At 60.7% G+C, this 115343-nt stretch carries 80 protein-coding genes, 8 tRNA genes, 1 pseudogene and 1 CRISPR repeat array (1 of these 90 running past the window's edge); of the genes and pseudogenes, 27 read left to right on the top strand and 62 right to left on the bottom strand.

The features are described from left to right. Positions 1-1819, bottom strand: partial view of a glutamate-cysteine ligase family protein gene (locus JI75_RS08630; protein ID WP_052241464.1) — the 5' portion only. It extends 254 nt beyond the left edge of the window; the window shows 1819 of its 2073 coding nt (coding positions 1-1819); its start codon is at positions 1817-1819; its stop codon lies off the left edge, out of view. 246 nt (positions 1820-2065) lie between these two features. On the opposite strand from JI75_RS08630, the gene JI75_RS09040 reads away from it, so the two are divergent. The 6 genes from JI75_RS09040 to JI75_RS00420 all read left to right on the top strand — a co-directional run bounded on the left by JI75_RS09040 (position 2066) and on the right by JI75_RS00420 (position 11654). After that, positions 2066-2521: a NanQ anomerase/TabA/YiaL family protein gene (locus tag JI75_RS09040; RefSeq protein WP_039687943.1), complete on the top strand. Its 456-nt coding sequence runs from the start codon at positions 2066-2068 to the stop codon at positions 2519-2521. Positions 2522-2575: 54 nt separating this feature from the next. After that, a complete protein-coding gene (locus tag JI75_RS00440; RefSeq protein WP_039687941.1) occupies positions 2576-3010 on the top strand; it encodes a hypothetical protein in 435 nt (144 codons plus the stop codon). Between the two features lie 163 nt (positions 3011-3173). After that, positions 3174-5114: a membrane protein insertase YidC gene (gene yidC / locus JI75_RS00435; RefSeq protein WP_039687939.1), complete on the top strand. Its 1941-nt coding sequence runs from the start codon at positions 3174-3176 to the stop codon at positions 5112-5114. Next, positions 5107-7212: an alkaline phosphatase family protein gene (locus JI75_RS00430; RefSeq protein WP_052241463.1), complete on the top strand. Its 2106-nt coding sequence runs from the start codon at positions 5107-5109 to the stop codon at positions 7210-7212. Before yidC ends, JI75_RS00430 begins: the two co-directional genes overlap by 8 nt. Positions 7213-7366: 154 nt before the next feature. Next, positions 7367-9490 carry a sulfatase-like hydrolase/transferase gene (locus JI75_RS00425; RefSeq protein ID WP_039687937.1) on the top strand — a complete coding sequence of 708 codons (2124 nt, stop codon included), beginning with the start codon at positions 7367-7369 and terminating at the stop codon, positions 9488-9490. A gap of 10 nt (positions 9491-9500) precedes the next feature. Further along, positions 9501-11654 (top strand): sulfatase-like hydrolase/transferase, encoded by a 2154-nt coding sequence (locus JI75_RS00420; protein WP_144299242.1) that lies wholly within the window; start codon positions 9501-9503, stop codon positions 11652-11654. Between the two features lie 165 nt (positions 11655-11819). On the opposite strand, the gene JI75_RS00415 is transcribed toward JI75_RS00420, so the two are convergent. Beyond that, positions 11820-12716 (bottom strand): acetamidase/formamidase family protein, encoded by an 897-nt coding sequence (locus tag JI75_RS00415; RefSeq protein ID WP_039687935.1) that lies wholly within the window; start codon positions 12714-12716, stop codon positions 11820-11822. Between the two features lie 64 nt (positions 12717-12780). Further along, entirely contained in the window at positions 12781-13815 is a 1035-nt protein-coding gene (locus JI75_RS00410; RefSeq protein WP_039687932.1) for a threonine aldolase family protein, read from the bottom strand. A 188-nt stretch (positions 13816-14003) separates the two neighbouring features. On the opposite strand from JI75_RS00410, the gene JI75_RS00405 reads away from it, so the two are divergent. Next, the gene (locus JI75_RS00405) at positions 14004-17714 is read left to right on the top strand and encodes a phosphoribosylformylglycinamidine synthase (RefSeq protein ID WP_039687930.1); all 3711 of its coding nucleotides are present in this window, start codon (positions 14004-14006) and stop codon (positions 17712-17714) included. A gap of 160 nt (positions 17715-17874) precedes the next feature. On the opposite strand, the gene JI75_RS00400 is transcribed toward JI75_RS00405, so the two are convergent. Then, positions 17875-19683 (bottom strand): flavocytochrome c, encoded by a 1809-nt coding sequence (locus JI75_RS00400; protein ID WP_039687928.1) that lies wholly within the window; start codon positions 19681-19683, stop codon positions 17875-17877. Between the two features lie 238 nt (positions 19684-19921). Between JI75_RS00400 and JI75_RS00395 the strand changes: the two genes are divergently transcribed. Continuing rightward, entirely contained in the window at positions 19922-21334 is a 1413-nt protein-coding gene (locus JI75_RS00395; protein ID WP_039687926.1) for a helix-turn-helix transcriptional regulator, read from the top strand. Positions 21335-21422: 88 nt separating this feature from the next. Here JI75_RS00395 and JI75_RS00390 read toward each other — a convergent pair whose 3' ends face one another. From JI75_RS00390 to JI75_RS00340, 10 genes are all read right to left on the bottom strand, one after another. Continuing rightward, entirely contained in the window at positions 21423-23567 is a 2145-nt protein-coding gene (locus tag JI75_RS00390; RefSeq protein WP_082019670.1) for a C69 family dipeptidase, read from the bottom strand. Positions 23568-23927: 360 nt separating this feature from the next. Next, positions 23928-24380: a type II toxin-antitoxin system HicB family antitoxin gene (locus JI75_RS08625; protein WP_052241461.1), complete on the bottom strand. Its 453-nt coding sequence runs from the start codon at positions 24378-24380 to the stop codon at positions 23928-23930. Between the two features lie 39 nt (positions 24381-24419). Beyond that, positions 24420-24605, bottom strand: coding sequence for a type II toxin-antitoxin system HicA family toxin (locus JI75_RS00375; protein ID WP_039687922.1), 186 nt, complete (start codon positions 24603-24605; stop codon positions 24420-24422). 197 nt (positions 24606-24802) lie between these two features. Beyond that, positions 24803-25844: a CRISPR direct-repeat array (repeat unit 33 nt; unit sequence ATTTCAACCCACTCCCTCCGTGAGGAGGGAGAC). Between the two features lie 172 nt (positions 25845-26016). Continuing rightward, positions 26017-26307 (bottom strand): CRISPR-associated endonuclease Cas2, encoded by a 291-nt coding sequence (gene cas2, locus JI75_RS00370; RefSeq protein WP_039687920.1) that lies wholly within the window; start codon positions 26305-26307, stop codon positions 26017-26019. Positions 26308-26318: 11 nt separating this feature from the next. Further along, on the bottom strand, positions 26319-27350 hold the full coding sequence (gene cas1c / locus JI75_RS00365) for a type I-C CRISPR-associated endonuclease Cas1c (RefSeq protein WP_039687917.1): 1032 nt from the start codon (positions 27348-27350) through the stop codon (positions 26319-26321). Beyond that, the gene (gene cas4, locus JI75_RS00360) at positions 27347-28003 is read right to left on the bottom strand and encodes a CRISPR-associated protein Cas4 (protein WP_039687914.1); all 657 of its coding nucleotides are present in this window, start codon (positions 28001-28003) and stop codon (positions 27347-27349) included. Before cas4 ends, cas1c begins: the two co-directional genes overlap by 4 nt. An 8-nt stretch (positions 28004-28011) precedes the next feature. After that, entirely contained in the window at positions 28012-28920 is a 909-nt protein-coding gene (gene cas7c, locus JI75_RS00355) for a type I-C CRISPR-associated protein Cas7/Csd2 (protein ID WP_039687912.1), read from the bottom strand. A gap of 27 nt (positions 28921-28947) precedes the next feature. Next, complete coding sequence (gene cas8c / locus JI75_RS00350) at positions 28948-30756, bottom strand: type I-C CRISPR-associated protein Cas8c/Csd1 (protein WP_240993181.1); 1809 nt, start codon at positions 30754-30756, stop codon at positions 28948-28950. Beyond that, positions 30756-31421, bottom strand: a complete 666-nt coding sequence (cas5c, locus tag JI75_RS00345; protein ID WP_039687908.1) for a type I-C CRISPR-associated protein Cas5c — start codon at positions 31419-31421, stop codon at positions 30756-30758. Before cas5c ends, cas8c begins: the two co-directional genes overlap by 1 nt. Positions 31422-31651: 230 nt before the next feature. Then, entirely contained in the window at positions 31652-33967 is a 2316-nt protein-coding gene (locus JI75_RS00340; protein WP_039687907.1) for a CRISPR-associated helicase/endonuclease Cas3, read from the bottom strand. 396 nt (positions 33968-34363) lie between these two features. Here JI75_RS00340 and JI75_RS00335 point away from each other — a divergent pair, with 396 nt between their 5' ends. Genes JI75_RS00335 through JI75_RS00320 form a run of 4 tightly spaced genes read left to right on the top strand, consistent with a single transcriptional unit; the run spans position 34364 to position 37811 of the window. Next, on the top strand, positions 34364-34978 hold the full coding sequence (locus JI75_RS00335; RefSeq protein WP_039687905.1) for a pyridoxamine 5'-phosphate oxidase family protein: 615 nt from the start codon (positions 34364-34366) through the stop codon (positions 34976-34978). 3 nt (positions 34979-34981) lie between these two features. After that, positions 34982-36526, top strand: a complete 1545-nt coding sequence (locus JI75_RS00330; protein WP_039687903.1) for an ABC transporter permease/substrate-binding protein — start codon at positions 34982-34984, stop codon at positions 36524-36526. Further along, positions 36523-37368, top strand: coding sequence for an ABC transporter ATP-binding protein (locus JI75_RS00325; protein ID WP_039687901.1), 846 nt, complete (start codon positions 36523-36525; stop codon positions 37366-37368). The genes JI75_RS00330 and JI75_RS00325 overlap by 4 nt, the downstream gene beginning before the upstream one ends. Then, positions 37359-37811, top strand: a complete 453-nt coding sequence (locus JI75_RS00320) for an Rrf2 family transcriptional regulator (RefSeq protein WP_039687899.1) — start codon at positions 37359-37361, stop codon at positions 37809-37811. Before JI75_RS00325 ends, JI75_RS00320 begins: the two co-directional genes overlap by 10 nt. Positions 37812-37861: 50 nt before the next feature. Here the strand turns inward: JI75_RS00320 and JI75_RS00315 are convergent, their stop codons facing one another. The 5 genes from JI75_RS00315 to JI75_RS00295 form a co-directional block, all read right to left on the bottom strand. Next, the gene (locus tag JI75_RS00315) at positions 37862-39034 is read right to left on the bottom strand and encodes a toxic anion resistance protein (protein WP_039687897.1); all 1173 of its coding nucleotides are present in this window, start codon (positions 39032-39034) and stop codon (positions 37862-37864) included. Next, positions 39027-39953 carry a 5-bromo-4-chloroindolyl phosphate hydrolysis family protein gene (locus tag JI75_RS00310; protein WP_158407600.1) on the bottom strand — a complete coding sequence of 309 codons (927 nt, stop codon included), beginning with the start codon at positions 39951-39953 and terminating at the stop codon, positions 39027-39029. The genes JI75_RS00315 and JI75_RS00310 overlap by 8 nt, the downstream gene beginning before the upstream one ends. A 1003-nt stretch (positions 39954-40956) precedes the next feature. After that, positions 40957-42129: a Fic family protein gene (locus tag JI75_RS00305; RefSeq protein ID WP_205911728.1), complete on the bottom strand. Its 1173-nt coding sequence runs from the start codon at positions 42127-42129 to the stop codon at positions 40957-40959. A gap of 884 nt (positions 42130-43013) precedes the next feature. Continuing rightward, positions 43014-43091 (bottom strand) — tRNA-Met (locus JI75_RS00300). Positions 43092-43256: 165 nt separating this feature from the next. After that, the gene (locus tag JI75_RS00295; protein ID WP_039687893.1) at positions 43257-44588 is read right to left on the bottom strand and encodes a hemolysin family protein; all 1332 of its coding nucleotides are present in this window, start codon (positions 44586-44588) and stop codon (positions 43257-43259) included. A 256-nt stretch (positions 44589-44844) separates the two neighbouring features. Between JI75_RS00295 and mscL the strand changes: the two genes are divergently transcribed. After that, entirely contained in the window at positions 44845-45270 is a 426-nt protein-coding gene (gene mscL / locus JI75_RS00290; protein WP_082019669.1) for a large conductance mechanosensitive channel protein MscL, read from the top strand. A gap of 108 nt (positions 45271-45378) precedes the next feature. Here the strand turns inward: mscL and JI75_RS00285 are convergent, their stop codons facing one another. The 6 genes from JI75_RS00285 to JI75_RS00260 all read right to left on the bottom strand — a co-directional run bounded on the left by JI75_RS00285 (position 45379) and on the right by JI75_RS00260 (position 51490). After that, a complete protein-coding gene (locus JI75_RS00285) occupies positions 45379-45648 on the bottom strand; it encodes an ACT domain-containing protein (protein ID WP_039687891.1) in 270 nt (89 codons plus the stop codon). Positions 45649-45739: 91 nt separating this feature from the next. After that, positions 45740-46309 carry a GTP cyclohydrolase I FolE gene (folE, locus tag JI75_RS00280; RefSeq protein ID WP_039687889.1) on the bottom strand — a complete coding sequence of 190 codons (570 nt, stop codon included), beginning with the start codon at positions 46307-46309 and terminating at the stop codon, positions 45740-45742. 13 nt (positions 46310-46322) lie between these two features. Continuing rightward, positions 46323-47111 (bottom strand): exodeoxyribonuclease III, encoded by a 789-nt coding sequence (locus JI75_RS00275; RefSeq protein WP_039687887.1) that lies wholly within the window; start codon positions 47109-47111, stop codon positions 46323-46325. A gap of 81 nt (positions 47112-47192) precedes the next feature. Then, a complete protein-coding gene (gene rlmH, locus JI75_RS00270) occupies positions 47193-47663 on the bottom strand; it encodes a 23S rRNA (pseudouridine(1915)-N(3))-methyltransferase RlmH (protein ID WP_039687885.1) in 471 nt (156 codons plus the stop codon). Between the two features lie 2 nt (positions 47664-47665). Next, positions 47666-49246 carry an LCP family protein gene (locus JI75_RS00265; RefSeq protein WP_240993179.1) on the bottom strand — a complete coding sequence of 527 codons (1581 nt, stop codon included), beginning with the start codon at positions 49244-49246 and terminating at the stop codon, positions 47666-47668. Between the two features lie 72 nt (positions 49247-49318). Beyond that, positions 49319-51490 carry a MurT ligase domain-containing protein gene (locus JI75_RS00260; protein WP_039687883.1) on the bottom strand — a complete coding sequence of 724 codons (2172 nt, stop codon included), beginning with the start codon at positions 51488-51490 and terminating at the stop codon, positions 49319-49321. 677 nt (positions 51491-52167) lie between these two features. Here JI75_RS00260 and JI75_RS00255 point away from each other — a divergent pair. After that, positions 52168-52243: transfer RNA gene (locus JI75_RS00255), tRNA-Thr, on the top strand. A gap of 143 nt (positions 52244-52386) precedes the next feature. Beyond that, positions 52387-53622: an amidohydrolase gene (locus JI75_RS00250; RefSeq protein WP_039687881.1), complete on the top strand. Its 1236-nt coding sequence runs from the start codon at positions 52387-52389 to the stop codon at positions 53620-53622. Positions 53623-53627: 5 nt separating this feature from the next. Here the strand turns inward: JI75_RS00250 and fdhD are convergent, their stop codons facing one another. Then, positions 53628-54479: a formate dehydrogenase accessory sulfurtransferase FdhD gene (gene fdhD / locus JI75_RS08880; protein ID WP_205911727.1), complete on the bottom strand. Its 852-nt coding sequence runs from the start codon at positions 54477-54479 to the stop codon at positions 53628-53630. 360 nt (positions 54480-54839) lie between these two features. On the opposite strand from fdhD, the gene JI75_RS00240 reads away from it, so the two are divergent. The 11 genes from JI75_RS00240 (at position 54840) to JI75_RS00190 (ending at position 67291) form a co-directional block, all read left to right on the top strand. Continuing rightward, on the top strand, positions 54840-56057 hold the full coding sequence (locus tag JI75_RS00240; protein ID WP_039687879.1) for an FhaA domain-containing protein: 1218 nt from the start codon (positions 54840-54842) through the stop codon (positions 56055-56057). Positions 56058-56114: 57 nt separating this feature from the next. Further along, a complete protein-coding gene (locus JI75_RS00235; RefSeq protein WP_039687877.1) occupies positions 56115-56528 on the top strand; it encodes an FHA domain-containing protein in 414 nt (137 codons plus the stop codon). Continuing rightward, positions 56528-57643, top strand: coding sequence for a Stp1/IreP family PP2C-type Ser/Thr phosphatase (locus JI75_RS00230; RefSeq protein ID WP_052241460.1), 1116 nt, complete (start codon positions 56528-56530; stop codon positions 57641-57643). Before JI75_RS00235 ends, JI75_RS00230 begins: the two co-directional genes overlap by 1 nt. After that, positions 57640-60402, top strand: coding sequence for an FtsW/RodA/SpoVE family cell cycle protein (locus JI75_RS00225; RefSeq protein ID WP_039687875.1), 2763 nt, complete (start codon positions 57640-57642; stop codon positions 60400-60402). Before JI75_RS00230 ends, JI75_RS00225 begins: the two co-directional genes overlap by 4 nt. 73 nt (positions 60403-60475) lie before the next feature. Beyond that, entirely contained in the window at positions 60476-62512 is a 2037-nt protein-coding gene (pknB, locus tag JI75_RS00220; protein ID WP_320602346.1) for a Stk1 family PASTA domain-containing Ser/Thr kinase, read from the top strand. Positions 62513-62543: 31 nt separating this feature from the next. Continuing rightward, positions 62544-62619 (top strand) — tRNA-Arg (locus JI75_RS00215). A 168-nt stretch (positions 62620-62787) separates the two neighbouring features. Continuing rightward, on the top strand, positions 62788-63843 hold the full coding sequence (locus tag JI75_RS00210; protein WP_039687871.1) for a hypothetical protein: 1056 nt from the start codon (positions 62788-62790) through the stop codon (positions 63841-63843). 16 nt (positions 63844-63859) lie between these two features. Then, positions 63860-65368 carry an amino acid adenylation domain-containing protein gene (locus tag JI75_RS00205; protein WP_039687869.1) on the top strand — a complete coding sequence of 503 codons (1509 nt, stop codon included), beginning with the start codon at positions 63860-63862 and terminating at the stop codon, positions 65366-65368. Next, positions 65368-66276, top strand: coding sequence for a GNAT family N-acetyltransferase (locus JI75_RS00200; protein ID WP_039687867.1), 909 nt, complete (start codon positions 65368-65370; stop codon positions 66274-66276). The genes JI75_RS00205 and JI75_RS00200 overlap by 1 nt, the downstream gene beginning before the upstream one ends. Next, on the top strand, positions 66277-66513 hold the full coding sequence (locus JI75_RS00195) for an acyl carrier protein (protein WP_052241459.1): 237 nt from the start codon (positions 66277-66279) through the stop codon (positions 66511-66513). Then, a complete protein-coding gene (locus tag JI75_RS00190; RefSeq protein WP_144299241.1) occupies positions 66503-67291 on the top strand; it encodes a PIG-L family deacetylase in 789 nt (262 codons plus the stop codon). The genes JI75_RS00195 and JI75_RS00190 overlap by 11 nt, the downstream gene beginning before the upstream one ends. Positions 67292-67342: 51 nt before the next feature. On the opposite strand, the gene JI75_RS00185 is transcribed toward JI75_RS00190, so the two are convergent. From JI75_RS00185 to JI75_RS00105, 17 genes are all read right to left on the bottom strand, one after another. Continuing rightward, positions 67343-68986, bottom strand: coding sequence for a Na+/H+ antiporter NhaC family protein (locus JI75_RS00185; RefSeq protein WP_039687863.1), 1644 nt, complete (start codon positions 68984-68986; stop codon positions 67343-67345). Between the two features lie 182 nt (positions 68987-69168). Beyond that, positions 69169-70404, bottom strand: a complete 1236-nt coding sequence (locus tag JI75_RS00180; protein ID WP_039687861.1) for a phenylacetate--CoA ligase family protein — start codon at positions 70402-70404, stop codon at positions 69169-69171. Between the two features lie 84 nt (positions 70405-70488). After that, entirely contained in the window at positions 70489-71100 is a 612-nt protein-coding gene (locus JI75_RS00175; RefSeq protein WP_039687859.1) for an indolepyruvate oxidoreductase subunit beta, read from the bottom strand. A 6-nt stretch (positions 71101-71106) separates the two neighbouring features. Beyond that, the gene (locus tag JI75_RS00170) at positions 71107-73068 is read right to left on the bottom strand and encodes a thiamine pyrophosphate-dependent enzyme (protein WP_039687857.1); all 1962 of its coding nucleotides are present in this window, start codon (positions 73066-73068) and stop codon (positions 71107-71109) included. 48 nt (positions 73069-73116) lie between these two features. Next, a complete protein-coding gene (gene purE / locus JI75_RS00165; protein ID WP_039687855.1) occupies positions 73117-73581 on the bottom strand; it encodes a 5-(carboxyamino)imidazole ribonucleotide mutase in 465 nt (154 codons plus the stop codon). Between the two features lie 342 nt (positions 73582-73923). After that, positions 73924-73999 (bottom strand) — tRNA-Phe (locus JI75_RS00160). A gap of 60 nt (positions 74000-74059) precedes the next feature. After that, the gene (locus JI75_RS00155) at positions 74060-75403 is read right to left on the bottom strand and encodes a coproporphyrinogen III oxidase family protein (RefSeq protein ID WP_039687853.1); all 1344 of its coding nucleotides are present in this window, start codon (positions 75401-75403) and stop codon (positions 74060-74062) included. Continuing rightward, on the bottom strand, positions 75403-76695 hold the full coding sequence (purD, locus tag JI75_RS00150; protein WP_039687851.1) for a phosphoribosylamine--glycine ligase: 1293 nt from the start codon (positions 76693-76695) through the stop codon (positions 75403-75405). The genes JI75_RS00155 and purD overlap by 1 nt, the downstream gene beginning before the upstream one ends. 42 nt (positions 76696-76737) lie before the next feature. Beyond that, positions 76738-78063 (bottom strand): adenylosuccinate synthase, encoded by a 1326-nt coding sequence (locus tag JI75_RS00145; protein ID WP_039687848.1) that lies wholly within the window; start codon positions 78061-78063, stop codon positions 76738-76740. Positions 78064-78224: 161 nt separating this feature from the next. Then, positions 78225-80429, bottom strand: coding sequence for an ATP-binding protein (locus tag JI75_RS00140; RefSeq protein WP_039687846.1), 2205 nt, complete (start codon positions 80427-80429; stop codon positions 78225-78227). Next, complete coding sequence (locus tag JI75_RS00135; RefSeq protein ID WP_039687844.1) at positions 80426-81721, bottom strand: metallophosphoesterase family protein; 1296 nt, start codon at positions 81719-81721, stop codon at positions 80426-80428. Before JI75_RS00135 ends, JI75_RS00140 begins: the two co-directional genes overlap by 4 nt. A gap of 9 nt (positions 81722-81730) precedes the next feature. Continuing rightward, a complete protein-coding gene (gene dnaB / locus JI75_RS00130) occupies positions 81731-83143 on the bottom strand; it encodes a replicative DNA helicase (RefSeq protein ID WP_039687842.1) in 1413 nt (470 codons plus the stop codon). A 241-nt stretch (positions 83144-83384) separates the two neighbouring features. Further along, on the bottom strand, positions 83385-83918 hold the full coding sequence (rplI, locus tag JI75_RS00125) for a 50S ribosomal protein L9 (RefSeq protein WP_039687840.1): 534 nt from the start codon (positions 83916-83918) through the stop codon (positions 83385-83387). A gap of 14 nt (positions 83919-83932) precedes the next feature. Next, complete coding sequence (gene rpsR, locus JI75_RS00120) at positions 83933-84193, bottom strand: 30S ribosomal protein S18 (RefSeq protein ID WP_039687838.1); 261 nt, start codon at positions 84191-84193, stop codon at positions 83933-83935. A 25-nt stretch (positions 84194-84218) separates the two neighbouring features. Continuing rightward, a complete protein-coding gene (locus JI75_RS00115) occupies positions 84219-84662 on the bottom strand; it encodes a single-stranded DNA-binding protein (RefSeq protein WP_039687836.1) in 444 nt (147 codons plus the stop codon). Positions 84663-84707: 45 nt separating this feature from the next. Beyond that, entirely contained in the window at positions 84708-85001 is a 294-nt protein-coding gene (gene rpsF, locus JI75_RS00110) for a 30S ribosomal protein S6 (protein ID WP_039687834.1), read from the bottom strand. A 351-nt stretch (positions 85002-85352) separates the two neighbouring features. Further along, complete coding sequence (locus JI75_RS00105) at positions 85353-85880, bottom strand: hypothetical protein (RefSeq protein WP_039687832.1); 528 nt, start codon at positions 85878-85880, stop codon at positions 85353-85355. A 208-nt stretch (positions 85881-86088) separates the two neighbouring features. Between JI75_RS00105 and JI75_RS00100 the strand changes: the two genes are divergently transcribed. Further along, positions 86089-86763, top strand: coding sequence for a trimeric intracellular cation channel family protein (locus tag JI75_RS00100; RefSeq protein WP_240993235.1), 675 nt, complete (start codon positions 86089-86091; stop codon positions 86761-86763). Positions 86764-86886: 123 nt separating this feature from the next. Here JI75_RS00100 and JI75_RS00095 read toward each other — a convergent pair whose 3' ends face one another. The 19 genes and pseudogenes from JI75_RS00095 to JI75_RS00005 all read right to left on the bottom strand — a co-directional run bounded on the left by JI75_RS00095 (position 86887) and on the right by JI75_RS00005 (position 115292). Then, entirely contained in the window at positions 86887-89931 is a 3045-nt protein-coding gene (locus JI75_RS00095) for a Cna B-type domain-containing protein (protein ID WP_082019667.1), read from the bottom strand. A 409-nt stretch (positions 89932-90340) separates the two neighbouring features. Continuing rightward, a complete protein-coding gene (locus tag JI75_RS00090) occupies positions 90341-95248 on the bottom strand; it encodes a Cna B-type domain-containing protein (protein WP_052241457.1) in 4908 nt (1635 codons plus the stop codon). A gap of 248 nt (positions 95249-95496) precedes the next feature. Further along, positions 95497-96105 carry an HD family phosphohydrolase gene (locus tag JI75_RS00085; protein WP_039687828.1) on the bottom strand — a complete coding sequence of 203 codons (609 nt, stop codon included), beginning with the start codon at positions 96103-96105 and terminating at the stop codon, positions 95497-95499. A gap of 598 nt (positions 96106-96703) precedes the next feature. Continuing rightward, positions 96704-96795 (bottom strand) — tRNA-Ser (locus JI75_RS00080). 94 nt (positions 96796-96889) lie between these two features. Beyond that, positions 96890-96981: transfer RNA gene (locus JI75_RS00075), tRNA-Ser, on the bottom strand. A 172-nt stretch (positions 96982-97153) separates the two neighbouring features. Further along, entirely contained in the window at positions 97154-99439 is a 2286-nt protein-coding gene (locus JI75_RS08620; RefSeq protein ID WP_158407598.1) for an SHIRT domain-containing protein, read from the bottom strand. A gap of 189 nt (positions 99440-99628) precedes the next feature. Continuing rightward, entirely contained in the window at positions 99629-100465 is an 837-nt protein-coding gene (locus JI75_RS00065; RefSeq protein WP_240993178.1) for an ABC transporter ATP-binding protein, read from the bottom strand. 8 nt (positions 100466-100473) lie between these two features. Beyond that, positions 100474-101664 carry a peptidylprolyl isomerase gene (locus tag JI75_RS00060; protein ID WP_052241455.1) on the bottom strand — a complete coding sequence of 397 codons (1191 nt, stop codon included), beginning with the start codon at positions 101662-101664 and terminating at the stop codon, positions 100474-100476. A 170-nt stretch (positions 101665-101834) separates the two neighbouring features. Beyond that, complete coding sequence (gene typA, locus JI75_RS00055; RefSeq protein WP_039687826.1) at positions 101835-103646, bottom strand: translational GTPase TypA; 1812 nt, start codon at positions 103644-103646, stop codon at positions 101835-101837. A gap of 74 nt (positions 103647-103720) precedes the next feature. Beyond that, positions 103721-104269, bottom strand: a complete 549-nt coding sequence (locus JI75_RS00050) for a J domain-containing protein (protein ID WP_039687824.1) — start codon at positions 104267-104269, stop codon at positions 103721-103723. Between the two features lie 161 nt (positions 104270-104430). Next, positions 104431-104506: transfer RNA gene (locus tag JI75_RS00045), tRNA-Ala, on the bottom strand. A gap of 72 nt (positions 104507-104578) precedes the next feature. Continuing rightward, a tRNA-Ile gene (locus JI75_RS00040) sits at positions 104579-104655 on the bottom strand. A gap of 156 nt (positions 104656-104811) precedes the next feature. Continuing rightward, a pseudogene (gene gyrA, locus JI75_RS09405) lies at positions 104812-107492 on the bottom strand (DNA gyrase subunit A). A gap of 12 nt (positions 107493-107504) precedes the next feature. Next, positions 107505-109463 carry a DNA topoisomerase (ATP-hydrolyzing) subunit B gene (gene gyrB / locus JI75_RS00030; RefSeq protein ID WP_039687822.1) on the bottom strand — a complete coding sequence of 653 codons (1959 nt, stop codon included), beginning with the start codon at positions 109461-109463 and terminating at the stop codon, positions 107505-107507. A gap of 203 nt (positions 109464-109666) precedes the next feature. Beyond that, positions 109667-110194, bottom strand: a complete 528-nt coding sequence (locus JI75_RS00025; protein ID WP_052241454.1) for a hypothetical protein — start codon at positions 110192-110194, stop codon at positions 109667-109669. Then, positions 110191-111342, bottom strand: coding sequence for a DNA replication/repair protein RecF (recF, locus tag JI75_RS00020; RefSeq protein WP_039687820.1), 1152 nt, complete (start codon positions 111340-111342; stop codon positions 110191-110193). The genes JI75_RS00025 and recF overlap by 4 nt, the downstream gene beginning before the upstream one ends. A gap of 6 nt (positions 111343-111348) precedes the next feature. Further along, entirely contained in the window at positions 111349-112446 is a 1098-nt protein-coding gene (gene dnaN / locus JI75_RS00015; RefSeq protein ID WP_039687818.1) for a DNA polymerase III subunit beta, read from the bottom strand. A gap of 329 nt (positions 112447-112775) precedes the next feature. Continuing rightward, complete coding sequence (gene dnaA, locus JI75_RS00010) at positions 112776-114407, bottom strand: chromosomal replication initiator protein DnaA (RefSeq protein ID WP_039687816.1); 1632 nt, start codon at positions 114405-114407, stop codon at positions 112776-112778. Positions 114408-114410: 3 nt separating this feature from the next. Further along, complete coding sequence (locus JI75_RS00005) at positions 114411-115292, bottom strand: ATP-binding protein (RefSeq protein WP_039687814.1); 882 nt, start codon at positions 115290-115292, stop codon at positions 114411-114413. Positions 115293-115343 lie beyond the last annotated feature (51 nt).

Genomic DNA, 115343 nt, shown 5'->3' with positions numbered 1-115343 from the left:
CGCAGCCCGTGATCTGGGCCAGACGGGTTCCGGCGACCACCTCCACCTCGTGGACCGGATCGGAGAACGGTCGGGCCTGCACATGATGGATCTTCGACTCGGGATGGGTGAGGTGGATATCTTGGTAGAGCGACCCCCCGTGGGCCACCGCGAGCGCCTGCATGCCGCGGCAGATGCCCAGGATAGGCTTGCCCGCGCGCAGCACGCGGGGGATCAGGGCGAGCTCCATCTCGTCGCGCTGGCGGGTCACGCGATGCAGCCGCAGGTTACGCTTCTGTCCGTAGTGGTTCGGATCGATATCCTGACCACCTGGGATGATGAAGGCATCGCACACCTCGACGATCTTGTCGAGCATATGGGGGTTGTCGGTCAGCGGGAGCACGACCGGCAACCCGCCCGCCGCAAGCACGCCCGTCGTGTAGCCCTCGGACAGGGAAAGCCCCGTCAGCTCGAAGTCGTAGCGCGGGAAGATGCCAATGCGCGGAGCGCCTCCCTGGCCTGTGATCGCCTGAATCGCCTGGTCGTAAGCGGGTTCTCGCTTTTTAGGATCCTGGTAGGCATCGGCCAGCGTGAAGCGGTTCTTCGTCATCGTCTGCAGCGGCTCGAGGTAGAACGCCTCGTCGACGCCGGCCGTCCCCGCCGCGAGGTTCACCAGCAGATCGACCCAGAACTCGGCCGAGCGCCCGTACACGCGCCCCGCGTGCCCTCGCTCGATGAGCGAGCGCTTGGCGTCGCGCACGTCCTGCTCGTCAAGACCAACCAGCAGCGCGTCGAGAACGGCGAGGTTGCGCTCGCCGTAGAACAGGTTCTTGATCAGTGTGACGTAAGCGAGGCTGAAATCGAACGGCATCGCGTCTGCGGGGCGGATCTCGACGAAGTTCTTCAGCCGCGCATCGGGCCAAACCATGGAAAGCGCGTGCTCGACCTCCGCGTCGGTCATCACGCGGTCGGCGTACACCTCGTAAAACGTCTTGTCCCCCACGTATTCCCACGAACCCGCGCCGTCCGGCACCAAGATGGCGCCCCGGCTGAGGATGTAGTCCGCATACCGCTCGAACGAGAAGCCGGGCGCCAAAGACCCCGGCACCGTTCCCACGCGGTCTTGGCGCATGCCGTTCCAGATGCCCGTGCGCACCATCTGCTCGGTGCGCGGCTCGGCCTCGTAGAACGGGGAGTTGTCGCACATGAAGGCCAGAACGGGGGAGATCAGCTGGGCCACCCTGAACTTCAGCATGGCGTCGGCTTCGTCCACGAAGTCGATGGAAACCTGCAGGGACGCCGATCCGCGCATCATGGTGACCCCGGCGTACGCCTCGTTTCCCAGAAAGCGGTTCATGCTGTCGTAGCGGAACTTGGGGATCAGCTCGAGATCGGATGCTTTTGCGCTGGGGTTGTAGCCCACCATGGGCGTGAACAGGCCCAGCTCTTCGAGGACCGGATCGAGTGCCTCGCGAAAGGCCAGGTAGGAAGCCTCGGCCTCGCCCACCTTCTCGAAGGGGCCCGCCGATACCTCGATCTGAGCGGCCGGTTCGAGCGAGACGTATTCGTTGCCGCGCGCCAGGCCAACCAGGTCGTCGCCGTCGTACACCTCACGCTCGTACAGGGGGCTCATGCGGCGCAGCACCTCGCGCACGCCGTTTTCCTCCGCGTACGACACCGGTCCTTCGGTGTTCTTATGCAAGACGATATGCTCGAGCTCGTAGCCGAACATGCGGCTCTGCTTGGCTCCCGCCTGGAAGAAATCGACCAGCTTGCGCCGGTTCGCCTCGCGATAGTTCGCGTCGGACGCCTGATCGCCTGGCTCTGCCCCGAATTCCATCTTCAACCTCGATCCGTTGACGAAAGCCCCGCTTTCGTCCGATTCAGCGTGACGGTCTGCCAACCGTTTCGACGCATTGTACACAATCTTATCCGGCCCGATCGGGACCTGCACGACATCTCCCCCGATCACACGCAAGGTGTAAGGCAAACGACAACTTTGGAGAAACCACGACGCCGATTTACGCCGCTTCGGGTTAGCGCCTATACTCGCCTCAGTTCGATATCGGCGGAGCAAGGAACCCCCATGATCAAAGACCACATCTCGAATGCAGCGCGCTATGCCGGCCTCCCGGAGGGATTCCAGCAGGCCCTCGCCTTCCTTCAGCGCGACGACCTGGGCAGCCTCGAATGCGGCCGCGTCGACATCGCCGAAGGGGTGTTCGCCAACATCGCCTCGTACGAGCCGGTCCCCCAGGATCGAAAGCAGTACGAGCAGCATTTCGAGTACGCCGACGTTCAGTTCGTGGTGGAGGGGTCCGAATTCCTCATCGAAGCCCCCTGCGATCCCGACGACTATCGCGACCAGGCCCTCGAAGGCGACTGCGCCCTGTGCGACGACCCGGGGTCGGTCCCCAGCATCGTCCATCTTCAAGCGGGAACGTTCGCCATCGTCTGGCCCGGAGAGGCGCATAAGCCCGGGCTTTCCGACGGCCTGTTCCGCGGAACCGTGAAGAAGGTCGTCGTTAAGGTGCGCGTGTAGGGTCGAGCCCCGCCGCGCCCAAGCCCAATCCCCCTCGAACGAAAGAAGACCGCCGTGGTTTCCCGCCGAGCCCTCATCGGAATATCCGCCCTGGTATGGCTGTGGGCCGGGTACTCCGTCCTGCGCATCGGAGTCGCCGAATACAGCCCCTTCGTCGGACCCGTCGCCTTCGCCCTCACCGCCCTGGTGTTCGCGCCCTTCTTCGTCATGTTCCAAAAACTCGCACGGAAAAACCGCGTGCGCATCTCGAACATGCCGACGGAGAGGAACAACCCCCTCACGTTCTTCACCGTCCGGTCGTACGTCATCATCGCGTTCATGATGACGCTGGGCATCGTGCTGCGCAGCATCCCCGCCGTCCCTCGGTTCTTCATCGCGTTCTTTTACGTGGGGCTGGGATCCGCCCTGTTCCTCGCAGGCGTCAGCTACGTGCTGTATCTCGTCCGCTTCCAGCGTTATGCCGAAGCGGACACCCGCGCGACTTTCTAGAGATGTTCAATTTCTATAACTTTTCTTCCTAAATGAACTCCAATTCCTGTTAATTCACGCCTGCAATCTGGGCAAACTCTCCCCATTCCCCAACGAATTGCTATAATGTTCGGTCGCTGCATACGCACGGGCCTTTTGCGCCCTCGAACCACGAAGGGGAATCATGTTCGCACCCATTGCCGATCTTTTGGCATTGATCGTCCAACCGTGCTACGACCTCACCGGGAACTGGTGGATCGCCATCCTGCTGTTCACCGTCATCATCAAGATCATCCTCATCCCGATGTCGCTGTGGTGCCAGAAGAACAGCATCGTCATGGTCGACGTCATGCCGGAGATCAACCGCATCAAAGTCCGCTACTTCGGCGACAGCGAGACCATCGGCGAGAAGCAAAGCGAGCTGTTCAAGCAGAAGCACTACCACCCGCTGCTCAGCCTCGTGCCCCTGGCCGTCCAGATCATCATCCTGTTCGGTCTCGTCGACGTCATCCACTCCATCACCGACCACGGCGCCCCCGGAACCGAGTTCTTGGGGATGGTGCCCATAACCGACGGGGGCCTGTCGTGGATCATGCCCGTTTTGGCCGGCTTGTCCGCCGTGATCATGGGCTACGCGCAAAACCACATCAACCCTCTTCAGAAAGAGCAGTCCCGGGCCGAGAAGAACATGACCAACGGCCTGTCCATCGGATTGTCGCTCGTGCTGGGCGTGTTCGTCGCCGCCGGCATGTGCTTCTACTGGATCTGCTCGAACCTCACCTCCATCGCCATCCAGGCGCTCATGAACATCATGATCAAGCCCGAGAAGTACATCGACTACGACGACTTGGCGGCAAGCCGCGTCGAGCTCGACGAGCTGAACAAGCTCGACAGCAACAAGTCGAAGTGGTACCAGCGCAACCCCCTCGCCAAGCGCGAGAAGGCCGACTACAAGCGCTTCTTCAACGTGGTGAACAAGCACATCGTGTTCTACTCCGAGGGCAGCGGCTTCTACAAGTACTTCAAGGGGGCCATCGAGCACCTGCTGGTCCATTCCGACTGCGTCATCCACTACGTGACGAACGATCCGAACGACCAGATCTTCGAGATCGCGAAAGAGCAGCCCCGCATCCGCCCCTACTACATCGCCCAGCAGCGCGCCATCACCCTCATGATGAAGATGGACGCCGACGTGGTGGTGTCCACCCTGGAGGATCTGGACAACTACTACATCAAGCGCTCCTACGTGCGCCACGACACCGAGTACGTGTTCATGTTCCATCACATGACGTCTACGCACCTCACCCCCACCAAGGAGGCCTACGACCACTACGACACGCTGCTGTGCGTCGGACCGCACCAAAAGCAGGAGATCCGCCGCGCCGAAGAGCTGTACGGGCTGCCTGCGAAGAACCTGGTGGAATGCGGCTACGACCTACTCGATGAGAACATCGCCTCGTATGCGCAGCTGGTCGAGGACCAGAAATCGGGCAAGCGCGCGAAAAACGAGCGCCCGGTGGTGCTGATCGCCCCGTCGTGGCAGGAAAGCAACCTGCTGGACCTGTGCTTCGACGACATGATGAAGTCCCTGCTGAACCGCGGTTGGCGCATCATCGTGCGCCCCCATCCCGAATACACCAAGCGCTACCACGCCCGCTGGGAGGCCCTGCAGAAGCGCTACGCCCACGTTGACGAGGCCGACCTCTACTTCGAGCGCGACTTCTCGTCCAACAACACCATCTTCACCTCCGATCTCATCATCACGGACTGGTCGTCGGTGTTCTGCGAGTTCTCCTTCTCCACCCTCAAACCCACCGTGTTCATCGACACGCCCATGAAGGTGGGGAACAAAAGCTACAAAGACCTCGGCATCGAACCCACCGACATCACGCTGAGAAACGAGGTGGGCGTATCGTTCGATCCCGAGAAGCTCGAGGGCTTGGGCGACGCCGTGGCCGACATGATCGACAATGCCGAGCGCTGGAGCGACGCCATCCGCGCCGTGCGCGACAAGACCATCTACAACATCGGCCGCGGACGCGAAGCTGCGGGCGAGTACCTGCTGGAAGCCATCCTCGCGCATCAGCAGGAGCGCGCCGCCAAGGAGGATGGCGACGATGAATAGGCGCTTTGCACTGATCGCGTTCGACGCCGCCGGCTTCGCGCTCACCGCTTTCGTCCTGACGTTCGCCTTCACCCAGCCCGCCTGGGCCTACGTGGACCCGTCGGTGATGACCTACACCATCCAGGCGCTCGCGGGCGTGGCCGTGGCGCTCTCGACCGTCATGGGCGTGCTCATGAGGCGCACCCGCAAGAAGCTGCTGCGCGCCCTGAACGTCGACGAGAACCGGAACAAGGAAGTCGAAGCGAACGTCAGCCGCATCGACCCGAACACCGGGAAGCCGGTCGCCTCGAGCGCTGCGGCTCCCAAGCCGCGCCGAACCCCCAAACGCTCGGGCGCCCCGGCCAAGGGATACGCCCCCGCCTGGACCACGCGCCTGGTGCTGTCGCTTCTCGTGTCGCTGTTCTCGGTGGGAACGCTGCTCATCGTCGCGCCCCTCGAGATCGTGGCCGCATCCAAGGGAAGCCTCACCTACGGGCTGACCGATGTCTGGCAGCCGGTCGTCCTCAGCGCGCTGGCGCTGACGGCCGCGCTCACCGCCTTCCTCACCGTGCTGCGCGGGCGGGCGTTCAACCTGCTCCTGATGCTGGTCTTCTCTCTGGGGCTGGGCTGCTGGGTGCAGGCGATGTTCCTCAACCACGGCCTCCCCGCCGCAAACGGCGGCACCGTGAAGTGGACCGACTACAAAACCATCGGCTCCATCTCCGCAATCGTGTGGGCGCTCATCGTGGCCGTTCCGTTCATGCTGAGCTCCCTCAAGCGCCAGGCCACCCAATTCGTCTGCGGGGCCCTATGCGCAGCGCTGATCATCGTCCAAACCGTGGCGGTGGCAAGCCTGTTCGCGCCCGAGGCCATCCAGAAGGGGTCGACCACCGGCGACGGCGACAGCTCCGATCTATCCGAGTACCTGATGAGCGAAGAGGGGCTCTTCGACGTCTCGTCGAAGCACAACGTGGTCTTCTTCGTCCTGGACACCTACGACACCCAGTTCGCCAAGGACTCGCTGGCGAAAGACCCCGCTATGTTCGACGAGCTGTCCGGATTCACCTGGTTCGACAACTCGGTCGGCTCGATGATCCCCACGCGCTACGGCAACGTGTTCCTACTTACGGGCACTATGCCGCAGGAAGGCCAGCGCTGGGGAGACTTCCTGGCCACGCGCTACCAGAACAGCAGCTATCTGAGCGATATCCAAAACCTCGGATACTCCATCGGCATCTACTCCGACACGCTGGGCCAACAGCACCTCAGCGCAGAGGACACCAAGCGCCTCATCTACGACCGCACCATCAACATCCGCCCCACCACCGAATCGACGATGGACGTCAAGGGCTCGCTCATCGCGCTGGCCCAATGCGCGCTTTACCGCGACATGCCCTGGTTCGGCAAGCCCTTCTTCTGGTTCTACACCGACGAGATCAACCAGCGCATGAGCGACGTGTCCGAAGCGAAGGGCCTCGCGTCCATCCCCTACGTCATGAACGACGCAAAATGGGGCAACGATGTGAACCGCCTGGGCGTCAAGGTGAACGATGCGAACTCCGGCGAGGCCGGGTCGTTCCGTTACATCCATATGACGGGAACCCACTGGCCCTACAACGTCAACGAGAAGGGCGAGGATATCGGGCTGTACAACGCCACGCTCGACCAGCAGACCCGCGGCATCACCAAGATCGTCAGCGACTACATCCGCAAGCTGAAGGAAAACGGCACCTACGACAACACCACCATCGTCATCACGGCCGACCACGGGGACTACTACCCCATCACCGGCCCGTTGGACAAGCCGACAAGCCCCATCGTCATGGTGAAGCCCGCGCAGTCCGCCGAGCTGGATTCCCAGCCCATGAAGGTGAACCATGCGCCCATCTGGGCCGGCGACATCCTCCCCACGGTCATCAAGTCCATGGGGGGCGACGCGACCAAGTACGGCCCCACCCTGTTCGACATCCCGGAAGACCAGCCGCGCGAGCGCTTCTACCTGGAGACCATCAACAACGATACCGGCGATGTGGCGGCCCTTCAGTACGCCGTCAACGGAGACGCCCTGGATATGAACAGCTGGCAGCTCACCGGAAAAGAGTGGAGGATCTGGGAGTAAACCCCATCACCCCAGCCGCCCGCCTGTGCGGGCGGCCTTCCCTCCGGGCGCTCGGTTGCAAGCGGTCGGCCGAGCGATCGGAGGGAAGGCCCAAACTGGATCGAGCGATCGACCGCGGGAACCGAAGCAACCGATGTAAGGAGGCGAACCGTCTATGGGCGACACCGGCGCCCCGAGGAAACGACGCCGAGCGCTGCTGCTCGCGACGTTCGACATCGCCTGCTGCACGCTGCTCGCCTGCCTCCTGTCGTTTTCCCTCACCCAGCCCGCCTGGGCCTACGTGGATCCGTCGGTGATGACCTACACCATCCAGGCTATCGCGGGCGTGGCCGTGGCGCTGTCGGCCGTGGCGGGCGTGGCGATGCGCCGCACGCGCAAGAAGCTGCTGCGCGCCCTGAACGTCGACGAGAACGCCCGCAAAGACGTCGAGGCCGACGTGCACCGCGTCGATCCCGAGACGCGCAAAGCGGTCGGGCTGCCCGCCAAGGGAGAAAAACGGGAGGACCGACGCTCGGGAAGTGCGGTTCGCAACCAGGCCGGGCGCGGCGAAAGCGGCTTCACCCCGACCTGGGCTCAGCGCGCAGCGCTCTCGCTGGCCGTTTCGACCTTCGCGGTGCTTACCTTGCTGGTGGTCGCCCCGTACGAGACGGTCGTGGGAAGCGCCGGCAGCATCTTCTTCACCCTGAACGACGTCTGGGCGCCCATCGCCCTGGTGGCGGCCGGAATCGCATTCGCCCTGACAGCGGTGCTCACGATGCTGCGCGGACGGGTGTTCAACGCCGCCCTGCTCGTGCTGTTCGCCTTCGGGCTGGGATGCTACGTGCAGGCCCTGTTCCTCAACGGAGGCCTGCCGACCGCCGACGGGGGCACGGTCTCTTGGAACGAACTGCGCAAGCCCATGCTCGTGTCAACGCTGGTATGGGCCGCACTCGTCGCCATCCCCCTGCAGCTGAGCAAACGCAACCGCAAGGCCACCCAGATGGGAGCATGCGCCTTGTCCCTCGCCCTGGTCATCGTGCAGGGAGTCGGCATCGCCAGCCTCGCCTCCAAGGCCAACGAAACGGCCTCGCCCCAGGGGGAGGCCGTCGTCACCGAGCAGGGCCTGCACACCGTCTCCAGCAAAAGCAACGTGGTCGTGTTCGTGCTGGACACCTACGACACCCAGATGCTGCTCGACACCTTCCAGACATCGACCGACATGTTGGACGACTTCACCGGCTTCACGTGGTACCAAGACTCGCTGGGCTCGATGATCCCCACGCGCTACGGCCTGTCGTTCCTCCTGCACGGCCAGTACCCCAAAGCCGAGGAAAGCATGGGCACGTACTTGGCGGAACGCTACAAACGCAGCCCCTTCCTCGCCGATATCCAGAACTTGGGCTACTCGACGGGCGTCTACACCGATTCGATCAGCACGCAGTTCCTCACCCGGGAAGAGGCCGACGAATACGTGAACGATCGGACGGTGAACGTGCACCCCGTCGACCATACCGTCACGAACTGGCCCGGCACGCTGAAGGCCCTGTTCAAGTGTGCTCTGTTCCGCGACCTTCCCTGGCTCGCCAAACCCTACTTCTGGTTCTACTCCGACGAAATCACGCAGGCAACCCATGTCGAAGGGGAAGAGCTCGCCCCCGGAAACACGCCCTATATCATGGACGACGCCCGCTATTTCGCGGCGCTCAAAGACACGCGGCTCAGCTTCCAGGAAGACGACGACCAGCGCGCCGGAGCATTCCGGTTCATCCACATGACCGGCACGCATCCCCCGTACAACCTGGACGAGAACGGCAACAACGTCGGCATGGGCAACTCGACCCTCGTCAGGCAGGGGCGCGGAAGCATGAGAATCGTGCAGGAATACCTTAACCAGCTCAAAGAGCTGGGCGTATACGACAAAACCACGGTCATCATCACGGCCGACCACGGCGACTGGTACATGACCGAGACCCCCTTGGAAAAGCCCACCACGCCCTACATGCTGGTGAAGCCCGCCCAGTCCGCCGATCTGGACGCGAGGCCCTATCAGGTGTCCCACGCTCCCATCGCGGCCGAAGACGTGCTCCCCACCTGCATCAAGTACATGGGAGGCGACTATTCCGGCTACGACGGCTTCGCCGTCGACGAAGTGCCGGCCGGGCTCGACCGCACGCGCCATTTCAACATGACCCTCGTGCGATCGGGCCGCGACTACCGCGTGATCGAATACTCCGTCAAGGGCGACTCCCTCGACTTCACCAACTGGAAGCTCACCGGCGTCTCGTGGGATGTCGGCTAACGGATCTGAAATGAGGAATGACCAGCATATGATGAACCATCCGGCCTCCCGGCTTCGCGCGCACCTGTGCATCGCGGCCTTCGACCTCGCAGCCTGCGCCCTCGCCGCGATCCCGCTGTCGTTCGCCTTCGCCCAGCCCGCCTGGGCCTACGTGGACCCGTCGGTGATGACCTACACCATCCAGGCGCTCGCGGGCGTGGCCGTGGCGCTGTCGGCCGTGGCGGGCGTGGCGATGCGCCGCACGCGCAAAGCCCTGCTCAAAGCCCTGAATATCGATGTGAACCGCAATAAAGAGGTCGAGGCCGACGTCTGCCGCATCGATCCCGAGACGGGAAAGCCCGTCAAAAGCGAAACGGTCGGCGCGGCCGCACAGGCACCCTGCAAGGCCCCGGGAAAGGCCCGCGATCGCAGATACGCTCCCGGCTGGAAAACCCGCATCCCCCTCGCCCTGGTCACGTCGACCTTCTTCGTGTTCACCCTGTTCGTCGTCGCCCCGTACGAGATCGTCGCGGCAAGCGCCGGCAGCGTCTTCTTCTCGCTGAACGATGTCTGGCAACCTATCGCGGTGGTTGCGGCGGCGATGATCGCCGCGCTCGCGTGCTTGCTCTCCCTTCTGCGCGGACGCGCGTTCAACCTGGCTCTTCTGCTGGTGTTCGGAATCGGCCTGGGATGTTATGCGCAGGCCCTGTTCCTCAACGGGGGACTTCCCCCTTCGGACGGCCACAGCATCACCTGGAACGACTACCGCAGGCCGATGGTCGTGTCGGGCATCGTCTGGCTGGTCCTCATCATCGGTCCTTTGCAGCTCAGCAAGGTGAACCGCCAGCGCACGCAGCTGGGAGCTGCCGCGCTTTCCCTGGCGCTGGTCATCGTGCAGGGTGTTGGCGTGGGAAGCCTGTTTACCAACGCAGCCACGGCGGGAACGTCGGGCGACAAGGCCGTCGTCACCGAGCAGGGTCTCTACGACGTGTCTTCCAAGAAAAACGTGGTGGTGTTCGTTCTGGACACCTACGACACCCAGTTCCTCCAGAGCACGCTTCAGGCCGCCCCCGACCTGCTGGACGATTTTAAGGGGTTCACCTGGTACCGGGACTCGCTGGGCTCGATGATCCCCACGCGCTACGGCCTGTCGTTCCTCCTGCACGGCCAGTATCCCCAGCCCGACGAAGACTTCGGCACCTACCTGAACCAGCGCTACAAGCGCGCGCATTTCCTGCAAGATGTTCAGAACCTGAACTTCTCGACCGGCATCTACACCGATACGCTCGGAACGCAGTTCCTCTCGGATGAAGAGGCGAACAGCCTGGTCAACAGCAAGACCATCAACGTCCACCCCGCTTCGAACACCATCACCAGCTGGAACAGCACCCTCAAAGCGCTTGCCAAGTGCGCCCTCTACCGCGATATGCCCTGGATGCTCAAGCCCTTCTTCTGGTTCTACACCGACGAGATCAACCAGGCCACCAACGCGGACAATCCCGACATCGACCCGGCGAACAAGCCCTACATCATGAACGACGCCGGGTACTACAACTCGCTGAAGCAGCGCGGGCTGACCTTCCAGGAAAACGACGACCAGTACGACGGCGCTTTCCGCTTCATCCATATGACGGGAACCCACTGGCCCTACAACCTGGACGAAAACGGCAACGACATCGGACTGCACAACGCGAACCTCACCCAGCAGGCGCGCGGCTGCATGAAGCCCGTCCAGCATTACATAAACCAGCTGAAGGAGATGGGGGTCTACGACAATACCACCATCATCATCACGGCCGACCACGGCGACTGGTACCTCACCGAGAACCCCCTCGAAAAGGTCACGGTGCCCTACATGCTGGTGAAGCCCGCGCAGTCCGCCGAGCTGGATTCCCAGCCCTACAAGGTGTCGCAGGCGCCGGTTGCGGCCGAAGACGTGCTTCCCACCTGCATCAAGTACATGGGCGGCGACTACTCGACCTATCCCGGCTACTCGATGGACGAGATTCCCGAGGGCCTGCAGCGGCCGCGTTTCTTCAACATGACGCTCGACCGCGACGCGAAGGACTACAAGATCATCCAGTACGAGGTGAACGGCGACTCGCTGGACTTCGCGAACTGGAAGCTCACCGGGGTTTCATGGGACGTGGGCGAAGGATCGAAGGCCAAGGGAGACCACGACTAGCGCACGGCCGGCAAGCGGCCCGCACTTCGGGAAACAGCACCCGACCGGCGGGAGAGCGAAAGCGAACGCAACGCATCCGATCAAGCACCGAAGATCGGGAATGAAAAAACGGGCGACGCAGCTTGGAAAGCGCGTCGCCCGTCGGTTCTTCCGCGGCGGGAAACCCTACAGCTTGAAGCCCAGGACGTCCAGCACTTCTTTGGGCATCATGAAGCGGACGGTTTTCTGCGGGTCAACCATCTGGCACACCTGCACATCGCCCTGAAGCGAGAACAGCATGGCCGCCTCGGCCTCGGTGGCTTCCGTACGGGAGCACACCAGGTCGAGCATATCGTGAACGGCCCTATCGGCCGCCTCGTCCAACGTGTCGGCCGAGGCGATGGTTCCGAAATGCGTCTCGTTCTCGATCAGGGGGTTTTCAAGGGACAAGTCGGGCAGCGCCGTAAGCGTCACCGTCGCATGGCCCGCCGCCTCGGCCCCCGATACGCCGATTTCCCCGTCGCCCATGCACGCATGCATGTCGCCGCATCCGAACAGCGCGCCGTCGACCGCCACCGGGAAGTACAGGGTCGCCCCGACGGTGACCGCCTTGTTGTCCATGTTGCCGCCGTGCGACCCGGGAGTTCCGCAGTTCACGGGCGCGCCTGCAGGAGCGACCCCGATCACGCCGATCATCGGGTTCAAAGGGAGGCTGAGCTTGTCGGAGAACACCAGGCGATCGCCCTCGATCGTTCCGAACATCGTTGACCAGTCGTCGAAACGGTCGCCCAGAACGCCTTCGTCCTTGCCCGTAGCGGCAACCGCGCAACCGTCGAACTCGATCGCATCGATGCGCACCTTCAGCGCACCGCCCGCTACGGCCCCGTTCACGTACACTGGGCCGGTGGCCGGGTTGATGCGGTCCCAATCGATGGCATCAAGCGCATCTGCCTGGCTTTTCACCTGGTCGCCGAAACAGTCGGACGTGCGTATGCGCACCGTATCCCCCGATTCGACCGTCAGCGCCGCCTCAAGGCTCTTGTCGAACGCGTACATAACCCGCTCGTTGCCCAATTCGATCATGCCGTCCTCCTTCATCGAAGCGCTCCCGCGCGTATCACGTCATCGTATCACTCGGAGCCGCACGTTACAGAACTGCGATGTCCTCCACCAGCTGGTCGACCTCCTCGTCGGTAGTAGCCCACGACGTGCAGAACCGCACGCACACGCGGCCCTCGCCCGCAGCGCCCTCGGGCTCGAAGACGTAGCGCTCGGCCAACCGCTCGGCCTGGCAGTCGGACAACACCACGAACTGCTGGTTCGTCTCACTGGCAACTTGGAAGGGGATGCCCGCCGCCGCGAAGGCGTCGCGGATGCGCAGGCCCAGCTCGGTTGCATGGGCGGTTATGCCGAAGTACAGCCCGTCCGAGAACAGCTCTTCGAACTGCGCCCCCAGCAGCCAACCTTTCGCGAGCATGCCGCCTTGCTGCTTTATGTAGCTGCGGAACCGGGGCACCAGTCCCTCGTGGGAAAACACGATGGCCTCCCCGAACAGCGCGCCGCACTTCGTGCCCCCGATGGTGAACACGTCGGCCGCTCGGGCGACGTCCTGGATGGTCGCATCGCACGCCGGAGATCCCAGCCCGTATCCCAGCCGCGCCCCGTCGATGAACAGATACCAGCCGTGACGATGGCAGGCATCGGCGATTTCTCGCAGCTCGGCAGCCGAAAACAGCGCTCCGAACTCGTTTGGGAACGACAGATACGCCATCTTGGGCTCGACCACGTGCTCGGGAACCGGACTGGTTTCGAACTCGACCGCATGCCGCTCGATATCGGTCGCCGTGATCTTGCCATCTTCAGCGGGCACGGCGATCACCTTAGTGCCGCCGAATTCGATAGCCCCGGTCTCGTGCACGTTGATATGCCCGTCAGACGCACTGAGCACCCCCTGGTACGGTGCCAAAAGCGAACGGATGACCAGGGCATTCGCCTGAGTTCCACCCGCTACGAAGTGCACATCAGCCGACGGGTTCCCGATGACGCGTCTGATAATCTGACGCGCCCGATCGCAATGCTCGTCCAACCCGTAACCGGGGTGCGACTCGCCTGCCGTGCGGGCGACAGCCTCGATGACACGGGGATGGCCCGTTTGGCTATAATCGTTGTTGAACCTGATCACACGCTCTCCTCCACCTCGTTCCATCTGACGAGAATCCTACCGTATTCCACCCGCCATGATGCAGATCGTACGCAAAATACCGACGCGGCGAGGCGGACGGAAAAAACAGCTGCCGCGACCTTTATACTGGACATACGTCAGAATGCGTCCGCACGGACGCCGGAACCCACCTTCTGAAAGGCGCTTGCATGGTCTCCCGCGTTTACGTAGAGAAAAAGCCCGGATTCGACGTCGAATCGCACCAGCTCGCCCATGAACTCCGAACCATCTTGGGGGTCGAATCGCTCACGGGCCTGCGCATCGTCAACCGCTACGACGTGGAGGGGATCTCGGGCGACCTGTTCGAGCGATGCGTCCCCACCGTGTTCAGCGAGCCTCAAACGGACATCGCCACGTATGCGCTTCCCCAGTCGAACGGGGCGGCGGTGTTCGCCGTGGAATTCCTCCCCGGCCAGTTCGACCAGCGCGCCGACAGCGCCGCCGAGTGCGTCCAGCTGATCAGCCAGGGCGAGCGTCCCGAAATCGCCACCGCGAAGCTGTACTTCCTGGAAGGCGACCTCGACGCAGCCGACATCGAGCGCATCAAAGACTACGTCATCAACCCGGTCGAGGCGCGGGAGGCTTCGCTGGCCGTCAAAACCACCGTGCGCACCGAGCAGCCCAACCCCGAGAAAGTCGAGGTTATCGACGGGTTCCTTAATCTGGGCGACGACGAGCTCTCTGCGTTCGTGTCCGATCGAGGGCTTGCCATGGACCTCGCCGACGCGAAACTGTGCCAGCAGTACTTCGCCGACGAAGGCCGCAACCCCACGATCACCGAGATGAAGATGATCGACACCTACTGGTCGGATCACTGCCGCCACACCACGTTCGGCACCGAGCTCACCGATATCGCCATCGATGACGACCTGGCTCGGCAGACCTTCGAACGCTACCTGGAAATACGCCGCGAACTGGGGCGCGAGGAAAAGCCCGTCTGTCTGATGGACCTGGGCACCATCGGAGCCCGCTACCTGAAAAGCAAGGGCGTCCTGAAGGGCCTCGACGAATCCGAGGAGATCAACGCCTGCACCGTGAAGGCCACCGTCGATGTGGACGGGGTCGACGAAGACTGGCTGTTCCTGTTCAAAAACGAAACGCACAACCATCCCACCGAGATCGAGCCGTTCGGAGGCGCGGCCACCTGCGTGGGAGGCTGCATCCGCGATCCTTTGTCGGGACGCAGCTACGTGTACCAGGCCATGCGCCTCACCGGCGCCGCCGACCCGCTGGTTCCGGTAAGCGCCACCATTCCGGGAAAGCTTCCCCAGCGCAAGCTGGTCACCACCGCCGCTGCGGGCTACGCTTCCTACGGAAACCAGATCGGTCTTGCAACCGGCCAGGTAAACGAGCTCTATCATCCGGGCTATGCCGCAAAGCGCATGGAGATCGGAGCTGTGGTGGGAGCCGCGCCGGCGCGCAACGTCCGCCGCGAAACCCCCGCCCCCGGAGACGTCATCATCTTGCTGGGAGGCCGCACCGGGCGCGACGGCATCGGGGGCGCCACCGGGTCGTCTAAAGCGCACGACGTCGAAAGCCTCGAATCGTGCGGTGCCGAGGTCCAGAAGGGCAATGCGCCCATCGAGCGCAAGATCCAGCGCCTGTTCCGCCGCGGCGAGGCGACGCGCCTCATCAAGCGCTGCAACGACTTCGGAGCGGGAGGCGTGTCGGTCGCCGTGGGCGAGCTGGCAGACGGCCTGTCCATCGATCTGGACCGCGTTCCCAAAAAATACGAGGGCCTCGACGGCACCGAGATAGCCCTATCCGAGAGCCAGGAGCGCATGGCCGTCGATGTCGCCGCCGCCGACGTGGACGAATTCATCCGCTACGCCCACGAGGAGAACCTGGAAGCGACCCCCATCGCCACCGTCACCGCCGAACCGCGCGTGGTCATGACCTGGCAGGGGGATACCATCGTCGACATCAGCCGCGACTTCCTCGCCTCGAACGGCGCCCCCAAGCAGGCAACCGCCCACGTGGCGGCCGCCCGCTCGTTCGCGCCCGGGTTCGAGGGGTCAACCCTCGAGGAACGCCTGACCAACGTGGTCACCGACCTCAACGTCTGCTCCAACAAGGGCTTGTCCGAACGGTTCGACTCCACCATCGGCGCAGGGACCGTGCTCATGCCCTTCGGTGGGAAATACCAGCTCACGCCCTCGCTCTCGATGGTCGCGAAGTTCCCCGTCGATGGCGAGACCTCCACGGTTTCGGGCATGGCCTGGGGATTCAACCCCCATCTGTCCGAGAGAAACCAGTACACCGGCGCCTACCTCGCCGTTGTGGAAAGCGTGTCCAAGCTGGTGGCAACCGGCTTCAAGCGCGAGTCGGCCTATCTCACGTTCCAGGAATACTTCGGCAGCCTGCGCAACGATCCCGCTCGGTGGGGGCTTCCCGTCGGGTCGCTCCTGGGCGCCCTCGCGGCCCAGCTCGATCTGGAAGTCGGGGCGATCGGCGGAAAGGACTCGATGAGCGGGAGCTTCGAGGATCTGGACGTTCCCCCCACCCTCGTCAGCTTCGCCGCAGCCGTAGGCAAGCTCGATACGATCGTGTCCCCCGAGTTCAAGGAAGCCGGACATCGCGTCATCGCGATCTGCCCCGTGTACCGCGACGGACTCCTCCCCGATGCAACCTCGCTGCGCGCGTCGCTCGACGGAGTGGAGTCGCTTATTCAAAGCGGCGCAGCCTTGTCCGTATCCACTCCGGGTTACGGCTGCTGGGCCGAATCCGTGTTCAAGATGTGCCTGGGAAACCAGGTTGGACTGGCGTTGAGCAGCTCGTTCGACGTCGATGAGCTGTTCGAACCCTCATACGGGTCCTTCATCGTGGAAATAGCCGACGGCGCCGATATCCCCCAGCTCCCCCGCGTGCGCACCATCTCCCTGGGAAGCACGCAGGGCGCCTATCACCTCGATGCGGCGGGAGAGAGCATCTCCCTTGCCCAGATGCAGGAGGCCTGGGAGGCCAAGCTGGAACCGGTGTTTCCCTATCGCCAGGCCGGCGACGAGGTCGAGACGGTCACTTACGCGCAGGGAACGCCGCTGGTCTACAGCGGAACCATCGCCAAGCCCCGCGTGATCATTCCGGTGTTTCCCGGCAACAACTGCGAGTTCGACGTCGCTCGCGCATTCGAGCGCGCGGGAGCCGAACCGCACATCATGGTGGTGAACAACCTCACGCCCGCACACATCGCCGAAAGCGCGCGCGAACTGGCCGAGCAGATCCGCTCAAGCCAGATCGTCATGATCCCGGGCGGTTTCTCGGGCGGCGACGAACCCGACGGATCGGCCAAGTTCATCACCGCTTTCTTCCGCAACCCCGAGGTGACCGAAGCCGTCCGCAACCTGCTGCAGCAGCGCGACGGCCTGATGCTGGGCATCTGCAACGGATTCCAGGCGCTCATCAAGCTGGGACTAGTGCCGTACGGCGACATCCGTCCCATGGACGAGGACTGCCCCACGCTCACCTTCAACACCATCGGGCGCCACCAAAGCCGCATCGCGCGCACCCGTGTCTCGTCGAACCTCAGCCCGTGGCTGAGCTTGTGCGAGCCGGGAGATATCCACACCGTGGCCATCAGCCACGGAGAGGGACGTTTCGTGGCGAGCGATCAGCTGATCGAGCAGCTGAAAGCCACCGGGCAGATCGCCACCCAATACGTCGACGAGCACGGACGGCCGTCTATGGACTGGTCGGTGAACCCGAACGGCTCCGTTTTGGCAGTCGAGGGAATCACCAGCCCCGACGGGCGCGTGCTGGGCAAGATGGGCCACACCGAGCGAACCGGCAACGGCACGTACCTCAACATACCCGACAATACCTTCCAGCCGCTCATAGAAGGCGGCGTGAACTACTTCGCCTAGTTTCAGCGCCTCGAAACATACAGGGGCCGCTCGTCGCGGGGTGTGCGACGAGCGGCCCCTTCTTTCAACCTGTATCGGGCCCGAACCCTTGCGATGGCGGAGCTCTCGGAAGCCGTGCGCGGCCTCTCCACCAGATCGAAAGGATGGTGCAGCGAGCTGCCTAGGCGGAGTGCTGGGCGGCGTTTCTGCCCGCGATGCGCCCGAACGTGAAGATGTCGGTCATCGAGCAGGATCCCAGCCGGTTCGTTCCCATGATATGGCCCGTCACCTCGCCCGCAGCGTACAGCCCGGGAATGGCCGAACCATCCGTGTCGATGACGCGCGCCTCGGTGTCGATCTGCAGGCCGCCCATCGTGTAATGGACCGCGGGCTTGCAGGCCATCAGATAGAACGGACCGTCCTCGATGGGGTTCATCTTCCCGCGGTAGTTGAAGTCGGCGTCCTTGCCGTCTTTGCAGTACGCGTTCCACTTCTCCAGCGTCTTTTTGGCGCCCTCGGCGTCCACGCCCATGCCGTCGCAGACCTCTTCCAAGGTGTCGGCCTTCACGATCACCTTGCGCGACAGGATGTTCTCGTATTCGTCGGCATGCGTCTCGAGAAGCCCCGTCGCATCGGCGCCCTTCTGGTTGAACAGGAGGTACCCCTGCTCTCCGGTCTGCTTCAGGATCGCATTGGAAATAACGTCGCGGCGCTCGAGCTCCTCGACGAAACGCTCGCCTTCCTTGTTGACCATGATCGCCTGGTACTCGAGGCGCACATCGCCCACGTACAGGAGCGCGCCCGTGCCCGGATCGCACACCGGATACGTCTGGATGTGCTCCATATCCAGCAGATTCGCGCCCACCTTCTCGCCCATCTCGATACCGTCGCCGGTCACGCCCACCGAATCGGTGGACAGGAACTTCTCGTTCATGGCGGGGTTGTACTTCGTGCGCATCTCGACGTTCGACCCGAAACCGCCGGTGGTCATGACCACGGCCTTGCACGACACGCTCACCTGCTCGCCGGTCACGGTGTTGGTCGCCTTGACCCCCACCACAGCTCCGTCCTTCTTCACCAGCTCGGTCGCGCGCATGCAGTCCACCAGCGTGATCGCGTCGATCTCCCGAGCGCGCCTCGTCAGCTTCGTGGTCATTTCGGAACCGGAATGGGTAAGCGGGATGAGCGAACGCTTGGTGTGGTGCCCGCCGAACTGCATCAGGTCGTGCTTCCACGACACCCCGCCCTCGAAGGTCAGCCACTGCGAGCTTTCAAGGGCGCCTTCGGCCACGATCTGGACCAACTCGGGATCTCCCAAGTTGTCGCCGCCCTTCAGCATGTCGGCCGCAAGGGCATCGGGGCTATCGGAGATACCCTCTTTCGCCTGGATCCAGTTGCCGGGAACGGCCATTTCCCCGCCGGACAGGGCGGTATCGCCCCCGAGCACGCCCATCTTCTCCATCAGCACCACGGTGCGGCCCTCGTTGGCAGCCGTGATGGCCGCCGCGAAACCGGCGCCGCCCGCGCCGATGACGACCACGTCGGCCTGAGCGGGAACGGAGCTCTCGCTAACGTAATCGGCCTTGTCGCGCTTCTTCCACTCGTCGGACTTCATGCCGATCTCGTCCAGAGCGCTCGCAACCGCGCCGACGAACGCCATGCTGGTAAGCGTCGCGCCCGAGACGGCATCCACGTTCAGCGTCTGCCCGTCGATGATCTGCTTCGTGAGCTTCTCCATGGCAACATCGCCCATGCCCGGCGTCTCGCGGGAATCGAGCACCGATATGCGGTCGATCTTCCCTTCCTTGGCCGACACTTCGATGGTGAAGCTGCCGTGCTTGCCCATGCCCGAGCCCACCGCAATGCCGGTGGCACTCGAACCCTTCGCGTCTTTCTTCCCGCTGGGCGCGCAACCCGTCAATGCGAGGGTCGTGCCAATCGCGGCGATCGAGCCGCCCATAAGGAACTGGCGCCGTGAAAACTGACTCATGCTTCCTCCTTCGGTTTCCCGCACAAGCGGGCCCCTACAACCTGCTGAAAACCATGCCGCAGCCGCCCCGCACGCGCAATCGTCCACCCGGGTTAAATGGGATAACCCCGGATTAACCCTGCGACGACCTCGACTTTCAGGTGACGGTTCCCGTGAAAAACCCCTACAATGAAGGCTCGTTCGCACGAGGTCGCCCGATCGAAGCGGAACCGGCGCCGTCGTTTCATGCAGGAGGGGTATGGACGCGCATCAGCATCGAGAATTCGCCGCCCACTGGAGGTCGGCTTTCGGGCGCGTATCGGCCATTCCCTTCGTGTTCCTCGGCGTTGGCCTCTATCGCGCCTGGCTGTCCATATTCTTTCGCTTCGACGCCTTCCCCGGCATCGGCGTGTCCGATTACTTCCTGTTCGAAAGCGCCATCGGCATCGCGTCGCTGGCGCTTGCATTCGCCGCCGGCAGGATGGGACCTCTCTGGCAGCGCCCGCGCACCCACGTCGCATGCGCCGCGCTCATGACTGCGGGGGCCGCTTTGCTCTCGTTCGGATGCTTCGCGCTCGAATCCCCCGCCCTTCGCATAGGCGGGTTGGTGCTGGGCGGAGCCGGTCTGGGAGCGCTCATTCTCATGTGGGCCGAGTTCTACGGCTCGCTCAACCCGCTGAGGGTCGCCTTGTACCATGCCCTCGCGATCTCGCTTGGCGAGGCCATCAAATGGCTGTTCATGGGGCTCGACACGTCTCATCTCGTGATATTCGCGATCGCTTTGCCGCCTGTATGCTTCGCCTGCGTTCACGCCAGCATGAAGCGGCTGCCCGAAAAGCAGCTGGGGCGCCCGTCTGTCACCGGGGACGCGAAGTCGATCCCCTGGAAGCCCATCGTGCTCATGGCGACATGCACCTTCGCCGCCGCATTCGGGGCGCTGCCCAACCAACCGCTGGTCGGCGGCAATATCGCCGGAGCCCTGTTCGTTACGGCGCTGGTGTTCTTCGGCGTGCTGTCCGCTTCGAAGTGGTTCAACTTCGACACGGTGTACCAGCTCGCATTCCCCCTGTTCATTGTCGGCTTTCTGTTCGTCATGCCCGCATTCGGGGGAAACGGCCAGATCATGGCCTTCTGCTATGACGCCGGCTACACCATGCTGTCGATGTACATCATGATCGTCCTCAGCAACATCACGTATCGATTCGGCGTCAGCGCCGTGTGGCTGAACGGCATCGAGCGCGGCATTCGCTACCTAGTCGAGCTGGCGGGCTGGCTCACCTTCTTCGTTGCGTCGTCCCACTTGGGACAAAACGAAAGCGGCACGCTGTACGATGCGATCGCGATCGTCGTGGTGTTGGCGTTCCTGGTTATCTTCTTCACCGAGCGCGGGCTGTCGGCGAAGTGGGGCATCGTGCTGGACGACTCGCTCGAAGACGAATCGAAGGCAAGCCAGTCCGCCATGCGGGCCTCGGACCTGTCGCGCTCGTTCGGACTCACCCCGCGCGAGGAAGAGGTGCTGCAGCTGCTTGCCCAGCACATGACCGTAGCCGATATCGAGCGGGCGCTGTTCGTCTCGCAGGGCACCGTGAAGGCCCATATCAGCCACATCTACAGGAAGATCGGCATCCACAGCAAGGGCGAGCTGTTCGACCTCTTGGAGGGAGGCCGGTAGCTCGCGCGGCGGGCATCAAAAAAATCGGCGCGGGAGGAAACGTCCCCTCCCGCGCCGTCAAACGGTATTCCGTCCGCTTTGCTTCCGCCTACTTCCCGTCCTTCCTTGCGCGAAGGGAGGCCGCGGCGGCAAGCGCTGCGCCAACAGCCGTCAGAGCGATCGGGGCCACGGGGCTCAGAGGATCGGACGTCTGAGGGGCTTTGTGGGCACCCTTGTCACCCGAGGAAGCCATCGTTTTCTGCGTCGTTTCCGTCTTCGTGCCGGGAGCCGCCTGGGGCTCGGACACGGTGATGGCAGCGGTTCGCGACGTCGCCTTCAGGCCGGAAGTATCGTTAGTGGCCACGCAGTAGTAACTGGCCGAACCAACCGTCGAAGTGTCGATGTCCAGCTTGCTTCCCGTAGCGATGGGGGCGGCAGGATTATCCGCATCGAACCACTCGTACGCGAGATGAGACTCGCTTCCCTCGACGCCGTCGGGGATGTTCGCCTGAGCACTGAGCGTGATGGCGCTTCCCTTTTCAACGGTCGCATCTGCGGGTTCGGCGACAAAGACGGGAGCGACGAAGGGGGTCGCATAGCTGATCGGGGTCTTCGGAAGCCCGGTGGCTTCGTCAAGATCGCTGGGGACGAAGGGAGCCGACTGATCGCCCTTCAGGTATGCCCGCATGTCATCAAGCAGGGCCTTCGCCTTCGCATACGTCTCGGAGCTCGCCCGATCGTGCAGCTTGTTGGCCAGATCCGTGCGCTCGGCGGCAGGCGTCTTCTGCATGATCTCGTCGACCACCGCCTGCTGGGCGATCAGCTGCTTTTGCAGAGCGTCGAGGTAGGTGCGGGTGCTGCCGGCAAGCTTGTCGCGGTTGTTGTAGGCAAGCGTGTTGATGTCCATCAGCACGTAGTCGAGGGAGCCGTTATCAGTCGAGGCGTCCATAGCGGCATCGACGCTGTCAACCGATTCCTTAGTGCCCGTATGCTTTTCGTCCCAGCTGTCGATAGCAGGATAGATATCCTTGTTGACCTGGGTAAGCAGAGCAGAGTAGCTGGGAACCGCGATGCCGAACTCGGAGCGCGAGAGGTTTTCCCACTGGATGGTGGCGATATCGGCGCTCAGGCCCTTGCGGATCTGGTACATATGGGTTTCAACCGTGCGGTTGTTGCCGATGGCGTAGAAGCCGGCGTTGGTGTTGGCGTTGAGGGTGCTATCCTGCTCGCCGCGCGCAGCGAAAGAGCGCAGCGCGGTGAACAGGTCGATCTTGCCGTTCCCGGGGGCGAACAGAAGCTGGGGGTCGCTCACGGAGGTCACGCCCTTGTCACCCATCGTGTAGCTTCCGTCAGCCAACGGGGAGCCGAAGTAGACGCGGCCCTGTGCGAGGCGCGTGTATTGGGAGGTCCCGGGCTTGTCGCTGCCGTACGAGGTGGCGACATCGAGGGAGCCGTCATCGAAATAGACAGCGCTGCCGGCCGCCTTAGCGGTCTCCTCGAGTTTTTCGGAGTGCAGGCAGACGTTCTTGTCGGAGAGGTCGATCTTGTATTTGAGCTGCCCGATGTTGGGATTCACCGAAACCTTGTCGGGATAGGCCGCCGTCAGGTTGATGCCGATCCACTGATGTCCCGAGAGCTGGGCGAACAACCAGGTTTCGGTGTTGTCGGCGATGATGATCTGATTGCAGTCGTAGCTGCCGTGGGTGTCGATGATCGAACCCAGGAGCTCAACGCCTTCGCGGGCCGTGGAGCTGCACGCCAGCACGATATCGGCGATGGTGTATTCGCCCAAGCCGCTGATGTCGGAGTAGCTCTCGCTGCCACAGGGATCGACGGCTTTGACCTTGTCGTTGTAATCCGTGGTGAGGGTGGCCGAAACGCTGACGCCCTTCTCGTTGGTGCCCGCTTCGGAGTAGGCGTCGGTGCGGTTATCCCAGCCGGAAGGAAGGTCGCGCACATACGTGTAGCGGAACGTCGTCTTGGGATAGGTCCACTTGAAGTTGGATTCGTCGGATGAGAACTCGGGGTTAACGCGAGGCTCCTGGATCCCGAACGCCTTGGGGTGGCGGGCCGCATAATCCTCCGCGCGACCGACGTAGACGTCGCCGGTGTCCGTAAGACCAGGGCCGACGTAGACCTGCGTACAAGCAAGTGCGCTTAGGGGGAACGCCAGGGAAAACGCCAGCGCTGTGGCGGATGCCGCAGCGATAACCTTCCCGAAACTCCCCTTGCCCCATTTCATCGTCGTACTCATAAAGCGCATCTCCTCCCAGAAGCAAGCGATTGCGTCTCTTCCATGATTCCTTCGACGGATCTGGTGTTAAATCGGAATTATACAACTTCGCAACTTGTGGCGGAATCATGAAAGATGACTAAAACTATAGGCGGGTAGAAGAAAAAGCAGGATCACCGACGTTTCGAAAAGCCTTCGATGGAAGCCGGGAATGATCTTCCCGGCATTTCCGCAAAGGACGAACCGGAATCACAGCGATAGCGCTCCGATATCCAATTGGCCTCCCTCCACGAGGAATGTCGGACGTAAGCGGCAACGGTATCGCTCCCTGCTAGAACGATGCTGTCGCAGTAAGGACCATGCGCCCTCGTCCCGCTCACGCTATGCCAGCGCTGCCTCACGCTTGGGCCGACCCGCGCGCGCGGGTTCGTTGAACCTGTTCATGACGCTCTGCGCGTCCACCATGTGAACCATGCCGACCTTCTGGCTCTTGAGAATGCCGCTACTTATCATCGCCCTGATACGGGTCGGGGATACATCGAGAATATCAGCCGCCTCGTTTACGGTCATCGTATCGACCTGCGGTGTGCTTTCATCGCAATCCACCACAATGCCCATACGATACCCCGCATCGCTGCAATCGTTACCGAATGTGGGCGCAGGAAGAGAGCGGCCCTTCCGTAATGCCATGACGATGTGGTTCTCAAGGAGGTCTTGCGCCATGTACGCTGCGTCCTGCATATCCTCGCCCTGCGTGATAATACCGAAGTCGGGGAAACGGACCTCGAGCCAATTCCCACTGGGCTCTATGATCGCCTCGTATATGTACTTCATCGATCTCTCCTATCGTTCGAAAGAGGGTGGTGCCGGAACTTATCTCAGTCCCAGCTTTTCCTTTATGTCCCGCTCCACCCCTGGGCTTAGGTCTTTCGCGTGGCGCGGCACCTGTATCTCCGTCCCATCTGCGGTCTCGTAGATATCATGCCTACCGCCGTGCCTTACAAACCTGCCGCCGTTCCTTCTGATTAGCCTCGCAGCCTCCCTCGCTGTTAGCGGCATCCCCCTCCTCCTCTCCTGCCGATATAATTATAGCGTCACACAATAATTAGACAAAAGGTTTATTGCGCTCCGTAATATTTTTAATGCGGAACACATCTCCAGAATCATGCAACTCTCAACCAGCATTCATTTCGGAACTCCCCCTCCGTGAAGAGGGAGACGTAGCGCGATAGGTAAGGCTCATACGAAGGCCAGATATTTCAACCCACTCCCTCCGTGAGGAGGGAGACAGGTCGATCGCCTGGTAGACGATGAGCGCCGTCAGATTTCAACCCACTCCCTCCGTGAGGAGGGAGACTGATCTGCAGGCCCTCGGACTCGCACCACGCTCCATTTCAACCCACTCCCTCCGTGAGGAGGGAGACATCGAGCGCACCAAGGGACGATGCACCGACTGCGGATTTCAACCCACTCCCTCCGTGAGGAGGGAGACGGCAAGAGCGTGTTCATGACGACGAAGTCGGGCACATTTCAACCCACTCCCTCCGTGAGGAGGGAGACGGACAGCTCCTCCCAGCGGAGGGAGGCCGACGCGCATTTCAACCCACTCCCTCCGTGAGGAGGGAGACTTACTCAATTGAGTAAACAACGAGGTAGAGGAGGTATTTCAACCCACTCCCTCCGTGAGGAGGGAGACCTAATGGAGCCGCGTGACGGGTTCGCGGCGGCGGATTTCAACCCACTCCCTCCGTGAGGAGGGAGACTTTTAGAGCATTTTTGGACGCGTGAAATCGGTTTCATTTCAACCCACTCCCTCCGTGAGGAGGGAGACGACGAGTCGCCGACGCTTCGCGGAGGGGCGAGCGATTTCAACCCACTCCCTCCGTGAGGAGGGAGACCCAAGTGTTCAACAACTGGCTCGATCGAAGGGAATTTCAACCCACTCCCTCCGTGAGGAGGGAGACGGCTCCAGCGACGCCAAAAAGGCCCTCTGCTCTAATTTCAACCCACTCCCTCCGTGAGGAGGGAGACCCGCGAACGCAGCAAACGAGGAAGCGCAGCGCCAATTTCAACCCACTCCCTCCGTGAGGAGGGAGACCACGCTCTCCAACCTTTCCGCCAAGGTCGATAAATTTCAACCCACTCCCTCCGTGAGGAGGGAGACCAACCCTTATTTTCTATACTGGGGGTTGAGGCCATTTCAACCCACTCCCTCCGTGAGGAGGGAGACGATTATGCGGATTTCGTGTACTACTTATGTAAAAAATTTCAACCCACTCCCTCCGTGAGGAGGGAGACCGCTACAAATTGTAGCAAAGAGCCTAGTCGACCCTATATCTTGACCTACCTAGGAAGAAAAACGCTCATCGAGATTTTTTTTCGGCAACATTAAGCGTAAAGACCGGTGCGAACCTCCCAGGAAAACCCTGACAGCCCCCTGTTCGCACCGGCATCCCACCGAATTTGAGAGCTATAGCGCTAAGAACCCTTCGGCATCGTAAGACGGTTTGGCCCCGTGATGTTCGATCTTGGAATGGTAGCCGTTTCCTAAATTATAGAACCGTAAGCTATCCTTATCCGTATCGATAACTGAAAGAAGCTCGGACTTCATCTTCTCAATTACTGAAGCGTCGCCAACGCACTCGAAAACCGAGTTTTGAACTCGCTGCCCGTAACTCACACATACCCTGGCGACCTTTCGAAGACGTCTCTCGCCCGCTAAATCGGCGGTGTCAACGTCGTACGTAACGAGAAGCATCATAGCCGTCCTCCTTACTTCCAAAATACCGGAGGATACTGATCGAGGTCCCCTCGAAGAAACTTCCCGAATAATTGGGCTTGAACAAACGGAACCAGCCCCCACGGGATCTTCTCCTTTACGAACGGATGCGTCATACTTTCCCGTTTCTTGTTCTGCCAGGCATCGAAAAGCACCCGCCGTCCTTCCGAATTCAGACCCACCTCGCCCGTCTCTCGCATTTGAAAATGGCTGGAATTCACCACCCGGTTATTTACCGCCGAAAGAACGAATCGATCAACCAAAACCGGCCTCAGCTCTTCCATGCAATCCAAAGCAAGGGAGCGACGTCCCGGCCTTTCAACGTGCAAGAACCCCATGTAAGGATCCAAGCCTACCCCGCGCAAAGCAGCTGAACAATCTCGAGCCAACACGGTATAGAACAAAGACAGCATTGCATTTACCGCATCAAGAGGGGGCCGTCTCGTGCGGCCTCTGAAGTAAAAGGTCTCTTTTTCTCGCAAAATCAGCTCATCGAAAACACCGAAGTAAACGGCCGCCGCGTCTCCTTCTATCCCACGTAGACTCTCGAGAGAGCGACATGAGCGAATTTCCGTTAACGAGGCACTCAGCCTACTAGAAGCTTCCTTCACCGACGAAGCATCGATCCGTAAGCCATGGTCTCGCAGCGCCCTTTCTAAGATCCACTTGCAATTGAACACCTTTCCAAGAATGAAATTCCGAGCGATCGCCAAGCATCTCTCCTCGTCAAAGGCGCTTTCGTACTGAGCTTTCCGCAACAGCACATTACCCACGAACTCCCCTTGGACATCCGCAAGAAACCTACCATGCCGATCGTAAAACCCCATCGCTATGCCTTTTGCGGCGCACGCCCCCATCAGAGCGGGACTCGCGCCCGCATATGAAAACACCTGAATACCTTCGAGCGTATGAAGGGGAACCCTCCCCAACTCGGCCCCTCCTTGCTTTGCGACAACGTTGTCTCCATCGAGGGCAAGATAGGCATCCTCCGTCAGAATATACAGGGTGTTCAACAGGCGCCTCATAGCGAGCCCTCCAAACTCTTCTCTATGTAAGACCCGACCTGCATTCCGCTCGTTTTCGGAAGGCATAACTTGCAAAGAGAGCACGACCTGCACGCCGCAAACGGCTTAACGCGGGGAACGTATCGCTTATCATAAAGACCTTGCATCTCAGAGAGCAGACCCTCGACCTCGGTCCGCAAGCCGTCGGTCATATCAACGCGTTCACGAGATCTTGTCTGCCCGTAGAAAAGATATCCCACCTTTATATCTTCGGCGAACATCTCCTCAAGGCACATTGCTTGCGCGCAAAGTTGCAAACGATCTGCATCGACAAGCTTCGCCGATCCGCGCTTGTATTCGATGGGCACCGTGCGCCAAAGGCCATCCTCCCCAGCGAGAGGATGGCCTTCAGGATCAAGATGAAATTCGACGACATCGCATTTACCCCAAATGCCAAGCCTTCGCGAATGAACGTTGAGCCCCCGCACCGAGATCATGCTGCCTCGGCGCTCTCGAATACCCTCATCATGAGCCCGATCGTGCATAAGGGACCCCTGCACGGTGAGCAGATTCTCAGCCCAAACTCGTTCGATGTGTATGAGGGCCCACTGTCTTCGGCAAAATGAGAAATGCTGGATACCGGAAAGAGCCAGGTACCTATCTTCGTCAAACATAAGGGTTCCTATAGCTTGAGAATAACCTCAACCCCCTCGGGGACAGCGGCTTCGTCAACAACGATGCCCTCGTAATCCGAAAACGACCGGGGAGCCTCCATTCCCTCTTTCCGCTGAACACGCACCAAATCAAACAAGCTATGCGCCGGAGCGTTTCCGAATTCCGAATCGTGCTTAAAAACAACAAGCTTCCTGATCGCCATTTTCCCACGAGCCGCAGAGCGATCATGTTCGAACATGTTTATGATGCTTTCCCAAAGAAGCTCCAGGTCATCTTCAGAGAAGCCCGTTGTCTTACGAGCGAGGTTGGCGGACACGAACCCTTCGCATCGATACAGAGCATAAGGAACGATGCACTTTCGGCCCATCTCCGTTTCTTTCTTTTCTGCCGCTTCTTCCGTTGTGATGGCTACGCGTGTGATTGTGACCTCCTGCTGCACAATGGGGTCGACGCTTCGGGCGAACGTAAGCTGCACGGGACCTCTCACCTGACCGCAGTTCAGGGAATTCTTAACGAACGTGGTCATAACCGCACCGAACGTGCGAACATCGAAGAAAGTTTGGCACATGTAGTCCCGCAGTTTTGCATCAAGCTCCGGGTCGTCCTTCTTAAGTTTCTTGATCGAATCTTTGGTAACCTCGCCAGCCTCAATCCCCTGGCTCTCGAAAGCGCGCATATCGCTACGGTTGAGCGGCACCCCGTCTTTGATGTAGATCTCGAACCCTTTTTGACCCTCGCGCACCATTTCAACGTAGTTGCGAATCTTCCGCTTCAAGCACACATCGGTTACCAAGCCGTACCCCGTCTCAGAGTCAACGCGCGGCATATTGCCCGCATCGGGGTCACCATTTGGGTTTCCGTTCTCGACATCGAAATAAACGACGAAATCGTAGCGGTTCTTAATCGGATCAGACATAATTTATCTCCTGTCGTGCAATCGGACTTAAACGTCGGAAGGTTGATCGGACTGAACCTGATCGGAAGAATCGGAGCCGACTTTCTCCTTCTTCTCGTAACGCTTTTGCTGCTGATGCCAATACCCAAGCAAGAAATTTCCCTGTTCAGCGGAAGAAAGCCGTTTGGGGAACGCAGACACTCTATCTTCTTTGATCATGCCGGCAAGCTGGGTTCGGAAGTAGTGAGCAAGCCCGGGGTTATCTCGCCCGATCTTTTGAAGATGGGCACTGGTAAGCCTCAGCAACGCAGGGAACGCTACCCCCGGCGTGGCGCATGCAGAATTGAAATACCGCCCCGAGATGTTCGAGCTTTTGTTGGCAGTTTCCTGAATCTGCTCGAGCAAAGCAAACGTCCGACCAAGAGCGTACGCTGTGCTGCTCCTTCCTTCATTAAGATCCACCGTAACCTCCTCTTCGTCATAACCATAATTTCTAAGCAAACACGCCTTGATAAGCGCAACGCGCGCCCTTGAAACTTTTTTCGTTCGCTTATCCTCATTATCTTGAGAGGAAAACGTCCTTTGCAGCGCCTGCATGTAAGCCGCTTCCGGATAGCGCGCATTGAACAAGATCGCCCTCATAAGCGGCTCGCTCAAAACAGACATTACTGTCGGTTTTTTCGCGTTAGGGTTTTCCAGAGAATGAAGCAACTGGTAAGGCGTTAAGTATTCTCGATCTTGCGGATGATGCGCAATCGCAATGCGCCTGTAATGCTGGGCGATGTTCTCCAAGATATCGCCGAAGTTATCCTTAAAGAAAAAGCGCACCGACAAACGCGCCGCATTAGGAGCCAGGCCGGCCACGTAGAACGTGGTGTCGAGCTCGGGCCGAGCACGGTGCTTCCCTTCCGCAACCGACTGCAAGGTTTCGTGCAGCGACTTCTCCGTCAACTCTACGTTCGATGCGCCCTCTCCGCCTAGGTCTCCGAGAGCTATGCCGAAAAGCTCCGAGTTTTCATCATCGGAGCGCTCGGCCCAGTACACCAACGTTGTATCGCCGAGACGCGTATGATGATTGCGATCCTTCAGTAAATAGTTAAGCGCCGTAGAATACGCTCGCGCAGCCCGAATGCTCACGGGTGCGTTTCTGCCCTGTTCTTCCTCATGCCCATAGGATTCGAAAGCGCGAGAATTAAACCCCACCAATGAAGCCCCCGAGGACTGTGCGCCATAAACCCCTTGAATTATCGGATGAAGGCGCGCGATGGGTCCTTTTTCCCCCGTGACAAGACAACGCATGACAGGGGAGTCGTCGGAGTCTGAATGCGCAGAACGCTTGTCCCATGCCTCGACGATCTCCCCATCATCCAAGGCGCTTTCAGAAGAGCCGCCGTGCGTTACTACGAACACAATATTGCCACCCGTAAGTAATTCATCTCCAGCCGCAACAACTGCGGGGTGCTCTCGAGCGGATGCGACATCCCACGTTTCAAAAAACAGCCTCAGAGCGCGGGCGCAAACGGAATCCGTCTCCCTGAGAATGTCGCAATGGAGCTCTCTAGCTGCCGCAAAACACTTCTCCGAACGCTCGGGCTTACCCTTCGCATCAATCCCCAGCAAGTACGAAGAGTTGTCGCAGAGAAAGTTCGCAGAAACGCCCGACGAACGCTTCACTTGCTCGGGAACGACTCTTTCAAGGCCGTTTTTCTCGCTATCGCGAACGATGGAGTAAACCGATCCCTCGCTCGAAAGCTGAATAACGAATTTCACCTTCCGGGCGCACCAACCCGGGCGCGCCACTTTTTCCGGATGGGTTTCGAGAAGTTGATCGTAATACCTTGCCAACGCTGCCAACATCAGCGATACACCTCGCTTCCCGCAACGTCGATGACTCCGTTTTTCATCACCGCACGGAAAAACATCGGAACGATGTCGCTCGGATCGCTGTAATCCATATCGAACAGCATCAATCCAAGGTCTCGCTCGCCATCACGAGCATAAAACCCCGTTGGAATATCCTCGTCTTCGAGCAACCTGCAATGACAGGCAAATTCTCGCGTCCCCAGATAAGGTTGCGAATAACACTGCCCTTTTCGCAGGCGGCGACGCAATATATCACAAAACTTCCCGGGGTTATCGCACGATCCCGCGGCATCCGTCATCTCGAAGTGGGCTTCGATGATGTAGCGCACATCGACAAGCACCACCGATGCACGTTGAACTATATCCGATTTGGCGTTAACGTAGGGAGCGGCGCCCCCGTTGATTAACGCCGACCTCATCGCCGAAGCCTGAGCCTTCGAAGATATCTCGTTACGACGAACGCTCGTCCGCTTGATCTCGTTCAGTACGTGAATGCGGTCGATGACATAGCGCATCCCTGGATGCCAGTACACCGACTCGAGGATACCCCGAGCTGCGCTCGGGGTGAGGACGTCGTAAGTCATTCGCTCGACCGACAGCTCCGGCCTCGCAATCAAGGCGTTCGAACCCCAGACCTCGACCTTAACTCCAAAAGCCACTTTTATACCTCCTTTCAATTTCAATTTGTTAGCATTTAAATATACTCTGCAATCTATTCCTCTCGCATTAGAATGTCAAGAGGCTTTCTTACGGCCTGGCACCCTTTCTTTTGAGAAAGAGATCTGGCATGATTGGCTGCGCGTCGCTGCGTCCCCTAATGCGCAGCGTGGGTTGAAATAATTTGTTAGCGTTCAATGGTCGGAGTCTGGACCGCTTCGGCGGCCCACTCTCACCAGCAAATCCCCTCACCTCCCTGCACCTCCAGGTCAAGACCAGTATCCTCGCGATAGCGCTTCTTATCTGCAAGCACGTAAACCCCTTCTGACACAGCTTCGATGGCACCAGCCCCCAGCAGTGCTTTGACGTCATGGTCGTACACGCTCACAGAGAATCTGGTGAGCTTGCGCAGGGGAATGCGAGATATGCAACCCTCTTTCAAAGCTCTCAGTTCGTCCATGATTTCAGGGACGGGTATAATGACCGGGCACGACCCCTGGTCTATGAGCTGGAACTTCCGTGCAACCTCCGCGAACTGAATGAACACCCCCTTCTTTGAAGCCGTATAGCGACAAAGCAGCTCAAGTATTCCCTCTCGATCCAGGCCGTTTACGCCCCCGCTTCCATTTGCTCTCTTAAAGAAGTACAGACGATCGAAAAAGCTTCGTATCGTCTCGGGAAGGCCGAAATCGAATTCAGCATCTCCATCCTTGACTAACCCAACATATTCCGAAGCTTCGGCTAGAAAACCCTGCGCGATAGACGCCCGTTGCTTCACTTCTGGAGGAATGGCGTACGCTTCTGCCGGGCAGAATACGTAGACCTTGCTATCATCCAAGCCCCTCTTTCCCTCGCGATTGCAACGACCACCAGCCTGAACAATAGAGTCGATTCCAGCCAAGGCCCTATATACAACAGGGAAATCCAGGTCGACACCAGCCTCGACCAAGCTGGTAGAAACCACGCGGCAGGCCTCGCACGAGCCTCCTGAAGATTTCACACGCATGCGGATTTTTTCGATGACACGGCGGCGGTGGTCTGGGTACATGAGAGTCGAAAGATGATAAATCCCCCGATCATCCTGGTTTCCATCGACCTCATTCGCCATGCGCTCATAAAGGGATCGTGCCTGCTTTCGGCTATTAACGATGCAGAGCACCTGTTCGCATTCAGAAAGGCGCTCGGCTAAATCGTGATCGTTGATGGCGCCAATGGTTCGATACGTTACACGACGCATCGCATCGAACAGCCCCTTCGCGCTCGTTGCTATCTCGGAAACCGAAAGCCCCTCCTCCTCGAAGAAGCGCTCGAGAGCTGGCTGCGTAGCTGAGCAGAGAACCACGCTACAGTGATAATACTTAACCAGCTCGGCGAGGACTTTTACGCATGGAGCCAAGAACGGGGCGGGGATCATCTGCGCCTCATCCAGGACAATGACGCTTCCCGCTATGTTGTGAAGCTTCCTGCAACGCGAGGTTTTGTTTGAATGCAGCGACTCGAACAACTGGACGTTAGTCGTCACTACAATGGGAACATCCCAATTCTCGGTTGCAAGCTTCAATCGGGAAACGAGATCGGCATCGCTACAAGAATCCAACTCCTCCTTCTCATCGAAATCGAAATTCATATGATGCTCGAGAACATTCTCTTTCCCGAAAATATCCCTGTACACATCCGCGTTCTGTTCGATAATCGAGGTGTAGGGCTCAGCAATGATTACACGCCTTGTTTCCCCATTCGACCGGAGTGAATGCTGTAGGGCGAAACGCATAGCTGCAAGCGTTTTGCCTCCGCCCGTCGGCACGGTAAGCGAATACACGCCAGCGCGCCCAGTCGCGGCGCGCAGGCAATCATCAAGGATTCCACAGCGGATTTTGTTCAGATCCGTTTTGGGAGGATAAAAGCTTTCAAGTCGGTTTTCGAGCATATCGCATAGCTCGGGAATACTTTTAGCTGAAAGCTCAGAACGACCAGCTCCTTTCATGAAGCGCTCCGTGCAGAGAAAATCCGCATCGACCAGGCAGCTAAATAGCATTCGCGTGAAGAATGCCGCCGAAAATTTCAGATCCCTTGCCCCTTTTTCCTGGCCGGCAGATTGCTTGTGACTCGACAAAACCGAAGGAAGGCCGGTAACGACCGGGATCTCAACACTCTCGGCAAAGGAGGAATACGAGGGGATGTCGCCTTCCTCGGCTTTCCTTAAGCGACCGAATAACGTAACGCCATCGTCTTCGCGCACGCCGCTATCGGGGAGCCCACCATGATGCCCCGCAACACAGTAAGACAGAGGCCATGCCATTGGGTTTTTCGAAAGCTCGAACGCGCCAGCTGTGGAGTGATCGACCTTTGGCCCGTTATGCAAGATGCGATTCTGGAATTCAGTAGAGTACTTCCCGATATCATGAGCTATTCCAGCTGCATAAGCCCAAGCTTCAGCCTCAAACGGACGTGCGAACTCCGCAGCCATGTCCGCCACTTCTCTTAGATGGACTTCGATGGGCTCGCGCCTTGAACCGTCCTCGCTAACATGAGATACATACGAAGACATCTCCGATCACGCTCCTATTATTTTATCGCTTTCACCTGCTTCTTTCGTTACATGAACCTTTCTCACCCAAAGAATTAGCACACCTAAAAGAATAAGATATTTTTGCTTTTTCGGCTCCCTGAAACCCAGGGTTAAAGACATCTAAGACCTTATGAAACTCGCTAGACAAAGACCGGCTTCGGCTCTTCTGGACAACGCGGCAACAACACCCTCCGCGCTAAGGTTTCTCGTTCTTATATACCCTCGGACCCCGAAAATGAGCTGCTGGATCCTTCGATCTGACCTGATCGTGGAGATCTTAACACACCTGCTATATTTTTATTGACACCTTACATGTAACAATTTACCTTACACGTAAGGTGTCATCCAGAAACGACGGAGAAGCGGGGGATATGCATGACGGATGCACAGCACTGCCTTGATTTGCTGCGAGAGATCAAGGACGTTTCATTTGCCACAGTAGACGAGAAGGGCCTCCCGCAGATCCGCATCATCGACGTGATGCTCGTGGACGAGGGGTCGCTTTACTTCTGCACCTCGCGAGGCAAGGACTTCCACGCCCAGCTGTTGCGCAACCCGCATGTGGCCATCGTGGGAATGACCAGGGATTGGAAAATGGTTCGACTGGCCGGCGTCGCCAAGAAGATCGAAGACGATCCGCATGGCTGGATAGACCGTATCTTCGACGAGAACCCCTCCATGAACGACGTGTATCCGAAAGACTCCCGCTACGTGCTCGACCCCTTCCGCATCGACAGCGGGTGCGCGGAGCTTTTCGACCTCGGCGTCTCCCCCATCTTCCGCCAGACCTTCTCGCTCGGAGGCGCACCCGCGCACGTACAGGGATTCACCATCACCGAATCCTGCATCTCCTGCGGAAAATGCGCGCGCAACTGCCCGCAGCAATGCATCGTGCCCAGCAAGCCGTTCGAGATCCAACAGGAGCACTGCCTGCACTGCGGCCTGTGCTACGAGAACTGCCCGGTATCCGCCATCAAACGGAGGAGTTAGCGTATGCTCGCCGACACCTGGAATCTTTTCGCCACGCGCGGGGATTTCTTCTCCGGACTGCTGGTCGAACATATCGCGATCTCCCTGGCATCGATTGCGATCGCCATCGTCGTGGGCGGAGTCGCCGGCATCCTGATAAGCGAATGCCAGCGCACGGCGAAGCCCACCCTCGCCGCCGTGAACTTCCTCTACACGATTCCCTCGATCAGCATGCTGGGCTTCCTGATCCCGCTCAGCGGAGTGGGTAATGCCACTGCGATCATCGCCCTCACGATCTATGCCCTGCTGCCCATGGTGAGAGCCACCCACACCGGTATAACCAACATCGACCCCGCCTTGATCGAGGCGGCGAAGGGCATGGGCGGAACGCGTTTGCAGACCCTCGTTCGGATAAAGGTTCCCCTGGCCCTTCCCGTCGTCATGAGCGGCATACGGAACATGGCGGTCATGACGATAGCGCTGGCGGGCATCGCGTCTTTCATCGGCGCGGGCGGACTGGGCGTGGCGATATACCGCGGCATCACCACCAACAACGCCGCTATGACGGTGGCGGGAAGCCTCCTTATCGCCGGCCTCGCGCTGGTAGTCGACCTCATCCTCGGATTCGCCGAAAAGCGCATGCAGATGCGCAGCCGCGCCGCGAAGAAGACCAACCGCCGACTTGCCGCGGGCGCGCTCGCTATCTGCGGAATCGCTGCGGCATGCATCCTTTTGCCCGGGATCTTCACCGCGCCGCCCGCGACTATCCACATCGCAACCAAGCCCATGACCGAGCAGTACATCATGGGAAACATGCTCGAACGCCTCATCGAGCAGGACACGGACCTCGACGTCGATGTGACCCAGGGCGTAGGCGGGGGCACTTCCAACATCGAGCCCGCGCTGGAGTCGGGCAGCTTCGATTTGTACCCCGAATACACCGGCACCGGTTGGGCCGCGGTGCTGAAGAACGGCGGCACCTATTCTGAAGACCAGTTCTCAGAGCTTCGGGCCGGTTACGAAAAGAAGGGTCTGAGCTGGGTGGGCATGTACGGCTTCGGCAACACCTACGGCATAGCCGTGAGAAGCGACGTTGCCGAGAAGTACGACCTGAAAACTTACTCCGACCTCGCGAAAGTCGCAGGCGATCTGCGCCTGGGCGCCGAGGCCGACTTCTTCGAGCGCGAAGACGGCTACGAAGCCCTGTGCCAAGCCTACGGCATGCGATTCGGCGGCACCATACAGCTCGATATCGGGCTAAAATACGATGCGCTCGAACGGGGCAGCGCCGATGCGCTCGTGGTATTCACCACAGACGGCAAGCTGAGCACGGCAGATGCCGTGACGCTTGAAGACGACCTCCGTTTCTTCCCCTCGTACGAGTGCGGAAACGTGGTGCGCAACCAGGTTCTGGACGAGCACCCCGAGCTGCGCGGTGTATTGGAAAAACTTGACGGTATCATCACCGAGCAGGACATGGCGCAGATGAACTACGAAGTTGAGGAAATGGGCAGAAGCCCGGAGGACGTGGCGGAGGAGTTCCTACGCGGAAAGGAGCTGTTGCAATGAGCGCATCGGCTGATATCGCAATCGAATACCGGCACGTCAGCAAGTCATACGGCGAGAAACGCGTCCTACACGACTTCAACCTGCGCGTCGCGCGCGGCGAGTTCCTAACCATCGTCGGGTCTTCGGGATGCGGCAAAACCACGGCCCTCAAAATGGTGAACCGCCTGGTCGAACCCTCCTCTGGCGATGTGTTGGTGGGCGGGACGAACGTGCGCGACATCGACGCCATCGCACTGCGCCGCAATATCGGCTACGCGATCCAGGGAAGCGTCCTCTTCCCCCATATGACGGTCGGGGAGAACATCTCATATGTGCCCGACCTGTTGAACGGACGCGACCGCAAGCGCACCGACGAGGCGGTCGGCAAATGGATGGACATCGTGGGATTGCCCGGGGAGATGCGCGAGCGCTATCCGGCAGAGCTTTCGGGCGGCCAGCAGCAGCGCGTGGGAATCGCCCGCGCCCTTGCCGCCTCTCCCGACATCCTTCTCATGGACGAACCCTTCGGCGCTGTGGACGAGATAACCCGCGAGCAGCTTCAAGAGGAGATCGCGCGCATCCACAAGGAGTGCGGCATCACGGTCCTGTTCGTCACGCACGATATCGGCGAAGCGCTGCGCCTTGGGACCAAGGTCCTGGTGATGGACGCGGGAGCGATCCAGCAGCATGCCGCGCCGCAAGAAATCCTGGCGCGCCCGGCGACGGAGTTCGTCTCCCGTCTGGTTTCCCGCAAGCGGCGCACCTGCGACTTGGACGATGGGCAACTGCGCTCCTGCACGCACAGCGGAGCGGCGCAGGCGGAGGCGGCGGTTGCGGCAAAGAAGGAGGATCTGTGCAGATAACCAGCAGGCTCACCATGGCGGCGCACATGGTTTGCGCCATCGACTACTTCAGCGACTCGCGCCCTGTCACAAGCACTTTCCTGGCGGGAAGCCTCGGCACGAGCCCTGTGATGGTGCGCACGATCATGAGCATGCTGAAGAAGGCGGGCATCATCGTTTCGAGCAAGGGAAAGTCCGGTATCGAAGTGGCGCGGCCGCTGAGCGATATCACGTTTCTGGATCTCTGGAAGGCGGTCGACCGAAGCGAGGCCGACTCGCTTTTCCACTTCCACGAGAACCCCCACCCCCAATGCCCGGTGGGGGGAAACATCCACGCAGCGATCGAAGGGCCCCTCGCACGCGCGCAGCAAGCCCTCGAAGACCAGCTCCAAGCCGTCACCCTCGCAGACATAGAGGCCGAGATCCGCAGGCGGGCAGGCGACAGCGGGGCGGAACGGAGCTGAGGCCGATCCCCAGAAAAGACTCGCTGAGGAGCGGCTTTGAACGACGCCGGCTACTTGCTGCTGGCCTTCAGCAGCTTCTCCTTCAGCTCGTCTTCGATGCGCTGCATCTCCACCTCGGCCTGCTGACGCTTCTCGCGGCCTTCCTGCTGCACCTGCAGAACCTCGTCGAACGTCTTGATCAGCTGCTCGTTCGTGTGCTTCAGCGTCTCGATGTCCACGATGCCGCGCTCCGTCTCGCGCGCGATGTCCACGGACGACTGATGCAGCATGTCGGCGTTCTTGCGCAACAGGTTGTTCGTCATATCCGTTACGGCGTTCTGCGCCTTCACGGCCTGCGCGGAGTTCTCGATGCCCAGGGCCAGGATCATCTGGCTCTTCCACAGCGGGATGGTGTTCACGATGGTGGTCTGGATCTTTTCGATCATCACCGCTTCGCCGTCCTGCACCATTCGAATCTGCGGCGCGGTCTGCATCGTGATGGTCCGCGTTAGCTGCAGGTCGGAGATCTTCTTCTCCAGGCGCGTGCACTTCACGTCAAGGTCCTGCGCCGCTTGCGCGTCTTCGGTCTTGCCCGACGCCTGGGCCTTCGCTACCAGGCCGGCAAGCTCGCCTGTACGCACTTCCTCCAGACGCTTCTTGCCCGCCATGATGTACATGGTCAGTTCCTTGTAGTATTCCAGGTTCAGCTGGTACAGCTTGTCCAGCATGGCCGAGTCTTTCATCAGCTTGATCTGGTGCGTTTGGAGCTCTTTCACGGTCTTGTCCACGTTGCCCTGGACGTCGTCGTACCTCGCGCGCAGGCTCTCGATCTTGTTGGCGCCCCGTTTGAAGAAGCCGCGGATGCCCTTCTCGTCCTCCGCGTCGAAACTGCGCAGATCGGTGACGACGCCGGCCAGCAGATCTCCGACCTCGCCCAGGTTCTGCGTACGCACGCTGCTCAATGCGGTCTCCGAGAAGTCCGCCATCTTCTTCTGCGCGCCCGAACCGTACTGCAGGATGGCGTTCGTGCTATGCAGGTCTATCTGCTTCGAAAACGCATCTACCTGCGCCAACATCTCGGGGGAAAGCGAGCTGGCGCCCTCGTCCTCGAACTTGCTCACAGAGGCGGCGGCATCAGGCGCAAGCACATCGGCCTGGCTCATCTCGCGAACTATGGCAGCCGCCTTGTTCTCGCTCTCGCCGGTATCGGCCGTGTCGAACGTAAGCTTGATTTCGTCACTCATGGTTGCGTCCCGCTTTCCTCTCGAATGGATCTTCGGCCAAGCCGTCTTGCGCCAACATTGCGTTCAACACCGATATATCGGTGGAAACGTCCCAGGTCATATCACGGAACAGGGAATCGTGAAGCTTCGCGAACGCGCCAACCAGCGTTTCCAGTGTGCCCTCTATCTCGTGTCGGGACACGCCGATGCTCTCGCTTTGGATGGGCTGCGAAACCAGATCGGCGTACGCGTCCAGCAGCTTGATGGTCAGCGGCAGATAGTACCCCACCATCTGATCCAGGCCCTCGATGACGTCCGGATCCTGTTCGGCTCGGTTGAAGATGTTGTCCGCAACCAGGCTGATAGCCTCGGCTTTCTTCTTGGCTTCTTCGGATCCCAGGTCGGGAATGCGCGCCCGGATCTGTTCCAGAAACTCACGACCCTCACGCAGCTTTTCACGCTCGGCATCGGTGAGGGGTCGCTCCTGCGAGCGTCCGTTTGAGGCCTGCTGACGAAGGCGCTCGCGGTACTCTTCTTTTGCTTGTTCCTCCCGGTCATTTCGGAACGTGTTGTAAGCAGCATCCGTAAGGAACAGCGTGTCCGCACTTTGGTCGACGTGAGCCTGCAGAAACAGACCCCTTTCGATCATCTTCGAAAGGTCCTTGGAAACCGCCGCGGCCGTGCGGCCCGTGCTGCCTGCCAGCTCGGTCAGAGAAAACGCCTCGGATGCGCCGATGGTCCGGCGGTATCGAGAGAATCGGCTGATCATCCCCAGGCGCTTGCCCCCTACGATGGCGACTCCCAGGCTTGCGCCCGCAAGCGCCAGCAAAACCGCAGCACTCGAAGCGAACAGGTCGCCCGCACCCGCCAGCGCACCTACGGACGCAACCAGCGCGACGGTCCCGAACAGGCCGGAGAAAATCCCGCCGAGGAGAGCCATAACGACCCCGGAGGCCTTCTGGCTTCGCGGCTCCGCAAACCGCGAGGGCGAAACACGCGCGATCTCTTGCCGCTCCTGCTCCCGCGCCAAACGCTCGGCCTGGGAACGTCGGTAATCTTCGTATACCCTGTGAGAAGCCCCGGCAGCCTGCGAGAGACCAACGCCGATCCCCCTAACTGCGGCGCCCATGCTTCGCTGCACCATGTCCTGGATCTTGCTGAAGTCCTGGTGATCTAAGGCGTCCTGGACCGTTTCGCCAATCTGATCAGGTATGTTCTTCGGCTGTGCCACACGCCCTCCGATGGGTCGTTCTTTTTGTCAATACTACCCCATTCTGCAAGCGGTCCGAAAGTAGACGCAAACTTTCATATTTCCAAGAATAGCAGGTAAGCAGCACCGCTTTGCCGATAGAACTCACCGTGAACACAACGCTACGGCGACGCCCGCTGCCACGCTGGTCGCTTAGCGCCCACTTTGTTCACTATAATTTCATAAGGCGCTGAACCGAGGCGAACATGACGGAAAGCAACAGGTTGGTATTACTGAACGGCAGAGATAGAACTGACGAGGTCCTGCAAATCGAACCGCATGAAGACAAGTGGAGAGTCGTATTCAAAAGCAATCCTGACAAGGCTTTCCACTATGGTAGACACCTTGAAAGACGCAATCACGGCAAAGTACGATCTTCCCCTCATAAGGTTTCGCACTGATGACTCATGCGAGGACGAAAGGCTTGATTCAGCAATTCGACAAGCTCTGTCAAGAAATCCTGGAAAAGAATAGGCGAGTGACCCACCTCGAAAGAACCGCGGCTTTGGCGTCTTGACCTTAGCAGCTTGTCGAATAGCCACAGAAATGAGCGGGTTCTCTAATCGAGTATAGCCAATACAGAATGCTGAATCGCTCTCCCATTCGCGTGCGATTCCGTATCCTTAGTTCGGTAATGGTCGATTATTCCCACAATCGAAGCACATGCGTTCGGATACAACGCATTCGGTTATCCTTACAGCGGATCGCTTCCTTGCCTGAGAATACTTAGATATTCTTCGTACAGGAATGTTCTATAGCGTTGCTTTTCCTTATCACGCTGTACAAGTATACCCAGCTCAACAAAATCACTCACTAAGTTGCTAGCCGTCGTGCGCGCTGTGTCAAGCTTGTTCGCAATGTACGAAACGTCAACAATCGGGTTGCTTTCCAGAAGTTCCAGCAAACGCTGCCCATTCGCTACGGAGCGACCGAGGGATTCATTTATCAAGCTGGTGTTCTTCGCATGCAAATCAACGAGCCTCTCGAGGGAGCCAATAGCGTCTTGCGCACTCGACAGCAGGCATTCGCAGAAGAAGCCAACCCACTGCGCGTACTCGCCTTCTTCTCTTACGGCCATGAGGCGCTCGTAGTACTCCTTCCTACGAAGCTTCAACTGATACGACGGATAGAACACTGCGGCACTAAGAGCGCCATCATTCATCAAGGAGAGAGTTACCAACAAACGCCCCAAACGCCCGTTGCCGTCCAGGAATGGATGCACGGTCTCAAACTGATAATGGACGAGCGACGCTTTGACCACGGGATCAACATCAGCTGCATCGTTAATGAACTTCTCCAGGTCGCTAAGTGCCTCGTTCATGTCTTCTACGTTCGGCGGAATAAACGCCGCATCCCTCAGCCCGCAACCGTTTGGACCAATCCAATTCTGGGACGATCTGACTTGGCCAGGACTCTTCTCCGCACCGCGCGTGTCCGCCAGTAATTGAGAATGAACCTCTTTAAGCAGGCGCATGCAGAGCGGGAGTTCCTGCATGCGCTCTACCGCATATTCAGTTGCCTTGATATAGCTAACAACATCGGCAACATTGCGCTTGATCAACTCAGTATTTTCGGGATCCAGGATGTCATCGAACGTGCACTGGGTTCCCTCGATCTGTGCCGAGAGAAGCGCTTCCTTGCGCACATACATGGCAAGATACATCGATGCGTTCGGAACGAAACGGAGCATACCCTCAAGCTCGCCGAGCTTTCTGGAGCAGGCGCTCAGCAACCTTACCGTTTCCTCGCTCAACTCAACAGGAACAACGCTCGCGAGCGACGCCGGAACAAAAGAGGTGTATTCCGCCGCTTCACCGGCAAGATTCTTCCTCAGGTATCCTTGTCCGTTGTTTTCGTAGCGCATCATCTGCCCCTAACAACACTTTAAAGTCATTAAGTGCTTATTGTAGTATTTAATAACTTTTTTTCAATAAAAAATGTTGTTAGAGCTATCACAGGCTATCTGAAATACTACTACCTTTGATCACGACGCATAAGAACGTTCGCTACCGCCTTGCGAATCACGAGCAGGGACGACCGGAGGTGTTTTCACGCAATGCGCTTTTTACGATTGTGCAGCACTTCATATTGCGCGAGACGGCGCGAACCGCATCAGCGACCATCTTCGGAATCGACCCATCAGTAGCGCATCTTACTATGGTTGATAGTTGTGCAGCTGATTAGAATATCGACACCGTCCGATTCCTCGTTCCAAGCGAAACTACCGCTACCCATGAAGGATTGATGCTTCAAGGTTCCTCTCTGCATCGCTTGATAGTCCGTGCATTCCCTCTTCGGCACAAGTCGTTCCTTTGTGAGGCCAACGCGATCAAACCAGACTCGTTCCTGCTGTAAACCACTGGCGAGAAATATGCCAACGTGATTAGAAGCCGACGCTCAATTACCTCCGTGCGGAAATCAAGCGGAAGCGGCATATGGAATAACTGCTCCGTATCCTTCTCGATTTGCCCAAATCCAATTGCGGTCACTCTATTTCGTGCGCATTCTCTAACTCGTGTACGTAAACGGCTCCTTCGCAGCTGCGTCAGTCAAGCCTGGCAGGGACGACGGGAGACCTGAGGAATACGGCACCGGAATCGCCTGGAGCGAGTTCCAGACGCCCACGGAATACAGGCAGTGAATAATCAGGCAGATACACTTTTTGAAACATAGCCCCCTGATTGGATTTTGAGTCGGATTCTCTCGGAAGTAAGAAAGGTCGGAAGCTATTGCTTCCGACCTTGTAAGTTTTGGTCGCGGGGGCAGGATTTGAACCTACGACCTTCGGGTTATGAGCCCGACGAGCTGACCAGACTGCTCCACCCCGCACTATGTATGGCTGGTTCGTGCAAACCAGCGAAGAGATATGATACCAGCAGCACCGCTATCGTGCAAATAGAAGCGTCCTCATCCTCAAAGCTTCACAATTGCCGACCCGCACGCCATCCGAAACCACCCGGAAAACCGCCGGATCACGCACGAAACGCACGGAAACTACTGCCCGCCATCATCGGAATCATCAGCGGAAACGCTCTCGAGTTCCACGCGGATCTTGTCGATACGCAGCTTGTCCATCGCCATCACTGTGAAGCGGGCGCGCTTGCCGCCTCCCTCCACAGACACCTCGTCGCCCTCGGCGGGAATGCGATCGAACAGCACCAGCAGCAACCCGCCCGCCGTTTCGCACTCGGACGCCTCTTCGGGCTCGAATCCCAGAAGCTCCACGGTCTCGTCGATCGGCCGCAAGCCGTCGATCACCACCGCGCCGTCCTCCAGCGTCTCGACGCGACCATCGTCCCCATGCCGGTATTCGTCCTGCATGCGCCCGACGATCTGCTCCATGATGTCGGCCATGGTCACGATGCCCGACGTCCCGCCGTGCTCGTCGACCACCACCACGATCTTCCCGCTGCTCTGCTGAAGCATCTGCAGCAGCTTCGACACGGGAATCCCTTCGGGCACCGCATCGATGGGACGGATGCGCATATCCTCGAGCGGCGTTCCCTTCGGCGCCGTGAACAGGTCCTTCACATGGATGAACCCGACGATGCGGTCTTTGTCCCCTCGACACACCGGGTAGCGCGTGTACTTGTAGTTACGCGCCAGCTGCATGTTCTCCGCAAGCGAATCCTCCAAGTCGAGGCACACCACGTCGGTACGCGGCGTCATGATGGCCTCGGCGTCCTTGTCGCCGATGTCGAACACGTTGTCCACGATCGCGTTGCGCTCCGGATCGATCAGCCCGCTTTCGGTCGACTCGTCGATCAGCAGCTTGATCTCCTCGTCGGTGTACACCTCGTGCTCGTCGGCCGACTCGTGGCCCGCCAGCCGCATCACGAAATCGGTGATGGAATTGAAGCACACCATGATCGGGTATGTAACGGTGTAGAACACCTTCAGTACCGGAGCCGTCATGAGCGCGAACCGCTCCGTCGAGTAGATGGCGAACGACTTAGGGATCAGCTCGCCCACCACCACGTGCAAAGACGTCATGATGATGTAGCCGATCGCCACCGCCGTGGGACCGATCGCGACCTGGGGCAGCCCCAGAACCTCGAACGCCGGGGTTATCAGGTGCGCGAACGCGGGCTCGCCCAACCAGCCCAACGCCAGAGAGGCAAGCGTGATGCCCAGCTGACACGCCGAAAGGTACGCATTGACGTTCTCGGTGACCACCTTCGTGGCCTTCGCCCCGGGCTTGCCCTCCTGCACCGCGATGTCGACCTGCGAGGGGCGCACGCGCACCATTGCGAACTCGGCGACGACGAAAAACGCATTCATCGCCAGGAACAACGCGACCAGAAACAGACTGAGCGGTAGCGGCATAAGGTGCTTGACTCTCCTCGAAAAGGGGCTCGATTTAATTTCTCCATTATAGACAACCGCAGGTCGTATGCAGAAAATCACGAAAACGACCGTTATTGGGGGCACCTGGAGCCCAATGTGTCCCAACCAGATGCTTTTCCGCAATTAAATAGCGTATAGTGTGCATCGGCGGCTTGCCACAAGAATCGCATGCGAATTTTGAGGCAAGCCGCCTAACGAACTGGGAATACTCCCCCAAGACGAGAAAGGGACTTGCGTGAAAAATCTTCTTGCCGAGTTCAAAGAGTTCATCATGCGCGGCAACGTCATGGAGCTGGCAGTCGGTATCATCATCGGCGGCGCGTTCACCGCGATCGTCGCATCGCTGACGGGCGACATCATCAACCCGCTCATCGTGCTGATCTCCGGTGGCGGCACCGAGGTGTCCGGCCTGACCATCCCCGTTGCCGGAACCGAGAAGGGCATCGACTTCGGCGCCTTCATCACCGCTATCATCAACTTCCTGATCATCGCTCTGGTGGTGTTCTTCCTGGTGAAGGCCGTGAACAAGGCCATGACCATCGGCAAGAAGCCGGTCGAGGAAAAAGCTGCTCCCACCTGCCCCTTCTGCCTGGAAGAGGTCAAGGAGGGCGCGACGCGCTGCCCGCATTGCGCCGGCGAGTTCGAGCACCCCGCCGCCTAGCATCAGGCGAAGATTCGCCCTCCTATCGGGAGGGACACCCGCTTCACCAAAGAAAAGGCCCCGCATCGACGGGGCCTTTTCATCTCAGACGGCAGCGACCGAACCGAGCTAGATCTTGTACATGTACTGGAACACGTCTTCGCGCTGAAGCGTGATCTGCACGCCCAGCTGCTCGGCCGTCTCGGCAAGCCGATCGTGCACCGTGTTGAAGTCGGCGACCGCCTCGTCCAGCGTGACCAGCATGGTCATCGAGAACATCTCGCCCAGAATGGTCTGACTGATATCGTTGATGTTCGCTCCGCAATCACCCAGCGCCGTTGAAACGGCAGCGACGATCCCCGTGCGGTCCTTGCCCAAAACCGAAATAACGCACTTCATACAGCTCCCTTTCAACGAAAACCAACTGCTGTAAGTCTAGCGCCCGCACGCCGCGCCGAGCGCGTCGGCGAGGTAAGCGGGCGATGAGCACCTAGTCGCGGCGAGCGAAGATCAGATGCATCGCCTCGTTGCGCGTGGCCTGATTCGTCTTGAACGCGCCGCGCACCGCGCTGGTGGTCGTGGACGAACCGGGCTTTTTCACCCCGCGCATGCTCATGCACATATGCTCGGCCTCGATGACCACGATCACGCCCCGCGGCCCCAGCTCTTCCACCAGCGTGTCGGCGATCTGCGAGGTCAGGCGCTCTTGCACCTGGGGACGCCGGGCGAACACCTCCACCAGGCGCGCGAGCTTCGACAGCCCGCAGATCTTGCCCTCCGCCGACGGGATGTAGGCGACGTGGGCCTTCCCGAAAAACGGGGCCAGGTGATGCTCGCACATCGAGTAGAAGGGGATGTCCTTGACCAGGACCATTTCCTCGTGCCCCTCGTCGAACAGGGTCTCGAAATGCTCGCGGGGGTCCTGCGTCAGGCCCGCGAACACCTCCTCGTACATGCGCGCGACGCGCTCGGGCGTCTTCTGCAGGCCCTCGCGATCGGGGTCTTCCCCCACGCCCTCCAGGATCATCCGCACGCCGGCTTCGATCTTCTGCAAATCCATGGATCAGCCCTTCTTAAAACGAAATCTCGAGGGAAACGGGGCAATGGTCCGACCCGAACACCTCGTTGTGGATGCTGGCCGCCTCGATCTTATCGGCAACCGAGTCGCTGACCAGGAAATAGTCGATACGCCATCCCGCGTTGTTGGCGCGCGCGTTGAACCGGTAGCTCCACCACGAGTAGATGCCCTCGCGATCGGGGTACAGACTCCTGAACGTATCGGTGAACCCGGCGTCCAGCAGCTCGGTGAACTTGCCGCGCTCCTCGTCGGAAAAACCGGCATTACCGCGGTTTGACGATGGGTTCTTCAGGTCGATCTCGTTATGGGCCACGTTGAAGTCGCCGCACATCACCACAGGCTTCGGAGACGACGCTGCAGCGCCGTCGGGAACGACCCCGGCCTCCAGGCCCTTGCAGAAGTCCCGGAACGCATCGTCCCAGGCCATACGATGGTCGATGCGGGCAAGGCCGTTCTGCGCGTTGGGCGTGTACACGTCGACGAACCAGAATTCGGGGAACTCGCAGGCCACGATGCGCCCTTCGGTGTCGAGCTCGGCGATCCCCAGCCCATGCACGACCTGCAAAGGCTCGCGCTTCGAGAACACCGCCGTCCCCGAATAGCCCTTCTTCTCCGCATAGCTCCAGTAATCGCGGTGATGAGGCAGGTCGAGCTCGATCTGGCCTTCCTGGAGCTTGGTCTCCTGCAGGGCGAAGATGTCGGCGTCGAACGCGGCGAATATGTCGTCGAAACCCTTTTTCGCGACGGCGCGCAGGCCGTTCACGTTCCATGACACGAAGCGCATGGGCTCCCTTCCTATCCGAACCCTTCGGCTGCGCCGAGCAATCCCGTCCGATTCAGCCGGGACCGCAACGCAGAGAAGGCGCTATTTATGGTACGGCTCGCCGCGCGAGATGCGCTGGGCTCGATACAGCTGTTCGAGAAGCACCACCCGCGCCAGGTTGTGCGGCAGCGTGATGGCCCCGAACGAAAGCGTCTCGTCCGCACGGGCGCGCACCTCGTTGCTCACCCCGCACGATCCGCCGATCACAAAGGATATATCGCTTACCCCCGAAAGGGCGAGCGCGTCGAGCCTTTCCGAAAAAGATTCGCTTGACCGTTGCTTTCCGTCGATGGCCAGAAGCACCGTATGCGTGCGCGGCCCCAGAGCCGACAGGATCGCCGAGCCCTCCCGCGCAACCGCCTCGGACTCTCCCCCCGCCTTTCGCGGATCGACGTCGGCCACTTCCGCCACCGACGTCTTCGCGTAGGGCTGCAGGCGCTTGAGGTACTCGTCGCATGCGGAAACCCAGAACCGCTCCTTCAGCTTGCCAACGGCGACTACGGTGAAACGCATGATCAGGAGGCCTTTCCCGACGAACCCGACTCGGAAAGGGCCGCCCAGTCAGATCCCAGAACCACGAGGAAATCGGAAGAGAGGATGTAGTTACCGTCGTTCATCATGGCGCTTCCCGCACCCAGCGCTTCGGCTATCTGCTCGGCTTCGTACTTGTTGGTGGCGCTGTTGTACACGACGACGGTCTTGTCGTAGTCGAAGCTCTCGGCGTTTCCGGTGGACACGTTCGTGAACCCGGCTTCCTTCAGCTTCGCCGCGGCCTTGTCGCCCAACCCCGTCACACCGCATCCGTTCCTCACCGAAACCGAGGCGTTCTTCTGCGCCGTCGTAAGCTCCTCGCCCGTAGTAGCGATCACCGTGCCCGACGTCTCGTCGACGATGGCCTCGCTCGAAGGCGGCTCGCCGTTGTTCATGCGCGCGATCATGGCCTTCCACTCGGCCTCATTCGTGTAGGTGTACCAACCGCCGTCAACGTACTTCGAGGTCACCGGCTCCATAGCCGTGTAGATATCGGTCTGGGGATCCAGCCCCCGCATCGTCTGGGCCAACCCGATGATGTCGGTCACGTTCAGGTCGGTGGTCACGTGCTTGGTGAGCGCTGATACGGTCGAGGCGATGGTGGCCGGATCGGACGACAGCATCTTTTTCGCAATGGCCGAAAGCACCAGGCGCTGATTGGCGGCGCGCATGGAGTCGGGATCGGCGTAGTCCCCGTAGGTGTTGCGGGAACGGCACAGAATGAGGGCCTGATCGCCGTTGAGGGTTTGAAGGCCCGCGTCGAGGTGGCCGCCCGCGTCGGAATCGTTGATCTCGACGGGGACGTCTACCTCGATGCCGCCCAGAGCATCGACGATTTCCTTGAATCCGTCGAAGTTGATCTCGGCGTAGTGGTTGATATCGACCCCCGCCATCTTCGAGACGGTTTTCACGCTGAGAGCCGGACCTCCGAAGGCATGGGCCGCATTCAGCTTCTGTTCGCCATATTCTCCCAGATCAACCAAGGTATCTCGGTGAATCGAGACCATGGCGACCTTTTTGTTCACCGGATCGATCCGCGCCAGCATGATGCTGTCGGTGCGGAACGTCCCGCCGAAATACTCGTCGTTATCGCGCTCGGCGCTCTCGTCGGTGCCCATCAGCAGCACGTAGAAGGGCTTGTTCGCCATATCGGTCTTCACCAGGACGTTATCAAGCGATCCGCCCAGGTACCCATGGAGGTTCCCGTTGAGGTACCAGTTCGCGGCGAAAGCCAGCCCCGCACCTACCACCAGCACCGCGGCAAGCGCGATGCCCGCTATGCGCAGCTTCCCGCCCCGGCGCTTCTTCCCAGGCGCGACCGAACCTCCGCGACGCTCGTAGTTCTCGCGGCCATAGCTGCTCCTGGTTCGGGCTGCGCGGTTGTCGTCGGGCACTTTCACACGGGACTCACGGGCCATGCGCGCCGAAGCCCGCGAACCGCGACGGGGCGAACCTTCCTCGGGAAAGCCGTCGAAGCCCTCCTCGTAGCGAGGATCGTAGCCGTTTTCCCCGTATTCGGGTTCGACTCCGCCGTTTCTTCGAGCCCAATCATCCCAAGCTGCCATGCGCCATCCCCTATCGTACGTTTCTCGTTCGTTTCAATGGCCCGTTAGATCTATCGACAAGGCACCGACGCGCTAGAGCGCCCCCAGGCGCCTCCTCATGAATCCGTTCGCCGCAAGCTCGGCCGCATCGTCGATCTCGGCCAGCCGCACTTCCCCGGTGCCGTCGAGGCGGGCTCGGCGCTCGTACGCGCGACGCAAAAGCTCGTCGGCGACCTCGGGGTTCTTCGACAGAAGGGGGCCGTGCAGGTACGTCCCCAGCATGTTGCGGTACACCGCCCCGTCGGCACGGTCGGCGTCGTTGTTGCCGTTTCCCACCTGCGCACGCACCGTTCCGAACGGCGCGAGCCCCGCAGCGGGATAGGTGCGGCCCGCATGGTTCTCGTATCCAACCACGGGGGTCCGCGCCCAGGCGGTGTCCAGCACCACGTCGCCGATCAGGCGGTTGTGAGAGCCACCTTCCGCGCGCTTCGTCTCGACATCGAGCAGGGAAAGGCCCGCGACGGACTCGTCGCCCATCAGCCACGTCGATCCCGCGATCTGATAGCCTCCGCAGATGGCCAGGGCCACGCCGCCGTCTTCGACGTATGCAGCCAGGTCGTCGCGCATGGCGAGGAGCCCGTCGGAAGCGAGGCGCTGCTCGCGGTCGGGACCCCCTCCCAGGAACACGATATCCGCTTGCGAGAAATCGAGATCGCCCGGACGCTCCACGCGAACGACGCTTACGGGCAATCCGCGGCGCCTCAGCCGCTGGGCAAGCACGGTCACGTTGCCGCCGTCGCCATACAGGTTCAGCAGATCGGGGAACATGTGCGCGATGACCAGCGGGCGCACCTCTTCGTTTGCAGCGGGGGCCGGAATCGGCGCCGGCTGGGGCTGCACCGGATGCGCCTGCGCAATCTGGTCGAGCGAGCAATTCGCCTGGGCGAGCCGATCGAGATCGGCCTTCACCGCGGGAAGGGCCGTGTAGTTCGCGATGAGGTAGACGCGGGCGTCCGGGCACTCCGAGGCGGCGTGGGAAAGGACCTCGCTCGCGCTTTCCACCAGGCGCGATTCAACGCCCGCATACTTCAGGCGCACCTGCATATCGTGCTTGCGCGCACCTCCGGCGAACGCGACCAGTCCCTCGATCTGGAAAAGCTCCTGGAAGTCGATGTCCCACAGCCACGAAACGTCTTTCCCGTCGGCCTCCTTGTCGTTGATGAAGAACGCGACGACCTTCTTCCCCTCGCCCTGGGTTATCAGCTTGAGGTTCTGGTTGAATCCCGTCGGGTTCTTGGCCAGGTTCAGCAAAGTCGGCACCCCCGCGATGTCATAAGCCTGCAAACGGCCGTTCTTCGGGTCGAACGTCTCGATGGTTTCGTTGAGGATCCCCGCCGAAACGCCCAGCGCCTGGGCCGCAACGTACACGGCAAGCAGGTTGTACACCATGTACACCCCGCTGAACGGGGCGGCGATATGATCGAGGGCGCATGTCCCCTGAACGCCGAAAGACAACCCCGTCTCGTCCACCACGACATGCTCGGCCGCATAGTCCAGATGCGCGCGCGAGAAGCCGCACCGGGGGCAGCGATAGCTTCCCAACTGGCCGTACTGGCGGTAGTCGTATTCCAGCAGCGACGAGCACTGCTGGCATATGTGAGCGTCGGCCACCGTGTTCTGGTCGAGCCCCAAATCCTGGCCGATCCCGAACGCCACCGTCTTGTTGGGGCATCGATCGGCGATGGCCTGGCACAGCGGATCGTCGGCGTTGTAGATCAGGACGGTATCCGGCGACTTCTCCAACGCCGAGACGATGCTACCCTGGATATGGTCGATCTCGCCTACGCGATCGAGCTGGTCGCGGAACAGGTTCAAAAGCAGCACGTAATTCGACTGCAGAAACGGCAGGATCTTCGCCAACCACAGCTCGTCGGTCTCGAACACGCCCCAGTTGGCGGACTTGGTGTGGAGCAGCGCGGTGGCGACGCCCGAGTCGAGGTTCGCCCCCGTGCGATTGCACACCACCTCCATACCGGCCCGCTCTGCGGCATCGGCAAGGAGGTTCGTGCAGGTGGTTTTCCCGTTCGTCCCCACCACCAGAATCGATCCGGCCGACAAGCGCGGGCGCAGGTGCGCAAGGAGGGCGGGGTCGGCGTACAGGGCGATCTTCCCGGGGAAGTTCGCCGCAGGGCGCCGAAACACGTTCTTCAATCCCCAGGTAGACAAGGCGCTAAGAGCGCGGGCGCCGACAAATCGCAAGCCCATCCGTTCCTCCGTTTTGGTTGCTTCGTTTCCAGTCGAGATCCAGACCGGGTGGTACAGTGCCGTCAATTATACGGGAACGAGAGTCGACAAGGGGAAATGAAGCACTATATACAGAAGCGGGCGGCTCACCCCGGAAACGAGCGGCCAAAATAACGCCCCGATGACGAGAATGTCTCGACACGGTAAAGATCCCGCAATTCCATAGTGCGCAATCGAAAAACGTGAGAGAGTGTAGCCACCGCAAAGGAAGCGGAGCGAATCCCCTTCCGAAGCGGATTGACAACCTCCTTTCGTTGACACGGCGAGCAGGCCTTCCTTCCCCCTCCTGAACCTGCTCGCAACCAGGGCACCCCCTTTGCCCGAACAAGCTATGGCCCGCAGAACCCCCTTTCTCTGCGGGCCATCTCTTTTTTTCAGCGCCATCCGATGCCGCGCGCCCGAGGCGGACGGCCCCCAGGCGGCCCGACCGCGCCACGGTCGCCTCCCGGCGCCCTCGATGTCGGCGGGAGCGGCTCCCAAGCGGCTCGATCGCGCACCGGCGCTTCCGCAAACCGCCCGCAAGCCTGCCTACGTGCGGAAACAGGCAGACTTGTGCGGGCTTGGTGAGGAACGGCGATGCCTTGCAGGTTGCCAGACGGTTGGGTATACTGCATTCCTGCACTTGAAAGAGTGCGCGCGCCAACGTGGCTCAGCTGGTAGAGCAACGCACTCGTAATGCGTAGGTCAGCGGTTCGAATCCGCTCGTTGGCTCCATAAAAAACGAGGTCAGACGTTTGTCTGGCCTCTTTTCGTTTCGCGGAGGCGAAGCTTGCCAGCCTACGGTGCGCAAACCCCCCTTGAACCTCGAAACCTACATGCGATAATCGGCACAGGAAACCTCATCGAAAGGACCCTTCATGAGCGCGGACTCAGCTGTTCGATTCACGGCAAGCGACGAAACGACCCAGATAATCAAAAGAACAGCAGGGGAAATCGAGCCTCAGGTCATCGAGATGCGGCGCTACTTCCACATGCATCCCGAGCTGAGCGGGCAGGAATTCCGCACCGCCATCCACATCGAAACCATCCTGGACAAGCTGGGGGTCGAGCACAGAAGAGTCGCCGGGACCGGCATCATCGCCACCATACGGGGAGAAGCGCCCGACGCCTACGACGCCCAGGGAAAGCCGCGGCGGCGCGTGGCCCTGCGCGCCGACATCGACGCGCTGCCCGTGACGGAAAGGACCGGGGTCGCCTACGAGTCGTACAACGAAGGAGTCATGCACGCCTGCGGACACGACTGCCACATCTCCATGATGCTGGGCGCCATCGACATGATCACCCGCCTGAAAACCCACCTCAGAGGCGAGGTCCGTATCATCTTCCAACCTGCCGAGGAAATATCCGACGGCGCCATGATGATGATCGGCGCAGGGGCCATCGAGGGCGTCGACGCGATTTACGGGGCCCATATCTGGAGCGAAGTGGAGGCGGGCACCATCTCGTGCGAACCGGGGCAGCGCATGGCGCACACCGATTGGTTCCGCATCGATATCAAGGGCGTAAGCTCCCACGGGTCGATGCCCCACAAGGGAATCGACGCCGTCGTGGTCGGAGCCGAGCTGGTCACGGGCCTGCAGGTGCTGGTGAGCCGCGATACCTCCCCCTTCGAGCCGGTGGTGGTGACCGTCGGCGAATTCCACTCCGGAGAGGCCCGCAACATCGTTTCGGGCTCGGCCTACCTCACGGGAACCATCCGCACCTGGAGCGACAAGATGCGCTCGGAGGTGCCCGAGCGCCTGAAGCGCATCGTGGTCGAAGTGTGCTCGGCATTCGGGGCGACCGCCACGTTCTCCTACGAGAACGGCAACCCCGGGCTGTCCAACGACCCCGAACAGGCCGCGATCTGCCGCGGCTCCATCGAGCGCGTGCTGGGTGAAGACGCCCTGGCCACGTACCGCGGCACGCTGTCGGGCGAGGACTTCAGCGAGTACCTGAATCGCATTCCGGGCGTGTTCGTGTTCGTGGGAGCGCGCAACGAAGAGCTGGGATGCGTGCATCCTCAGCACAGCTGCTTCTACAACGTGGACGAAAGCGTGCTGATCAAAGGCTCGATGGTCGCAGCCCAGTGGGCCGCCGACCAGCTGGCCTGATCGCGTTAAGAGACCGGCTTGTCGTCGGGTGCGGCCGGGGCGTCGAACAATCGCGGCACCTTCCACTCCCCGACGGTCGAGGGAACGCCGTCCCAGCGCGGATCGTTGTACACCTTCATGGAATCGGGGCGGGCGGCGCAGATCAGCGTGAGGTCGAACTCGCGCGCGAGCTCGATGGTCAGATCGGTGGGAACCGCCTTCGACACCAGGATGGGAATGCCCGCGCGGATGGCTTTCGTCACCATATCCACCGGGATGCGGCCGCTGGTGTAGATGATCGCCTGCGACAGATCGTCATGGTTGCGCAAAGCACAGCCGATCACCTTGTCGAACGCGTTGTGCCTGCCCAGATCCTCACAGGTGTATAAAACGTTGTCCCCGATGGCCAAATAGCAGCTGTGGGCCCCGAACGTTCGGCGATGCATGGGCGTGTCGCCCGAGAACAGGTCGGCCAGCCGGAATATCCAGGCGGGCTCCCACGGCACCGGCGTCACGGGCTCCATGCCCTGCCCGACGGTCTCCAACACCTCGAACACCTTGTTCCCAGTGCAGCACGACGGGATGATAGGGGCCGATACCGGGCGCAGATCGCGCTTCTCCTTCAACAGCACGCGGATGATGGTCGCATGCTCGCAAAGGTACATGAACTCGACGTCGTCGGCCGATTCTATGATCCCTTCGGTGAACAGCCGCCCCAGCACGAGCTCCTGCAGATCGAACGGGGAGCAGACGATGCGCATGCTCAGCTTGCCGTCCAGATACACGTCCAGCGTGTGCTCGCCTTGGACGTCTTCCTGCTCGAACCCGCGACGGCCGTCCCTCAGGTACACCTCGGCCGGGTATTCGAAAACGGCCACCTGCTCTTCGGATCGATCAAGAGATTCCACGCTGTCCCCCGTACGTACTTCGCCATTCGGCGCATGCGCATCCGCCGCGCCGGCGCCGGCGGAAAGGTCGCCGAAGCCGATCGCGCACGGGCAACGCGCCGCGCGATTCGCATTCTTCCACATTCGCCGCCACCGGGAAACCCTAGGGCATCCCAGGTATGAATTAGATGGTATTTGGACAAATTCCCGCACATGAACACGGGTATGTGGCAATATCGACAATCGGATAGCCGCGCCGCCTGGAAATGCGATCCACGCGCATCGAAGGGCCGGCAAGCAAACGCAGCATAGACGCAACACCCGCCGAACTTTGGCGAGCTAGGAGATCGCATGGGCCTTTTTTCCCGTTTCGAGAACAAGATGGAAGACACGCTGGAAGGCGCCGCGAACAAGATGTTCGACGCACCCATCTCACCCGTTCAGATAGCTAAGAAATGCGAGAAGCAGATGCGCCGCGAGACCATGGTGGGCGCCGGCAAACAGTTCGCCCCCACGCTGTACACCATCCTGGTCAACCCCGGCGACGACGAGCGCCTGTTCGGATACTACCCCACCCTCGCCGGTGAGACCGAAACCTACCTGAGCGCCAAGGCCGCCGAAGAAGGCCTGGTCATGGACGGTCAACCGCTCGTGCGCTTCGTGGTCGACGAAACGCTGAAGCACGGCAAGTTCGACGTGATAGCCGAAGCCGTCGCCGCGCCCATCATCGCCCAGCTGCGCGAAGAAGAGCTGGTGCGCTACGGCATCGTGGCCGCTCCGGCCAAACCCCAGCCCGCATCTGGGTACGCCCAGCAAGTGTCCGACCGCGCCTCCCGGGCCCAGGCCCGCCCCGCTGCGGGCGAATACGGCCAGAACGCCTATGCGCCCGAAGCCGTGCACGCCGGGTACGCCCAGCAGAACTCCCAGAACCTGGACGACCCCGCGCTCGTCGGCTACGCGGAGCGCGCCGGGGCGCCCGCGCGCAAGCCCCCCCTGCCCTACGTTCCCGAAGAAGAGATCGACTACTCCATCGACTACGGCCAGTACACCTTCGACAGCGAGGACTTCGAGGATTACCGCTCGAAGGCCGAGAAGGACCGCCGCAACCGAGCTATGTACGGAACCAGCCAGCCCCTCGAGCAGGATCGCGCCGCGCGACGCGGCGGAGCGCCGGCGGTTGCGCCCATTCCCGTGGGCGGCGCTGCGATGGCGCCGGCCGCCCCGCGACCCGATGACGGAAGCTACGCGACCCGCAGCAGCAATTCCCTGCCGCTGGCCGGGGCACGACGCGCCCGCGTGATCGACCGCGCCTACCAGCGCACCTACGATCTGGCCGGGGCCCACATAACCCTGGGCCGGGGAACCGGCAACGACATCGTCGTGCAGGATTCGGCCGCAAGCCGCCGCCATGCCGAGCTGCGCCTGTCCCCCCAGGGGTATTGGACCCTCACCGATATGGGCTCGACCAACGGAACGCTGGTGAACGGGGCCGCCATCACCGTGCAGACGCTCCAAAACGGCGACACCTTCACCATCGGCAAGACCAACTTCCAGTTCGTCGTCGGTTAGCCGCATCCGTCACCGTATGTCGCGAGCCTGTACGCCACTACTGCTTAGGAGCGTTTTATGATCGACGTCGTTCTGCTTGCCGGACGACTTCTGTTCGTCGCGTTGCTGTTCGTGTTCCTGTTCGCCGTCATGCGGACGGGTATCGGACTGGTGCGCGGACAGCGCAAGAAAGAGCGGACCTGGAACCTTTCGGTCGAGAAGGGCCCCAAGGAACTGCGCGGGGTCTCGATCGTCGTGCGCGGCCCGGTCATCGTCGGCCGCAGCCCCAACGCCGACATCGTCATCGGAGCCGGCTACGTTTCCGCGCGCCATGCGCGTTTCACCCTCATGGGGCAGAACCTCTTCGTCGAGGACCTGGGCTCCACCAACGGAACCGCCGTCAACGGGCAGCTGCTGAACGGCCCCTCCGCGCTGCGTAACAACGACATCGTCAACGTCGGCGACGTGGCCATTCGAGTAAGGCACAGCTAATGGGTCGCCGCAGCTCATACCGATCGACCGAACGCTCGCGCAAGGGGGCCATCACGCCTTTCGGCAGCCGCACCGATATCGGGTGCGTGCGCGACCACAACGAGGATTCGCTGATCGTGGCCCCGCCCCTGTACGTCGTAGCCGACGGGATGGGGGGACACGCCGCCGGCGAGGTGGCGTCCGAGATCGCCGTCAGCACCATCGCCAAACACGTTCCCGCTCATCCCGACGCCCTGGCGCTGGGAGAAGCGGTCAAGCAGGCCAACCAGGCCATCATCAAGGCCGCCCGGGACGGGGTGGGCCGCGAGGGGATGGGCACCACCTGCACCGCCGCGATGCTCGAGAAAGACAAGCTGGTCATCGCGCAGGTGGGAGACTCGCGCGCCTACCTGCTGGGCGACGGCCACCTGCACCAGATCACGCGCGACCACAGCCTGATGGCCAACATGATCGAAGCGGGCCAGATCACACCCGAGGAAGCGCGGTCGCATCCCAACCGCTCGGTCATCACCCGCGCTCTGGGAAACGACCCCGCCACCGAGCCCGACCTGTTCGAAATCGACGTTCAGGCGGGCGATAGGTTGCTCCTGTGCTCGGACGGACTGACGGGCATGCTGCGCGACTCCCAGATCGAATCCATCATGACGCGCGTGAAAGACCCCCAGCGGTGCGCATCCCAGCTGGTCAACGAGGCGATCGCTGCGGGCGGGATCGACAACATCACCGTCATCATCGTCGATATCGTGGGCCAGCGCGAAAAGCAGATCAAGCGCATCGCGCGCCGCACGAAGATAACCGTCGCGTTCGCCTTCATGCTTCTGATAGCCGTGATGGGCGCCGGGGCCTACGGTTCGTGGTGGTACCTGAACCATTCGGCCTACCTCGCCGACGATAGCGGGTACGTGGCCATATACCGCGGAGTGCCCGGCGAGGTGCTGGGATTCAGCCACTCCGAGCTGGTCGAGAAAACCGACGTGAAGGTAAGCGACCTGCCCGCCGGAAGCGCGGACCGCATCCAGGACACCTTGCGCGTATCCGACCTCGACGAGGCATACGACCTGGTCGATCAGTATCGCGAGGAGATCAGCTCCCGAAAGGAGGCGAGTAAGCTTTGACGCGCCGCAACCTCGAACTCGCCCTCCTCGTCATAGGGGCCCCCGTCGTCATCCTGCTGTTCGCCATGCTCGCCCTGAACCAGGGCGAATCCATCTCGGTGAACTCGCTGGGGGTGCCGCTGGGGATCTTCGGGGCGTTCCTCGTATCTCACCTGGCCGTGCGCCGCTTCGCCCCCGAGGCCGACCCCGCCATCCTGCCCATCGTGTTCGTGTTGGCGGGCATCGGCATCTGCTTCGTCACCAGGCTCGCCCCCGATCTGGCGGTCAACCAGGTCGCTTGGCTGTTCGTGGGCGTCGGGGCCATGGTGGGCGTGCTGGCCCTCTCCCGCAACATCGAGAAGGTCGCGAACTACAAGTACACCTTCATGCTACTGGGCATCGCGCTGCTGCTCTCGCCCATGATCCCCGGCCTTGGCCAGGAAATCCTGGGAAGCCGTATCTGGCTGCACATCGGATCGTTCTCCTTCCAGCCCGGCGAGGTGGCCAAGATCGCCATCGTGCTGTTCCTGGCAGGATACCTCTCCACCAACCGCGAGATGCTCTCGGTGTTCACCATGAAGGTGGGGCCGCTACACGTGCCCGACCTGCGCACCCTCCTTCCCATGCTGGTCATGTGGGTCGTCGCGCTGCTGGTAGTGGTCTTCGAGAAGGACCTGGGCAGCGCCCTGGTGTTCTTCTTCGTGTTCCTGGCCATGCTGTATGCGGCCACGGGGAAGAAAACCTACCTGGTCGTGGGCATCGGGTTAATCGCCGTGGGGTTCCTCGGTGTCTGGGGCACCTTCTCGCACGTGCAGACCCGCGTCGCGAACTGGCTCGATCCCTTCGCTGATGCGCAGGGCGCGGGATACCAGATGGTCCAGGCCCTGTACTCCATCGTCGACGGCGATATCTTCGGCCGCGGAATCGGGAACGGCCTCGCGGTTCAGATCCCCGTCGTCGAAAGCGACTTCATCTTCGCCTCCATCGCCGAGGAAACCGGCCTTCTGGGAGCGTCGGGCGTGCTGCTCTTGTACGTCAGCCTCGCCATCCGCGGCTACGTCACCGCAAGCCGCGCGAAAAGCGACTTCAGCTCGTTTATGTGCGTCGGACTGACCACCATCATCGTCTTGCAGGCGTTCATCATCGTCGGCGGCGTGACCGGGCTCATCCCGCTCACCGGCCTCACCCTGCCCTTCATCAGCCAGGGCGGCTCGTCGCTTCTGGCCAGCTTCATCTCCGTGGGCTTCCTTCTGCGCTGCGGTGACGAGGCCACGGGCGTCAGCGAGGAGATGGCCAACGCGACCGTCACCATCAACAACAACAGCGTGCTGGGGCGCGTGTCGCTGGGCAGGCGCCTCACCCACTCGATCATCGCGTTCGGCCTGCTGTTCTCGCTGCTCGTGGGCAACCTCACCCAGCTCATGGTGGTCAACGCCGCCGAATACCAGTCCATGCCCGGCAACAACCACACGCTGGCGAAGAAGGCGCGCATCCAGCGCGGCACCATCACCACGGCGGACAACGTGGTTCTGGCCGAGAGCGTGAAGAACGACGACGGCACCTACAGCCGCGTCTACCCCGCCGGATCGCTGGCCAGCCAGGTGGTGGGCTACCAGTCGAACCAGTACGGAACCAGCGGCATCGAATCCACCCAGGACGAAGCGCTGACCGGCACCACCAACCACGCAACCTGGCTGGATGTGCTGAACCAGGAAGCGGGCATCACCACGGCGGGCAACAGCGTCGAGCTCAGCCTGAACTCCACCGTTCAATCCGCCGCGCAGAAGGCGCTCGAGGGCTACACCGGGGCCTGCGTCGTGATGAACCCCAAGACCGGGGCGATCCTCGCTATGGCCTCGAGCCCCACGTACAACGCCGCCGACTTCGAATCCGTTATCAAATCTGCCGCGCAGAATGCCGATGGCTCCACGTCAAGCCTGGTCAACCGAGCGACGCAGTCGCTTTACGCCCCCGGCTCGACGTTCAAGATCGTCTCGCTTGCCACCGCGCTGGAAAACAACGTCGCCACACCCGAAACCACCTTCACCTCTCCCGGCGAGATCACCATCGGCGGGGGCAAGGTCACGAACTTCGACTCGAACGACTACGGGACGCTCACCCTCAGGCGCGCGACCGAACTGTCGTCCAACACGGCGTTTGCCCAGCTCGGTCTGAAGATCGGGGCGACCACCCTGGTCTCGGGCGCCGAGAAGTTCGGGTTCGGCACCAACCTGAAGTTCGACCTGCCCACCGCAACCTCCCTCATGGCAGACCCCAAGACCCTCAGCGACTGGGAGCTGGCCTGGGCGGCGATCGGCCAGCCCGTCGGCGACGATGCCGTCGTCGGCCCCCAGGCCACCGTGCTGCAGATGGCGATGGCGGGAAGCGCGATCGCCAACGACGGCACCGTTATGAACCCCTACCTGGTTCAATCCATCTACAATGCCAACGGGGAGCGCAGCTTCACCGCGACGCCCAGCGTGCTTTCCCAGGCGGTGAGCGCCGAGACCGCGACGCGGGTACGCGACGTGCTGAAAGGCGTAGTGAACAACGGAACCGGCACCGCGGCCCAGATCCAGGGCGTTCAGGTTGCCGGAAAAACCGGAACGGCCGAAACGGGCAAGGAGCTCGACGACAGCTGGTTCGTGGGCATGGCGCCCGCGGACGATCCCAAAGTCGTCATCGCCATCGTGCTCGAGCAAGACGGAACCGAGGGCGACGGCGCTGCAAAAGCGCAAAATGTGTTGAAAACGGCACTTAAGCAAGAGGGACTTCTCTAAGATGAGGTATTGTAGTAATTCATATTGCCGAAGTCACTTAAACGCAGCATAAACAGGCAAAAAGGAGCACCACGTGACTGGATCGATGACCGGTCGGTTGTTGAACAACCGCTACATGATTACCGAACGAGTCGGCGTCGGCGGAATGGCCGAGGTCTACCGCGCCCAAGACAACGTGCTGGGCCGCACCGTTGCGGTTAAGGTCATGCTGTCTCAATATGCTGAAGACGAGGTGTTCACCGCACGGTTCCGCCAGGAAGCGGCGGCGGCGGCCAACCTGCAGAGCCCCTACATCGTGAACGTGTACGACTGGGGCCAGGACAACGGCACGTACTACATCGTCATGGAATTCGTCCGCGGCAGCGACCTGAAAAACGCCATCAACCAGCGCGGGGCCATCAACCAGCGCAAGGTTGCCGAGATCGGATCGCAGGTCTGCCAGGCGCTTTCGGTGGCGCACGGGCTGGACATCATCCATCGCGACATCAAACCGCAAAACATCATGGTGCAGCCCGACGGCAACGTCAAAGTCATGGACTTCGGCATCGCACGGGCGAAGAACTCCACCATGGCCAAAACCTCGGCCGTCCTGGGAACCGCGCACTACATCTCCCCCGAACAGGCGCAGGGAAAAGACCTCACGCCCGCCAGCGACATCTACTCGCTAGGCGTCGTGCTGTACGAATCCGTCACGGGGAAGCTGCCCTTCGACGGCCCCGATGCGGTGAGCGTCGCCATGAAGCAGGTGCAGGAGGCCCCCGTGCCCCCCAGCCAAGTGAACCCCGCGATCGATTCCGACTTCGAGGCCATCATCCTGAAGGCCATGAGCAAAAACCCGCTCGACCGCTTCAACACAGCGCTTGAGATGCGGCGCGCGCTGAACGACTACCTGGCGGGCCGCACGGTGAACGTCGGCTCGTTCAACACCGCTCAGACCGCCGCAATGACCTCCAACCTCCCGGTGATGAATGCGGGCAACGGGGCCTACGCGGGCGCTGGCTCCACCTCGGTGATGCCCGCGCTGGCCGAAGAGGCCCACAGCACCGGCACAGCGGGCAGCAACGCGTACCTGAACTCGAACAACAAGAAGCAGGGGCGCGGCAAAACCATCGGCATCGTGGTCGCCATCCTCGCGGCCATCGCGCTCATCGCGGCCGCCGTCCACTTCTTGGGAAACGCGGCGGACGGGGTCGAAGTGCCCACCGTTACCGGGTCGACGCTCGAAGAGGCCACCGATTCCATCCAGAAGGCCGGGTTCACCGTCGGATCGGTTCAGTACAGCTACGATTCCTCGGTTGAAGCGGGCAAGGTGGTTTCGCAGGACCCCAAGGGCGGATCCAAGGCGAAGGCGAAATCCAAGATCAACCTGATAATTTCCGAAGGCGAGGAAACGGTCGAGGTTCCCGACCTCACCAACATGACGCCCGAAGCGGCCCAGAAGGCGCTTTCCGCGGCGGGCCTCAAATACGTCGCCGGTGCGGCCGAGCACTCCGACCAGGTGGCATCGGGCAAAGTGGCACGTCAGAACCCCGAGGCCGGCACCAGCGTTCCGGCAGGCTCGTCGGTCACCTACTACCTCTCCGCCGGTGAAGAGACCGTCAAGATCCCCAACGTCGTGGGCATGAGCGAAAGCAAGGCCAAGGTCACGCTCGAAAACGCCGGGTTCTCCGTCGAGGTGGAGAAAGCTTCCAGCTCCAGCGTCAACGAGGGCGACGTCATCAGCCAGACCCCCGGGGCCAACAGCGGGGCGAAAGCCGGGACCACCGTGCTGATCACCGTCAGCGCCGGAACGAAGAGCTACACGGTAAAGGTGACGGCCGGAGAGGGCGGAACCGCCTGGGCCGAACCCGACACGGTGAGCGAAGGCGGAAGCGTCACCATTCGTTACCAGGCCAAGCCGGGATACAAGGTGTCCCAAGCGACGGGCGCCACGGGAACCGACTTCAAAGCTACCAGCAACACCGAGGGCAGCTTCACCGTCAACAACGTGACTCAGAACCTCAGCATATCCGTCACCTTCGTACCCGATTCGAGCGGTAACACCAACGGCGGCGGGAACGGTCAAACCGGCAACAACACCAATACGGGCGGAGGAACAACGTCCAACTAGGGCGCTCACCATCTGCTACAATGTTCAGCACGCCCTCGTAGCTCAGGGGACAGAGCACCGCTCTCCTAAAGCGGGTGTCGGCCGTTCGAATCGGCCCGGGGGCGCCATCGAAACCATCGGGCCGCACGTCGAACAGATTTGCGGTCCGTTTCGTTTCCCGACGAGGCCAAGGTCTGGCATCATCCTCGGCGAAGGGGAAACCGCAAGATCGGATTGCGGTCCAGGCTCCGGAATACGGCCCGCCCGCCTCGAGAAAAAGCGAGAAAGGACGCCGGGTGTCCCAGCCGGTTCTCACAGCCAACCAGAACAAGATGCTCGTCGATGGTTACGAGGTCTTTTCGCAGGCGTTCCCAGCTGAAACGACCGAGCTGAACCGATTCTCATACAAGCACTTCGGCAACCCCAACCTGCTTGAAACGCCCGCCACCTTCACCTACGAAAACGGGCGGGCGGTTGCAATGCAGTGGTACCAGGGCGTGCCCATCTCGTATGGGGAAGACGTCATCAGGGCGGCCATGACCGCCGATACCGCCGCTGTGAACGAAGGTCGGGGCTTCCCCTTCCTCAGATGCTTCCTCGAAGGAAACAAGAAGATGAAAGAGCTGGGAATCCCCTTCCGCATGGGCAACCCCGACGCCGAATCCTTCCCCGTCGTCACCAAGCTCGGCGATACCGTCATAGAGAACTTCAACCAGGTGTATATCACTCGGGACGAGCTTGGCGAACGAGCCCCCTTCTCGAGCCTGGGCGGCGCCATCGGGCTGCGGCGCCCGAGCCCGCTCGAGCGCATCAACCGCCTTTCGAAGCGGGCGAAGGGCCTCGCCTTCTCCGAATCCGACGCCTGCCCGTTCTCCGACGCAGATTACCGCCGCATCAACGAGGAAAGACTTTTCTCGCTGAGCCGCGGCGACACCTATTACCGATGGCGCATCGACGGACAGCCGGGGAAGTCGTTTCGCTACCTCGTAGCCCGAAAGAACGGCGAGCTCGCCGGCTTTTTCGTCGTATGGCCGCGCGAAGACGGCTGGACCGAGCTTATGGACTGGGGCCTGTACCTCGATGAGGCGGGAAACAAAGCCCTGTTCGCAGCGCTTTTATCGCGCTGCATAACCTGGGGTTCGAGCTTCTTCGCCTCGTTCCTCAGCGAAAGCCGAGACGAGATGCGCTATTTCAGAAACGTAGGGATAAACCCCTATGCCCCTCAAGGATCCCCCGTTATCGACCACATAACGATCGCCCTTTTAGACGAGGCTTTCGACAAGCGCGTCCTTGATGGGTCGAACTGGAAGATACGCAAGTCCGACCTGGATTTTTCTATGAACAGGCTATAAGAAACGGGGCTGGTATATGCAAACGACCGCGATCGATCTCTTCAAATCGTCACTTCGAGCCAGGCCCGAGAGAGTGCTGTTCTCAGACGAACGGAAGGCCGTTACGTATGCGCAAGCCGACGAGTCCACCTCCCGAATCGCACGGGCCGTGCTTGCCCGAAAGCTATCGAAGCAGCCGGTGGTGATCTTCCTCGACAAGACAGTCGAGTGCCTCGAGGCCTTCCTCGGCGTGATGCGCAGCGGAAACTTCTACTCTCCCATCGAAATAAGCATGCCTGCGCGCAGGATCGAATCGATCTTTTCCACCCTCGAGCCAAGCCTCGTCATCAGCGATGGAAAACTCAAGGACCGTCTGGGCGCAGCCGGATACAACGGGGATATCATCGATCTGTCCGAGATCGATTCTGAGCCCTTGGCCGACCCAAGCGAGCTTGAGCGCGCTGAACGCTCTATCATCAGTACCGACCTTCTTTACGTGCTGTTCACATCAGGCTCAACCGGCGTCCCCAAGGGAGTCGCCGTCTCGCACGGCTCGGTGATCGATTTCGTCGAGTGGACCACCTCCACCTTCGGCCTGTCCGCCGAGACGGTCCTGGGAAACCAAGCGCCCTTCTATTTCGATAACTCGGTGCTCGATATCTACTCCGCACTGCGCTGCGGAGGCCGAGCCCACATCATCCCTCCCGAGCTGTTCGCGTTCCCCGCACCCTTGTTCGAGCATATGCGGAACAGCGGCGTGAACACGATCTACTGGGTTCCCTCGGCACTCGTGCACGTCGCGAACCTGAAGGGACTGGAGGGAGGAGACCTTCCCGACCTGGAAACCATTTTGTTCTGCGGCGAGGTCATGCCCAACAAGCAGCTCAATCAGTGGAGGAGGGCGTTTCCCGAATCATTCTTCGCAAATCTCTACGGTCCGACGGAAGCAACGGTGGCCTGCGGATTTTTCGCCGTGGATCGCGCCTTCAGCGACGACGAACCCCTCCCTATGGGGGCAGCGCGACGCAATACGGAGTTCCTCCTGCTGGATGAGCACGATAAGCTGGTCACCGAACCGGAGAGGATCGGCGAACTCTGCATAAAAGGGGCCTGCCTCGCCCGCGGGTACTACGGAGCACCCGAGAAAACCGCAGAGGTCTTCACCCAGAACCCCTGCAACCCCCACATACCCGACACTATCTACCGCACCGGGGACCTGGCTTATTACAACGAACTGGGCGAGCTTGTCTTCTCGTCCCGGAAAGACTTCCAGATCAAACTGGGAGGGCGAAGGATAGAGCTGGGCGAGATCGAAACCGCCGCTTCAGCCGCCCCCGGTGTCGAGCGATGCTGCTGTCTGTTCAACGCCCCGGAAAGCAAGATCGTGCTGTTCGCAAGCGGTTCGGTCGACAAGGCGTCCCTGAGAAACGACCTGCGCGACAGGCTGCCGCGCTACATGATTCCCGCTTCCATCGCGATCATCGACAGCCTTCCCTTGAATGCGAACGGCAAAATCGACCGTGCGAAACTGAAGGAAATGCTCTGATGGTCGGCGTCGCGGGCAAAAACCCTTCCCCTGTAGCATCGCTTCAAGAGTTTTTCGAGATCATGAGAGCTTTTAAGGAAAGCGCCACGGGAGGTGCCTACGGTAACTGCTACCTTATGCCGAACAGGGTCGAACCCCTCGTCATCGAAGGAGCTCTGAGCTTCGCTGCCGACGAAACCACCTTGATATTCTTCGAGCGGCGCGACGGGTTCACCCAGATCCACTTCCTGCGGAAAGAGGCGGCCTACAGCGAGGTGCCGGACAAGGCGGCCCTCGACATGCTCGCCGAACCCCGAGAAGAGCCTCTGATGGCAGAGATCCCCTTCTCTGCGAAATCCACAGGTGAAAATATTCCCGGCGCCGCACGCGCATCGGTCGATTTTCTCGAACGATGCGGCTTTTCGATCATCCGCATCAGCCGGCGGCTCTCGCTGCGGCCCACCGTGCGCAACAACCAACCCGGCGAGTCCGAAAACGGCCGCGGTTTTGATGCCTCGTCACTCATCGAGATCGCAAGCGTTTCTGATGCAGCATCCATAAGCCGAATGCTCGAAAAGGGCTTCGATCCGTTCTGCGACTACATTCCAACCGATCGGGAGCTGCGCGACATCCTCTCGTCAGGCAGGGTTTACTGCATACGAGACGCCTCAGAAAGCCCCGTCGCCTTCCTGCATTGGAGCCGGTCGGGGGCTGCCAGCGAACTCAAGCACCTTTACGTCGAGGACAGCGCTCGCGGCTGCGGATACGCCCGCATGCTGGTCCGCCGCTATCTTGAAAACCTGCCCCTAGACGTGAAAACCCGCTTCCTCTGGGTAAACGACGCGAACGAACCCGCGCTGGCCTTGTACGATGACCTTGGTTACCGGTTCGATGGCCGAAGAGCTGTCGAGTTGACGAAAGGGATATAGATGGAAATTTCAACCGAGCAGATTAAGCAAATAGTCGAAAACGTCAATCCCTCGGCTCTGAACAGCGACGGCCTTATTGAAGAAGGAGCCCTGGATTCCCTCGACATCGTCACGCTCGTGGCCGATTTCGAGGAAGCCGTCGGCGCTTCGATCGACGTTTCCTACATCACGCCCGAAAACTTCAGCAGCATCGAGGCGATGGCTGCATTCCTTAAGAAGGCGCAAGGTGAGAACTAGCGAACCGAAGCCGATGGTGTTCTTCGTCCCCCATCAAGACGACGAATACCTGACGTTCGGTCTGGCCATTCTCAGGGCCTCGCAAACCCACGACGTGCACGTGGTGCTGTGCACCGATGGCAGCCTGGACGACACGCGCAACCAACTGGGAAGCGGAAAACGCTGCTACCTTCCCGAATTGGGAAAAGGGCGACGCATCCATTTCGGCAGGCACCGCTACGATATCTCAGTACAGGAATTCATCGGAATCAGAGACGGGGAATTCCGCACGGGATGCGAGCTTTTGGGAGTACGTCCGAACAATGTCCATATCGCCCCAAATCGCGCCGTCGATGGCAGCCTCTCGCCTGATCTGGCAAGCGAGATCATCCGCGACTACCTGTCCACGCTACCCGAGGCCGTCGTCTGCACCGAGGTTCCCATCGACTGCCCGCTGTACGACCCGAACGCCCCCGGCTACAGCGACGTGTATCACTCGGATCACCATGCGCTCGGAAACGGGGCGCGCATACTTTTCGAAAGCGGGAAGATAACCGAACTCATCTACTACGCCGACCCGTATTACCTGCAGCTTTTCAAGAACGCTGCTCCGCATATCGATTTCAAGGCACTTGTGCCCAACCAAACGGAGCTCGGCGTGCTGCGCAAAGCTGCGAAGGCCTATCGGCGCTGGCGACCTTCCCGCCGGCAGTTCGCAGTTGCCTGGCACAGCGCATCCCCTCTATTTCCGCAGGTAACCGGCGATTGGAACAACTACTTTTACCGAGCCCCGCGATAAAAAGGCGGCCGCGCGGTGCGACCGCCTTCGGTGCTTTTCTGCTGCAGCCCTCTACCGAGCCGCCGAGCGCTTCCCCAGAACGGGAACCGCCACCGCCAGAACCGCCAGGCCGAACACCAGCGACGGCCACGGGCTCATCGTGAACCCTGCCATCAGGTACCCGATGAAGCACACCACCATGACCAGCGTCGCGTACGGAAGCTGGGTAGACACATGACGCAGATGGTTGCACTGCGCGCCCGTCGAGGACAGGATGGTCGTGTCGGAAATGGGAGATACATGATCGCCGTACACAGCCCCGCCCAGCGTTGCGCCGATCGCAACCAGGAACAGCGGGTTGTCCGCCGGAAACACGCCCAGCACGATGGGAAGGATAAGCGCCACCGTGCCCCAAGACGTGCCCATCGCAAACGCAATGAACGCCGCCACCAGGAATATGATGGCGGGAAGCAGCGCCAGGCTCGCCCCGATGCTGGTAAGGAAGCTGGACACGAACTCGCCGGTGCCGATCATGTAGCGGCACACACCGCCCAGCGACCAGGCAAGAACCAGGATCATAATCGCACCCACCATCGAGCGCACGCCCTCCGAGATCCCCTCGGTGAACCCCGACAGGGTGGTCAGCCCCCGCGGAAGGAACATCGCGGCAGCGACGCACAGGGCCACCACCACGCCGATGCACAGTCCCGAAATGGGATCCTCGCCAACAGCGGTGGCGAAATCGACGCCTTCGAAGAACCCGCCGACAAACAGCATTCCCACGATAGAGAAGATGATCAGCGCGATAATGGGAATAACCAGGTCGTACACGCGCCCCTTATCGGAAACGTTCAGGCCCTTGTAAGCCTCGGAAGCCGCCTGGGCCGCGCAATCGATGTCCGCCTCTTCGGTGACCACGGCAGGAACCTCGGGACGACCCGCCAGTTCGTCATCGGACTTGCCGTCGATCCCCATCGAGGACGCCTTCTTCAAAGCACCCGTCATGCTCAGCCGAACCTCGCGCCCCTCGGCGGCGGCCATCTGGGCCTCGCGCATCGGGCCGAACTCGGTGGCGGTGATGATCATGTAGAACACGAAGAAGATGGTGAGCAGCGCATAGAAGTTGTACGGGATAGACGCCACGAAGGTGCTGAACCCGTCTTCGCCCATGTATCCGCCGATCGCGACGGCCCACGAAGAGACCGGGGCGATGATGCAGACGGGGGCGGCCGTCGAGTCGATGATCCACGCGAGCTTCTCGTGGCTCACGCGGAACCGGTCCGTCACGGGACGCATCACGGCGCCCACGGTAAGGCAGTTGAAATAGTCGTCCACGAAGATGATGATGCCCAGCACCGCACTGAGAAGTTGGGCCATCTTCGCGTTCTTCACGCGCGTGGCGACGAACTCGGCGTACGCGCGCGATCCGCCCGCGATGGCGATGACCACCACCAAGGCTCCCAGCAGCGCCAGGAACAAGATGAGCGCGGCGTTGCTTGAAATCTGCGTGGCCATCAGCTGTGGAAGCATGGTGAATGCGCCTATGGCCTGCGACACGCCCGGCCCGTCAGCGGAAAACGTGTAGATCAGCAGCCCGGAGAGCACGCCGATGGTCAGCGAGGAATACACCTCCTTGGTGATCAGCGCGAGACCCAGCGCCAACAACGGAGGCAGAATTGACCACAATCCTGTTGCAATCAGGTCGAACCCTTCCATAACGTTCCCTTCCAACTTCCCTGTATAAGCAAATCCATTCGCTAGTATAAGGTACCGACCCTGCATCGCAGAGCTGGCCGCCCAACCTTTTGCCCGAGCGCGATGTCGGCGCGCCCGAAAGCCCCGCGAGGCAGCCGGAGCGCCCGACGCAGGCGCGGCCGACGCAGGTGCGGGCGGCGCCCCTAGTAGCGGTTATCGAAGATGCGGCGCGTCTTCTTCTCGGAACGGGGCAAATCGCCGACAGGCACGCCTTTGGCGATCGGCGTCATGCCGATCTTCGCCTTGAATATGGCCTCGAGGTTGCGCTCGACGGCCTCGCGATCCTCGCCCGTCGCCTCAGTCTCGAAGAACACCGTCATGATGTCGTGACCCATCATGTGGTCGATCATCACCTGGTATTCCGACGACGTGCCGTCCGTGAAGGCGATGACCTCCTCGATCTGGGCGGGGAACATGTTCACGCCCTTGACCTTTACCATATCGTCGGTGCGCCCCGTGATGATGTCGATACGCGGATGGGGGCTGCCGCACTCGCACGGACCGGGGACGATGCGGCTGAGGTCGTGAGTACGGAAACGCACCAGCGGGGCGCCTTCCTTCTGCAGCGTGGTGAGCACGATCTCGCCGGTCTGGCCGTCGGGAACCGGCTCGCCGGTCTTCGGGTCCACGATCTCCAGATACACATAATCGCTCCAGATGTGCATGGCGCTGTCGGCGCGGCAGTTGATGCCGATGCCGGGGCCGTACACCTCGGTGAGGCCGTAGATGTCGTATAGCTCGACCCCCAGCTCGCCGGCGATGCGGGCGCGCATCTTCTCGCCCCAGCGCTCGGATCCGATGATGCCCTTGCGCAGGCAGATCTTGTCGCCGATTCCGCGCCGCTCGATCTCTTCGGCAAGCAGGAGCGCATACGAGCTGGTCGCGCACAGAACCGTGGACTTCATATCCATCATCATCTGCAACTGCTTATCGGTGTTGCCCGGGCCCAGCGGCACGGCCATGGCTCCCAGTCGCTCGACGCCCGCCTGGAAGCCGATGCCGGCGGTCCACAGCCCGTAACCGGGCGTGATCTGCACGCGGTCGCGCGGCGTGACGCCCGCGTACTGGTAGCAGCGCGCGAACTGGATAGCCCAATCCTCGATATCCTTCTTGGTGTAGGGGATGATGACGGGCGTGCCGGTCGTCCCCGAGGACGAATGGATGCGCACGATCTTCTCCTCGGGCACGGCAGCGAGCCCCAGCGGGTAGGCTTCGCGCAGATCGCCCTTGTCAGTGAAGGGGAGTTTGCGGAAATCCTCCAGCGTCTTCACATCCCGCAAGTCGATGCCCTCGAACTTCTTCGCGTAGAAAGGCGAGCGCTCTTTGAGCGTCTGGAAAGACGCCAGCACGGTGGTCAGCTGTTGAGGGGTCATATCCATATCCGTCCTGCTCTCTTCCTAAGAATGGGCCGCGCCCGCGCAAAGCGCGAGGCTTGCGCGAACCCGCGGCCCCACCATAGTAGCCTAGTCGCTTTTCCGAAGCGTTTCGATCACCGCGTCGACCGCGTCCTGGTTCATCTTCACGAAGCGGGGCTTCACGCACACCTCGATGGCGCGTTTGAGGTCGTCGGGGCCAAGGGGCAGCCTCGAACGGTGAACCGCCACCGAAAGCAGGATGGTGTTCAGGGCCTTCCTGCTTCCCACCAGCCGCACAAGCGCAGCGTCGTCCACCGTCTCCAAACGCTCGGGAGCGGCCGAGAAGGCTTCGGCCAAACGGCCGATAACGGCCTCGCCATCGTAAGGTTCCCTGCTCAAAGAGGCGGTAACGGGCTGAACGGAGGTTCGCGCGGTCACCAGCATGCCGTCGTCGGCCAGGTACGGAAGCACGCGCGCGGCCTCGGCCGGCTCGAACGCGACGATCAGATCGGCCGACTTCCTGCTCAGAAGCGGCGCGTACACCTCTTCGCCCTTGTCGCCCATACGCACGTGCGACACCACGTTGCCCCCGCGCTGAGCCATGCCGATGGTCTCGGCCGTGCGCACGTGCCAGCCCTTGGCCTGGGCGGCCTGGGCAAGTATCTTGGCGGCCAGCACCGTCCCCTGGCCACCGACACCCGTCAGAAGAATATCCAGCATGACGGCCTACCTTCCCGCGGAGATGCTGTCGTAGGGACATACGCTCACGCACAGCCCGCACCCGTTGCACAAGTCGGGGTCGATGAAGGCCTGACCGCGCTTTCCGCTGCGCGGACCTTCCGCGCGCGCGTCGAAGGCGATGCCCGGGCAACCGATTTCGGTGATGCACTTCTTGCAGCCCGTGCAGGATTGCGCGTCGATGACCACTGGGTCACCAGGTTTGACCAACTGGATGCAGGGAGAAACGTACAGAACCGCCGAAGGACCCGGGTAAGCGATAGCCCGCCTCGCCGCTTCGGTCGCAGCTCCCAGATCAAGCGGATCGGCGCGCTCAATGCATGAAAACCCGTTGGCCCGCAGTTCGTCTTCGATCGACAGCGGGGCCCTCTGCTCGCCCATCAAAGTCGCGCCCGTCCCCGGATGGGGCTGGGAACCGGTCATGGCCGTAGTCGCGTTGTCCAGCACCACCACCGTGATATCGTGGCCGTTGTACGCGGCATTCGCCAATCCGGGCAGACCGCTTGCGAAAAACGTCGAATCCCCGATGTAGGCTATCGCTTTGCAGTCGGGCTCGACCACCGCGAATCCTTGGGCCATGGTCACGCCCGCCCCCATGCACAGGCAGGTGTCCAGAGCGTCGAGCGGTTGGGCGTTTCCCAACGTGTAACAGCCGATATCCCCGCATTGCACGGCCGGCACCTTCTTCAAAGCGCGCTTCACCGCATAGAACGCCCCTCGGTGCGGGCACCCCGGGCACAGCACGGGCGGACGCAAGGGAAGATCGATCCCCAGGTCGGCAGCGGAATCATCCGCACGCTCCCCGGAAACGCCGAACCCCAAGAAGTCGGTCAGGCGGGAAACGAAGTCGTCGACGTCGTTCTCCCCCCGGTCGCGCGCCGAGCCGGTGAGCTTTCCCAGCACGTCGTAGCTCCCGTGCTGGCGCCCGCACAGACGCAGCAGCTCGTCTTCCAGCACATGGTCGAGCTCTTCGAGCACCAAGATGCGCTCGAGCCCTTCGGTGAATCGTCCGACCGCTTCCGCAGGAAACGGGTACGGGGTGCCCACCTGCATGAACCGATAAGAAGGAACGCTCGAGCCCGCACGTTGCGCCCGCGACGCGATGATGCGCAGGGCCTCGCGCGCATTCGCGGCGCTCGTCCCCCCTGCAAGTATTCCCAGGCAGGGGCTCTCGCCCTGAGTTTCGACGGGGTTGAAGCACGCGAAGCGCGCGGCTTCGGCAGCTCCAACGGCCCCGACCTCGGCAGCTTTTGCGCCCGATGGCCCCGCTGCTCCCGAAAACTCATCCGCGATAAGGGCAAGGCGCCGGTTGATCTGCCCGTGCGCCTCGTAGGAGCGCTTGGGGAAGATCACCCAGCGTTCGGTATCGCGCACGAAGCCCCCGTCGATCGGTTCGCGCGCAAAGGTCTCGGCAGGCGCCTCGAAGAATGCGGAAGCGTGATCGACCCGCGTGGTGGGCCTCACGATGACGGGCGTACCGTAACGTTCCGAGAGCTCGAACGCGGCTTTGACCATAGCATATGCCTGTTCGGGGTTGGCCGGGTCCAGCACGGGGACCTTCGCGAAAGAGGCGAAGCGGCGCGTGTCCTGCTCGGTCTGAGAGGAGATGGGGCCGGGGTCGTCAGCCACCACCAGCACCATGCCGCCCTTCACGCCCACGTAGTTCAGGCACATCAGGGGGTCGGCAGCCACGTTCAGCCCCATCTGCTTGCAGGTGAACAGGCACCGCGCACCTGCGGCGGAAGCGCCGGCCAGCACCTCGAGCGCCACCTTCTCGTTCGACGACCACTCAACGTGGACGCCGTGCGCAAGCCCCTCTGCGCGACGCCGCGCGATGGTCTCGATGATCTCGGACGAAGGGGTGCCGGGGTACCCAGCGACCACCCTCACGCCGGCTTCGAGGGCGGCGACGGCCATCGCCTCGTTGCCCATCAGCAGTTGCTTCGTCATGTTCCCGCCTTACAACAAGCCGATCACCCCCGATCGGCACCAGAGCGGCTACTGGGCCATGCTCTCCTTGAAATCGATGATCTGCCGGCGAGCCGCATCGTCGCCTGCGCCCAAGATCTGGACGGCCAGAATAGCGGCGTTTTTCGCCCCGTTGATGGCCACGCACGCCACCGGAACCCCCGAGGGCATCTGGACCATGGACAAAAGGGAGTCGAGCCCTCCCAGGTCAGACGTTTTCATAGGGACCGTGATAACCGGATTAGGCGTGTACGCGGCAACAACCCCTCCCAGATGAGCGGCCTTTCCCGCAGCCGCAACGATCACGCGTATCCCGCGCTGGTGCGCCGTGGAGGCCCACTCGTGAACGACGGCTGGTTTGCGGTGGGCGCTGGCCACCTTCACCTCGTAGGGCACCCCGAAGGCGTCCAGCTGGTCCATGCACGGCTGCATCGCCGGCATATCGGATTCGGATCCCATGATGATACCCACGACCGGGGCGTTCTCGACGGCCATGCGACCTTCCTTTCCACGGTGAAACGATCATTTCATTATAGGAAAGCCGCGCTGGCGCGACGTTTCCCCAAGGTAAAACCGCTCAAGAAACGAACAAGGGGGCAACCGTCAGAAAAGTTTCACCCCGTTCTTCATATGCGGAGGTGTATTCTCGCTTTTGACCTCGTGGATCCTCGCATGCAATCTGCCCGATAGAGCAGCGGCGAACTCCCCTGAATCAACCGGGATGCGATGACCACGGAAACTTGCATGAATTGCACGTAGCCCTAGGCGGCTATCGGGAGGCATGGAAACAAAAAGGGAGTTTCATCTGGTAAAAGACAAAACTCCCTGCTCAGATCATGGTGGTCGGAGGGGGACTTGAACCCTCGGCACGCGGATTTTCAGTCCGCTGCTCTACCAACTGAGCTACCCGACCAACAAAGCGCCTTTCAGCGCAAGTAGGCATTCTAGCGGAAGAGGGTCCTCCCAGTCAAGCCTACTTCGCGCAACCCGAGCCGAACAGCAGCTCGCGCTCTTCCCCCGGAAGCGCCGCACGCGCCTGGTCGCGCAGATTGTTCACGCCGATGAAGAACTGGCGCATCATGACCACCACCATGTAGCGGCCCTTCGATGTCAACGTTATCTCGTCGTCGTTGTTGCGGTCGAACGCGCCCACGGCAGACATGTACGCCATCTCAAGCGGCAAGCCGTTTTCCACGGTGCAGCCGAAATCGCGCTCCCATTGGCGCTTGTCGAGCCTCAGCCCGAACAGCTGCATAAGGAAGCGGTAGCGCATGCGGTCGTGGTCGTTGAACACGGTCTTGCCCATGATGGACATGTGCCCCCGGTTGATGGCCTCGCTGTATTCTTTGACCGAGAACGTGTTCACGTACAGGCTGTCGCCCAGATACGTAATGCCGCCCGATCCGATGGCAGGGTACTCTTCGAACTGCACGACGTACTCGTCGATCATGTCGGCTCCGGCCTGCTTTTCCTGACCGGGCAGCACCTCCATGTAGTCGTGGCGGTTATACGTCCATGCGCTGCTGTGGCTGAACTGGGGATCCTTCCCTCCCGTCAGCATGTAGTCGAGAATCTCGTAGAACTTGCGCTCGCGATCGTAGTCGACCTTGCCCACCGTGCGCGCCAGCGACCGCTCGACGGCGGGAGACGCCATCAGCGGGTAGAACGTCGTCTGGGTCGCGCCCGACTTCATGACGCTCTCGACGTCGTTGATCAGCATATCCTCGGTTTGGGCGGGGAAGTTGAAGATCATGTCCACGTTCATCGACGCGAAATAGGGCACTGCCTGGCCGACACGCTCGAGGATGACCTCCGCAGAACCGTATTTGTCGTACCGGTCCATCTGCTTGAGCAGGCCGTTGTCGAAGCTCTGAACCCCCACCGAAAGGCGCTGCACGCGTCCTTTCAGCTTCTCCAGATAGCTGGGGATGAGGTGGTTGGGATTCGTCTCGGAAGACACCTCGGTGATCGAGAACGTCTCGCGCGCCAAATCGATGGTCTCGCACAGCTCGTCGATGAGGATGGTGGGCGTGCCTCCGCCCACGTACAGGCTGGAGAAATCGTAGCCCAGCTCTTTCACCATCATCATTTCCTTGCGCAAGCTGGCGAAATACTCGCGCGCACGGTCCTCGCGATACGGGAAGCGGTTGAACGAGCAGTACGGGCACAAACGCTCGCAGAAGGGAACGTGCATGTACAGCATGTACTGTTTTTTCGGATCCGGCGCGGGAACCATGGTGTCGGTCGTGCGGTACAGCTTCAGGTAGTTCTTGGACGCCTCGCGGACGGCCTTGCTTAAAAGTCGCTCAGATAGCATTAATTACCCCAGGCAGATCGCCCGATAGAAGCACGGTAGCCAATATCGGTGCGCAGCTGCTTTCCTTCGAAATCGATCAAGCCGCAGGCCTTGTAGGCCTGGGCGCGTGCGCTCTCAAATGTATCGCCCAGCGCCGTCACGCACAGAACGCGTCCGCCCGACGTTACCAAACCGCTATCGGGACGCTCGGCCGTACCGGCGTGGAACACCGTGACGCCGTCCAGCGCCTCGGCGGCCTCGATGCCGGATACGGCCTTGCCCTTCTCGTAGGAGCCCGGATACCCCGAACTGGCCAGCACCACGCCGCACGCCCAGCGGTCGGACCACGAAAGGCCGATATCGCCCGGACACCCCTCGGCGACAGCCAGCATAACCTCCACCAGGTCGCTTTCAAGGCGCGGAAGGACCACCTGGGTTTCAGGGTCGCCGAAGCGCGCGTTGAATTCCAGCACCTTCGGCCCCTCGGGGGTCAGCATGAACCCGCCGTACAAAACGCCGCGGTAATCGCATGCGAACTCGCGCGCGGTGGCTTCGGCGGCCTGCTGCATGATGCGCTGCATCTCGGCCAGCTCGTCGGGATCGACGATGGGCACGGGAGAATAGCACCCCATACCGCCCGTGTTGGGACCCTCGTCCCCGTCGAAGGCGCGCTTGTGGTCCTGAGCCGTGGACATGCACAGGGCCTCGCCCGCAGATACGAACGCCAGCAGCGAGCATTCGGGGCCGGTCAGGCACTCTTCCACCACCACGCGCGACCCTGCGGCGCCGAAGGCGCCGGTGAAGCAATCGCGAATGGCCTCTTCCGCCGCATCCAGGGAATCCGCCACGATCACGCCCTTGCCGGCGGCCAAGCCGTCGGCCTTCACCACCAGGGGCGCGCCCAGTTCGCGCGCGTAGGCGAGCGCGTCCGGGGCGTTGTCGAAGCTGCCGTAACCGGCCGTGGGGATGCCGTTTCTCACCATGAATTCTTTGCTGAAGGTTTTCGAGCCTTCCAGCTGGGCGCCTTGCGCATCGGGGCCGAACACGGCGATCCCCCCGGCGCGCACGGCGTCGGCCACGCCGGCCACCAACGGGGCCTCAGGGCCGATAACCACCAACTCGACGTCGTTTTCACGGGCGAAGGCCAGCACCTCTTCGCCCGATTCGGCGTTCAGATTCGAAACGTTTTTCGCTATCTGGGCGGTTCCGCCGTTTCCCGGGGCAACGAACAGCGTGTCCGTCAGGGGGGATTTCGCAATGGCCCACGCCAGCGCATGCTCGCGACCGCCGCTGCCCAGCACCAAGATGTTCATCGCAACCCTTTCGCTATCGGCGGGCAACCCGCACTCCGAACCCTACTCGCCGTCCCGGTACCAGCCGCGCATGATGGTCTGATCGCGGTCGGGCCCGACGGCCACGATGCTGATGCGCGCACCCACCAGCTCTTCAAGATGCTTCACGTAGGCCTGGGCCGTGGCGGGCAGCTCCTCGAACGTGCGGCAGCCCGTGATGTCGACGCCCTTCCATCCCGGAAGCTCTTCGTAGATGGGCTTGGCGTGGAACAGAACGCTTTGCTGCATGGGGAAATAGTCGTAGCGCTTGCCGTTGCATTCATATGCAACGCACACCTTGATGGTGTCGAACTCCGACAGGACGTCCAGCTTGGTGAGCGCGATGTCGGTCAGGCTGTTCACCTCGACCGCATAGCGCCCGATAACCGCGTCGAACCAGCCGCAGCGGCGCTTGCGCCCCGTGGTCACACCGAACTCGTGGCCGGCCGCACACAGAAGCTCGCCAGTCTGAGCCTCCTCCCCCGTGCCGCCGTCTTCGGGGAAGCGCTGTTCGGTGGGGAACGGGCCGCTGCCGACGCGCGTGACGTAGGCTTTCTGGATGCCGAGGATGCGGTCGATCACCTTCGGCCCCACGCCGCTGCCGGTGGCAGCGCCTCCCGCACAGCAGGAAGACGAGGTCACATACGGATACGTGCCGTGATCGATATCGAGGAGGGTTCCCTGGGCGCCCTCGAACAGGATGGATTTCCCCGCACGGTGGGCGTCGTTGAGCAGCTGGGCCGTTTCGGTGACGTACTGGCCCAGGATGCGCGCGTAGGGCAGGTATTCCTCGCAGATCTCCTCGACCGTGTAGGTGTGCAGACCGTAGATCTTCTTCAAGATAGGATTGACCTGCGACAGTGCCGTCTCGATTTTCAAACGGAAGATCTTTTCGTCCAGCAGGTCCTGGAAGCGGATGCCGCGGCGAGCCGCTTTGTCCTGGTAGCAGGGCCCGATCCCGCGCTTGGTGGTGCCGATCTTGTTCTGGCCCAGGCGCTTCTCGTCGGCCCCGTCGAGGTCTTTGTGATACGGCATGATAACGTGCGCATCGCAGGATATCTTGAGGTTCTTGCAGGAGACGCCCTCGGTTTCGAGCATGGCCATTTCCTTGATGAGAACGCCCGGATCGACCACGACGCCGTTTCCGATGACCGGAACCGAATCCTCGTACATGACTCCGGACGGCATGAGATGCAAAGCCAGCTTGGTGTCCCCATGGATGACGGTATGCCCGGCGTTGTTGCCGCCTTGGTAGCGCACGACGTAATCGTAGTCGGCCGCGATGAGGTCGGTGATTTTGCCCTTACCCTCGTCGCCCCACTGGGCTCCGACGAGAACGGTATTGGTCATGGGTCTCGCATCCTTTCAGGCCTGCCTGAATGCAGGGTCTAAGAGCGCATGGGCGCTCTGTCGGGCAGCTTCGTCGAAGCGGCCAGCCAACCGGACGAAAACGCACCCCGCCCGCAGAACGCAGGCGCGCCGGGCGCGTTTCTCACAGGGTTCATTCTATATTAGAGGCCCACGCGAATCGCAGACGAATCGGCGCTCACCAGAGAGTCCACCACTTCTTTATGGCAGGTGAACACGATGACCTGCCGCACGCGAGCAAGCTCGGCCAGAGCCCGGGCGGCCCCTTCTCGGCGCTGGTCGTCGAAGTTGACGAGTATGTCGTCTGCCAGCACGGGAAGAGAGCGGCCCACGTCGTCGGCGCACATAAGCAGCGCGATGCGAAGCGCCAGGTACATCTGCTGGCGGGTACCCAAAGACAGCTTGCGGCCCGACCGTTCGATGCCGTAGGCGTCGCACACCGCAACGTCGCCCCGATCGGTGGGGCGGATCGTGCACCAGGCGCCGGAAGTCATCAGCGACATCAGCCGCGACGCCTCGCGGTACAGGCGCGGCTCGCTGGCTACGCCCCAAACGCGCAGCGCATCCTCGAGCATCTTTTTTGCCACGAGCAGCTTGACCAGCTCGGTTTCCGACTCGGCACGACGCGTGCGGATCTGCTGGTGACGAACCTTCGCCCGATCGGCGTCCGCATCGGCCAGCGCCGCGTCTACCTCCCGCTCCAGAAACCCGCGCTCCTGCGACGTGCGGGACAGGCGGTCGGCTATCGCGTCGTGGGAATTGCGGCAGGCTCGCAACGCAGCCTCGAGGTCGCCTGCGGATTCGGAGGCGTCGAAGCCTGCATCCGTCAGAAGCTCTGAGCGGCGGGAGGCCAGCGAATCCAGAACCGCCCTGTTCGATGCAAGGGCCTGGCACGCCTCGTCGTGCGAATCCCGAACGCGCGCCCGATCCTCCTCGAGGCGCATCGCCTCCAAAACCAGCTCCCGCGCGTAGGAAAGCGACCCCTGGGCGCATGAGAGGCCCCGCCCGTCAAGGCGCGCGCGCACCTCTTGAAGGCAGCGCTCATGCTCGTTTTCGGCAGCTTGGAACCTCACCCTCGCGGCGTCGAGGCCCTCCCCTTCCGGCGAGGATGCGCCCGATCGCGTCCGGGTGGACAGAACGCGGGAGGCGACCAGGGCCGCGAGAACCGCTCCGAACACTGCGGCACCGGCGAAAGCTGCGGGCAAAGGCTGGGAGATAAGGCCCGACCCGACGCCCGCCAGCGCGACGATCGCCGCGGCCGCAAAAGCGCACAGCGCGTCGGACGTCTTGAGGGGAGCTTCGGACGGGCGCTTCGAAGAGCCGTACTGGTCCCGAGCGGTCGCCTCTGCGAAGGCCTGGCGGGCGGCGTCGATGCGGTCAGCCGACCGAGCCAGGTCGGACTCGGCTTCGTCGAGTTCGCCCAAAACGATGCGCAGGTCGCCCTCGAACGGGAACGGCCGCTGTTTTTCCGAGAGCGCGTCGAGCGAGAACTGCAGCGAATCGACGCGCACCTTCGCATCGGATGCGGCATCCCGCGCCTGATCGATCTGCCGGTCGAGCAGCTCTACCGACGCCTTCAGCGAGCTTATGCGCGCGAGGCGATCGGATTCCGCAGCAACCTGTTCGGCCAGGCCGGCACGCTCGGCGTCTAGCTCGTCAAGCCTCCGCGCAGCGCTTCGGGCGTCGTCGGCGCGCTGGGTCGCCTCGGCGACCTCGGCGCGCGCCCTCTTCTCTTCCTCGGCCAGCGACACCAGCGAATGGTCGTTCTTAGCGGCCGTCGAGCGGAACGACTCGATGCGTTCGTTTACGAAGGCGAGCGCTTCTGCGGGACTCGTCTGCGTTCCCGCCCCGGCCGTGAGGAACCGCGCAGCAACGTTATCGGCATTGGCCAGGGAATGAAGCGAATCGACGTTCAGCGCGAACACGGTCTCGTACGTATCGCGGTCGATATCCCCCAGGATCTCGGCGACGTCGCCGCCCGCCGGCGCCTCGGGGTCGCCCGAGCCCTTGGTACGCGAAATCTCCAGGTCGATCGGCACGCCGGAGCCTGCCGCATCGGCTGCGGAGGATGCAGGGAGCGCAGATCCGGGCGCGTCCGCAGAAGCGGCCGGGCGCGGCGAGAACAGCAGCCTGCCCGAGCGGTCCCCCTGCTCGGGCTTGTATCCGTTGCGCGTCTTCGTCTCGGAATCCCAGCCGAACAGCACGCCCCTGACAAACGAGGCCGCCGTCGTCTTGCCCGCCTCGTTCGGCCCGTACACCACGTTCAAGCCCGGCCCGAACGGGCCGAGGGTCTTGCCGTACACCCCGCCGAACGCGGCGATACGGGCGACTTTAAGGAAGCGCCTCATCGCTGCGACCCCCGATCAAGCAGATCCAACACAAGGTTCATCGACTCGTCGCACAGCTCGTCGGTCAGCGCCTTTGCAGCCGAGGGCCCCAGGCGGCGCGCAACCAGCTCTTCTTCGATTTCGGCCCGCAAGGAAGGCAGGTCCTCTCTGCGGCGGGCCGCAGCGCGTGCGAACTCGGTTGCGAACAGCGCTTCTCCGCCGGATCTCTCCAGATCGCGCGGCTTTCGAGTGCGATTGGACAACGCATCGACGAAGAACTCGTCGTAGGTGTCGGAAAGACGCAGCCGCAAGTCCTCGAGAATATCCTCTTGGCACAGCAGCCCGTGAAGGTCGGTCGTCCCCGTCAGCTCGACGCGCGCGATCATGCGCGAGCACTGCGCTCGGCCGTTTGCACGGAACAGGGCCTCGGTGATGCGGCGCTCGACGTCGGAAACCGTTTCGGCTGAGGAAACGTCGACGCTCAGACGCTCCCAGTCGATCGAAGCCGTCGGGACGAACTCAACGCGGTTGTGCGCGCCTTCGGTAAGCGTGACCAGCACGCACCCTCGGCTCCCCGTTTCGTTCGCATCGCGGCCCTGAATGCAGCCGGGAAAGACGATAGACGGATCGTACCACGACGGGTAGGCGTACCGGCTGTGGATATGTCCGCAGGCCCAGTAATCGATTCCGCAGGCCATGAGGTCGAGTGGGTTTTCCGGAGCCTTCAGCGGGTCGAGGGTCAGCCCCGTGTGGACCACCCCCACCGAAAACGGCACCTGCGCACGGGACAGATCGCTGCGCCCCGTCTGCCGCTCCAGGTTCCGTTCGAGGTTCGCTCGGTCGATCCCTTCGGAAATCCGCTGGTCGCGGGGCCAGGTTTGGTTGAAGTAGCTGCGTCCTCCCAGCAGGCACAGCGCTTCCCCGTCGCGTTCGTACAGCGCGAAACTGGGGTGGGCGGCCTCGAACATCACGGCGTTGCGGGGAAGCCGCTCGAAATCGGCCTGCCACGAAGTGTAGGGGTCGTGGTTGCCCGTGCAAAGGTAGACGGGGATGCCCGCTCGATCGAGACGATGCAGGCCGTCGAAAAAGCGGCGGTAGTCGCGGTACGACGCGCGCGCGGTGTCGAACACATCGCCTGCGATGACGACGAAGTCCACCTCGCGCTTGATCGCCGTGTCGATCACGGTGTCGTAGGCAGAACCGATAGCTTCCAGCAACCGATCCGACCAGGTCTCCGATAGGTTTCGGATACCTCGGAACGGCGCCCCGAAATGAAGGTCGGCCGTATGCAGGAACGTGATCGAGCGCGCCATGCCCACCGCCTAGTAACCGACGACCGCAGAATCGTCGATGTAGTTCATGAACTTGGTGTATTCGGCGTTGAAGGCCAGCTTGATATCGGCCTGGGCGCCGTTTCGGTGCTTCGCGACGATGAGCTCGGCCATACCCATGTCGGGACGGCCCTCCTGCTCGGCCTCCAGCTCGTTCGTGCTTCGGTCGATGAACATGACGATGTCGGCGTCCTGCTCGATCGAACCCGATTCGCGCAGGTCGGACAGCATCGGTCTTTTCTGGGCGCGCATCTCGACCGCACGGGAGAGCTGGGACAGCGCGATGACCGGCATGTCCATTTCCTTCGCGAGGATCTTCAGCCCACGCGAGATCTCGGCGACTTCGACCGCGCGGTTCCCATCACGACGGGTTTGGGGAGGCTGCATGAGCTGCAGGTAGTCCACGATGATAAGCCCCCTGCCCGCTGCAGCGCGCAGTTCCCGGCGCGCCTTCGCCCGAGCTTCGAGAATAGACAGACCCGGCGTGTCGTCGATGTAGAGCTCGATGTTCGACAGGCGGTTCGAGGCGTCGGCGATGGCGCTCCAATCGGCCTCGGTCACGTACCCGCCGCGCAGCTTCGAGAGGCTCACGCGCGCCTCCGAGCACAGAATGCGCTGGACCAGCTGAGAGGCGCTCATTTCCAGCGAGAAGAAGGCGACGGCGGTGCCTGCCAGCGAGGCGTTCACGGCCAGGTTCAGGGCGAACGAGGTCTTGCCGACGCCGGGGCGCGCGGCGAGGATGATGAGGTCGCCGCCGCGCAGGCCGTGGAACAGATTGTCGGCGTCGGTGAAGCCCGTCGGCACGCCCGCCATGTGAGACCCCTGCTCGGCGAGGGCGGCGATCTCCTCGAACGCCTCGGTCAGCAGCACGTCCATCTTCTTGAACGTCGAGGATACGCGCTGCTCGGTTACCTTGAACAGCGTCTTCTCGGCTTCCTCGACCACTTCGTCCAGATTATCGGGAGCGTTGTACGCCAAGGCGGTGATCGAAGCCGACGCGTAGATCAGATCGCGCAAGATAGACGTGCGCTTGACGATATCGGCGTGGTTCTGCCAGTTGGTGAGCGCGAACGTGTTCTCCGCGAGGTCGAGCAGATACGTGCGCCCCCCGATGGCGTCCAGTTGGTTGCTAGCTTTGAGGTTGTCGGCCAGAGAGATCTGGTCTATGGGAATACGACGGGCGTTTAGGTCGCATACTGCCTGATAGATGATTCGGTGCGCAGGACGATAGAAGTTCTCGGGCGTCAGCTTCAGCAGAATCTCCTCAAGCGCGTCCGCATCCAGCATGCAGGCCGCCAAAACCGACTTCTCCGCATCGTCGTTGCGGGGAACCGTCTTGGTGGTCTGCGGATCGTTGAACTGCTCGGGCGATCCAGGGTTCTGTCGAGGGCTGAAACCTGCCATGTACTATCCTTACCGTCGGTGAGAGACCATGTTAAACCATTCGTCGTCCCAGATGAAACGCCATCCGCAACCAACATGGCCTCGCGATAGCTTTCAACGGGCAAAAAGGAAAACCCCTCCGCCCACACGTGGGCAAAGAGGGGTTTTCAACGTTTTCAACAACTTTTCGCCGTTGAAAACGTCAGGGGATGCGAAACGCGCCGCATCCCCGTTTCCCCGCGCGCAAAGGCGGGGCGATGCGCTATTCAGCGGCCTCTTCGGCGGCGGCTTCCTCAGCCGGAGCCTCGACAGCCTCCTCGGCGGGCTCTTCGACGGGAGCCTGCGCAGCCTCGGCGTCGACCACGTTCACGACCACGGCAGCGCGGATCTCGCGATACAGCGACACGCTGACCTCATGGGCGCCAACCGTCTTGATGGCCTTGGCGATCTCGATGCGACGGCGATCGACCTCGAGGTCCTTGGCGGCCTTGATCGCGTCGGCGATCATCTGGGAGGTGATGGAGCCGAACAGCTGGCCCTCGTCACCGACCTTGGCCTCGATTGTGATCTCGCCGTTCTCGAGGGCAGCCTTGGTCTCCTCGGCGGTAGAGATGCGAACCTCTTCGCGCTTGGCGATGTTCTTGCGACGGTCCTCGAGCTGCTTCAGGTTGCCCTTGGTAGCCAGAACCGCATAGCCCTGCGTGAGCAGGAAGTTGTTGGCGAAGCCGCGCGCAACGTCGATGACGTCGCCCTCGCCGCCCTTGCCAGGAAGCTCTTTGAGCAGGATAACCTTCATGAGTCCTCCTTCGATTAGCGGTTGCGACGATCGCCGCGGCCGCTAACGGCCGGGACTGCGTAGGGCATCAAAGCCATCTCGCGAGCGCGCTTCACAGCATTGGCGATGTCGCGCTGATGCTGGGTGCAGGCGCCGGTCACGCGGCGGGGCTTGATTTTGCCTCGGTCGGTAACGAACTTACGCAGAAGCTGCGTATCTTTGTAGTCGACGTACTCTGCCTTGTCCTTGCAGAACTGGCAGTACTTACGACGAGGCTGTTTCGAATATTCAGCCATGTGAAGTACCTCTTTTCAAATTCGCTTAAAACGGAATGTCCTCATCGTAGGGAGAAGCGGGCGGCATCGGCGAAGCCGCCGGGGCGGGCGCATAGCCGGCCGAAGCGGGCATCGAGGGGGCGGCGTCCATGGGGGCGCTGCCGCGCGACGACATGAACTCCAGGTCGTCCACAATGACCTCGATCTTGCTGCGCTTCTGCCCGTCGCGCTCCCACTGGCTCCAGCGGAGCTTGCCCTCGATGGCGACCTTCGTGCCCTTGCTCAGGTAGTTCGAGAGGCTCTGGGCGCGAGCACCGAACATGGTGCAGTCGATGAAGTTCGGGTAATCCTCCCACTCGCCGGTCTGCGCGTTCTTGCGGCGGTCGTTGACCGCCACGCCGAAACCGAGGACCGGCATGCCGGTCGCGGTCGAGCGCAGGTCGGGGTCGCGGGTCAGGTTTCCGCTGATGATTACTCGGTTGATGCTCATCTTCCACCTCTTCTACGATGCGGCGCCGAAGCGCCGATTCGATTTCTAGTCGCGGTCAGTGCGGGCGACGATCATGTGACGCACGACGGAGTCGTTGATGCGAAGAACACGATCGAGCTCGGCGATGCACTGGGGATCGACATGGAAATCGATGAGGGTGTAATCACCCTCGGTCAAACCGTTGATTTCGTAAGCGAGTTTGCGTTTGCCCCACTCATCAACGTTGTCGAGAGTTCCGTTACCCTCGGTGATGGTGGTTTCGATGCGCTTCATGACGCCGGCGCGATGCTCGTCATCGGTGGTCGGCGCAACAAAGAACAGCAGTTCATAAGCCTTCATCAGCTCACCTCCTTTGGACTGTACGGCCCCGGGCTGGTGAAGGCGACGCCGGGGCAGGAAAAAATACCTGCTCATTCTAGCAAACTAGAACCAAAGCAGCGGTGCACGGGCCGAACGGCTCGGACGAGCACACGGTATCACCACGAACTAAGGGCGCGGACTCGATGAAAACCCACGGATTCCCTCGATCCCCGAGAAGCATTGTGAACGGAAAACCTACCGAGAAACCACCCGAACCCCAACGAAGGCCCGACTGAAACGCCGCGGCCTTTCGGGGCGCGGTTCTTCTTCCCCATCGGACTGCATAAGAAAAACCGCCGGGAACCGACGGTTTTTCGCTTGCACATCGCCTTACTCTTCGGCACCCGGCGCGCCCTCGATCTGATCGGGGGTTTCACCTGCGCTTTCGACATCCTCCACGGGCCAAGCATGCGCGCTTGCATGGATCATGAAGTTCGGAGCCGTCCCAATATAGGTCGGTTCGGACTCGAAGGAGACGGCGCCCGTAGAATCAACCTCGTACACATACCCGATCGCATGGCCCGAACCGCCGCCCGGGATACCACCCTCGGCGATAACCGCATCGAGGGTCCGATCGTCCACCTCGACGTACCCGTCGTAGCAAAACCCATACGCATCGGCGCCGTTCGCCTGATGCACCGTATGCTCGGCCGCAGCGAAGCACCCCTCGATGGTGTCGGCCGGATGCGACTCGAGGAACAGCTTGTCCTTGATGGCAAGCGCGGTGAATGGGGTGAGCTCCTCGCCGGCGGCAACTTTGTCGCGCGCTTCGTTCAGGATGTACACCAGCACGCGCTCGAGTTCTTCGGGGATATCGGGAATCTCTTTCGTGTAGCTTTCAACCGTGCGGTCTGCCATGGGCTGCTCCCGTCGTATGCGATCTCGTCTGTTGTCTCATCAGTTTGACCGATCGGTCTGCGTGGAAACGGCGCGAACGGGAAAGTCCAGGAAGTGTCCTTATCGGCGCTCTCACGGTATCCTTACGGTCGGCGCGGTATCGCCAGCGCGACGCCGCTTCGCACCATATTCGTCCCATTTGCGCTGAAAGGCGGCAACCGTGGATTTGATGTTGCTTTCGAGCATGGCGGCGCCTTCGATGGAATTCGTCGCGCTCAGCCTCGACTTCTTGGCGGTGGTCATCGGATCGCTGGGCGGCAGCCTCTTCGCGGTCGATAGAAAGCTCGATCTGATCGGGGCTATGGCGCTCGCGCTTCTGTGCGGCCTGGGCGGAGGGCTGCTCCGCGACATGATCATGCAGGTGGGCGACGTCTACATCCTGCGCACCGGCTACGCCATCCCCGCTTCGGCCGTCACCGCTGCGGTGGTGTTCTTCCTCAGCTCGCCCTTCCAGAAGCGCCCCCGCCTCATCGAATGGATCGACATCTTCTCGGTGGCCCTCTACGTCGCCGCCGGATCGGGGAAGGCCATAGCCTACGGACTCGACCCCTGGGCGGTGATCCTTCTGGGAATGCTCACCGGCGTCGGCGGCGGCATGCTGCGCGACGTGTTTCTGGGTGAAGTCCCGCGCATCTTCCAGAAAAGCAACTTCTACGCCGTATGCGCCATACTGGGCGCCATCGCCTACCTCGCATCCTCGTCTCTGGGCTTCGTGGGTTTTTGGCCGGCGCTGATCTGCACGATCGTCACCGTTGCCAGCCGGCGGTTGTCCCTGAGGTACGACATAAAGTCGCCTTCGCAATCCGACCTGCACTCGTTTTTCGGCGGCAGGCGGGACAAGTAGCCGAAAGAACAGGTGGCCGAATATACGAGAAGCGCGGACCGACCAGGGTCCGCGCTTCGATTCGATGCCGGTAGGTCCGACCGCTCGGATCTTTGAACCGCGAGCGAGCGATCGGCTTGAGAGTTATTTCACGCGCCTGCGCAGTCCGGCGATCGCCAGACCGGCTCCCAGGCAGGCAACTGCAAACGCAGCGACAAACGGTGCCGAGGCGTCTCCCGTAGCGGGCATCACGAACACCTTCTTACCGGGCTCGTTGGGAGCCGGAGGGGTGGGAGGGGTCGGGGGAGCAGGCGGCGTGGGAGGCGTCGGCGGGGTCGGAGGTCCCGGCGGAGTCGGAGGCGTCGGAGGAACGACCTCGTTCACCACGGAGACGGAAAGCATCGGGTTGGCCGCGGATTCATCCACGTCCACCTCTTTCAGCACGGTGCCGTCCGCAGCGACCTCCCTAACCAGATAGTCGGCCTTATCGAAAGTCCCCGCGGTGTAGAGGGGAAGCCCCTCTACAACGGCCATCCAGCCCTCGGACTTCTTCACCTCGACCGTCTTGACCACCTTCAGCGTGGCCTTATCTACAACCTGGATGGTCACCGAATCCTTGTCGATCGCGCTGGGGTCGGCGGGAGCGCCCTCGGTCTGCCACAGCTTCGTGATCTTCAGCGACACCGTCGGCGGTTCGACCTGGTTCTCGACTCCAACCACCAGGCTCTTATCGCCGGTTTCCTCGTCGATGTCCACGGTCTTCAGGACCGCTCCGTCTTTGCCGATTTCCTGAACGGCGTAGTCGACGCGCTTGCCCGTCGCGAAGTCGAACACGGGAAGGTTGGCCACCGTGGCTTTCCAGCCATCGGCCTTCTTCACCTTGAGCTCGCTCACCACAGAGCCGTCAGCGGCCTTGACCACGCGCATAGTCACTTCGTCTGCGGTCACCAGGTTCTCGGGCGCCGGAAGGGTCCCCATCTTCCATGACTTCTCGATCGTCAGGTCTTTCAGGGGGTTAACCACCTTCACGGCCTCGGCAGCAGCCGCACCTGCGAAGTCGCTCGCCGTGAACCGCTTTTCGAACACGAGCGATCCGTCGGCGTTCTTCAGAGGATCGCCCTGATCATCGACCTCGACCAGCTTGTACTCGATGGGCTTGGAACGGACGTCTTCGGCGGGCAATCCGATGATCTTGGACTTCCAGCCATTCTCTTTGTTCAGATCGATGGTCTCGGCGAGCTTCGTGCGCTTGCCGTCCTTATCCAAAACGATAGCGTCGATGGGGGTGTCTTCCCCGTCCAAAACGCGATACAGCTGAAGGCGCGCGACCGCCGTATCGGGGGCTCCGGCTCCAAGCTCGCCACCCGTGGACTCGTTTTTCCACTTCTTCTCGAAAGCCGCGTCGAACACTGGGTCCGTCCCGAACACCAGGTGGCCGTTCGAACCGACGCCCGCGCCGCGGGGCGAGGTGTTGTCGTGGATAAGCATCGTCGCCACCGACTCGGCGAGTGCAACCGACTCATCGGAGGCCAGGGCGTGCAGACCCTCACCCGACAGTCTGTCTTCAGGAGCGCCCTTCAGCACAACCGGCTCTCCCGGGGCTGCTGCGTCGAAACGAGTTGCGGCCTGGTCGTCGCCGCCGTCGCGATAGTACAGAACCGATCCGCCGCCCAGAATCCTATCGGCAAGGTCCATGGGCTGGGAACCGACGCTTCCAAGGTTGTCGTGGGCGATGTCGTTACCGAAGCTGGAGGCCTCGTTTCGCACGATCGCTCCGCCGTTCGTCACATGGAGCGTCAAGCTACCGGTCGGACAAGTCCAAATACCGGCGCCGATGTTGCCCCTGTTCTCGGTTACCAGGGTGTTCTTGAAATGAGCGGTGTAGGTCTTCGTGGCCACGTATACGCCGCCGCCCTGCTGGAAGGCCTCGTTTCCGGCAATGTCGCCGCCGTTGAAGTAGACGTCGTTCGAAACGATGTTGACACCGGCGCCGGTGCGCCATGCCGAATTGCCCTCGATGTAACCTCCGTTCATGGTGAACGAACCGGGCTGGCGAAGCGCGTACTCTTCGATGGACAGGCCGCTCGCGCCGCCTTCTCCGTCGATTTCAGTCCACGTCTGGTCGGCTCCCCAGGTGTAGAGGTTCATCGCATTCACGCCGCCGCCAGCGGGAGCGGTGTTGTTCTTGATCTCGCCGGCGTTCATGGTAACGGCCGCGTTTCCGAACACCAGGACCCCGCCGCCGCCGAAGCCGGCGCGGTTCCTCTCGATCATGCCGCCGTTGATCTCGAACGTCGAGCGAACCTTCTTCGCATCGTCGACGGACATGTTCTTCAGCCTGTCGCCGTATATCCAGTTCCACACGACGACGCCGCCGCCGAAGCCGCCGTTGCCGGCGATCGACCCGCCGTTCAGAACAGCGCGTCCGCCGTTATGGACCAGAAGGCCGCCGGCCTCGCCGTACGAACTGCCCGACACGGCGCTGCCGAAGCCCTTGCTCACCTCGCCGCCGTTCATGGTGAAGGACGCACCTTCGGTCACCGCGATGTTGCCGGCGCCGTATTGGGTGGAGCCGGGGTTCTGATTCCGTTTGTTGTCGGTCACTGCGCCGCCGTTCATAACGAACGAAGCGGCAGAACCTTTCACGGTCACTGCGCCGACCGCGGTATCACGCAGCTCCCTGGCCCCGTAGATGCGACCGTCTTCCATGACAAGCGAGCCCTCGACCAGGATGGTCGGCTTGCCCGCAGGCACGGTTTCGCCGCGGGAGAAGACCTTCACGATGTCCGCGCCGGCCTTCGACAGCGTCAGCTTCGCCCCCTTCTCGACCTTCACCATAACCCCGGTAAAGTTATCGTCCCTCGTCAAGCTGGACGACTTCTCTCCCCAGGGCGTCTCGCCCTGAAAGCTGCAAAGTTCGATGTCGGCGCCGCTGGGAATCGCTATCGTTTCCGACATAAGCATATCGCCAGCGCCCAAATAGATCCGCGTGGGGGTCGAACCAGCATCGGCGATGGCCTTCTTCAGGTCTGCCTGAGTCGATGTGTAGCTGCTCTGACCATCCGCGAGGAAAACCTCTTTGCGGTCTGCGGCGTGGGCCGACGATGCGCTCCATACCAGCGCGAGGATAACCGCGACAACGGCGAGCACTCCCCCCATCGTCGTCTTCCGTGTGCGACTAAGCTGCATTTCTACCTTCCTTTACCGTAGCCGTCTAACCGTTGAATCCAACCGAAGCGGCACAGGCGACCCTTGAGCGCGTGACCTTGCTCGGCTAGCGCGAAAGGCACCGGCCGGGAAACCCCTTCACCCGGTTGATAACAACGATAGTTTTAATAGTAGATGATACTAACAGTGCAGGAGTGGACGCAAGACCGTATTCAAATTCTTCTGGGATGAAAAACGGTCCTCTGAAGAGCGACGGGTCGGAACCGAAAGAAGCCCCCGTTCGAAGCGTACCGCCCCTCTGTGCGCGCCCAATATCCATCCGCGGATCACACCTAAAAAGGGCCGGCGCCCACTTTGGGTGCCAGCCCTTCTGTAAACCCGCAGAGCGAGTTCGGCTATCAGTCAAGGCGCCAATGACCGAAAGATTGTCCTACTTCCGGCCATCCCCTTTGCGCCGGTTTGCAAACGCAGCAAGAAGCGCTGCGACAGCCAAACCGAAACCAACGGCGAAGAGAGGCAGCGAGTCGCTCGTGACAGGGAGAACGCTCTTCGTCGCAGGGGGAACGATCACCTTGGCGGCACCCTGGTGCGGCTTATCAGGTTCGATAGGCTCCTCGGGATCGATTGGACCAACAGGAGGATCAACTTTTCCGGGAATATGGGTGTTTTTCACCATGAACCCGTCCTGAGCGTTCCCGCTCACCACGGAGACATACCCCTCGACGGCGTCTTCAATAACCGAATCGTACGAAATTGCATTACCGCTCTCGTCGTAAACGGGCAGATTCTCGAAAGCCGATTGCCAACCCTTATCGGACGTGACCGTAACCGACTTGCCTGAATCCTTGCCGTTCGCGATCAGGCGAACAGTCACCTGCTTCGGGCGGATTTGATCGGCATCATCTTGATCGTCCCATGTCACCGCCAAAGGAATAGTCATGGTCTTCCCAGTAACCTGAACAGTTAGCTGGATGCCGTCGTCGACGGCCACGGCATCTTTACCCTCGGGCCATTGGACAGCAGCCCACTCGAACGAAAACACCTTGCGCGTACCGGAAACGGATTGCGCAATGGCCGAGAAGCTACCGGCAACCCAACCCTTGGCAGTGAGCTGCGTCTTGCTCGGCACCGCCGTCGAGACCTTGACCCCCGGAACGGTGATGCTCATCCATCCGTCGGGATCGCCAGCGCCATCAACCAGCTTCTCCAGATCAGTATAGGTACGTATGGCGTTGGGATCGGCGATCGCAAATGTCACGACAACGCGCTGCCCCAATACCTCGACTTTCTTCACAGAGAAGCCTCCCAAAGAGCCGGGAACCACCTTGGAAGCATCCAGATCATCGGGCACGGAAAGGCCTTCGGGAAAGTCGATGCCTGCGGTGAACTCGAAGTTCTTGATGTCGATAAGGATGCTGTCGTGATCGGCGCCGTATTGAGACTCGATAGCATTCATCTGCTGCTTGATCGAGTCCGTTTTAACTGCGCCCGTGTAATCAAGGGTCGCTCCCTGCTCGGTCGAATACACAGCTGCGTGCTCGGTATCGCCGTTCACGCGCAGATCGCCCTCGATGTCGCCCTGGATGGGATCGGCGATCTGACAGGTGAACCTGATGGAATCGTCCTGTCCCGCCAACGCGTCTTTACCTTCGGGCCATTGGATAGCGTTCCAGGCGAACATGAAGTCCTTCACGGAACCCGTTTCGGACGTAGCCCTGACATCCATCTCGCCGGTCAGCGTTCCCGTAACGGTGAGAAGCGTGCCGTCAGCCAAGTTGTCGGCAACCTTGATCCCAGGAATCACGACGCTCATCCAGCCCCCGGAATTCTTACCGGCATCGGCAACCGCATCTTGCAGCTGCTTATAGTTGGAGATGCCGTCGTTCAGCTTCATCTTGACGGTGACCTTCCGGCCTTCGACCGTCGTATCAGTGATGGAGAATGCCGTTCCGAAGTCTTGCGAAATCGCTGTGACGCTCGCGGGGAGCGATAGCCCCTCCGGGAGCACGAACTGCGCCGCGAACGTGCACGACCGGACATCAACGCCGATCTTGGAATAGTCTGCCGCCGCCGTCGGGAACTGAGCCTCGATCGCTCTCATTTGAGTGCTGATGGGCCTCACGTCGAGCGCTCCGGTGAAATCAACCGTCTCGCCACGTAAAACCGTATAGACCGACGCGTTCTCGGAGTCAGACCCGACTTTGATATCTCCGGGTAGATCGGACTTGAAGGGAACCCGCGCCATGACGCTGAATTGAATCGCATTGGGGTCCAGAGAGCCTGGATCGGCCGTGTTCGCCTGCTGGCGTGCAAGCCAGGTGAACGAGAAGCGCTTTGCGGTTCCGTCGGAATTGATCGCCAACGAATCGAAAGAGCCCGTTACCGCACCCGTCGAGGTTAGAACCTGCCCGTTGGAGACTGTATCCGCAAGAGTCAGACCGTCAATGGTTGCAGTGATCATGCCATTGGCTGCCAGCGCGCCGACGCTATCAACCCTCTCTTTGAGCAGCTTGTAATCGCTTACGCCGGATTTGAGCGCAAACTCAACCGTGACCTCGTTTCCATTCACCGACGTAGATGAAACCTCGAACAAATCACCCAGGCCATTGACAGACACCTTGGCATCGGCGGGAACATTTACCCCGTCGGCTACCTTGATGACGGCCTTGAATGCCGAGGAAGTTCCACTTAGCTTAATGCTTTCAGGATTCTGGGCGCCTTCGGGGAACTGAGTCTCTATCGCCTTCATCTGCTCTTTGATGGAAGTCGGGTCGATCGCCCCGGTGATGGAGAACGACTCTCCCGTCTTCACCGGCTGGATCGCGGAACTCTCCGTGCGGGACGAACCCCACATGTCGCCGTCAAGCTCCAGCTGCGCGCTGATCTTCTGGACAGCAGGATCGTACTTCCACTTCATATAGTAGGTAGCGTCCGAAGTGATTGTGGGATTATCACCAGAAATGGGAAAACCAAAAAACGACCCGTCAGCGAAATTGAATTTTCCCCCTCCGCCAGGTTGAGCGTACCAGTACTTCTCGTCAGCCACCAGCATCCCGGGCTTCTTAGCGCTCTTGTCGGGGGTAAGACTGTTGTGGTCCACGCTGCCCAGCAGATCGCGGAGCTTCTGCCCGTAGGTTGCGGCATCTTTCAGAACCGCAACCTCCCCGCCTTGGGCATCGGAAATCACGTCGAATACACCGGGATTCGTCTTGAACACGCTGTTAGCGGAGAACACGCCTCCATTGGCGGAAAACGCCACTTTGTATTCGTCATCAGCGAACTGAGCGTACAGATCAACCTGGGTAGCGCTGTTCGCAAACGCAACAGGAGAGCCGGGGGCAACCGCCTCCCCATTGCCAGCCGGATCGGTTGTCCACTTCAGGAACTTCTTACCCGCGATCCCAAAAGCCGAGTTCTGCGCGAGAACGTCCTCGTAGGAAAGCACGGTAGCAGAAGAGCTGGCTTTATCGACGGCTTTGATCAGATCAACTCCCTGGCCGTTATGATAGATGACGGTCTTGACGTCCCATTTAGCGTACACCTCGAGATCGGTTTTCATCTGATCGCCGTAGTTGAAATTGTACTCGGTACCGCTCGCGTCCTTGTAGAACCAACCGAGGAACTTGGCACCGTCCACATCCGCAGGAGCGCCTGGATCAGCGTTTCCTTCAACATCTTCCAGTTTGTAGCCGCGCATCGTGGACAGGGTTTTGTCGTCCTTCGAGCCATCGGCGAACGAGGCGTTCGCGTTGTTCAGCTTGTACGTAACCTTCGCAGCGGGAACCCACACATGCTTCTTGCCGTCAGAGGACGCCTTCGCCACATTGTACGTATACGCAGCACCTGAAGCGTTCAGCGGGTTCAGCACCGTAGCGGCCTGATCGACCGGAGTGAACAGCGACAAGTATTCGTCTCCGTTTTCGGGACCGTTGGTGGGAGTCGTGACGTCGTAGTTATACGACGGATCGTAAGCAAGGAGAAAAGACCCGCCCGTCACGATGTACGAGCTTTTGGTGCTCCGGTTCGCCCCTCCGTTATCGGCGGTTCTGTCCTTGGCGTCGGTGTTGACCACCGAATCCCCCTTGAACACGATCGAGCAGGGGCCGCTTGATTGGCCCGCCCCGAACGAGGGGGTGTACTTGACGTTTGTAGTCTCGAAAACCGAGTTCGTAAACGTAGCAGATCCAGGGATGTAGTTCACATTAAGCCCGCCGGCCGTGCTGTTCCTGATCACCAACTTCGAGTCGGTCACGGTGAGGGGAGCCGAAACCGTAACGCGCGAACCATCGGCCACGAGCGTCGAGCCGTTGACGAGATCGGACGCACCGAGGATAGCAAAAACCTGCCTGTAGTTGGAAGATCCCGTTGCCTTATAGACCGTGAAGTCCGATTTGTCCAGGTGAAGACCGCCTAAGCCGTTGGCGGGGTCGAAATAATACCAAACACCGCGCGTGGTCAGCGAAGCGTCGGTCATGTACAGCCCGGAATACTGCTCGCTGAGTTGATTCGTAGCCTCCACATCGATCGTGCAACGCTCGAACCTCGACGTGTTCGTGTAAGAGAATCCGCGGCCCGAGCTCTTCTTCGCCGAAATGGTAAGGGCCGCGCGCGAGGTGCCGCTTATCTTGCCCTTCAGTTCGAATCCGATCGCGTTGTTGTCCAGGATGTAGTTACCATCGCGCAACGTAGCACCGTCGGAGATAACAAGTGCGGTTGAAAAACCGCTCATGGTAAGCGATGCGCCCGAAGCGCACACGAGGGATGAGCCCGAAGACAGCGTGATGCCCGTCGTCTTGCCCGTACCCGCCATTGCGGCGCCCTCCACAACCTTCAGCGTAACCCCCGAAGGAATGGTAACCGAAGGCATGTCGGAAAACGCTCCGAGAACGTTGATGGCGGTAATGGCCGGATTAGCCTTCTGGGCAGCAAGCGCCGCTGCGAGAGTTTTGAACGCCGTATCGATGGTGGCCCCATCGCCCGAATCGCTTCCTTCGGTTCCGTTCACCCAGACTTCCGTCACCGAAGCAGGGGTCTCCTGAGGAACGATCGGAGCGTCGACAGCCGCACTCGCAACCGTAGCGGGTACAGCAACGGCATCCCCCTCCGAAGGAGACTGGACATCAGCGGTAGGAGCCGTCGCGCCTTCATCGGCAGAGACAACGGCGTTTTCGCTGGGTTCGGGCGTCGGAGCCGCAACCTCTTCGGCGGGCGCGGGTTGCTCCTGGTCGCTTACGTCCCCGATGGCATACGCGGTTGGCACCATCGGCACAAGCGCGGCCGTCAATGCCGCCGTTAGCGCGAACGATAACGCCTTGTTCGTAATTGAGCTGGCTTTCATGCAATTCCTCCCCTGTTTTCGCGCCGAACCAAGCGCTGGGTATGAAGCCTTCTTGGAATTAATCCGACGTTCAGGCCCATCATACAGTACTGCTAGCTCATCAGGCGATCTGCTGATCAACGATAAAACCATAACGAAACAGATCGGATATGCTGCGAAAAGCAAGATTGTGGCACCGCGCGACTTCCGCATCAGACGACCCCGAACCGTTGACCCGCATATCGAGGAGTTGCTCTCGGCTCGCTTGCCTACACCTCGGGATGTTCGGCCAGCCACGCCTCCCGATGGGGGTCGGTGGCCTTGGTTGCCTCTATCACCGAATCGAACAGCTCGTCGAGCTCCATGCCGTTGATCTCGGCTCCGTAGCGAATGACCTCGCGATCGCAGCCGGCGGCGAATTTTTTGTTCTTGAACTTCTTTTTGAGCGACGACGTTTCGAAATCTTGGACCGAACCGGAAGGACGCATGCGAACACATGCGTTGATCAGGCCCGACAGTTCATCGATCGCAAACAGGACCTTCTCCATCTTGTGATCGGGGGAAGGAAGCTCGGGATTCACATCCGAATTGTGCGTCTGAATCGCGCGCGCCAAAGCTGGATCGGCCCCCTCGGCTTCCAGAATCTCGGCGGCTTTGACGGTGTGGAGCGCGTCGTCCTGGCACACCTCCCAATCCAGGTCGTGCAGAAGGCCCACCTGGCCCCAGAACTCCACGTTCTCGGGGTCATGGATTTGGGAGTAATAGCGCATGAGACGTTCGAGCGTTTCGCCGTGCTCGATATGATACGGGTCTTCGTTGTAGCGTTTTAGCAGGTCGAATGCTTGCTCGCGCGTAAGGTTCGTCTTCAGTTCGGCCATGTGGTCCTCCTTGCAACCGAAATGCCCCGATGGGCTCCCTCGTCCCGATAAGCGCGGCTACGGGCCGCTCATCGGATCCCCGGCATAGCAGCCCCGGCTTTCCGCCTTCTCGACACCCGCCTGCCGCATCGCACTGGCGATGCAACCACGATAGCACCTTTCGAACCACAGGGGCCGCCCAACAAGGGCGGCCCCACACGCACGTTGGCCCATCTCAACCGACCTCAAGGTAGAAGGCCCCGTTTGATTTGAACCGTCGAACCTTAATAGCACAGAGTCCGCACCAGGCCTATCGCAACAACGCGAAGGAATGCTATGGCAACGAGTTCCAATATCTTGGCTGGCAAAAAAGGTGTCGCCAAAGATGTATCTCCGCCCGACCGACGAGCGGTTCTTCTTCAAGAACAATACCAGATCGGTCGGATTCTCCATAGCCGTCGAGATCAGGGGCCCGCAGACTCCGAGGAGGCAGGACCGAAAGCGGGCCGTAATAGCTCCTCAGGCCGATCGCTATCCCACCCTGTCGAGGAGCTGCCTTTGGAAAAGGGGAAACAAAAAAGCACCCGACCCGATAAAGGCGAGTGCATTGAATTCGAAGTGGCGGAGGAGGAGGGATTCGAACCCTCGTTACCCTTAAAAAGGTAAAACAGTTTTCGAGACTGCCGCATTCAACCGCTCTGCCACCCCTCCGCAGGGATGCGGCCAGCTGGTCTCAATGCCGGCCGTCGGGCGCGAACCCGAGCTTTCTATCGGAGATCACCCTATGGGCGTCTACTCGTAAAAGTGGCGGAGAGATGGGGATTCGAACCCCAGATACGCTTTTGACGTATACACGATTTCCAATCGTGCTCCTTCGGCCAGCTCGGACATCTCTCCGCGTCTCCGACTGGCTGCATCCCCAAGAGATGCAGCAGGTAGGTAGTATACAACAGCCTTTCGGCGGTCACAAGAGCATAAACGGCTATTCGCACAAGGGGCGCGATCCAACCGGACCGCGCCCCTCGAAAGACGGAAAACGTCTGAAAACACGCCTTTGCCGATGGGCTGGCTACTTCTCGGCGCGGCGCTTCCTCAGCACGAAAGCAAGGGCGCCCGAAGAAGCCAGCGCGACGCCCGCAACCACCGCGGCGATCACGAATGCATCACCCGTAACCGGCAGTTTGGCGGGAACGGCGGCAGAAACCTTGGCGGGAGCATCGGCCTGGGTCGTAGGAGGAACGACGACCTTATCCTCAGAAGGAGCCGGAGTCTCGGGCAGCTTGCCTTCGGGCACCTCGATCTTCGGGGCGTCATCGGGAACCTTGGTCTCGATGAACTCCCACTCGCCAACCAGTTTCAGGTCTTCCCGATCGACGGCCAGCTTCGCAGCCGCATCGATCGGGGTGCGGGTCCCGTTAGCATCGACCGTCCACTGCTTGAACGTCCAGATACCACCCTTCACCAGCACGTCATCGAAGGTTCGAGCGAAAGTGGGCTCGAAGCCGTTCTCCACATCGGCGTTGTCCGCGGGCACCTGCGCAGTAACGGCCTCGGGAAGGTCCTTGCCCGGAGTTGCGCTTGCGAATTCGTACGTCACCTTGAACTTGGGCAGAACGTAGCCGACCTTCACCATGTTGGCCAACACGCGGTCGATCGCCCTGTTTGCGGCCAGGGGGATGGAGAACCCGAGAGCGTTCAAAGATCCAGCCGAAGCGAACACGTGACCGTTGACCGTACCCGTCACCTGCAAGGTCTTCTGACCCTGAGAAGCGGCGAGCTCGTAGGCAACCGCATCGTCGATGCGCAGGACGCGCTTGTTCAACTCGGCCTGGCTCTTGTCCGGCATGATGGTCTTCAGATCGGTCGTGGAAAGGGCGCGCAGGGTCATGTTGCTCAGGATCTCTTCGGCCACCGTTTTACCAGCTGCGGGCTTGATAGACCCTTCGGCGATCTTCTCCGCCTCGCCCTCGCGCAAAACCATGCGGACGGTCAGCTTGTGGTTGCCTTCGGTCTTGACGCCGAACGTCACTCTCGGGTCGGTGTTGCTCACCAGAGAACCGAAGCTCGCCTTGGTGTTGCCGAGGCCCGCCTCGTTGGATGGGTTCACCACCTCGAGCTGTTTCTTGTCGGTGCCCAGAACATACAGAGGCCTCCACGAGTAGCCCTTGTACTCGAGGTACAGCGTCTCGGGGACCGTCAGCTGGGGGTCGAGATCCACGTTCAGGTCTACATAGGTGTAGCCCGCATCGAATCCATCCTTGGTGTTGAACTCGCCGTTCTCGGCGTAGCGCTGGTTGTAGTCGTACGAGAGGATGGGACGATGAGCATTGCTGCCCACTTTGTTGCGGTACACCAGCATCGCAACGGTGTCGTTCATCTTGAATTCGGATGTGAACACCGTCTCGTTGATGGTGTTGGCGTCGTCTTTCTTCTTGTAGGTGTCTATGACGGTATTCGTCTTGACAGTCTGCTTCTTGCCGTTGACCTCCACTTCCTCGGTGCTCTCGTTAGTCGAAGAGAGAGTGGTGTCGGGCAGCGTGTTTTCCGCAGGGGTCTCCTTGTTGATCTCGACGGAGTTGTTATTGATCAGGGCGCCCGGCAAAAGCCCGGGGACGAGGCCCAGGTACTGAAGCCCACCCGTGAATCCGCCCGAGGGATTGAACGGGGAATCGGGGTCGTTCACGCTGTAGTACACGCCGTACATCTTCGCGCCCTGGGGAATGCCGTCGGGAAACGCGCTTCCGACAGTGTCGGAGGCCGTGAACAGGCGCGCGCCCTCGGCGAGTTCGCGCTTGTCGCTGAGGGGCTTGTCGGACCAGCCGAGGAAGATCTTAGCCAAGCTCCTCAGCGTGCCGGGGTTCGTCGCAGGCTCGCCCAGCTTGTCGGATGCGCTGGCGAAGGTCTTCTCGGTATCCACCAGCGAGGCCGACTCGTTCGTCCACTGTCCGATGAACGACACCTTACCCTGGTACTTGTTGTCGCCGGCCGCTTCCTGGGCGCTCTTCACGTTTTCCGAAGCGCTCTTGTCAGAGCCGGTCTGCTCGCTCGCAGAAGCGGGCGCGGCCTCTTTCGCGGAGGTCGCCGCGCTGGGGTTCTCCCCCTCGACAGAAGCAGCCGGAGCGGCGGCATCAGTGCGAGCGGTTGATTTCTCGGACTCAGACCCTTCAACCGCAGATCCGTCCTTGGCCGAGGCGGTCTCGCCCGAAGCGGGTTGAGCGGCAGAGGATGCGGCGGGCGCAGCGGCCTCCGCGCTCGTCGAGGGAGCCGGGGATGACCCCTGACCAAGCGTGGCGCTGTCGGCGGCGTACCCCGAAACGGGGACCGTCCCCAAAGCCAGGGCACACGCCAAAGTCACTGACGCGATGCTTTTCACCTTCATATATGTTTCTTCCCATCTCTTCGTCACAATATGTGATTAAGATCCTATGCATTTAACGGAGCGTCAAATAATAGCGGATTTCTTTTTATCGACCGAAGGATAGGGAAGCCGAATCATGGTTCTTCATAGGAAGCCCACGGCACGAAAAGCCCTGCAAAAGATACGTTAATAGGCCGTAACCAACGAGTAACGACCCTGTATATTCGTCACCAAAACGGATAGGTCGAACAGCGCGCTCATAAGGCGGTCGGTAAGGATCTCTTCCTTCGGCCCGTCAGCGAACACGTGCCCGTCCTTCAGCGCGATGACGCGCTTTATTTCGGGAACGATGTCGTCGAGGTAGTGCGTGACTAAAACCAGGGGATGCCCCGCCTGGACCACATGGCGCATGGTGCGGCGCACGTAGTGCATCCCCTCGGGATCGAGGCCCGTGCAGGGCTCGTCGAAGCAGAGCGCCGTGGGATTTCCCGCCAGGGCGCGGGCGATGAGAACCCGTCGGGCCTGGCCGGTTGACAGCGTCAGCATATCCCGTTCGGCGAGGTCGGCTATGCCGATCTGCTCCATGCACTCCCATGCGATCCGCCGCGCGCGGGCAACGTCCCGTTCGTCCATGCGCGGGCGCAACCCCAACGTCCCCTCCACCCCGCCGGCCACGATGTCGAGCGCAGGGAGGTGGACGGACGTTTCCTCCTGCATGGTCGACGACACCACGCCAACAAGCGAGCGGATCTCGGAAAGCGTTATCCGCGGCTGCCCGCGAAACACGACGGGCGGATTGTCGCGGTGCAGGGGAAGCAGCGTTCGGGCGATGAGTCCGACCAGCGTGGACTTTCCCGAACCGTTCGGGCCGATGATCGCCACCGACTCCCCCTCGGCAATCTTCAGGGAATCGATTGACAGGATGGCCCGACCGGCGCGCTGGACCACCGCGTCTTCGATGCAAATGAAAGGCGCGGGAGAGCCATGCCCGCCCGCGCCTTGGATGTCGAGGATGCTCCCCACGTTCCGAACTACGAGTTGGAAGCGGGCTTGTCAGAGCCAGACGATTGCTCGGTCGAAGAATCGCCGCTTTGCGCGGTGGACTGGTCCGAGCTCTCCGACGACTCGGAGCTCGAAGCATCAGACGAGCTAGCGTCGGGCGTCGTAGCGCTTGACTGGCTGGGATACTTGCTCATGTCGATGTCGTAGGACAGGCCCTTGGGCATGTCGGCCACCTCGATAGTCGCCTTCTCCTTCTGCTCCTTGATCCAGTCGGAGAACGCGGTTTGCGACTTCGACGAAAGGGACATGCGGACAATAGCGTCGAGCATCTCGGAAGGCATCTGGTCGATGCTGGTGAGCTCGGAGGGCGCCTCCCACACATCGGTGCACTTGATGATGTGGATTCCGAACTTGCTGGTTACCAGATCGCTCATCTGGCCTTTCTCAAGCGATCCCAAAGCCGTGGTGTATTCGGAAACGAAGTTCGACAGCTTGTCCCAGCCGACGTCGCCGCCGTTTGCCGCCGAACCGGTGTCGGTGGAGTTCTGCTTGGCTGCGTCCTCGAACGAAACGGCTCCGGACTTCAGCTGGTCGAGGACCTTCTGGGCGTTTTCAGCGTCATCGGAAGCGAACAGGATATGGGAAGAGCGCTTCGCGCCGCTCAGCACCGAAGCGTACTGCTGAGCGTACGTCAGCTTCTCATCGTCGGTGACCTCGATGCTCTCGGCGAGCTTGCGCTGGATGTTGTTCTTCAGAATGGAAGACGTGATGGTGTTGCGGTAGTCCTCCTCGGTGAAGCCGGCGGACGAGAGGGCCGATTTCCAGGCGTCGTCGGAATCGTAATTGGCCTTCATCTGCTCCACATAGGAGTCCACTTCGGAATCCTCGACGGAGATGCCCAGCTCGGAAGCGCCGCTTTTCACCAGTTCCTGCTCGACGTAGGAGTCGATCATCTGCTGGCGAATGGTTTCGGGGGTCATGCCGTACTGCGCGAGCCACTGGCCCCAGGCAGAATCCTCGAGCAGGCCGTAACGATCGCGAATGGACTCGATCTTCGCTGTGACCTCGCCCTCGCTGATCGACACGCCGTTGATGGTGACTGCGGTTTTGGTGCTGGCGTCGGTCCCGGAATTGGAGTTGGAACAGCCCGCAAGGCCGAGGACGCCGGCCACAACGAACGTCGCTGCAACGGCCATCTTCGCAAAATTCTTCTTCAGCATATCCACCTTTTCTATCTGACAGCGCATTCGCAGGGAAGCGCGTGAACATACCCGCTTATTGTCGCACTCATCTTAATCGCGAATGCAGCATGCACAATAAGGACACCGTTAGTTCACGACGGTTGTCAAAACGGGCGGGGCGCCCCATGCCGGGCGCCCCGATCCCCTACCTACTGCTTGTTCGCTTTTTTGCGGTCGATCGCCGACAGCAGGCGCTTCCTCAGTCGGATCGACTGCGGAGTCACCTCGACCAGCTCGTCGTCCTCGATGTACTCGAGCGCCTCTTCGAGCGTGAACGTCTGGGGAGGCGTGAGCGAAATCGCCTTATCGGCCGACGAAGAGCGCTGATTGCCCAGGTTCTTCGACTTCTCGACGTTCACCACCATGTCGCCTTCCTTGGCGGATTCGCCGACGATCATGCCCTCGTAGCAGTCTTCGCCCGGGCCGACGAACAGCTTGCCGCGCTGCTGCAGCGTGTCGAGGGCGTACGCGACCGACTTGCCCGTGTCCATGGCGATCATCGAGCCGTTTTTACGGTGACCCATCTCGCCGCGATAGGCGCCGTACTCGGAGAAGTGGTGGAACATGACGGCTTCGCCGCGCGTCGCGTTCAAAAGGCGCGTGCGCAGGCCCATCGTGCCGCGCGAGGGGATCTTGAACACCAGATGGGTGTCGTCGCCGCGTTGGTACATGTCGATCATCTCGCCGCCGGCGGTGCCGAACACCTCGATGGCCTTGCCCGCATACTCGCTGGGAACATCCACCGTCGCCTCCTCGATGGGCTCGAGCTTGTTACCGCGCTCGTCTTTCTTGATGATCACGCGCGGGCGACCCACCTGAAATTCGAACCCTTCGCGGCGCATCGTCTCCATAAGGACCGAAAGATGCAGGACGCCGCGCCCCGCGACCTCCATCCCCGTCGAATCGGGAACGTCGGTGATGCGCATGGAGATATTGCTCTCGGCCTCTTTGAGCAGGCGCTCCCGAATCTGGCGACCGCCGACGATATCCCCCTCGCGGCCCACGAGCGGGCTGGTAGAAGGCTCGAACACGACCGCCATCGTGGGCTGCTCGACCTCGATGGGATCGAGGCGGATGGGGTTCTCGCGGCTGGTGACCATGTCCCCGATGTCCGCGTCCTCGACGCCCACCACCGCGATGATGTCTCCCGCCGTGGCCTCGGCGACCTCTTCTTTACCCAGGTCGCTGAACACCATGACCTGCTTGATCGAGGTGTTGTAGCGGGTTCCGTCGTTTTTGATGACGAGGGCCTGCTCGTTTTTGTGCATCGTGCCCGAATACAGTCTCCCGACTCCGATGCGGCCCACGAAACTGGAATGGTCGACCGTGCAGATCTGGAGCGCGACGGGGCCCGACGGCTCGCAATCGGGCGAGGGGACCTTGTTCACGATGGTGTCGAGCAAGGGGATCATATCCATGTTGTCGTCATCGTGCGCATAGCGGGCGTATCCGTTCATCGCAGAGGCGAACACGACAGGGAAATCGAGCTGCTCATCGTTCGCATCGAGCTCGACCATCAGATCGAACACCTCGTCGACCACTTCGTCGGGACGGGCGCCGGGGCGGTCGATCTTGTTCACCACCACCACGATGCGCAGGCCCAGGGCCAGCGCATGGCGCAAGACGAACCGCGTCTGGGGCATGGGGCCCTCGAAAGCGTCCACGATGAGCAGGGCGCCGTCGGCCATGTTCAGCACGCGCTCCACCTCGCCGCCGAAATCGGCGTGACCCGGGGTATCGATCACGTTGATCTTGACGTCGCCGTATTTGATGGCGATGTTCTTAGAGAGGATGGTGATGCCGCGCTCGCGCTCCTGGTCGTTGCTGTCAAGCACGCGCTCTTCGACGCGTTGGTTCTCGCGGAACGCGCCGGCGGCGTACAGCAGCCGATCGACGAGCGTAGTCTTGCCGTGATCGACGTGGGCAATGATGGCGACGTTGCGGATGTTCTCCTGTTTCAATCTGACTTCTTTCTGTTGGAATCCCGATGGGGATTCGGTCGGCCTTCGCGTCTTTTCAAGACGATGGTTGATGGTTAGCTGTCGGACCGCTCGCTTGCGAGCTCTTCCTCGATTCGGCGCTGCTCTTTCTTCAGCTTCTTCAGATGCTCGTCGATGGTGTTCACCGTGTTGTTCGATGAGAACAGCTGGACGACGCCCCACACGGCAACCGCCGAGGCGATGCCCGCAATAGCGGGGATGCGGCGCAGCCCGAACGCGACAAGCCCGCCTGCAACGAGCATGATCAGACCCTGCCTTCTTTGATCGAGCGCCAGGTCTTTCTGCTCGACCAGCTGAACGCGCGCCTGGGCGATGCCCGCAAGGCGCGCAGAACGCGTATCCCCTGTATACGGCTTGTCGGAAGATTGCCCGCGAACAGAGGAAGACGAGCCGCCCTTCATGAGGAAGTCATACGCTTCCTGCAGGTATTTGAACTGCTCGGTCGCGCGGGACTGAAGCTTGCTGTTCGAAGCGAACTTGTCGGGATGAAGGATCTGGACCATCTCCCGGTAAGCCGACTTGATATCGTCTACCGAGGCACTGTGGTCGAGGCCAAGCGCCCGTAGAGCTTCGTCTCTGTTCATTCAACCCTCCTTCGACTCCCGTGCGACCTTACATGGTAGCGGGCGGCCGCTCTTTTCGCCGGCATCGGGCGCAATTGCCATAAATATAACGGGGATCCCAGATGAAAGCGCGAAACGCGCCGCGGGCACAAAAAAGCCGCCCCGAAGGGCGGCGGTTTCTCTGGTGGAGAATAGGGGGATCGAACCCCTGACCTCAGGCTTGCAAAGCCCGCGCTCTCCCAGCTGAGCTAATTCCCCGAAGAAGCACTCTTGTAATAAACGCTCCACCGGCAAACTCGGCTCACGGTGGAGCGTTTATCGCAAAGTAAGTGGTGGGCCCGAATGGATTTGAACCAGCGACCTCACGCTTATCAGGCGTGCGCTCTAACCAACTGAGCTACGGGCCCTTGCAAAAGTGCTTGAACACCTTACGTCAAATATCTCCGAAAGGTCAAGCGAAAACTTCGACATTTTCTTTTTTTCCTTACCGGAGACCGAAAGAAAACCTCCCTGCCGCATACCGCAGCAGGGAGGTTTCACGTGAAACGATGAGACGGGAAAACCTACTCCTCGGCGCCATCCTGATCGGAGGCCTCGTCGTCGAAATCGTCTATATCGACTTCGTCGGCCTCGTTTTCTTTCTTGCGGCTCTTCTTGCCCTTCTTCGTCACCGCCACAGCCGAAACGCGATCGTCGTCGGCAACGTTCATGATGCGCACGCCCTGGGTGGAGCGGCCCTGCATCGTAATGCCCGACACCGCCGTGCGCACGACCACGCCCTCCTCGGACATGATCATGACCTCGTCGTCCTCGTCGACGATCTTCGTATCGATGAGCAGGCCCTTCTTAGCCGTCATGTTGATGGTGAACACACCCTGGCCGCCACGGTGCTGGTCAGGGTATTCGGAAACCTCGGTGCGCTTGCCGTAACCGCGCTCGGTAAGAACCAGGAGGCAGGCGTCATCATGGGCGATCTCCAGGCCAAGCGCGGTCGCGCCCGCGGAAAGCGTGATGCCGCGCACGCCCATGGTGTCCCGACCCATCGGACGGGCTTCGGATTCGTCCCATTTGATGGCTTTGCCGGCGGTGCTGGCCATAAGGACCTTGTCGCCTTCGGAAACGCGTTTCACCGCGATGAGGGTATCGTTATCCTTGAGGTTGATGGCGATTAGGCCGTCTTTGCGGGTGCGGTCGTAAAGCGCCATGGAGGTCTTCTTCACCATACCCTGCGACGTGGCGAACATCAGGTACTCGTCCTCCGGGAAGTCCTTGGTGGCGATAACCGCCGAGATAACCTCGCCCTTCTCGAGAGGCAAGAGGTTCACGATGGCGGTTCCGCGCGCATGGCGCGACGCCTCGGGAAGCTCGTACACCTTCAGGCGGTACACCTTGCCCTTCGACGAGAAGAACAGCATGTAGGAATGGGTCGATGCGACGAAGATATGATCGACGTAATCGTTGTCCTTGAGGTTCACGGCCTGGGTACCCTTGCCGCCGCGTTTCTGGGAACGGTACGTTGCGACGGGGAGGCGCTTGATGTAGCCGGCCTTCGTCACCGTAACGACCATGTTCTCGTCAGCGATGAGGTCCTCGACGTTGATGTCTTTGGCCTCCCCGCCGATCAGCGTGCGGCGCGGGGTGCCGAAACGCTCTTTGATTTGATTTCCTGCATCTCCTCTTTGATGATGCCGCGCAAAAGCGTGTTGTCGGACAGGACGCGCTTGAAGTACTCGATGCGCTCGCGCAGTTCGGCCAGCTCCTCCTCGAGTTTCGCGCGCTCCATGCCCGTCAGACGGCGCAGGCGCATCTGGAGGATGGCTTCTGCCTGCTTGTCGCTCAGCGCGAATCGCTCCATCAAGCGGGAGCTTGCCTCGGAATCGGTCTGAGACGAGCGGATGATGGCGATGACCTCGTCGATGTTATCGAGCGCGATGAGGTACCCCTCCAGGATATGCGCGCGCTCTTCGGCCTTGGCAAGCTCGTAGCGGGTGCGCCGCGTGATGACGTCTTCCTGGTGGGCGATGTAGTGGTGAAGGACCTCTTTGAGGGAGAGCACGCGGGGAACGCCGTCGACCAGCGCGAGCATGATCACACCGAAGCCGACCTGGAGCTGAGTGTGCTTGTACAGCTTGTTCAGCACCACCTCGGGAATGGCGTTCTGTTTCAGGTCGATGATGATGTCGATGCCGTGTCGGTCGGCGCCGTCGTGGATGTTGCTGATCTCGGGAAGCTTCTTGTCCCTTACCAGCTCGCCCAGCTTCTCCAGCAGGCGCTGGCGGTTCACCTGATAGGGGATCTCCTTGATGACGAGCTGGCTTCGGCCCTGCTTCGTCTCTTTGATCTGGCATTTAGCACGGATCGACAGCGATCCACGGCCCGTTTCGTAGGCGTCGCGGATACCCTTCGACCCCATGATGGTCGCACCGGTGGGGAAATCGGGGCCGGGCATGACCTTCATGAGCTCGTCGACCGTGACGTCGGGGTTGTCGATCATCATGCAGGTGGCATCGATCGCCTCGCCCAAGTTGTGGGGAGGGATGTTCGTGGCCATACCGACCGCAATGCCCGCCGAGCCGTTTACCAGGAGGTTCGGGAAGCGCGCGGGGATAACCTTCGGCTCTTCCAGGCTCTCGTCGTAGTTCGGTTGGAAATCGACCGTTTCCTTGTCCAGGTCGCGCAGCAGTTCCATGGCGGCCTTGTCCAGGCGGGCTTCGGTGTAACGCATAGCCGCCGCAGAATCGCCGTCGATCGAGCCGAAGTTCCCGTGGCCGTCAACCAAGGGCACGCGCATCGAGAACGGCTGGGCCAGGCGCACCATGGTGTCGTAAACGGCCGAATCACCATGGGGATGGTATTTTCCGATAACGTCGCCAACGGTACGGGCCGACTTCATATGCGGGCGGCTGGGCGTGTAACCCGATTCGTTCATGGCATAGAGGATGCGGCGATGAACCGGCTTCAGACCGTCGCGCACATCGGGCAGAGCGCGCGAGACGATAACGCTCATGGAGTATTCCAGGAACGAGGTCTGCATTTCTTTGCCCAGATAAGCGCTGCGAACGATGGTGCCTTCCCCTCCGTTCGCGCCTTCGATCACTTCCCCATGCGGGCGCTCGAGACCCGTTTCCTCGTCGATTTCCGCATTCAGCGCGCCGGCGGGAACAGGCTGGCCGCCGATCTCGAGATCAGAGGCATCCGAAGCGCCGTCGCGCTCGTCCGCGTCGTTGTTGAATTCTTCGCTCATGTGAAAAGCTCCTTAGATATCGAGGAAGCGGACGTCGCGGGCATGCGACTGGATGAAATCGCGGCGCGGTTCCACCTTATCGCCCATCAGATCGGTCACCGCACGCTCGGCCTCGGCAGCGTCGTCTATGTTCACCTGGAGAAGCGTGCGCGCAGCAGGCTCCATGGTGGTCTCCCATAGCTGTTCGGGATCCATCTCTCCCAAACCCTTGTAACGCTGGACCGTCCATTTATCGGGATCTTCGTACTCGGCCAGGGTGGAGCTGAGCGCCTTTTCGTCATAGATGTAACGGTCGATCTTGGTAGAGCGCGAGTTCTTGCGCTTGATACCGAAGATCGGCGGCTGGGCGATGTAGATGTACCCGCGATTGATGAGTTCGGGCATGTAGCGATAGAAGAACGTGAGCAGCAGGCAACGGATATGGGCACCGTCGACGTCTGCGTCGGTCATGATGATGATGCGATGGTAGCGTGCCTTGTCCGGATCGAAGTCGGCCCCGATGTTGGTTCCGATCGCGGTAATGAGCGAGCTGATGGTATCGGACGAAAGCGAGCGGTGAAGCCCCGCGCGCTCAACGTTCAGGATCTTACCGCGCAGGGGAAGGATAGCCTGATGCTTTCGGTCGCGCGCTTGCTTCGCCGACCCACCTGCCGAATCGCCCTCGACGATGAAGATTTCGGACTCGGTGGGGTCTTTGCTCGAGCAGTCGGCGAGCTTGCCCGGCAAGGCGAACGAATCCAGCACGTTCTTGCGGCGCGTCATCTCGCGCGCGCGACGTGCCGCCTCGCGGGCCTTCAAGGCCGACGACGCCTTGTCGACGATGCGGCGTGCGGGCGCGGGATTCTCCTCGAGGAACTCCGCAAGGCCCTGGGTGATGGCGTTTTGAACGAGCGGGCGGATCTCCGTATTGCCCAACTTCGTCTTGGTCTGACCTTCGAACTGGGGATCGTGCAGCTTAACGGAGATAACGGCCGCCAAACCCTCGCGCGTGTCGTCGCCGGAAAGGTTGGAATCCTTCTCCTTCAAAAGCCCCTTGGTGCGGGCGTATTCGTTCAGCGTGCGGGTCAGCCCCTGTTTGAAGCCCTCAAGATGGGTGCCGCCCTCGTGGGTGTTGATGTTGTTGGCGAACGCCATAACGGAATTGGTCGAATACGAGGTAGACCACTGCATCGCGATCTCGACGGTGCCGTCTGCGTTGTCGGCCGCAAAGTAAATGGGCTTGTTCAGGGTTTCCTTGCCCTCGTTGATGAATTTCACGAAGTCGATGAGACCGTTATCGAACTTGAACACCTCCGTGCGATACGAAACGGCCTCCCCATCGACCGGGGCGACCGTCGCGCGCTCGTCGGTGAGCTCGATCTTCAGGCCCTTGTTCAAAAAGGCCATTTCACGGAAACGCGCCTGGAGGGTCTGGTAATCGTATACCGTAGTTTCGGTGAACACCTCGGGGTCGGGCCAAAACGTAACGGTAGTTCCGTCGTGTTTCGAGGTGCCGATCTCATGCAGCTTCTCGACCGTCTTGCCGCGCTCGAACGAGATAGCGTACTCCTTGCCGTCGCGGCGCACCTGCACCTCGACGCGCTTGGAAAGGGCGTTCACAACCGAGATACCCACGCCGTGAAGTCCGCCGGACACCTTGTATCCGCCGCCGCCGAACTTGCCGCCGGCATGAAGGATGGTCAAGACGACCTCGACCGTGGGGATCTTCTCCTTGGGATGCTTGTCCACCGGGATACCGCGGCCGTTATCGACGACCGTGATGGAATTATCCTGATGAATGGTTACCTGGATATGATCGCAAAACCCGGCCAGCGCCTCGTCGACGGAGTTGTCGACGACCTCGTACACCAGATGGTGCAGGCCGCGCGGACCAGTGGATCCGATGTACATGCCCGGGCGCTTGCGAACGGCCTCGAGGCCTTCGAGCACCTGGATCTCGGATCCGCTGTAATTCTCGGAAGATTCTGCCACGGAATCGCTCCTTCTTTCATTTTTTCGGCTATGGGAAAACAGGATGCGAACATGCTCCCGAACCCCTTTGCGAAAGGGGGACGCGAACGCCCACAATCAACCCAACATACTCGCTCCCTAATATATCATTATTGAGGGACGATTAGTTGGTTCTAAATAGGGTCTACACGCCTTAAAACGCGTTGTAAGACCTTGGTTGGAACTCAGTTGGAAGTTTTTCCCATTTTTGTAGAAAAATCGGCAACCATAGCTTTTCCAAGAGCCGAACGCACTTTATCGTTCCGCACTTCCGAAATCCTGTCCTCGATAGCCGCGCGCTCTTCCGAAGAAAGGTCCCTTCTGCGGCAGGTTTGCTTTTCCCCGCCTTCGATCTGGGAGAACGGATGCCTGTAGCGCTGTGTTCCACGTGAAACATGGATATCGAAAACCGAAAGATCCTCCCCGTACATCTTGAAGAACATGAGTTTCATCATTTCCCGCTGCGCATTCAGCTCGGCGGCGAATATGCTCTCATCGACGTAGACGCTGAATTTCTTCTCGGATCCCTCCCGCGTTATGTACACGGCATTGACGTGTTGAAGGATGAGATCCGCCGCATCTGGGTAGACCCTCTCGACCACACCCTTGAAACGCGTCTGCACCTGGGCGACCCGCGCTTGGAGGCGCGCTTGAGAGCGGTCTTGCCCAAACGAAGCGATCGCGGCTGTCAGCTCTGATGAAAACTTTCTCATTGGGCGGTCTCCCCTCCGATGGGAAGTTCTATCACCGTAGCTTTACCCAGCAGTTCCGGATCGAAATAATCGCGCTGCGTCGCCGTGATGAATATTTGAAGCCCGCGGTCGACGAACTCAAGCAAAGCACGCCGGCGGGGACCGTCGAGTTCGCTCATAACGTCGTCGAGCAGCAGCAGGGGCTGGTTGCCGAACGTCGCTTCCATCTGGTCGACCTCGGCTATCTTCCAAGCAAGGACGACGCTTCGCTGCTGACCCTGGGATGCGAAGTCCGAAACATCGCTCCCGTCGAGGAAAAGGCGGATCTCATCGGCATGCGGGCCGATCAGGCTTCTTTTCCTCTGTATTTCGGACTGACGGGTGCTCGACAAGCGGGCGGCCATCATTTCGCGCAGTTCGTTACGCGAAATGTCGGCATCCCCAATCGATACCGGGTATTCCCGCGCTACGGCAGAATCTCCCGATCTATCCCACGAATAGCGGTACGTTGCCGCCAGCACCTCGCGGCCATCCGATATCCGCTCGTAATTTACCTGCGCATACCTCATAAGATTCGAAAAAAGGTTAATGCGGTAGAACATGAGCTGAGCTCCGCAGTTCACCAGCATCTCGTCGATGCTGTCCAGGAGCGAGGATGAGAACGACTCTTCTTTCAACAGGCGGTTCTTATTCTGGATAAGCTTGTCATAATCCCGTTTCACGTTTTGATAGCTTTGGGATATTTGGCTGCCCAAATCATCGAGGGCCGCCCTCTTCACTTGGGAAGAACCCTTCGAAAACTCCAGGTGATCAGGGGCGAAGCACACCGAAGGAACCAAACCCCGCATGTCGGAAGGGGATTTCTTCTTGCCGTTCAAGAAATAAGCCCGTTGGCCGGGTTTCAGATCGAGCCTCATATCGAGCGATCGGGAATCCCCCACCGCTGTCGCCCGAACCGATGCCGAGGATGCATCGCGGCCGATGAGCTGGGAAAGCGTGGGATGCTTGAACGACACCAACGACGTCATCATCTGGATCGCCTCGAGGATGTTGGTCTTCCCCGTCGCATTGCGCCCGACGATCAGGATCAAGTCGGAATCGAAACCCAGTTCCAGCCGATGCCAGCTTCTGAAATCGGACAGGGATATATTCGCTATCTTGAGAGACATGCCGGGCTACGATAAGCGCACGGGCATGACCAGGTACAGATAGTCCTCGGAACGGGTATCTTTGAAAATGCCCGGCTTCATCGATCCCTGCAGCTCGAGCGCGATGGTATCGCTCGGAGCCGAATTGAGTCCTTCCCCGACGTAGGAGCTGTTGAAGGCGATCTCACAGGGATCGCCTTCGACCTGCGCGGGAACGATCTCCTGGGTCGATCCGACATCCTGTCTCACCGAGGAGATGGTGATGATCTGCGCTTCGGGACTCACACTGAAGCGCACCGACGAGCCCGAGGAACCCAAGAGCGCGGCCCTTTTGACAGCCGCGGCCAAAGCAGCGGTATCGACCACGGCGCGCGTTGCGTGCGACGAAGGTAGAAGCTGCTTGTAATTGGGATATTTCCCTTCGATTCGCCTGTTGACGAACGAGGTTCCGCGATACGAGACGACGATCTGGTTTTCCGCCAGGGCGATGGAAATGTCGTCCCCCGATTTGGGTAGCGCCGCGAGCTCGGCCACGAACGCACCCGAGATAACCGCAGAAAACTCCCCTTCTCCCATATCCGATGCCTTCTGGGTGACCGAAAGACGGTAGGAATCGGTAGCTACCATCTTCAGGGCGCCGTCCTCGAGGGTGATGAGGACCCCGGTGAGGATGGGGCGGCTGTCGTCGCGGGAAACCACGTTCGAAACCTTTTTAGCCATGGACGAGAAGGTTTCGAAGGGGATGCTGATCTGCTGGTCGGTTTTGACGAAGGGGAAACCCGGCCAATCCTGAGCGCTCAGGCCTTTGATGGAGAAAGACGAGTTATCGCAGGTGATAGTAGCTGTTTCACCATCCGTCGATACATGCACCGCAGCATCGGGAAGGCTCTTCACGATATCGACGAGCAGCTTTCCCGGAAGAACCGCCGACCCGGCTTCCTCGACAAGGGCCGTTGAGGTGAACTGGATCGAAAGGTCGAGGTCGGTCGTTTGGAACACGATGCTGTCGTGATGGGCTTCGAGGTATATGCCCGCCAGAATGGGAAGCGTGGAGCGCGTGGAAACGCCTTTTTGGACGATCGCGAGAGCGTTGCTGAGCTCTGTTTGATTGATCGAGAATTTCATAGCGCTCTCCCCTGCTGTGTGCATCGATGTTTCTGGATAGATGATTATACGACCATCGACGCGAAGAAGCCGTCACGGTTTCTTCGGCCCGCGCCGGGTCTGTTCTCTGTTTCCATTTTATTTTTTATAAATCAAAGTCGTTGTAGTAATAAGGGATGTCGAATTGTTGATAGCTTCCGTTATTCCAGATAATAGGGAGAATCGCCGTATCGAGAAAGCGTTGGCAACCGCAGAGGCTTTTCAACTTGTTTTATTGCTTTTGTTATTTCTCCCCAGAAAACTCCGTTTTCCCACCGAATTTCACGCGTCTTTCGCCCTTGTTTTCAAGATCAAATGTTTCTAATGATCTTCTTGATCGTCTCGACCTCTTCCTGCACGGCCCTCTCCTTCGTGAAGCGGGATTCCACATCGTTCACCGCGTACATGACCGTCGCATGGTCTCGATCCCCGAAAGCAAGGCCCACCTGGGCGAAGGGGATGTCGAGCATCTCGCGCGAAAGGTACATGCACATCTTTCGCGCATACGAGATGTCCCGTTGGCGCTTCGGACCCACGAGATCGGCATGGGACACGCGGTAGTATTCCTCGCAGGCTTTCTGGATGTCTTCGATCGTGGTCTTCTTCATCGCCCCGCCGGAGAAATGATCCTCCAGAAGCCGCCGAACATCCGCGATGCCGATGACGTCGTTTTCGAAGGCCTCGATGCTCGCGAGCACCTTCGTCACCGCGCTTTTCAGCTCGCGTATGTTCGAACTGGAATTCTCGGCGATGTAGTTTTGGACCTCGTCGGACAAAGATGCCGTCGACTCGGGGTTCATATCCTCGTAGTCCCTCATGAAGTTGCGGATGATGCTCAGCTTCGTCTCCACTTCGGGCGGTTGGATATCGAACGTTCCTCCGGAGTTGAATCGGCTGATGTAGCGCTGGTCCATGTCGATGTTGGAAGGCGCCCGGTCGGCTGAGAGGATGACCTGGTACCCCTTTTCGATACGGTTGTTCATGATCTGGAAGAACAGGTCGAGGGTCTGCTTCTTTCCCTGGAGCTGTTGCACGTCGTCGAGCAGCATGACGTCGGCCTGCTCGTATTTGTTCTGGAAGTTGCGATAGCTTTGCTTGTTCCTATCGTGTTCGGCTCCGGCGTCGATGTACTGGTTCACAAACGACGCCGCATCGACGTACACGCATTCGAGATGCGGCATATTCGCTTCGATGTAGTTCTCGATCGCCCTGATGAGATGGGTTTTCCCCAGGCCCGACTGACCGTAGATGAACAGCGGGTTCATCCTCGTGCCGCCGGGGTTCTCGGCCACGGACACCGCCATGGAATACGCGACGCGGTTCGAATCCCCTATCACGTAGTTCTCGAAGGTGAACGCAGACGACCTGCGGGGCTTCTCCACCACCGCGCTCGGCGCGGTTTGTTCGACGGGAGCCGGGACTGCGACGGTTTCGACCCGCTCGGCGCTCATCTGCGCCGCTGCCGAGCGCATGGCGCGCTCGCGCGCCGCCTCAAGGGCGCTCATTACTGCAGGGTTCAGGGAAGCCGCCGCTCCCGAACCGGATTGAACGGGCGGTTCGCATTCGGCGCGCGCAGTCTGAGGCGCCTGGTTGGCGGATGCTCCTTCCTCCGAGGGATCTGCGTCCGCGGGTGCGCTTGCCATCTGGGGCATCGCAGCCATGTTGCCCGCAGGATTCGACTGCGACGGGTCGACCTCGATCAGAACCGCGTACTCGATCCCGTTCAGGTCGACCAGCGCCTGTTTTACCAGGCCGACGTAGTGCGTTTCCACCCAGTTCCTGATGAATTCGTTGTCGGCGGTGAGCATGAGGAAACCCTCGCTCATCGCCTGGGGCTGCAAGCGCGAGAAGAATGCGTTCACCTGGGCTGTATCGACGCCGCTATACGAGACGACCTTCGCGCAGATCCGTCCCCATTCGCAGATGAGCTGTTCGCCGTCCATGAGTTATTCCTTTTCCTGCAGCCTTTTGGCGATGCTCCGGCCGTATTCGGTGAGCGCCCTCTTCTTCGTTCCCTTAGGCTGTTCTATCAATTTGAGTTCCGTTAGCTTGGCCATGGTCTTGTGGGTCGACGAGTTCGGGGTGTCGGTGTAGGCCGACATCTCGGTCACGCCCAGGGGTCCTTCGACGAGGAATTGCTGCAGGAACAGCTCTTCCTTTTCATTGAGGATCGGCATGCTGACAGAGGGTTCTTTCACAGTGTTGTCAGGGATCCGCTGTCCGTCGACTGCCGTGACTCCACTTGCTTTGGAATCACGCTGAACCGCGGCTCTCAAAGGAGATTCTTGGCTCTCCCCTTCCTTTGCGAGGCTGATGGTCACGACGGCGCCCGCGCCGATGTTGTCCTCGATGAGGACGGTCCCGTGCTCCCCCTCGAAATATTCCTTGACGATAGGCAGGCCGGAACCCACACCCCTGATGTACTTCTTCATCGGCTCCTTCGCCGATGAGAATCCAGGTAGTTGGGCCTTTTCGATGCTGGCGATCCCCGGGCCCTGGTCGGCGAATCGAATGGTGTTGCCGTTATCGAGAATGGACACGACCGCTTCGGTGAACCGGGCATGTATGAAGTTTTCAGACACTTCCTGGATAACGCTGAAGGGGATGGATCCTCCCAGTTGACGGGCAAGCGTGTAGGTTTGGGAGGCGATATCGGTTATGTACTCGTTTGTGGGAGCCGGTTTTATCTTGATCATGCGCGGAGCCGATCTGAGGTTGTCGTACACCGCGATGCGCGCAACGGCGTCAACGAAATCGTAGTCGTATTCACCGGTTCGAACAGCCCGATCGGAGGTATCTTCCCTATGATCGTTTGCGAAGTCGTTCATGTTTTCGTTTGCTTTTCCGTTTCGTACCGTCTCACCGAAGTTTTTTGGAGT

The organism is Berryella intestinalis (assembly GCF_000814825.1).
Taxonomy (GTDB): domain Bacteria; phylum Actinomycetota; class Coriobacteriia; order Coriobacteriales; family Eggerthellaceae; genus Berryella; species Berryella intestinalis.
This window is presented reverse-complemented; position numbering and strand designations above follow the sequence as displayed.

Coding starts and splice junctions, on each gene's coding strand:
- JI75_RS00425 (WP_039687937.1), top strand. CDS start 7,367: ATGGGCGACACCGGCGCCCCGAGGAAACGACGCCGAGCGCTGCTGCTC.
- dnaN (WP_039687818.1), bottom strand. CDS start 112,446: ATGAAATTCTCGATCAATCAAACAGAGCTCAGCAACGCTCTCGCGATC.
- JI75_RS00310 (WP_158407600.1), bottom strand. CDS start 39,953: ATGGCTCTCCTCGGCGGGATTTTCTCCGGCCTGTTCGGGACCGTCGCG.
- rplI (WP_039687840.1), bottom strand. CDS start 83,918: ATGAAGGTTATCCTGCTCAAAGAGCTTCCTGGCAAGGGCGGCGAGGGC.
- yidC (WP_039687939.1), top strand. CDS start 3,174: ATGTTCGCACCCATTGCCGATCTTTTGGCATTGATCGTCCAACCGTGC.
- folE (WP_039687889.1), bottom strand. CDS start 46,309: ATGGATTTGCAGAAGATCGAAGCCGGCGTGCGGATGATCCTGGAGGGC.
- JI75_RS00230 (WP_052241460.1), top strand. CDS start 56,528: ATGGGTCGCCGCAGCTCATACCGATCGACCGAACGCTCGCGCAAGGGG.
- JI75_RS00185 (WP_039687863.1), bottom strand. CDS start 68,986: ATGGAAGGGTTCGACCTGATTGCAACAGGATTGTGGTCAATTCTGCCT.
- JI75_RS00095 (WP_082019667.1), bottom strand. CDS start 89,931: ATGCAGCTTAGTCGCACACGGAAGACGACGATGGGGGGAGTGCTCGCC.
- rlmH (WP_039687885.1), bottom strand. CDS start 47,663: ATGCGTTTCACCGTAGTCGCCGTTGGCAAGCTGAAGGAGCGGTTCTGG.
- JI75_RS00430 (WP_052241463.1), top strand. CDS start 5,107: ATGAATAGGCGCTTTGCACTGATCGCGTTCGACGCCGCCGGCTTCGCG.
- dnaA (WP_039687816.1), bottom strand. CDS start 114,407: ATGGACGGCGAACAGCTCATCTGCGAATGGGGACGGATCTGCGCGAAG.
- JI75_RS00180 (WP_039687861.1), bottom strand. CDS start 70,404: ATGGATATGACCCCTCAACAGCTGACCACCGTGCTGGCGTCTTTCCAG.
- JI75_RS00105 (WP_039687832.1), bottom strand. CDS start 85,880: ATGGCAGACCGCACGGTTGAAAGCTACACGAAAGAGATTCCCGATATC.
- JI75_RS00005 (WP_039687814.1), bottom strand. CDS start 115,292: ATGAACGACTTCGCAAACGATCATAGGGAAGATACCTCCGATCGGGCT.
- rpsF (WP_039687834.1), bottom strand. CDS start 85,001: ATGAAGGCTTATGAACTGCTGTTCTTTGTTGCGCCGACCACCGATGAC.
- JI75_RS00275 (WP_039687887.1), bottom strand. CDS start 47,111: ATGCGCTTCGTGTCATGGAACGTGAACGGCCTGCGCGCCGTCGCGAAA.
- JI75_RS00315 (WP_039687897.1), bottom strand. CDS start 39,034: ATGAGTGACGAAATCAAGCTTACGTTCGACACGGCCGATACCGGCGAG.
- JI75_RS00265 (WP_240993179.1), bottom strand. CDS start 49,246: ATGGCAGCTTGGGATGATTGGGCTCGAAGAAACGGCGGAGTCGAACCC.
- cas2 (WP_039687920.1), bottom strand. CDS start 26,307: ATGATGCTTCTCGTTACGTACGACGTTGACACCGCCGATTTAGCGGGC.
- JI75_RS00260 (WP_039687883.1), bottom strand. CDS start 51,490: ATGGGCTTGCGATTTGTCGGCGCCCGCGCTCTTAGCGCCTTGTCTACC.
- JI75_RS00100 (WP_240993235.1), top strand. CDS start 86,089: ATGTTGCTTTCGAGCATGGCGGCGCCTTCGATGGAATTCGTCGCGCTC.
- recF (WP_039687820.1), bottom strand. CDS start 111,342: ATGTCTCTCAAGATAGCGAATATATCCCTGTCCGATTTCAGAAGCTGG.
- JI75_RS00135 (WP_039687844.1), bottom strand. CDS start 81,721: ATGGCGCGCTCGATCACGTTCCTGCATACGGCCGACCTTCATTTCGGG.
- JI75_RS00415 (WP_039687935.1), bottom strand. CDS start 12,716: ATGATCGAATTGGGCAACGAGCGGGTTATGTACGCGTTCGACAAGAGC.
- JI75_RS00155 (WP_039687853.1), bottom strand. CDS start 75,403: ATGCTATCTGAGCGACTTTTAAGCAAGGCCGTCCGCGAGGCGTCCAAG.
- purD (WP_039687851.1), bottom strand. CDS start 76,695: ATGAACATCTTGGTGCTGGGCAGCGGCGGTCGCGAGCATGCGCTGGCG.
- JI75_RS00305 (WP_205911728.1), bottom strand. CDS start 42,129: ATGATGCGCTACGAAAACAACGGACAAGGATACCTGAGGAAGAATCTT.
- cas8c (WP_240993181.1), bottom strand. CDS start 30,756: ATGTTGGCAGCGTTGGCAAGGTATTACGATCAACTTCTCGAAACCCAT.
- JI75_RS00295 (WP_039687893.1), bottom strand. CDS start 44,588: ATGCCGCTACCGCTCAGTCTGTTTCTGGTCGCGTTGTTCCTGGCGATG.
- JI75_RS00240 (WP_039687879.1), top strand. CDS start 54,840: ATGGGCCTTTTTTCCCGTTTCGAGAACAAGATGGAAGACACGCTGGAA.
- JI75_RS00050 (WP_039687824.1), bottom strand. CDS start 104,269: ATGAACAGAGACGAAGCTCTACGGGCGCTTGGCCTCGACCACAGTGCC.
- purE (WP_039687855.1), bottom strand. CDS start 73,581: ATGGCCGTCGAGAACGCCCCGGTCGTGGGTATCATCATGGGATCCGAA.
- JI75_RS00140 (WP_039687846.1), bottom strand. CDS start 80,429: ATGAGGCGCTTCCTTAAAGTCGCCCGTATCGCCGCGTTCGGCGGGGTG.
- JI75_RS00115 (WP_039687836.1), bottom strand. CDS start 84,662: ATGAGCATCAACCGAGTAATCATCAGCGGAAACCTGACCCGCGACCCC.
- cas4 (WP_039687914.1), bottom strand. CDS start 28,003: ATGTTTGACGAAGATAGGTACCTGGCTCTTTCCGGTATCCAGCATTTC.
- cas7c (WP_039687912.1), bottom strand. CDS start 28,920: ATGTCTGATCCGATTAAGAACCGCTACGATTTCGTCGTTTATTTCGAT.
- JI75_RS09040 (WP_039687943.1), top strand. CDS start 2,066: ATGATCAAAGACCACATCTCGAATGCAGCGCGCTATGCCGGCCTCCCG.
- JI75_RS08625 (WP_052241461.1), bottom strand. CDS start 24,380: ATGAAGTACATATACGAGGCGATCATAGAGCCCAGTGGGAATTGGCTC.
- JI75_RS00085 (WP_039687828.1), bottom strand. CDS start 96,105: ATGGCCGAACTGAAGACGAACCTTACGCGCGAGCAAGCATTCGACCTG.
- JI75_RS00400 (WP_039687928.1), bottom strand. CDS start 19,683: ATGAGTCAGTTTTCACGGCGCCAGTTCCTTATGGGCGGCTCGATCGCC.
- JI75_RS00170 (WP_039687857.1), bottom strand. CDS start 73,068: ATGACGAAGCAACTGCTGATGGGCAACGAGGCGATGGCCGTCGCCGCC.
- JI75_RS00250 (WP_039687881.1), top strand. CDS start 52,387: ATGAGCGCGGACTCAGCTGTTCGATTCACGGCAAGCGACGAAACGACC.
- JI75_RS00235 (WP_039687877.1), top strand. CDS start 56,115: ATGATCGACGTCGTTCTGCTTGCCGGACGACTTCTGTTCGTCGCGTTG.
- JI75_RS00340 (WP_039687907.1), bottom strand. CDS start 33,967: ATGTCTTCGTATGTATCTCATGTTAGCGAGGACGGTTCAAGGCGCGAG.
- cas1c (WP_039687917.1), bottom strand. CDS start 27,350: ATGAGGCGCCTGTTGAACACCCTGTATATTCTGACGGAGGATGCCTAT.
- JI75_RS00175 (WP_039687859.1), bottom strand. CDS start 71,100: ATGCTGGATATTCTTCTGACGGGTGTCGGTGGCCAGGGGACGGTGCTG.
- dnaB (WP_039687842.1), bottom strand. CDS start 83,143: ATGGCAGGTTTCAGCCCTCGACAGAACCCTGGATCGCCCGAGCAGTTC.
- JI75_RS00145 (WP_039687848.1), bottom strand. CDS start 78,063: ATGACCAATACCGTTCTCGTCGGAGCCCAGTGGGGCGACGAGGGTAAG.
- JI75_RS00025 (WP_052241454.1), bottom strand. CDS start 110,194: ATGAGAAAGTTTTCATCAGAGCTGACAGCCGCGATCGCTTCGTTTGGG.
- rpsR (WP_039687838.1), bottom strand. CDS start 84,193: ATGGCTGAATATTCGAAACAGCCTCGTCGTAAGTACTGCCAGTTCTGC.
- JI75_RS00325 (WP_039687901.1), top strand. CDS start 36,523: ATGAGCGCATCGGCTGATATCGCAATCGAATACCGGCACGTCAGCAAG.
- JI75_RS00200 (WP_039687867.1), top strand. CDS start 65,368: ATGGTCGGCGTCGCGGGCAAAAACCCTTCCCCTGTAGCATCGCTTCAA.
- JI75_RS00060 (WP_052241455.1), bottom strand. CDS start 101,664: ATGCTGAAGAAGAATTTTGCGAAGATGGCCGTTGCAGCGACGTTCGTT.
- JI75_RS00335 (WP_039687905.1), top strand. CDS start 34,364: ATGACGGATGCACAGCACTGCCTTGATTTGCTGCGAGAGATCAAGGAC.
- JI75_RS00285 (WP_039687891.1), bottom strand. CDS start 45,648: ATGAAGTGCGTTATTTCGGTTTTGGGCAAGGACCGCACGGGGATCGTC.
- JI75_RS00405 (WP_039687930.1), top strand. CDS start 14,004: ATGGTCTCCCGCGTTTACGTAGAGAAAAAGCCCGGATTCGACGTCGAA.
- JI75_RS00090 (WP_052241457.1), bottom strand. CDS start 95,248: ATGAAAGCCAGCTCAATTACGAACAAGGCGTTATCGTTCGCGCTAACG.
- JI75_RS00420 (WP_144299242.1), top strand. CDS start 9,501: ATGAGGAATGACCAGCATATGATGAACCATCCGGCCTCCCGGCTTCGC.
- JI75_RS00330 (WP_039687903.1), top strand. CDS start 34,982: ATGCTCGCCGACACCTGGAATCTTTTCGCCACGCGCGGGGATTTCTTC.
- JI75_RS00390 (WP_082019670.1), bottom strand. CDS start 23,567: ATGAGTACGACGATGAAATGGGGCAAGGGGAGTTTCGGGAAGGTTATC.
- JI75_RS00375 (WP_039687922.1), bottom strand. CDS start 24,605: ATGCCGCTAACAGCGAGGGAGGCTGCGAGGCTAATCAGAAGGAACGGC.
- JI75_RS00395 (WP_039687926.1), top strand. CDS start 19,922: ATGGACGCGCATCAGCATCGAGAATTCGCCGCCCACTGGAGGTCGGCT.
- JI75_RS00195 (WP_052241459.1), top strand. CDS start 66,277: ATGGAAATTTCAACCGAGCAGATTAAGCAAATAGTCGAAAACGTCAAT.
- JI75_RS00205 (WP_039687869.1), top strand. CDS start 63,860: ATGCAAACGACCGCGATCGATCTCTTCAAATCGTCACTTCGAGCCAGG.